The organism is Pseudomonas sp. GW821-FHT01C01 (genome assembly GCF_059422645.1).
In genome coordinates this window covers 1-112,340 of record NZ_JBWKXF010000002.1, presented here as the reverse complement: position 1 = coordinate 112,340, position 112,340 = coordinate 1, and the positions used below count along the sequence as shown (strand labels likewise).

The 112,340-nt window shown below is 60.3% G+C and carries 111 protein-coding genes and 1 pseudogene (1 of these 112 running past the window's edge); 68 read left to right on the top strand and 44 right to left on the bottom strand.

Features of this window, described 5'->3' with window-relative positions; translation table 11 throughout:
* On the bottom strand, positions 1–551 hold the start of the coding sequence (locus AC07XF_RS01940; protein ID WP_495025182.1) for a helix-turn-helix domain-containing protein. 670 nt of this gene lie to the left of the window's left edge; only the first 551 of its 1,221 coding nucleotides appear in the window; its start codon is at positions 549–551; the stop codon falls past the left edge of the window.
* Positions 552–635: 84 nt separating this feature from the next.
* Between AC07XF_RS01940 and AC07XF_RS01935 the strand changes: the two genes are divergently transcribed.
* From AC07XF_RS01935 to AC07XF_RS01925, 3 genes are all read left to right on the top strand, one after another.
* Positions 636–1,394 carry a DUF899 domain-containing protein gene (locus AC07XF_RS01935; protein ID WP_495025181.1) on the top strand — a complete coding sequence of 253 codons (759 nt, stop codon included), beginning with the start codon at positions 636–638 and terminating at the stop codon, positions 1,392–1,394.
* Between the two features lie 228 nt (positions 1,395–1,622).
* Positions 1,623–2,075 (top strand): Ohr family peroxiredoxin, encoded by a 453-nt coding sequence (locus tag AC07XF_RS01930; RefSeq protein WP_495025180.1) that lies wholly within the window; start codon positions 1,623–1,625, stop codon positions 2,073–2,075.
* 171 nt (positions 2,076–2,246) lie between these two features.
* Positions 2,247–2,705: a MarR family winged helix-turn-helix transcriptional regulator gene (locus AC07XF_RS01925; protein WP_495025179.1), complete on the top strand. Its 459-nt coding sequence runs from the start codon at positions 2,247–2,249 to the stop codon at positions 2,703–2,705.
* 12 nt (positions 2,706–2,717) lie between these two features.
* Here AC07XF_RS01925 and AC07XF_RS01920 read toward each other — a convergent pair whose 3' ends face one another.
* The 3 genes from AC07XF_RS01920 to AC07XF_RS01910 all read right to left on the bottom strand — a co-directional run bounded on the left by AC07XF_RS01920 (position 2,718) and on the right by AC07XF_RS01910 (position 5,026).
* Complete coding sequence (locus AC07XF_RS01920; RefSeq protein ID WP_495025178.1) at positions 2,718–3,014, bottom strand: hypothetical protein; 297 nt, start codon at positions 3,012–3,014, stop codon at positions 2,718–2,720.
* A 33-nt stretch (positions 3,015–3,047) separates the two neighbouring features.
* Positions 3,048–3,581 carry a molybdopterin-dependent oxidoreductase gene (locus tag AC07XF_RS01915; RefSeq protein WP_495025177.1) on the bottom strand — a complete coding sequence of 178 codons (534 nt, stop codon included), beginning with the start codon at positions 3,579–3,581 and terminating at the stop codon, positions 3,048–3,050.
* 80 nt (positions 3,582–3,661) lie between these two features.
* On the bottom strand, positions 3,662–5,026 hold the full coding sequence (locus AC07XF_RS01910) for an OprD family porin (RefSeq protein WP_495025176.1): 1,365 nt from the start codon (positions 5,024–5,026) through the stop codon (positions 3,662–3,664).
* Between the two features lie 541 nt (positions 5,027–5,567).
* On the opposite strand from AC07XF_RS01910, the gene AC07XF_RS01905 reads away from it, so the two are divergent.
* Together AC07XF_RS01905 and gltS are read left to right on the top strand one after the other, a co-directional pair.
* Positions 5,568–6,128: a lipid-binding SYLF domain-containing protein gene (locus tag AC07XF_RS01905; RefSeq protein ID WP_495025175.1), complete on the top strand. Its 561-nt coding sequence runs from the start codon at positions 5,568–5,570 to the stop codon at positions 6,126–6,128.
* A gap of 225 nt (positions 6,129–6,353) precedes the next feature.
* Positions 6,354–7,568 carry a sodium/glutamate symporter gene (gene gltS, locus AC07XF_RS01900; protein WP_442099603.1) on the top strand — a complete coding sequence of 405 codons (1,215 nt, stop codon included), beginning with the start codon at positions 6,354–6,356 and terminating at the stop codon, positions 7,566–7,568.
* A 16-nt stretch (positions 7,569–7,584) separates the two neighbouring features.
* On the opposite strand, the gene AC07XF_RS01895 is transcribed toward gltS, so the two are convergent.
* Positions 7,585–8,499 carry a pirin family protein gene (locus AC07XF_RS01895; protein ID WP_495025174.1) on the bottom strand — a complete coding sequence of 305 codons (915 nt, stop codon included), beginning with the start codon at positions 8,497–8,499 and terminating at the stop codon, positions 7,585–7,587.
* A 125-nt stretch (positions 8,500–8,624) separates the two neighbouring features.
* Here AC07XF_RS01895 and AC07XF_RS01890 point away from each other — a divergent pair, with 125 nt between their 5' ends.
* Positions 8,625–9,536 (top strand): LysR family transcriptional regulator, encoded by a 912-nt coding sequence (locus AC07XF_RS01890; protein ID WP_495025173.1) that lies wholly within the window; start codon positions 8,625–8,627, stop codon positions 9,534–9,536.
* 18 nt (positions 9,537–9,554) lie between these two features.
* Here AC07XF_RS01890 and AC07XF_RS01885 read toward each other — a convergent pair whose 3' ends face one another.
* A complete protein-coding gene (locus AC07XF_RS01885; RefSeq protein WP_495025172.1) occupies positions 9,555–10,460 on the bottom strand; it encodes an NmrA/HSCARG family protein in 906 nt (301 codons plus the stop codon).
* A gap of 248 nt (positions 10,461–10,708) precedes the next feature.
* Here AC07XF_RS01885 and AC07XF_RS01880 point away from each other — a divergent pair, with 248 nt between their 5' ends.
* Together AC07XF_RS01880 and AC07XF_RS01875 are read left to right on the top strand one after the other, a co-directional pair.
* Positions 10,709–11,524: an AraC family transcriptional regulator gene (locus AC07XF_RS01880; protein ID WP_495025171.1), complete on the top strand. Its 816-nt coding sequence runs from the start codon at positions 10,709–10,711 to the stop codon at positions 11,522–11,524.
* A 110-nt stretch (positions 11,525–11,634) separates the two neighbouring features.
* Entirely contained in the window at positions 11,635–12,717 is a 1,083-nt protein-coding gene (locus AC07XF_RS01875) for a threonine aldolase family protein (RefSeq protein ID WP_495025170.1), read from the top strand.
* A 70-nt stretch (positions 12,718–12,787) separates the two neighbouring features.
* Here AC07XF_RS01875 and AC07XF_RS01870 read toward each other — a convergent pair whose 3' ends face one another.
* From AC07XF_RS01870 to AC07XF_RS01855, 4 genes are all read right to left on the bottom strand, one after another.
* The gene (locus AC07XF_RS01870; RefSeq protein ID WP_495025169.1) at positions 12,788–13,045 is read right to left on the bottom strand and encodes an Atu4866 domain-containing protein; all 258 of its coding nucleotides are present in this window, start codon (positions 13,043–13,045) and stop codon (positions 12,788–12,790) included.
* Between the two features lie 15 nt (positions 13,046–13,060).
* The gene (locus AC07XF_RS01865) at positions 13,061–13,798 is read right to left on the bottom strand and encodes an SDR family oxidoreductase (protein WP_310064418.1); all 738 of its coding nucleotides are present in this window, start codon (positions 13,796–13,798) and stop codon (positions 13,061–13,063) included.
* Positions 13,799–13,930: 132 nt separating this feature from the next.
* Entirely contained in the window at positions 13,931–14,854 is a 924-nt protein-coding gene (locus AC07XF_RS01860) for an NADP-dependent oxidoreductase (protein WP_495025168.1), read from the bottom strand.
* Positions 14,855–14,928: 74 nt separating this feature from the next.
* Positions 14,929–15,369: a DoxX family protein gene (locus AC07XF_RS01855; RefSeq protein ID WP_429486970.1), complete on the bottom strand. Its 441-nt coding sequence runs from the start codon at positions 15,367–15,369 to the stop codon at positions 14,929–14,931.
* Positions 15,370–15,522: 153 nt separating this feature from the next.
* Here AC07XF_RS01855 and AC07XF_RS01850 point away from each other — a divergent pair, with 153 nt between their 5' ends.
* A complete protein-coding gene (locus AC07XF_RS01850; protein WP_495025167.1) occupies positions 15,523–16,425 on the top strand; it encodes a helix-turn-helix domain-containing protein in 903 nt (300 codons plus the stop codon).
* 44 nt (positions 16,426–16,469) lie between these two features.
* Here AC07XF_RS01850 and AC07XF_RS01845 read toward each other — a convergent pair whose 3' ends face one another.
* Positions 16,470–17,234 carry an SDR family NAD(P)-dependent oxidoreductase gene (locus AC07XF_RS01845; protein WP_442099619.1) on the bottom strand — a complete coding sequence of 255 codons (765 nt, stop codon included), beginning with the start codon at positions 17,232–17,234 and terminating at the stop codon, positions 16,470–16,472.
* A gap of 250 nt (positions 17,235–17,484) precedes the next feature.
* Between AC07XF_RS01845 and AC07XF_RS01840 the strand changes: the two genes are divergently transcribed.
* The 7 genes from AC07XF_RS01840 (at position 17,485) to AC07XF_RS01810 (ending at position 24,740) form a co-directional block, all read left to right on the top strand.
* A complete protein-coding gene (locus AC07XF_RS01840; protein ID WP_495025166.1) occupies positions 17,485–18,402 on the top strand; it encodes a LysR family transcriptional regulator in 918 nt (305 codons plus the stop codon).
* A gap of 9 nt (positions 18,403–18,411) precedes the next feature.
* The gene (locus AC07XF_RS01835; protein ID WP_495025165.1) at positions 18,412–18,963 is read left to right on the top strand and encodes a nuclear transport factor 2 family protein; all 552 of its coding nucleotides are present in this window, start codon (positions 18,412–18,414) and stop codon (positions 18,961–18,963) included.
* Positions 18,964–19,086: 123 nt separating this feature from the next.
* Positions 19,087–19,410, top strand: a complete 324-nt coding sequence (locus tag AC07XF_RS01830; protein ID WP_495025164.1) for a hypothetical protein — start codon at positions 19,087–19,089, stop codon at positions 19,408–19,410.
* 160 nt (positions 19,411–19,570) lie between these two features.
* Positions 19,571–21,310 carry a dipeptidase gene (locus tag AC07XF_RS01825; RefSeq protein ID WP_495025163.1) on the top strand — a complete coding sequence of 580 codons (1,740 nt, stop codon included), beginning with the start codon at positions 19,571–19,573 and terminating at the stop codon, positions 21,308–21,310.
* A 361-nt stretch (positions 21,311–21,671) separates the two neighbouring features.
* Entirely contained in the window at positions 21,672–22,133 is a 462-nt protein-coding gene (locus AC07XF_RS01820) for a MarR family winged helix-turn-helix transcriptional regulator (protein ID WP_429384446.1), read from the top strand.
* Positions 22,130–23,209 carry an HlyD family secretion protein gene (locus tag AC07XF_RS01815; RefSeq protein WP_495025162.1) on the top strand — a complete coding sequence of 360 codons (1,080 nt, stop codon included), beginning with the start codon at positions 22,130–22,132 and terminating at the stop codon, positions 23,207–23,209. Before AC07XF_RS01820 ends, AC07XF_RS01815 begins: the two co-directional genes overlap by 4 nt.
* A complete protein-coding gene (locus AC07XF_RS01810; RefSeq protein ID WP_495025161.1) occupies positions 23,202–24,740 on the top strand; it encodes a DHA2 family efflux MFS transporter permease subunit in 1,539 nt (512 codons plus the stop codon). Before AC07XF_RS01815 ends, AC07XF_RS01810 begins: the two co-directional genes overlap by 8 nt.
* A 69-nt stretch (positions 24,741–24,809) precedes the next feature.
* Here the strand turns inward: AC07XF_RS01810 and AC07XF_RS01805 are convergent, their stop codons facing one another.
* Entirely contained in the window at positions 24,810–25,640 is an 831-nt protein-coding gene (locus AC07XF_RS01805; protein WP_495025160.1) for an oxidoreductase, read from the bottom strand.
* A 130-nt stretch (positions 25,641–25,770) separates the two neighbouring features.
* Here AC07XF_RS01805 and AC07XF_RS01800 point away from each other — a divergent pair, with 130 nt between their 5' ends.
* The 4 genes from AC07XF_RS01800 to AC07XF_RS01785 all read left to right on the top strand — a co-directional run bounded on the left by AC07XF_RS01800 (position 25,771) and on the right by AC07XF_RS01785 (position 30,616).
* Positions 25,771–26,673 carry a LysR family transcriptional regulator gene (locus AC07XF_RS01800; protein ID WP_495025159.1) on the top strand — a complete coding sequence of 301 codons (903 nt, stop codon included), beginning with the start codon at positions 25,771–25,773 and terminating at the stop codon, positions 26,671–26,673.
* Between the two features lie 55 nt (positions 26,674–26,728).
* Positions 26,729–28,006 carry a peptidase MATCAP family protein gene (locus tag AC07XF_RS01795; protein WP_495025158.1) on the top strand — a complete coding sequence of 426 codons (1,278 nt, stop codon included), beginning with the start codon at positions 26,729–26,731 and terminating at the stop codon, positions 28,004–28,006.
* Between the two features lie 160 nt (positions 28,007–28,166).
* Positions 28,167–29,693, top strand: a complete 1,527-nt coding sequence (locus AC07XF_RS01790; RefSeq protein WP_495025157.1) for a DUF3300 domain-containing protein — start codon at positions 28,167–28,169, stop codon at positions 29,691–29,693.
* Positions 29,694–29,719: 26 nt separating this feature from the next.
* Complete coding sequence (locus tag AC07XF_RS01785) at positions 29,720–30,616, top strand: DUF2950 domain-containing protein (protein ID WP_495025156.1); 897 nt, start codon at positions 29,720–29,722, stop codon at positions 30,614–30,616.
* A gap of 49 nt (positions 30,617–30,665) precedes the next feature.
* On the opposite strand, the gene AC07XF_RS01780 is transcribed toward AC07XF_RS01785, so the two are convergent.
* Positions 30,666–31,169, bottom strand: coding sequence for a GNAT family N-acetyltransferase (locus AC07XF_RS01780; RefSeq protein WP_495025155.1), 504 nt, complete (start codon positions 31,167–31,169; stop codon positions 30,666–30,668).
* Between the two features lie 154 nt (positions 31,170–31,323).
* Between AC07XF_RS01780 and AC07XF_RS01775 the strand changes: the two genes are divergently transcribed.
* From AC07XF_RS01775 to AC07XF_RS01765, 3 genes are read left to right on the top strand one after another with little or no spacing between them, the layout of a single operon-like run.
* Positions 31,324–31,671 (top strand): metalloregulator ArsR/SmtB family transcription factor, encoded by a 348-nt coding sequence (locus tag AC07XF_RS01775; RefSeq protein WP_495025154.1) that lies wholly within the window; start codon positions 31,324–31,326, stop codon positions 31,669–31,671.
* Positions 31,672–31,694: 23 nt separating this feature from the next.
* Complete coding sequence (locus AC07XF_RS01770) at positions 31,695–32,978, top strand: arsenic transporter (RefSeq protein ID WP_495025153.1); 1,284 nt, start codon at positions 31,695–31,697, stop codon at positions 32,976–32,978.
* Positions 32,979–33,007: 29 nt separating this feature from the next.
* Positions 33,008–33,478: an arsenate reductase ArsC gene (locus AC07XF_RS01765; protein ID WP_495025152.1), complete on the top strand. Its 471-nt coding sequence runs from the start codon at positions 33,008–33,010 to the stop codon at positions 33,476–33,478.
* 68 nt (positions 33,479–33,546) lie between these two features.
* On the opposite strand, the gene AC07XF_RS01760 is transcribed toward AC07XF_RS01765, so the two are convergent.
* Positions 33,547–35,178 (bottom strand): multiheme c-type cytochrome, encoded by a 1,632-nt coding sequence (locus AC07XF_RS01760; protein ID WP_495025151.1) that lies wholly within the window; start codon positions 35,176–35,178, stop codon positions 33,547–33,549.
* 441 nt (positions 35,179–35,619) lie between these two features.
* On the opposite strand from AC07XF_RS01760, the gene AC07XF_RS01755 reads away from it, so the two are divergent.
* Positions 35,620–36,252 carry a dihydrofolate reductase family protein gene (locus AC07XF_RS01755; RefSeq protein WP_495025150.1) on the top strand — a complete coding sequence of 211 codons (633 nt, stop codon included), beginning with the start codon at positions 35,620–35,622 and terminating at the stop codon, positions 36,250–36,252.
* A 268-nt stretch (positions 36,253–36,520) separates the two neighbouring features.
* Here AC07XF_RS01755 and sorB read toward each other — a convergent pair whose 3' ends face one another.
* From sorB to mqo, 3 genes are all read right to left on the bottom strand, one after another.
* The gene (gene sorB, locus AC07XF_RS01750) at positions 36,521–37,165 is read right to left on the bottom strand and encodes a SorB family sulfite dehydrogenase c-type cytochrome subunit (RefSeq protein WP_495025149.1); all 645 of its coding nucleotides are present in this window, start codon (positions 37,163–37,165) and stop codon (positions 36,521–36,523) included.
* 10 nt (positions 37,166–37,175) lie between these two features.
* Positions 37,176–38,417: a SorA family sulfite dehydrogenase catalytic subunit gene (gene sorA / locus AC07XF_RS01745; RefSeq protein ID WP_495025148.1), complete on the bottom strand. Its 1,242-nt coding sequence runs from the start codon at positions 38,415–38,417 to the stop codon at positions 37,176–37,178.
* 558 nt (positions 38,418–38,975) lie between these two features.
* On the bottom strand, positions 38,976–40,622 hold the full coding sequence (gene mqo / locus AC07XF_RS01740; protein ID WP_495025147.1) for a malate dehydrogenase (quinone): 1,647 nt from the start codon (positions 40,620–40,622) through the stop codon (positions 38,976–38,978).
* A gap of 470 nt (positions 40,623–41,092) precedes the next feature.
* Between mqo and ilvD the strand changes: the two genes are divergently transcribed.
* Positions 41,093–42,775, top strand: coding sequence for a dihydroxy-acid dehydratase (gene ilvD / locus AC07XF_RS01735; RefSeq protein WP_495025146.1), 1,683 nt, complete (start codon positions 41,093–41,095; stop codon positions 42,773–42,775).
* A gap of 92 nt (positions 42,776–42,867) precedes the next feature.
* Here ilvD and AC07XF_RS01730 read toward each other — a convergent pair whose 3' ends face one another.
* The 3 genes and pseudogenes from AC07XF_RS01730 to AC07XF_RS01720 form a co-directional block, all read right to left on the bottom strand.
* Positions 42,868–43,593 carry a methyl-accepting chemotaxis protein gene (locus AC07XF_RS01730; RefSeq protein WP_495025281.1) on the bottom strand — a complete coding sequence of 242 codons (726 nt, stop codon included), beginning with the start codon at positions 43,591–43,593 and terminating at the stop codon, positions 42,868–42,870.
* 132 nt (positions 43,594–43,725) lie between these two features.
* Positions 43,726–44,481 (bottom strand): annotated as a pseudogene (locus AC07XF_RS01725) (MCP four helix bundle domain-containing protein); the annotation flags it as partial.
* 99 nt (positions 44,482–44,580) lie between these two features.
* Positions 44,581–45,255, bottom strand: a complete 675-nt coding sequence (locus AC07XF_RS01720; protein ID WP_495025145.1) for a DUF2238 domain-containing protein — start codon at positions 45,253–45,255, stop codon at positions 44,581–44,583.
* Positions 45,256–45,412: 157 nt separating this feature from the next.
* On the opposite strand from AC07XF_RS01720, the gene AC07XF_RS01715 reads away from it, so the two are divergent.
* Positions 45,413–45,853 (top strand): nuclear transport factor 2 family protein, encoded by a 441-nt coding sequence (locus tag AC07XF_RS01715; RefSeq protein WP_495025144.1) that lies wholly within the window; start codon positions 45,413–45,415, stop codon positions 45,851–45,853.
* A 156-nt stretch (positions 45,854–46,009) separates the two neighbouring features.
* On the opposite strand, the gene AC07XF_RS01710 is transcribed toward AC07XF_RS01715, so the two are convergent.
* A complete protein-coding gene (locus tag AC07XF_RS01710; RefSeq protein ID WP_495025143.1) occupies positions 46,010–47,098 on the bottom strand; it encodes a polyamine ABC transporter substrate-binding protein in 1,089 nt (362 codons plus the stop codon).
* Between the two features lie 54 nt (positions 47,099–47,152).
* The gene (locus tag AC07XF_RS01705; protein WP_495025142.1) at positions 47,153–48,454 is read right to left on the bottom strand and encodes an NAD(P)/FAD-dependent oxidoreductase; all 1,302 of its coding nucleotides are present in this window, start codon (positions 48,452–48,454) and stop codon (positions 47,153–47,155) included.
* Positions 48,455–48,617: 163 nt separating this feature from the next.
* Here AC07XF_RS01705 and AC07XF_RS01700 point away from each other — a divergent pair, with 163 nt between their 5' ends.
* Positions 48,618–49,505: a LysR family transcriptional regulator gene (locus AC07XF_RS01700; protein WP_495025141.1), complete on the top strand. Its 888-nt coding sequence runs from the start codon at positions 48,618–48,620 to the stop codon at positions 49,503–49,505.
* Between the two features lie 101 nt (positions 49,506–49,606).
* Here AC07XF_RS01700 and AC07XF_RS01695 read toward each other — a convergent pair whose 3' ends face one another.
* From AC07XF_RS01695 to AC07XF_RS01685, 3 genes are read right to left on the bottom strand one after another with little or no spacing between them, the layout of a single operon-like run.
* Positions 49,607–51,115, bottom strand: a complete 1,509-nt coding sequence (locus AC07XF_RS01695) for a tripartite tricarboxylate transporter permease (protein WP_495025140.1) — start codon at positions 51,113–51,115, stop codon at positions 49,607–49,609.
* 15 nt (positions 51,116–51,130) lie between these two features.
* On the bottom strand, positions 51,131–51,613 hold the full coding sequence (locus tag AC07XF_RS01690; RefSeq protein WP_495025139.1) for a tripartite tricarboxylate transporter TctB family protein: 483 nt from the start codon (positions 51,611–51,613) through the stop codon (positions 51,131–51,133).
* A gap of 1 nt (position 51,614) precedes the next feature.
* A complete protein-coding gene (locus AC07XF_RS01685) occupies positions 51,615–52,580 on the bottom strand; it encodes a Bug family tripartite tricarboxylate transporter substrate binding protein (protein ID WP_495025138.1) in 966 nt (321 codons plus the stop codon).
* Between the two features lie 360 nt (positions 52,581–52,940).
* Here AC07XF_RS01685 and AC07XF_RS01680 point away from each other — a divergent pair, with 360 nt between their 5' ends.
* The 6 genes from AC07XF_RS01680 (at position 52,941) to AC07XF_RS01655 (ending at position 59,153) form a co-directional block, all read left to right on the top strand.
* Entirely contained in the window at positions 52,941–53,198 is a 258-nt protein-coding gene (locus AC07XF_RS01680; RefSeq protein WP_495025137.1) for a DUF2790 domain-containing protein, read from the top strand.
* 84 nt (positions 53,199–53,282) lie between these two features.
* Positions 53,283–53,954, top strand: a complete 672-nt coding sequence (locus tag AC07XF_RS01675; protein ID WP_008001318.1) for a heavy metal response regulator transcription factor — start codon at positions 53,283–53,285, stop codon at positions 53,952–53,954.
* An 8-nt stretch (positions 53,955–53,962) separates the two neighbouring features.
* Positions 53,963–55,393: a heavy metal sensor histidine kinase gene (locus tag AC07XF_RS01670; protein ID WP_116263670.1), complete on the top strand. Its 1,431-nt coding sequence runs from the start codon at positions 53,963–53,965 to the stop codon at positions 55,391–55,393.
* A 108-nt stretch (positions 55,394–55,501) separates the two neighbouring features.
* Complete coding sequence (locus AC07XF_RS01665) at positions 55,502–57,886, top strand: DUF3772 domain-containing protein (RefSeq protein WP_495025136.1); 2,385 nt, start codon at positions 55,502–55,504, stop codon at positions 57,884–57,886.
* Positions 57,887–58,086: 200 nt separating this feature from the next.
* Positions 58,087–58,305, top strand: a complete 219-nt coding sequence (locus tag AC07XF_RS01660; RefSeq protein WP_495025135.1) for a DUF4287 domain-containing protein — start codon at positions 58,087–58,089, stop codon at positions 58,303–58,305.
* 173 nt (positions 58,306–58,478) lie between these two features.
* Entirely contained in the window at positions 58,479–59,153 is a 675-nt protein-coding gene (locus tag AC07XF_RS01655; protein WP_495025280.1) for a class I SAM-dependent methyltransferase, read from the top strand.
* A gap of 205 nt (positions 59,154–59,358) precedes the next feature.
* On the opposite strand, the gene metE is transcribed toward AC07XF_RS01655, so the two are convergent.
* Positions 59,359–61,647: a 5-methyltetrahydropteroyltriglutamate--homocysteine S-methyltransferase gene (gene metE / locus AC07XF_RS01650; RefSeq protein ID WP_495025134.1), complete on the bottom strand. Its 2,289-nt coding sequence runs from the start codon at positions 61,645–61,647 to the stop codon at positions 59,359–59,361.
* Between the two features lie 128 nt (positions 61,648–61,775).
* Here metE and AC07XF_RS01645 point away from each other — a divergent pair, with 128 nt between their 5' ends.
* From AC07XF_RS01645 to AC07XF_RS01620, 6 genes are all read left to right on the top strand, one after another.
* Positions 61,776–61,928, top strand: a complete 153-nt coding sequence (locus AC07XF_RS01645; RefSeq protein ID WP_495025133.1) for a hypothetical protein — start codon at positions 61,776–61,778, stop codon at positions 61,926–61,928.
* A gap of 143 nt (positions 61,929–62,071) precedes the next feature.
* Positions 62,072–63,055 carry a FecCD family ABC transporter permease gene (locus AC07XF_RS01640; RefSeq protein WP_495025279.1) on the top strand — a complete coding sequence of 328 codons (984 nt, stop codon included), beginning with the start codon at positions 62,072–62,074 and terminating at the stop codon, positions 63,053–63,055.
* A complete protein-coding gene (locus AC07XF_RS01635; RefSeq protein WP_495025132.1) occupies positions 63,055–63,822 on the top strand; it encodes a heme ABC transporter ATP-binding protein in 768 nt (255 codons plus the stop codon). The genes AC07XF_RS01640 and AC07XF_RS01635 overlap by 1 nt, the downstream gene beginning before the upstream one ends.
* Before the next feature lie 54 nt (positions 63,823–63,876).
* On the top strand, positions 63,877–64,764 hold the full coding sequence (locus tag AC07XF_RS01630; RefSeq protein ID WP_495025131.1) for a ChaN family lipoprotein: 888 nt from the start codon (positions 63,877–63,879) through the stop codon (positions 64,762–64,764).
* A 175-nt stretch (positions 64,765–64,939) separates the two neighbouring features.
* Positions 64,940–65,545 carry an SCO family protein gene (locus AC07XF_RS01625; RefSeq protein ID WP_007991823.1) on the top strand — a complete coding sequence of 202 codons (606 nt, stop codon included), beginning with the start codon at positions 64,940–64,942 and terminating at the stop codon, positions 65,543–65,545.
* A gap of 1 nt (position 65,546) precedes the next feature.
* Positions 65,547–66,056 (top strand): copper chaperone PCu(A)C, encoded by a 510-nt coding sequence (locus AC07XF_RS01620; protein ID WP_495025130.1) that lies wholly within the window; start codon positions 65,547–65,549, stop codon positions 66,054–66,056.
* A gap of 202 nt (positions 66,057–66,258) precedes the next feature.
* On the opposite strand, the gene AC07XF_RS01615 is transcribed toward AC07XF_RS01620, so the two are convergent.
* Together AC07XF_RS01615 and AC07XF_RS01610 are read right to left on the bottom strand one after the other, a co-directional pair.
* Positions 66,259–66,675: an organic hydroperoxide resistance protein gene (locus tag AC07XF_RS01615; RefSeq protein ID WP_111284697.1), complete on the bottom strand. Its 417-nt coding sequence runs from the start codon at positions 66,673–66,675 to the stop codon at positions 66,259–66,261.
* A gap of 124 nt (positions 66,676–66,799) precedes the next feature.
* Complete coding sequence (locus tag AC07XF_RS01610; protein ID WP_495025129.1) at positions 66,800–67,129, bottom strand: hypothetical protein; 330 nt, start codon at positions 67,127–67,129, stop codon at positions 66,800–66,802.
* 182 nt (positions 67,130–67,311) lie between these two features.
* Between AC07XF_RS01610 and potE the strand changes: the two genes are divergently transcribed.
* From potE to AC07XF_RS01570, 8 genes are all read left to right on the top strand, one after another.
* On the top strand, positions 67,312–68,721 hold the full coding sequence (gene potE / locus AC07XF_RS01605) for a putrescine-ornithine antiporter (RefSeq protein ID WP_495025128.1): 1,410 nt from the start codon (positions 67,312–67,314) through the stop codon (positions 68,719–68,721).
* Complete coding sequence (locus tag AC07XF_RS01600) at positions 68,718–71,003, top strand: Orn/Lys/Arg family decarboxylase (protein WP_495025127.1); 2,286 nt, start codon at positions 68,718–68,720, stop codon at positions 71,001–71,003. Before potE ends, AC07XF_RS01600 begins: the two co-directional genes overlap by 4 nt.
* A gap of 183 nt (positions 71,004–71,186) precedes the next feature.
* Positions 71,187–71,588, top strand: a complete 402-nt coding sequence (locus AC07XF_RS01595; RefSeq protein ID WP_495025126.1) for a hypothetical protein — start codon at positions 71,187–71,189, stop codon at positions 71,586–71,588.
* Positions 71,588–72,127 carry an HD domain-containing protein gene (locus AC07XF_RS01590; protein ID WP_495025125.1) on the top strand — a complete coding sequence of 180 codons (540 nt, stop codon included), beginning with the start codon at positions 71,588–71,590 and terminating at the stop codon, positions 72,125–72,127. The genes AC07XF_RS01595 and AC07XF_RS01590 overlap by 1 nt, the downstream gene beginning before the upstream one ends.
* Before the next feature lie 203 nt (positions 72,128–72,330).
* The gene (locus AC07XF_RS01585) at positions 72,331–72,609 is read left to right on the top strand and encodes a DUF3303 domain-containing protein (protein WP_495025124.1); all 279 of its coding nucleotides are present in this window, start codon (positions 72,331–72,333) and stop codon (positions 72,607–72,609) included.
* Between the two features lie 216 nt (positions 72,610–72,825).
* The gene (locus tag AC07XF_RS01580) at positions 72,826–74,439 is read left to right on the top strand and encodes an arylsulfatase (RefSeq protein WP_495025123.1); all 1,614 of its coding nucleotides are present in this window, start codon (positions 72,826–72,828) and stop codon (positions 74,437–74,439) included.
* Positions 74,440–74,508: 69 nt separating this feature from the next.
* Complete coding sequence (locus AC07XF_RS01575) at positions 74,509–75,777, top strand: OmpP1/FadL family transporter (RefSeq protein WP_495025122.1); 1,269 nt, start codon at positions 74,509–74,511, stop codon at positions 75,775–75,777.
* A 50-nt stretch (positions 75,778–75,827) separates the two neighbouring features.
* Positions 75,828–76,502, top strand: a complete 675-nt coding sequence (locus AC07XF_RS01570) for a DUF3313 domain-containing protein (RefSeq protein WP_495025121.1) — start codon at positions 75,828–75,830, stop codon at positions 76,500–76,502.
* Positions 76,503–76,662: 160 nt separating this feature from the next.
* On the opposite strand, the gene AC07XF_RS01565 is transcribed toward AC07XF_RS01570, so the two are convergent.
* Positions 76,663–77,379, bottom strand: coding sequence for a tellurite resistance TerB family protein (locus tag AC07XF_RS01565; RefSeq protein WP_495025120.1), 717 nt, complete (start codon positions 77,377–77,379; stop codon positions 76,663–76,665).
* A gap of 260 nt (positions 77,380–77,639) precedes the next feature.
* On the opposite strand from AC07XF_RS01565, the gene pcsA reads away from it, so the two are divergent.
* On the top strand, positions 77,640–78,362 hold the full coding sequence (pcsA, locus tag AC07XF_RS01560; protein WP_495025119.1) for a phosphatidylcholine synthase: 723 nt from the start codon (positions 77,640–77,642) through the stop codon (positions 78,360–78,362).
* 2 nt (positions 78,363–78,364) lie between these two features.
* Positions 78,365–78,751, top strand: coding sequence for a DUF488 domain-containing protein (locus AC07XF_RS01555; protein WP_495025118.1), 387 nt, complete (start codon positions 78,365–78,367; stop codon positions 78,749–78,751).
* 139 nt (positions 78,752–78,890) lie between these two features.
* On the opposite strand, the gene AC07XF_RS01550 is transcribed toward AC07XF_RS01555, so the two are convergent.
* A complete protein-coding gene (locus AC07XF_RS01550; protein WP_495025117.1) occupies positions 78,891–79,703 on the bottom strand; it encodes a class I SAM-dependent methyltransferase in 813 nt (270 codons plus the stop codon).
* 44 nt (positions 79,704–79,747) lie between these two features.
* Positions 79,748–80,017, bottom strand: a complete 270-nt coding sequence (locus AC07XF_RS01545; protein ID WP_007995963.1) for a DUF4242 domain-containing protein — start codon at positions 80,015–80,017, stop codon at positions 79,748–79,750.
* 178 nt (positions 80,018–80,195) lie between these two features.
* Between AC07XF_RS01545 and AC07XF_RS01540 the strand changes: the two genes are divergently transcribed.
* The gene (locus tag AC07XF_RS01540) at positions 80,196–81,188 is read left to right on the top strand and encodes an AraC family transcriptional regulator (RefSeq protein WP_495025116.1); all 993 of its coding nucleotides are present in this window, start codon (positions 80,196–80,198) and stop codon (positions 81,186–81,188) included.
* A 9-nt stretch (positions 81,189–81,197) separates the two neighbouring features.
* Here AC07XF_RS01540 and AC07XF_RS01535 read toward each other — a convergent pair whose 3' ends face one another.
* The 3 genes from AC07XF_RS01535 to AC07XF_RS01525 form a co-directional block, all read right to left on the bottom strand.
* Entirely contained in the window at positions 81,198–82,415 is a 1,218-nt protein-coding gene (locus AC07XF_RS01535; protein WP_495025115.1) for a cytochrome c biogenesis protein DipZ, read from the bottom strand.
* A 146-nt stretch (positions 82,416–82,561) separates the two neighbouring features.
* Positions 82,562–82,816 carry a hypothetical protein gene (locus AC07XF_RS01530; RefSeq protein ID WP_495025114.1) on the bottom strand — a complete coding sequence of 85 codons (255 nt, stop codon included), beginning with the start codon at positions 82,814–82,816 and terminating at the stop codon, positions 82,562–82,564.
* A gap of 48 nt (positions 82,817–82,864) precedes the next feature.
* Positions 82,865–83,128 carry a DUF2790 domain-containing protein gene (locus AC07XF_RS01525; RefSeq protein WP_495025113.1) on the bottom strand — a complete coding sequence of 88 codons (264 nt, stop codon included), beginning with the start codon at positions 83,126–83,128 and terminating at the stop codon, positions 82,865–82,867.
* A gap of 306 nt (positions 83,129–83,434) precedes the next feature.
* Between AC07XF_RS01525 and AC07XF_RS01520 the strand changes: the two genes are divergently transcribed.
* From AC07XF_RS01520 to AC07XF_RS01505, 4 genes are all read left to right on the top strand, one after another.
* Entirely contained in the window at positions 83,435–84,175 is a 741-nt protein-coding gene (locus tag AC07XF_RS01520; RefSeq protein WP_007978356.1) for a response regulator, read from the top strand.
* Positions 84,172–85,488, top strand: a complete 1,317-nt coding sequence (locus AC07XF_RS01515; RefSeq protein ID WP_495025112.1) for an ATP-binding protein — start codon at positions 84,172–84,174, stop codon at positions 85,486–85,488. The genes AC07XF_RS01520 and AC07XF_RS01515 overlap by 4 nt, the downstream gene beginning before the upstream one ends.
* 136 nt (positions 85,489–85,624) lie before the next feature.
* Positions 85,625–87,802 carry a hypothetical protein gene (locus tag AC07XF_RS01510; protein WP_495025111.1) on the top strand — a complete coding sequence of 726 codons (2,178 nt, stop codon included), beginning with the start codon at positions 85,625–85,627 and terminating at the stop codon, positions 87,800–87,802.
* Complete coding sequence (locus tag AC07XF_RS01505) at positions 87,799–88,833, top strand: NAD(P)/FAD-dependent oxidoreductase (RefSeq protein ID WP_495025110.1); 1,035 nt, start codon at positions 87,799–87,801, stop codon at positions 88,831–88,833. Before AC07XF_RS01510 ends, AC07XF_RS01505 begins: the two co-directional genes overlap by 4 nt.
* Before the next feature lie 19 nt (positions 88,834–88,852).
* On the opposite strand, the gene AC07XF_RS01500 is transcribed toward AC07XF_RS01505, so the two are convergent.
* Both AC07XF_RS01500 and AC07XF_RS01495 read right to left on the bottom strand, forming a co-directional pair.
* Positions 88,853–89,611: an HvfC family RiPP maturation protein gene (locus AC07XF_RS01500; RefSeq protein WP_495025109.1), complete on the bottom strand. Its 759-nt coding sequence runs from the start codon at positions 89,609–89,611 to the stop codon at positions 88,853–88,855.
* The gene (locus tag AC07XF_RS01495) at positions 89,604–90,446 is read right to left on the bottom strand and encodes an HvfB family MNIO-type RiPP peptide maturase (RefSeq protein WP_495025108.1); all 843 of its coding nucleotides are present in this window, start codon (positions 90,444–90,446) and stop codon (positions 89,604–89,606) included. Before AC07XF_RS01495 ends, AC07XF_RS01500 begins: the two co-directional genes overlap by 8 nt.
* A gap of 452 nt (positions 90,447–90,898) precedes the next feature.
* Between AC07XF_RS01495 and AC07XF_RS01490 the strand changes: the two genes are divergently transcribed.
* The gene (locus AC07XF_RS01490) at positions 90,899–91,945 is read left to right on the top strand and encodes a class I SAM-dependent methyltransferase (RefSeq protein WP_495025107.1); all 1,047 of its coding nucleotides are present in this window, start codon (positions 90,899–90,901) and stop codon (positions 91,943–91,945) included.
* Between the two features lie 111 nt (positions 91,946–92,056).
* A complete protein-coding gene (locus AC07XF_RS01485) occupies positions 92,057–92,905 on the top strand; it encodes an NAD-dependent protein deacetylase (RefSeq protein WP_495025106.1) in 849 nt (282 codons plus the stop codon).
* Between the two features lie 115 nt (positions 92,906–93,020).
* On the opposite strand, the gene AC07XF_RS01480 is transcribed toward AC07XF_RS01485, so the two are convergent.
* Positions 93,021–93,917, bottom strand: coding sequence for a LysR family transcriptional regulator (locus AC07XF_RS01480; protein ID WP_495025105.1), 897 nt, complete (start codon positions 93,915–93,917; stop codon positions 93,021–93,023).
* A gap of 288 nt (positions 93,918–94,205) precedes the next feature.
* Here AC07XF_RS01480 and AC07XF_RS01475 point away from each other — a divergent pair, with 288 nt between their 5' ends.
* The 3 genes from AC07XF_RS01475 to AC07XF_RS01465 are packed head-to-tail and all read left to right on the top strand — an operon-like array spanning position 94,206 to position 96,799.
* Positions 94,206–94,904: a CoA transferase subunit A gene (locus AC07XF_RS01475; protein ID WP_495025104.1), complete on the top strand. Its 699-nt coding sequence runs from the start codon at positions 94,206–94,208 to the stop codon at positions 94,902–94,904.
* Between the two features lie 36 nt (positions 94,905–94,940).
* A complete protein-coding gene (locus AC07XF_RS01470) occupies positions 94,941–95,606 on the top strand; it encodes a CoA transferase subunit B (RefSeq protein ID WP_057399619.1) in 666 nt (221 codons plus the stop codon).
* 11 nt (positions 95,607–95,617) lie between these two features.
* Positions 95,618–96,799, top strand: a complete 1,182-nt coding sequence (locus AC07XF_RS01465; RefSeq protein WP_495025103.1) for an acetyl-CoA C-acetyltransferase — start codon at positions 95,618–95,620, stop codon at positions 96,797–96,799.
* Positions 96,800–97,023: 224 nt separating this feature from the next.
* Here AC07XF_RS01465 and AC07XF_RS01460 read toward each other — a convergent pair whose 3' ends face one another.
* A complete protein-coding gene (locus tag AC07XF_RS01460; RefSeq protein WP_495025102.1) occupies positions 97,024–97,554 on the bottom strand; it encodes a chalcone isomerase family protein in 531 nt (176 codons plus the stop codon).
* Between the two features lie 169 nt (positions 97,555–97,723).
* Between AC07XF_RS01460 and AC07XF_RS01455 the strand changes: the two genes are divergently transcribed.
* The 4 genes from AC07XF_RS01455 to AC07XF_RS01440 all read left to right on the top strand — a co-directional run bounded on the left by AC07XF_RS01455 (position 97,724) and on the right by AC07XF_RS01440 (position 101,075).
* On the top strand, positions 97,724–98,518 hold the full coding sequence (locus tag AC07XF_RS01455; RefSeq protein WP_495025101.1) for a hypothetical protein: 795 nt from the start codon (positions 97,724–97,726) through the stop codon (positions 98,516–98,518).
* Between the two features lie 58 nt (positions 98,519–98,576).
* Positions 98,577–99,494 (top strand): aromatic amino acid exporter YddG, encoded by a 918-nt coding sequence (gene yddG, locus AC07XF_RS01450; protein WP_495025100.1) that lies wholly within the window; start codon positions 98,577–98,579, stop codon positions 99,492–99,494.
* Between the two features lie 83 nt (positions 99,495–99,577).
* Positions 99,578–100,249: a glutathione S-transferase family protein gene (locus tag AC07XF_RS01445; protein ID WP_495025099.1), complete on the top strand. Its 672-nt coding sequence runs from the start codon at positions 99,578–99,580 to the stop codon at positions 100,247–100,249.
* A gap of 259 nt (positions 100,250–100,508) precedes the next feature.
* A complete protein-coding gene (locus AC07XF_RS01440; protein ID WP_495025098.1) occupies positions 100,509–101,075 on the top strand; it encodes a DcrB/PsbP domain-containing protein in 567 nt (188 codons plus the stop codon).
* A 3-nt stretch (positions 101,076–101,078) separates the two neighbouring features.
* Here the strand turns inward: AC07XF_RS01440 and AC07XF_RS01435 are convergent, their stop codons facing one another.
* The 3 genes from AC07XF_RS01435 to AC07XF_RS01425 form a co-directional block, all read right to left on the bottom strand.
* Entirely contained in the window at positions 101,079–101,795 is a 717-nt protein-coding gene (locus AC07XF_RS01435) for an alpha/beta hydrolase (RefSeq protein WP_495025097.1), read from the bottom strand.
* A 182-nt stretch (positions 101,796–101,977) separates the two neighbouring features.
* Entirely contained in the window at positions 101,978–103,090 is a 1,113-nt protein-coding gene (locus AC07XF_RS01430; RefSeq protein ID WP_495025096.1) for a succinylglutamate desuccinylase/aspartoacylase family protein, read from the bottom strand.
* Positions 103,091–103,283: 193 nt separating this feature from the next.
* Positions 103,284–104,063 carry an ABC transporter substrate-binding protein gene (locus AC07XF_RS01425; protein ID WP_007990991.1) on the bottom strand — a complete coding sequence of 260 codons (780 nt, stop codon included), beginning with the start codon at positions 104,061–104,063 and terminating at the stop codon, positions 103,284–103,286.
* A gap of 330 nt (positions 104,064–104,393) precedes the next feature.
* On the opposite strand from AC07XF_RS01425, the gene AC07XF_RS01420 reads away from it, so the two are divergent.
* Positions 104,394–105,035, top strand: a complete 642-nt coding sequence (locus AC07XF_RS01420; RefSeq protein WP_495025095.1) for a type 1 glutamine amidotransferase — start codon at positions 104,394–104,396, stop codon at positions 105,033–105,035.
* A 140-nt stretch (positions 105,036–105,175) separates the two neighbouring features.
* On the opposite strand, the gene AC07XF_RS01415 is transcribed toward AC07XF_RS01420, so the two are convergent.
* Positions 105,176–105,610 (bottom strand): rhodanese-like domain-containing protein, encoded by a 435-nt coding sequence (locus AC07XF_RS01415; RefSeq protein ID WP_495025094.1) that lies wholly within the window; start codon positions 105,608–105,610, stop codon positions 105,176–105,178.
* Positions 105,611–105,711: 101 nt separating this feature from the next.
* On the opposite strand from AC07XF_RS01415, the gene ftrA reads away from it, so the two are divergent.
* Positions 105,712–106,686, top strand: coding sequence for a transcriptional regulator FtrA (gene ftrA / locus AC07XF_RS01410; protein ID WP_495025093.1), 975 nt, complete (start codon positions 105,712–105,714; stop codon positions 106,684–106,686).
* Positions 106,687–106,802: 116 nt separating this feature from the next.
* Here the strand turns inward: ftrA and cobF are convergent, their stop codons facing one another.
* Both cobF and AC07XF_RS01400 read right to left on the bottom strand, forming a co-directional pair.
* The gene (gene cobF, locus AC07XF_RS01405) at positions 106,803–107,558 is read right to left on the bottom strand and encodes a precorrin-6A synthase (deacetylating) (RefSeq protein WP_495025092.1); all 756 of its coding nucleotides are present in this window, start codon (positions 107,556–107,558) and stop codon (positions 106,803–106,805) included.
* Complete coding sequence (locus AC07XF_RS01400) at positions 107,558–108,130, bottom strand: histidine phosphatase family protein (RefSeq protein ID WP_495025091.1); 573 nt, start codon at positions 108,128–108,130, stop codon at positions 107,558–107,560. The genes cobF and AC07XF_RS01400 overlap by 1 nt, the downstream gene beginning before the upstream one ends.
* Before the next feature lie 775 nt (positions 108,131–108,905).
* On the opposite strand from AC07XF_RS01400, the gene AC07XF_RS01395 reads away from it, so the two are divergent.
* From AC07XF_RS01395 to AC07XF_RS01385, 3 genes are all read left to right on the top strand, one after another.
* Positions 108,906–109,922: an arginine N-succinyltransferase gene (locus tag AC07XF_RS01395; protein ID WP_495025090.1), complete on the top strand. Its 1,017-nt coding sequence runs from the start codon at positions 108,906–108,908 to the stop codon at positions 109,920–109,922.
* A gap of 55 nt (positions 109,923–109,977) precedes the next feature.
* A complete protein-coding gene (gene astA / locus AC07XF_RS01390) occupies positions 109,978–111,012 on the top strand; it encodes an arginine N-succinyltransferase (RefSeq protein WP_495025089.1) in 1,035 nt (344 codons plus the stop codon).
* Positions 111,013–111,154: 142 nt separating this feature from the next.
* Entirely contained in the window at positions 111,155–112,024 is an 870-nt protein-coding gene (locus AC07XF_RS01385; RefSeq protein ID WP_007991667.1) for an isocitrate lyase/PEP mutase family protein, read from the top strand.
* Positions 112,025–112,340: the final 316 nt, after the last annotated feature.

Here is a 112,340-nt window from a genome sequence, read left to right as displayed (position 1 = left end):
AGCGCGGCAATCCCCGTTTGACTGGCAGCCTGCGCGGCCCTCATCAATGCCATCCGTGCCTCGTTCGATTGCAGGCGTCGAATGGCGATGCCCGCCAGCACCAGTTCATGGGTCGCACGCAGTGCCGGCGGCAATGGGCCGGGGTCAAGTTCGGTGAGTAACTGCTGCACCTCGTCGAGCTGACCGATCAACAGCAACCGGCGGATTTGCAGATACCGCGCATGGGCGGCATTCACCCGGTCACCGTGGTTTTCAAGCGTGAGCCGCGCCGCTTCCAGGGACTTGACCGGCCATCCGAGTTCCCGCGAAGCCAGGGCGATTTCGGCCTCAGCCACCACACATCGCGCACGGGCCAGCACTTCCCTGGGCGCAAATGCCCGCTGCGCACGCTTGAGCAGCGCCCTGGCCCGCACCAGATCGCCCAACTGCGCCATCGCGATACCGCGCAGGGCCAGCGCCGGCGCATCGTCGCGCAATGCCACGCGGTCCAGTGCGCCAAGTGGATTCCCTGCTGCCAGCGCCTGTGCGGCTGCCGTGATCATTGAGTCCATCGAAATCCCGCCACGCTTGTCACTCCCACCGTTCGATACCCGGGTTTAGTCTAATTCCGGACCTTTCACCAGGAGCGTACAGCGATGAACACGCACGAAACCGCGACCCGGGAACAATGGCTGGCGGCACGTTTGCAACTGCTCGAAGCGGAAAAGGCGCTGACCCGGCGCAGCGATGAGGTGGCGCGACAACGCCAGGCCTTGCCATGGGTTCGCCTCGACAAGGCGTACCGATTCGATACCGACAGCGGCAGCGCAACCTTGGCCGAGCTGTTTCAAGGGCGCTCGCAACTGCTGGTCTACCACTTCATGTTCGGCCCCGACTACACGGCCGGTTGCCCTTCCTGCTCAGCCATCGCCGATGGCTTTGACCCCGTCGTTATCCACCTGGCGAACCACGACGTGACACTGATGGCGATATCCCGCGCGCCATTGGCGAAACTGCAGGCCTACAAACGCCGGATGGGCTGGACCTTCCCCTGGGCCTCGGCCGCCGATAGCGACTTCACCGCCGACTTCAACGTTTACTTTACCGAAGCGCAGCAGCGTCAAGGGCTCGTCGAGTACAACTACCAACGCGGCGGGCATGCCATGGACGCCAGCCAGATCCCGGAACCGGTGAAACAGTTCGCCGCGACCTGTGGCACCGATGCGCCGACCTATACCCGCGACAGGCCGGGGTTGAGCGCGTTTGTGTTGGAAGACGGCGAGATCTACCACACCTATTCCACCTACGCGCGGGGTCTGGACGGGTTGTGGGGCATGTACCAATGGCTCGACCGCGCACCCAAGGGGCGCAATGAAACGGGACCCTGGTGGCGGCGGCACGACGAATACCAGTGAGTACGCGATTGCTGCGGTTTTGTTGCCCATCGCGGGTACATCACGCTCCCACGGTTTTTTAGCCCAGGAGCCGTGGAGCGTGCACAACTTCGAATCAACCACTCGTCGCAAAGGCACGACGTTGCCTATTGACGAAGCGAGGCTTGTGCAGGATATTACTTACATCGCATACGACACGATCGCATACGATAACAAATCATCTACCGCAACGTTCGAGGATTCACCCCCATGAGCAAGATCGAAAAAGTCCTGGTTACCGGCAAGACCCACACCACCCTCAACAGCGCCGGCAACACATCGCGCGGCCATAACGGCAACCTGGACATCGAACTGTCGTCCCCTGGCAACCCTGAACCGGCGCATGTTTTCGCAGCAATCCAGCCCCACCCGACTGCCGAGCAATTGTTCTCGGGGGCCTGGTCGGCCTGCTACATCGCGGCGGTCGGGCTGGCGGCCCAGCAACTGAAGGTGACACTGCCAGCCGATGTGGCTGTCGACATCGAGGTCGATCTGGGCCAGACCGGTGCGGCCTACTTCATTCAGGCCCGGTTGACCCTGCGTGTGCCAGGCCTGTCACACGAGACCGGTACCGAACTGGCACACCTGGCGGACTCCATCTGCCCCTACTCCAAAGCAACACGCGGCAACATTGACGTGGCCATCAACGTCCTCACCGCGTAACGCGACGTTCGGCCGGATCGCCAGTCTCAACCCGACGATCCGGCCGACGTTCCCTGGAGTCTCAAGCACACCGAAGATGAGTGCCGAGCGTTCGAGCACTTCCGATGCTATCGCACACGACGTATAGTCGAACGCCTGCATGCCTTCCGTCTTCGGCCAAAGAGAACGCCCATGAAATCCATCGACAAGACAGTTCCCACTGACCTGAAACTCGCCGACTTCCTGTGTTTTGCGGTCTATTCCACCAACCTCGCGTTCGGCAAGGCCTACAAGCCGATGCTCGAGCAACTCGGGCTGACCTACACGCAATACATCACCATCGTGGCGCTGTGGGAGGAAGACAATCAAACCGTCGGCAGCCTGGGTGAAAAGCTGTTTCTCGAATCCAACACCCTTACGCCGATCCTGAAAAAACTCGAAGCGATGGGCTATGTGATGCGTCAGCGCGACCCCGAAGATGAGCGTCAGGTGCGAATCAGCCTGACCGGCAACGGCCGGCAACTGCGCAATGAACTGCCGGACAACGGCATGCTGGAAACCGGCCTGGAGCCGGAAGAATTCGTACAAATGCAGAAGGCCATCGTGAGGCTGCGCAACAACCTCATACGTTCAACGAACGACAATAAATGAGCACCGGCGGCGTCATTGACTGCCGATGAAGACATCCGCCAGTTTGTCCACCAGCGCAGGTTTGGTCTGCGAGACCCAGCGCCGGGTCGCCCACTCCTGCCATTCCTCGGCACGATCCAGTGTGTATCGCGGCACGAAGTCGCCGAGGAAGCGGCCCAGGTTCTGCAGCGTGACCTCATGACCGGCATTGGCCATTTGCTCCAGCAAATCCTTCAGGGCTACTTCGAATTCGGGCGGCCACCTTTCGCCGGCCAACATTTGCTCGGCTGAAGGGTGTCGATGATGGCCAAGTGAGTTGCGCACTGGCATTTGCGTTGTCCTCGCTGCTGCGTTGTGTGTGAGTCAGCCCAAAATGCTGCACAGTTCAATGCTGCGCAACCACTTCACTTGACGGGCCCCTGAGTGGCGATCGCTTCCCGACACCAATGAAAGGTGCTCACCGCCAGCCGCCTGCGCTGGAGAATGTTGTCGGTACACCACCAGTACCGCATCGCCAACGTCGGTATTGATCAGTTCGTTCCAACTGAACAATGCGACATAACCGTCACTCGCGCGCGCCACTACATAGGCGCGTTTCCAGCCTTTGGGGTCTTCGCTCTTCAACCCGGCCTTCAGGACAATTTCGCGCAGCAACACCCCGCGATAGCCCTTTTTCTGTGCTTTTTGCGCATTGCCCTCGCAGGTATTACTGGTCAGCGTCACCCAGTCATAACCCGGCATGGCTTGCAGGTCGGCCACGCTCAAGCACAACGGGTTCTGCACTTGCCCGACCACCTCCAGTGTTTGCTCAGCCGCATCGCTGGCTGCACCTGGCAACAACACTGGTTTTGCGCTGGGGCGAACAAGGCTTTGCACAGTCGAAAAAATTGAACGCATGGCGATGCTCCTGTCGTGGCTGGTCAATCACCTTGGGGCCATTGGCTGCGCACTGGCAGCCCATGACCGCTGCGCCATGCTTATAGCAATGGCAGGCTATAGCTGAGGATCAAGCGGTTTTCATCCAGATCGCTGCTGGCATTGCCGCGCAAACTGGCGTTACGCCAGGAAATGCCCACCCCCTTGAGTGGACCGCTTTGCAGCGCGTAGTCGATCCGCAGGTCGCGCTCCCACTCTTTGCGATCACCGGCGGCGGAGTCGATATTGTCGCCGCTGAGATAAGTAACCACGGTCTTGAGCCCCGGCACGCCAAGCACCACGAAGTCATACCCATACTCGGCCAGCCAGGTACGCTCGCCGGCACTGAGGAACTTGCCGATCTGCCGGTCGGTAATCAGGTACGCGGTGGCGCCGTCACCCTGGTTGACGAACGGGAACGCGCTATCGCCGGAGACTTGCTGGTAGCCCGCGCTGATTGCATGGCCACTCAGGCTGTAGGTGAACATGGCGCTCCAGGTGTTGTTGTCCACCTCACCGGCGTGCGTGTCACCCGCTCTCCAGAAACCGCTGCTTTTGTAGCCTTGGGCGCGTCCGGCCGCGTTGCCGTTTTTGCCATCGGCGCTGCTGTTGAAGTAGCGCAAGTCGGTCTTCAGCGCGCCAGGGCCGATGGACAGGGTGTGGATCAGGCCGAGGAAATGCTGTTTATAGAAATCTTCGAGACTGCCGTAGTAGTACTGGGCTGTCAGGTCCTTGGTGATTTTGTAGTCGCCGCCGGCAAAGACGAAGCTATCCGAATCGGCCAGAGCCGTACTGGCCGGCGTACCGGCGGGACGCGTCGCGCCGCCGATGCGCAAATCGATATCGTCGGTGGAGCTGCGGGTCTTGGTGCTTTCCAGTTGACCGGCGGTGAGAGTCAGGCCGTCGATTTCACTCGATGTGATCTGCCCGCCTTCAAAGGTTTGCGGCAGCAGGCGACCGTCGTTGAAGTTGATCACCGGCAGCTTGGGCTGCAGGGTGCCCAGGCGCGCTTCGGTCTTGGAAACGCGCACTTTGCCGGTCACGCCGCCTTTGGAATACTCATCAACCGCGTGGCCGTCGCTGTCCGTAGGAAACAACGCGCCGGGCGTGCGGTCGATACCGGCCTTGCCGGCACGACCGCCGCTGTCCAGTTTCAGCCCCGTCATGGCGATGGCGTCCAGGCCAAAACCGACGGTGCCCTGGGTGAATCCGGAAATCACGTTGAGTTGCAGCCCCTGCCCCCACTCCTTGGCCTGGCTGGCGTAGGCGGCATTGCCCAGGTTGCCCTGGCTTTCCCGGTTGTCAGAGTTGAAATAGAAATTGCGCAAGTTCAGCGAGGCCTTGCTGTCGTCGATAAAACCGGCGGCGATGGCCTGGTGGGTCAAACCACCCAGGGTGATGGCCAGGGCCAGAGGTTGCAGCTTCATTGTGTTTACTCCAGTGCGGGACTCTTGTTTCTTTTTTATTGGGGGGGCGTCCAGGGTCCTGATTCCCTCGTGATCTGACGTTCCCGCCCATCGCTATATATTTTTGTATATAGCGATGGGCGAAATTTAAGGCTTGCCGATCTGCAAGCGGCGTCAGCGATACGTGATTGAGGTTCGGAAAAGATTGAAACAGGTCTGGCGGCCTGCATCTTTCTAGAAGCTGACTTTGAAGTCAATAAATTTAACGAGCGTGACAAAAAAGCGGGGAAAGACTTCATTCTCCCTACTACTGATTCACCCCTGCGCAACGGAAACCTGGCGGCCAGAAGCAGAACTGACAGCGAACCCGGCCATTACGCTGGGGTCATAACTACTGATGGCATCGCAAATGAACAGTGGCCCCGGTCCAACTTCATTCACGAGCGATGCTTACAATTCACACATTTCAGGGTGCGCCGGATAACCTCAGTGGGTTCAGTTCCTGCCTGGCGCAGGCGCTTACCGCTGCTCTCATCCAATGCTCCCTCAGCGGAGTACGCAAATGACTCAATCAATGCGGTTCTTCCTGTCGATGGTCCTCGCGACTGCATCATTGGCATCGGCTGGTTTCCTGAACAATGCCGGAGCGGCCACCGCCGAGGATCTGAATGCCGACTCTCGACAAGCGTTGCAGACGCTCTACAAGACCCATCCATTTTCCGAAACCATTTCGCAAAAAGCCAAAGCCGTGCTTGTTTTTCCGAACATCATCAAGGCGGGGCTGGTGTTCGGCGGCAGCTATGGTGAAGGCGTATTGATGAAAGGCACGAAAGTCGAGAATTACTACAACTCTGTCAGCGGGTCATGGGGGCTACAGGCAGGTGCCCAGTCGTATGGCTATGCGGTTTTCCTGATGAGCGATAAAGCCTTGAAATACGTAACTGAAACCAAAGGCTGGGAAATCGGAGTGGGGCCAACGGTTGTTGTAGTGGATGAAGGGGTCGCGAAGAACCTGTCCAGCTCGACGCTGAAAGACGATGCCTACGCGTTCATCTTCGACCAGCAAGGTTTGATGGCGGGGGTCAGCATCGAGGGAACGAAGATTTCTCTGATCAAACGCTAAATTCAACCGTTTGAATTGCCATCGGGAGCGTGATGGCAGCCTATGCCAACCCGGAGTTTAGGCTAGGCTGTCCTCACTCCTGGCGCACAGACACACTGGGTGATTGGGAAGCTGCCTGGACGAGCCAGGCTTGCATTTGCTGAATCCACCGTTCATTGACTCAGGTCTAAACACTGAGCGACCGAATCCTGATAATGATTTTTCATATTTTTAGGTAGGCTTTGAATGACTCCTCAGCTCTTCCCGATTCACGGCCTCGTGAGTTTCACCCTCGCCATCCTCCTGCTTTTCCTCGGCAAAACCCTTGTCCAGCGCAACGCCTTGCTCCGTCAATACTGTATTCCCGAATCGGTGGTTGGCGGCTTTGTCTGTGCGGCGGTGACGACCCTGTTTTACTTCGGCCTCAATATCGAGATCGAATTTGATCTGCAAATTCGCGACACCCTGCTGCTGTATTTCTTTGCCGCCATTGGCTTGAAATCGGACATGCGCCAACTGCTCAAGGGTGGACTGCCGCTACTGATCCTGCTGGTGCTCGCCGCTGTGTTCATCGTTCTGCAGAACGCGCTGGGCATGGGTGTGGCCGAGGCATTTGGGCTCGCGCCCAAGGCGGGTTTGATGGTGGGCTCCGTTTCCCTCACGGGTGGGGCGGGCACCACCCTGGCCTGGGCACCGCTTTTCGTCGACAAGCTGGGAATCAGTAACGCGCATGAACTGGGCATGGCCAGCAACACCGTCGGCCTGATTGCCGCTTGCGTGATCGGCGGCCCGATCGCCAACCGACTGATACGTCGTCATCGACTGACGCCTTCCGGGGACGCAGCGCTGGAAGTCGGCATTTTCGAGCAACAACCGAGCAAGCCAATGGACTACTACGACGTGCTCTGGGCGTGGATGTGGCTCAACCTGACGCTGATGCTCGGCTACGGACTCAACCTGCTGTTGGTCGATGCGGGCATCACCCTGCCCAAATTCGTCAGCTGCCTGTTCGCGGGCATCGTCATTCACCACATCGTTCTCGCCGTGATCGGTGATCGGCGGCTGAAAACCTGGAGCGGCGCCAGCCTGGGTCTGTCGCTGATCTCCGATATCTGTCTGGGCATGTTTTTGACCATGGCCCTGATGGGGCTTCAGCTATGGCAGCTCAGCGGCGCATTGATGTTCATTCTGTGCGCCTTGACCCTGCAAATTCTGCTGACGGTGGTCTATACGTATTTTGTGGTCTTCCGTTTTATGGGGCGCGATTACGAAGCCAGCGTGATTGCTTCCGGATTCGGCGGGATTGCCCTCGGTTCCACGGCGACGGCCATCGTCAACATGACAACCGTGACGCAAAAATACGGTGCGGCCCACCAGGCCTTCCTGATCGTGCCGCTGGTGTGTGGCTTTTTCATTGACCTGGTCAATGCCGTGATCATCAGCATGTTCAGTGGTCTTTAGCGACCGGACGCCTGGTTTACTTGAAAACCGGCACGCTGGCTGACTCGTTTGGTTTTTTCAGGTACTCACGCAGCCGCGCGCCAATCTCGGCAATTTTCGCCTCCCCCGCACGCAAGGCTTGCGGGTTGGTATGTACCGAGTAGTTTCCCAGCGCAAGGTCATAGGGATGAGGTTGCGCTGAGCCGATCACGAAAACCGCATCTTTGTGCATGGCCTTGAGCGTGACGGCACCGTTACCTGGCTCGAAGATGACCATTTCTCCCGCCATGACCACCCCTGGCGCGCAAAGGGAACCGCGGCTGACGCTCAACCACAATGACGCGTGTCCACTGGGTGGAACATAGGTCCAGGATTCCCCGGCGGGTAGCGTGACCAGCAAATAGTTCATTCCGGCGGGAGCGCGGACCGGGCTTTGGACACCCTGGTACGCTCCAAGAATCACCCGCGCCGGCCCCACTTCAGGCATCACGCTTGACTCCAGGTATTGGCTATCGACACTCGCGTTTTCCAACGCTGGCGGCAGTGCAACCCACAGTTGAAAGCCTTGAATCCGCTTCGATGTGCCTACCGACATTTCCTTGCCGTGCCAGACCCCGCCCCCGGCGCGCATCCATTCGACAGCGCCATAGTCAATCATCCCCGAACCCGAATCAGCATCCTCGAAACGCAAATTGCCTTCGGTAATGACCGTGACGGTGGCGATGCCCGAGTGCGGGTGCATTGGCATGCCGTTGATGAATGAGCTCTCAGCTTCAAACAGGTCAAGGAAAACAAAAGGCTTGATCAAGTGACCCAGATCGGAAGGACTCATCAACCGGACAATCGCGCCATGCCCGCTACCGGTGGTGCGGTAGCTGATTGCGCGGTCGGTGGTGGTTTCACGGATAGCGCCGGAGGCGATATCGGGGAGAGGTCGTTGCAGCAGCGTCATGAAGATTACTCACAGAAGAGTGGGAGCCTCGCGGCCCAATGCCTGAAGAATAGGGCCGGACCGATTACTTGATTAGCCGATACAATTGGATTGCACTCGTCCACCAGCGCCAGGAATCCTCCGCCATGATCGACCTCAATGACATCGCCATGTTTGTGCAGGTAGTACGCTGCGGCAGTTTTGCCGAGGCGGCACGACGGCTGGGCATGCCACCCAATACCGTGAGTCGTCGCATCCAGCAGCTCGAAGCGCAACTCGGCACTCGACTGTTGCAACGCTCCACTCGCAAACTCACGCTCACCAGTGCTGGCCAGGGCTTTCATGAGCGTTGCGTGGGAGCCGTCGATGGTCTGCTCGAAGCGGGACAGGCGTTGATGACGGGCAGTAACGAGCCCAGCGGGCTGGTGCGCGTGGCGGCTCCAGCCGATTTTTTCGACTTTTTCCAGATGGCGTGGGTGACCGAGTTCCTGGCCGCGCACCCGCGCGTGCGGCTCGACTTCGTGCTCAGTGATGCGAAGGCCGACCTGATCGCAGAACAGATCGACGTCGCCTTTCGCGGCGGACCCTTGCGCGACTCAGGCTATGTTGGCCGGCAGATCCTTGACCCGCTTAGCGTCGGGATGGTGGCCAGTCCCTCCTACATTGCGACGCGTGGTTCACCCCGCACATTGCAGGACCTGGCGAACCACGATTGTGTGATCTCCGCGCATCCAGGCGGCCACACCACATGGCGTTTGGTCGGTCCCAATGGCGAGGAAGAAGTGCAAGTTGCCGGGCGCTTCAGTGGCAATACCGCCCAGGCACTGCGCAAGGCCGCCGTGGCCGGGCTCGGCATCGCGCTGCTGCCGCCCGTGATGGCCAGGCTTGAGGTAGAGGCCGGGACACTTGTCCCGGTACTGCCGCAATACCAACCCAATGGCTATGGCCTGAACGTGCTGTATCCGACCCGCCGGCAGCTGCCACTCGCCGTGTCAGCGTTCATCGGGTTGGTGACCCAGAAGATGAACACGACAGACGCACCGGTGGTGTATCGATAGCCAGTGGCGATTGTTGCGTCAGGCGGACGCCGGAATTTCGAAGTTTGCCCGGGCCCAGGCGGCGAACTTCGTCGGCTGTCGGCCGGCGACTCTGTTGGCCAGCGCGATGGCTTCGCGCGAATCCGCACCGAGGTAAGTGTGGGCCTCGAAGTAGGCGAGCATTTCCGCGATTTCCCCGGCGCCAGGGAACCAGCCGGCAAAGAGTTCGTGCGGGACGTGCTTGAAGGAGAAATGGTGCCCCAGACGATTCAGCTCGGTGATGACCTCGTTGAAGCTCAGGAAGTCGCCGACCATCGGCAGATACTCGCCATTCCCGGCAAGTTCAGGTTGCGCGAATGCCCCGGCCACGACGTGGCCAAGCTCGGTGATGTCGCCCATGTGAATGACGCGCTGCTGCGGATCGAGCGGTATTGCCCACCCAATGGTTCCATCGGCCTGCTGCTTCGGAGCCATTACGCCGAGCAGATTCTGATAGAAGAACGGCGCGATCACGAAAGTGTGGTGTGCAAATCCGGCTTCACCCACGACGCGATCGATTTTTGCTTTGTCGGTGAAATGCGGGACATCGAGCTTGCCGCGGCTGATTGTCTCCACGTTTGGCAGCGTCGACCAGATGAAGTGTTGAACGCCCGCAGCTTTGGCTGCTTGAACGGCTGCCAGCGCCTGCTTGTGCTCGTCCGTGCCGGCTTCCCAGAAATTGGTGACCAGAAAAACCCCGTGCGCTCCAGCAAACGCGGCTTTCAGTGTTTCCGGACGATCCAGATCCGCCAACACCACCTCTTCAGCCAACTGCGGATGCTCGGCCGGATTGCGCGTCAACGCACGGACCTTGAATTGACCGCTCGCCTGCAGCGCGCGCACAACGGCGCCGCCCTGATGACCGGTTGCGCCGACAACGGCGATGAGCTTTTGGCTGTCTGACATGGTCGTTTTCCTGTGAATGGTGACGGCGTGGAGTAATCGGCGGGCCTCACGGCCCGATGCCTGAAACAGTAGAGTTGGGCCGATTGGTTGACTAGTCGGAACAATTGGATTGCACTCATCCAGTAATACGAGGAATTACCCGATAGGCACGACCTCGGGCCAATTGCTGACAACCCATAGATCTACACCTCTTGCGGACCTAAACTTTGCAGGTCCTTGCCCTCCTCGCCGATTGTTGTACGGGTTCCATGACTGAGCACGCCAAGTACCATCACGTATCCGAAGTACCAGGCCTGGTGCTGGGTTCCGCACGCTTTGCGGATGTCGGTTTCGACCGCCATTACCACCTCGACTTCCACATTGGCTTTGTCACCGAAGGCATCCAGCGTCATCGATCGAAAGGCGAGTCGTTTCTTTTAGGTCCGGGCAGTATTGCCCTGATGCCGCCGGGTGAAATCCACGATGGGGTGTCCGAGGGCGGCGGCGCTTATACGCTCAAGACATTCCGTCTGTCGCAGGCGCTGGTCGCGAGTCTGGCCGAGGAGATCAGCGGTCGACCGAGAGAGCTTGAGTTGACCAGTGTGTTGCTGGAAGACGCGGGGCTTGTCGGCCACCTGTACGGGCTGCACGAAGCGATGCAGCAGACCGTTGGACCCGGCAGCCTCGCGGTGCAGACGCAATGGATCACCCTCCTTGAACACTTGTTGAGCCAGTCACGGGCGACCAAGCCCGAAACGATTGCAGGCACGCTATCCCCCCTGCAATGGTCTCGCGTCAGGGACTATTGTTTCAGCCATATCGATGAGCGAATCACACTCGATGATCTCGCTGGATTGTGTGGGCTGGGCCGCTTCCCGTTTCTCAAGCAGTTCAAGCGGACCGTCGGCATGACGCCACACGCGTGGCTGCTTCGCCTGCGCCTCGAACGGGCCTGCGGCCTGCTATCACGCAGTGGGCAACCGATCATCGATGTCGCCCACGCCGTCGGCTTCTACGATCAAAGCCATTTCAACCGTGCCTTTCGACAGGCATTTGGCGTCGCGCCCTCCCGCTACAGGACCTAGGGCGTCGGCCATCAGACGACCGTCAATTTTTTACAAGCGCGACAACCCTCCCCCTCCCTAGGATGCGCCAATCCGGGCGAAACACCTTCGCCCGCGCAGCCGAGAACTGGATGATGAACGGTGAAACTAACAGACCGCCCGCTCTGGGTTTTTCAAGTGACAACATCGCAGGCGCATCGCCGGAGGTGGCGCAAGCCATCGTGAAACACAGCACGGGCCAGGCGAGCCCCTATGGCACCGACGAGTTGACGGCGCAGGTCCAGCGCAAGTTCAGCGAGATCTTCGAGCGCGACGTGGAGGTTCTTCTCGTGCCCACCGGCACCTCCGCCAACGGCCTGTGCCTGAGCGCGATGACGCCACCCTGGGGCAATATCTATTGCCATCCGGCCAGTCACATCAACAACGACGAATGTGGCGCGCCCGAGTTCTTTTCCAACGGCGCGAAGCTGATGACCATCGACGGCCCATCGGCCAAGCTGGACATCACCCGCCTACGCGAGCGGACTCGCGAGAAGGTCGGCGACGTGCACACCACCCAGCCCGCCTGCGTCAGCATCACTCAGGCCACCGAAGTCGGCAGCACTTACACCCTCGACGAAATCGCAGCCATCGGTGACGTCTGCAAGTCAGCTTCCCTTGGATTCCATATGGATGGGTCGCGGTTTGCCAACGCCTTGGTATCGCTGGGTTGCTCTCCCGCAGAAATGACGTGGAAAGCTGGCGTCGATGCCCTGTCGTTTGGTGCCACCAAGAATGGTGTGCTGGCGGCGGAAGCCATCGTCCTGTTCAACACCTCGCTCGCCACCGAGATGAGTTACCGCCGCAAGCGTTCCGGTCATCTATTCTCCAAGATGCGTTTTCTTTCGGCGCAGATCGATGCATACCTGACTGACGATCTCTGGTTGCGCAATGCACGCAAAGCCAACGATGCCGCCCTGCATCTGGCGCGCGGGCTTGCTGGCCTGAGCGGCGTAGAAGTGCTGGGCGGCACCGAGGCGAATATCCTGTTCTGTCGGCTGGACCCGGCAATAATCGAAGCGCTGCTACGGGCCGGTTTCGGGTTCTACCATGATCGCTGGGGACCCAACATCGTTCGCTTTGTCACGTCGTTCGCAACCACCGCCGAGGATGTCGATCACCTGTTGGGGCAGGTGAGGCGCGCTGTTGATCCGGTACACAACCAACAATTGTAATAGTCGATGGCGGGTGGCGGCTGTGCTCGCTCTATTTCGAATGAGCACCCGCCACTGCGACGTTCGGCTTCTACATCTCGCGATAAAGAATCATGCCGGCGTGATACAAAATCCCGTCGCGGAACTCACCATCAGCCGTGAACCCGGTGTCATCGACGTACTCAATGTGGTCACCTTCCAGCCAATACCGGCCCTGGTAGGCACTCACCTTCCTGCCCCGGGCTTCATCGTATCGACCACCCGGTAAAAGCCCATGGCGGATGAGCCCGTCTGCCGTGACCCACATACCGACGTACTTATCCTGATCAACGGATTTTTTGACTGTCATGTTCAAGTCCTCCGTTCAGAAAGCACTGGCGGTTGGGCGGACAATCAGTTCGCTGACGTCCACATCGGCAGGCTGTTCAATGGCGTAAGCGATAGCGCGAGCGACGGCCATTGCAGGGATGGCGATCTTGCGGAACTCGCGCATCTCGGCCCGCCCGCCTTCGTCGGAAATACTCTCGGCCAGTTCGGATTCGGTAACGCCAGGCGAAATCACCGTGACACGAATGTCCCCGCCGACCTCCTGGCGCAATCCTTCCGAGATGGCCCGTACTGCAAACTTGGTCGCGCAGTAGACCGCCGCCGTCGGGCTGACCGTGTAGGCACCAATCGATGCGATATTGATGAACTGGCCTGATTTCTGTTGTTGCATCAAAGGCAAACCGGCCGCGATGCCGTGCAAGACACCGCGGATATTGACGTCGATCATCTGGTCCCACTCAGAGACTTTCAGCGCCTCAAGTTTCGACAGCGGCATCACCCCGGCGTTGTTGACCATCACATCGACCCGGCCATGCAGTTTTAGCGCAAAATCCACAAACGCTTGTACATCGGTTCGACGGGTGACATCCAACGCCTGAAAGTGCGCGACTCCGCCACTCGCGTTGATCTCCCCGCAGAGTATTTCGAGGCGTTCCGTACGACGTGCCCCGAGTACGACATGTGCTCCGTTGCTGGCTAAAAGACGCGCTGTCGCCTCGCCGATTCCACTGCTCGCGCCCGTGATCAGAACGACTTTTTTCGAGATATTCGACATGACCCTAATCCCTCACTTGAGTGCCTGGTGACGCGAGAGCGATGTCTCGCTGCCAGTCCAGATTAGGGATAACGGCGGCAGCCAGTTAGTCAGATCCTTCTGACAACTTGCCTGATCCTGTCGGGGAACCCCTTACTTCGTTGCGTCGAGGACAAGCCTGCCCTGTAAATGCCGGCCCATGCTTTTCTCGATCGCCACTTTGGCCTCACTCAACGGAAATGCCTCAACGTCCACCGTGAGATGTCCCTTGTCGAACAGTTCGGCAATGAGCGAAAGCTGCCGGCCATCCGAGCGAGTCGCAAAGTTGGCGGGGGTCACGCCATAGTCGTTTGCCAGCGACATGTTCGGCAGGCTCACCGGCGATACCAGCACGCCGTGTTTTTTCAGCACAGCAAAGGAACGGGTTTGTGTGTCGCCGCCCACCAGGTCCAGTACCACATCGACACCGGACACCAGCTCGTCGAATGCCTGGGTCGTATAGTCGATGGTGTAGTCAGCACCGAGATCTTTCAGGTAGGCATGATTATGCGCGGAGGCCGTCGCGTAGACTTCCGCGCCCAGGTACTTGGCAATCTGCACGGCCATGCTGCCTACGCCACCGGCCGCGGCGTGGATCAACACTTTCTGCCGACGCTGTACACCCGCGTGTTCGGTCAGGGCCTGCCAGGCCGTCAGGGCCGTTGCGGGGACAGCGCTGGCCTGCAAGGCACTGAGTGATTTAGGTTTTAGCGCCAGTTTTGCAACCTGGGCGACGGCTTTGGTCGCATAACCCCCGACGATGTTGATGAAGCCAAACACTTCATCGCCGATGCTGAACTCAGTGACGCCCTGCCCCACTGCTACCACCGTCCCGGCCACTTCGACCCCCGGGGTAAAAGGCAGCGGCAACGGGATGAACGCTTTCATGGCACCGGAGAGGATCTTCCAGTCAATCGGGTTCACCCCGGCTCCGGCGACATCGATCAGCACTTCACCGACACCGGCCACCGGGTCGGCAATGTCTTCCAGACGTAAAACTTCAGGACTGCCGTATTCGTACACGCGTATGGCTTTCATGGAGGCCTCGACTATCGAAAAAGAAGGGAGAAGAACATTGCGCTGCGAGGGACCGACCTGCGCAGCGCGGGGTATCAACGACGGCGAGCGTCGAGGCTGAAACGACCGGCACCGAAGGCCACGACCTGCAACAGGCCACCAGCCATCGCGATGTTCTTGAAGAAGTGGATGAACTGGTTTTGATCGCCCAGGGCGTTATGGAAAGCCAGTGCGGTAAACACGCTGAACACAGCCAGTACAGCGGCAACGGTGCGGGTGCGGTAACCGGCGATCAGTGCCAGGCCACCACCGATTTCAACGATGATCGCCACCGCTAGAGCCAGTTGCGGAAGCGGAAGACCAACAGAGCTGATGTAGCCGACCATCATGGCCGGAGCGGCCAGTTTCGAAAAACCGGAGAGGATGAAGATTGCGCTGAGCAGTACCCGGCCGATCAACGAGGCCGAGGCTTGGGTGACGTCGGAACGGCTCTGTTCAGAGGTGGCGGAATGAGCGATGTTTGCGGAAGTCGTCATGAGGTATTTCCTTCAATTGGGTGCGGTTCGACATGAACCGCCCTGGTGAGGAAATGTTGCTCCTGGCCAGCTCATCTTAATAGCCGACTAATTTAGATCATTAGATTCGATTAATTAGGCAAGTCACTCACCCCACAGAACGGGAGTTCAATCGTGCAAACCGCTGAGCGAACGTCTGCAACAGGCCTGGAAGCACACATCCGCGGTCAGCGCCTGGCTGCCTCCGACGAGGTTTTTTCCAGCGATGTGCTGGTGCAGATCTTTAACCGGGAGCGGATCGAGCAAAGCGTTATCGTTCCCGCCGTGGCTGAGCCGCTGATTGTCTGGGTGCTTTCCGGGAACGCCACCATTGAGGAACGGGAGGCCGGCGAAGCCTGGATGGCGAGTGAAGTGACAAAGGGGGATTTTTTCCTCACCACCAGCGCCGTGCCCTACGAAATGCGCTGGCAAGTGACCAGTGCGGAACCCTTTGTGGTGATGCACATTTACCTCGGCCTGCCCCTGCTTGAACGTGCAATCCAGGAAACCCGCAAGGAAGTCACCGGTTCGATTTGTTTGCGCGAAATATCCGGTGGTCGAGATGAAGCGCTGTCGGGGCTGTTCGAACAATTCAGAGTTGAACTGACCACCCAGGGGGAAACCAGCCCACTGCTGATGCAAGGCATCGCCCAGTGCATCGCTGTGCACCTGGCGCGCGATTATCTTGATGCGCAAGCCGATAACATCGTTCAGCGTAATGCCCTGCCGGCCTTCAAGCTCAGGCGTGTGGTGAATGCGATGGAAAAGTCTCTGGGTGAGACGTTTTGCCTGGGGGATCTGGCCGACGCAGCCGGCATGAGCGAGTACCACTTCAGCCGCCTGTTCAAACGCGCCACGGGGCTTTCACCCTCCCGCTACTTCATCAGGCTGCGAATGACCAAGGCCAGGCAACTGCTGATTGAAACCGACATGAGCATCATCGATGCCGGACTGGAGGTCGGGTACAGCAGCGCCAGCCATTTTTCCCAGGCATTCAAACGGGAAGTCGGCGTCCTGCCCAGTCATTACCGCAAATGAAAACGCGGCACGGCGCTCGCCGTACCGCAAGTACAACCGGCCAATCAACTGCCCACGGGAATGCTCATGCCGCCATCGGCCATGACGACCGAGCCGACAATAAAACTGGCGCGCTCGGACGCCAGGAATGCCACGATCTCGGCGATCTCATCGGGCGAGGCCGCACGACCGATCGGTGCCGACTTGCCGTGCTCTTGCAGGAAACCCGGGCCGTCTTCCATGAAGTGATTGAGCAGATTGGTGACCACGTCGCCCACGCCAATCGCGTTGACCCGAATACCGTGCTCTATCGCTTCCAGCGCCTGGGTTCGGGTCAATTGCGCCAGTGCCCCTTTCGATGCGGTGTAGGCCGCGATTCCCGGAAACGCGAAGTAAGAGGCATAGGACGCAATGTTGACGATTGCGCCTGACTTTTGCTTCATCATTTCTTTCGCCGCTTCGCGGGAATGGAGGAACGCACCCGTTACGTTGGTCTCCATCTGCCAGCTCCAATCCTCGCGCGTCATCTCGACCAGAGGCTTGTAGATGATCCGTCCGGCGTTATTGACCAGCACATCGAGCTTGCCGAAGTGTTGAACGGCCAGTGCAACCGCTTTCTCCGCCGAGCCATCGACCGTGATATCCGCGACCAAAGGCACCAAACCAGGGCGTTCAAGTGCATTCACTTCAGGGTTGATGTCTTCGGCAATGACCTTGGCGCCTCGGGCATGAAACAGCTCGGCGATGGCACGGCCGATACCGCTGGCGGCGCCCGTGACAATCACGACTTTCCCGGCGATCTCGTTGGGGGTAGCAATAAAATCAGTCATCTCGTTTCTCCTGGCAGAGAGCAGCTGAACCATTCCAGCCACTGCGCATACGCCGGAACGTATGCGGGTGTCGCTTTCGACGACTCAACTTTCGCCGATTGCGATCCGCCACTCTTTAGGAGCCTTGCTCACCCTGTCGGGGCTTTGCGCTTATCTGCCTGGCGTTTCATTTTTTCAGCACGCCGGGCAGATGCATCACGCTATAAGTTATACCGGGATAATATTGACCATTACGTTCGAGGAAATTGGCATGATCTCTGACCCGGGAACACCGACACTGGACCAACTGCGCGTGTTCCTCACCGTCGTGGAAGTCGGCAGTTTTGCAGCGGCCGCCAGAAAACTGCACCGGGCCACTTCGGTCATCAGCTACTCGATTGCCAACCTCGAAATGCAACTCGGCGTGTCGCTGTTTGACCGCCAGACCACACGCAAACCCCAGCTCACCGATGCCGGCCGCACCGTGCTGGCCGAAGCCAGAACCATCGCCAACGGGATTCATGGATTACGCGCCAAAGTGAAGGGCCTGCTCCAGGGGCTCGAAGCCGAAGTTCACGTGGTGCTCGATGTGATGCTGCCCCCCGAGCGCGTGGTGGACGCGCTCAAATCCTTCCGCGAAGAATTCCCTACGGTTGCCCTGCACTTGCATATGGAAGCGCTCGGCGCCGTCACTGAACTGGTGATCAACCGCGGCGCAATCGTCGGCGTCAGTGGGCCGATGAATGAAGGCATCGACGGTATCGAAAGAATTGGCGTCGGCAGTGTCGAGTTGATTCCGGTAGCGGCCCCGAATCATCCACTGGCCTCAAGCGACTCGAACGTTCCGGGCGCCGGGCGAGAGTTCACTCAACTGGTGCTGTCCGACCGCTCGCTGCTGACCAAGGACAAGGATTTCGCCGTGCTCAGCAACCGCACCTGGCGGCTGGCGGACCTGGGCGCCAAGCACATGCTGCTGCGTGAAGGCATCGGTTGGGGGAACATGCCAGCCCCGATGGTCCAGGAAGATCTGGATAGCGGCCGACTCGTGCTCCTGAATATTCCGGAATACAAAAGCGGAAAATATGCCTTCGACGTCATCTACCGCACGGATCTGCCACCGGGACCCGCCGCACGGTGGTTGATTGAGCGTTTCGTTCAACAGAGCGCGGCGCAGGAGGCATCCGCTTGAAGGAGTAACTTGTCGATTTTCTGGAACCTGGAGATCGAAATTATTCGGGTTTTATTCGAGCCGGGATCCATGGGACATTCTTTCGACCAAGCCGTGGACAGCATGCGCTGTGCACCGGTCATCAAACCCTGGAGGCGAAAGATGAACCACGCTCAAGCACTGCTTCAGGCGCACTTCGACACGTTTGTCGCCAACCCTGAAAAATGGAAATCGCTTATTTCTGACGACATTGTCTGGGAGCTCCCCTACGCCCCGAGCCTCGGGCATCCGAGCCGATTGACGGGTCGTGATCAGGTGTTGGGGCATGTCGGCTGGTTTATCGGAGCGGTGCAAGACTTTCGCTTTTACGACCTTCAGATCAATGCCTTTGCCGATCATTCAAAAGCAGTCGCGCAAGTAAAGGCCGAAGGGAGGATCAAGACGACAGGTCGAATCTACAGACAGACTTACGTTTTGTTCGTGGAGGCCGAAAACGGCAAGCTCAGGTTTATCCGAGAGTACTTCGATCCAATTCCAGCCGCTCATGCACTGGACGAAGAGATCAGGCTGCCGTCCGTCTAGACAGTGGGCCTCTTACTCAGTGAATTCCGAGACAAGCCGGCGGGCAAGTGGATGATGTCCTGATAGGGGCCTAATCTGAATAGGTACGACCTTGAACACACCTCTTGATACAGGGGAACCGGGATGACGGGACATACAGCACGCCAATGCTCGCCATGGCTCCTGATCACCCTGCTCGCCGTCAACATGGCGCTGCTAGCCGGATGTTCAAGCAAAGCCACCACGGCTCCACATCCTGCCTCAAACACCGGTTCCAACACAGGTTCAAACACCGGCTCAGTCTGCTTTGCAGAAGCACTCCCCACTGTCGGCGAAGGTGGCCTCGCCTGGGGCGACACCCTGGACATCGCTCGGCAAAAATCCCTGAGTAATTGCATACGCTATGCCGGCCGATCCGGCGGTACACCGGATACCTGCCACGTGGTGATGGCGGAATGTAAACATTGATAGAGCGGTTTTTCGTTTCTGCGCCGCTTTTGCCTTTCTGTGCGACAGATCCCACTTCAGGGGCTCCCGTTGCACACGCTCGTGGTGGTAGTTTGGAAATGTTTCTGATCAAGCGATCAGATATTTCTTACAAACCGCCTGCAAAGGAATGCCCCCAGCAATGGATTTTTCACTCAAGCAACTGGCCGCGACCACCCTCATGCTCGCCAGCCTTTCGTCGTTCACCACCGCTGCCCACGCCAACATCACCCCGCAACAGAGCTCGATCATCCTCAAGACCTTCAGTGATGCATCGGTCAAGGATTTCAGGCAGTTCCTGGGAAGTCTGGCCAAGAGCGATTTCGCCAAAACCGACAACCTCGGCCCGGCCATCAGTGCATTCCTCGACAACAAGACGCTTACCGCTGAGCAGCAAAACGAAATCCATCGTCTGCTTGGCCTTTACGCCCGAGTGAAATACGGCAGCGCGGCCACAGAAACCTTGAAGGAACTGGTAGCCATTGCGACCGTGCGCGTGGATGGCGTTGCCCAGCACGAGAATCCCGAATTCCTCAAGATAGCCGAGAAGATCAAGGGCCTTGCCCAGGCGTTCAACCTGAACTTTCGCAACATCGACAACCGCGTCTATGAGATCTCCCTCGAAGGCACCGGCGATGAAGTCGTGGGCATTCACGCCCATGCCGATGTGGTGCCGGTAACGCCGGAGAACTGGGTGCTGCAGGACGGCACCCGCCTCGATCCATTCAAGGTCACCCTGGTCGGCGATCGCATGTATGGCCGCGGCACCGAGGATGACAAGAACGGCATCGTGGTGGCGCTCTACGCCATGAAGATCATCAAGGAAGAGCAGCTGCCGCTGGCCAGAAACTTCAAGCTGCTGGTCGACACCACCGAAGAAACCACGGGCGACGCCATCCCCTACTACTTCGAACGCAACCCGACGCCCAACTACAACCTGGCACTGGATGGCGGCTATCCGGTGGTGATCGCCGAGAAAGGCTATGGCACGGTCATGGCCAGCTTCGCCAAGCGTAAAGCTGAAGGCAAAGGCGCGGAAATCATTTCAATGACCGGTGGCCTGGCCACCAACCAGATTCCGTCGACATCGGTCGTGACTCTGGTGACCGACAAACCCGCCGAACTGGCCGCCAGCCTGCAAAAGGCCGGCGCGGATTACGCCAAGCGCAATGGCGGCAACTTCGAGGTGGCTGCCAGGGTCGACGGCAAGGACGTCAAACTGACCGTCACCGGCGTTTCCGCCCACTCCTCCGAGCCTGAATCCGGCGTCAACCCGGTGGCCAGGATGCTCGACTTCATCAATAGCCTCGACGGCAAGGTCGCACTCAAGCACAACCAGATTACGGACGCCGCCCGCTACGCTGCCGACAACTGGGGGCTGGACTACCTGGGTGGCAAGTTGGGGGTCGGTTTTGCCGATGAGTTCATGGGCCCGCTGACCACTTCCCTGACCTATGTCGGGATGGATGACAAAGCCTTCAAACTCGCGGTCAACCTGCGCGTACCGAAAGGCAAGACGCCGGAAGTGCTCAAATCCGAAATCGCCGGGAAGCTGGACGCCTGGAGCAAGAAGACCCATATCGCACCGGCCTTCGACTTATCGATCGCCGAACCGATGTACCGCAACCCCGAGGGTGAATGGGTCAAGGCCCTGCTCGCCGTGGCCAGCGAAAACCTTGGCATGGAACACAAGTCCGGCACCTCCGCCGGCGCCACGTCCGTGCATGAATTGCCTAACGGCGTGCAATTCGGCCTGGCCATGCCGGACGTCAAATACACCGGTCACAACGACAACGAGTTCAAAACCACCGGGCAGTTCCTGCTGGACCTGCAGATCGTGACCGAGATGATGGGACGTATCGGGCAATTGCCGAAACTCTGATCGGTTCTTTTACTGGTTTGAACTCGGACGCGGTCCCTTATGGGAGCTGGCTTGCCTGCGATGGTCGTTAACGATTACAACGCGGCGCATTTGAATCCATCGCCAGCAAGCTGGCTCCTACAGGTATCGCGTGAAAAACGACGCGGACGCGGTCCCTTGTAGGGGCTGGCTTGCCAGCGATAGCGATATGCCGTTCAACGTCTCTGTTGAACGTGTAAACGCCATCGCTGGCAAGCCAGCTCCTACAGGGGTTGCTGGTTGTTCACGGAATCGATTCACCTTAATTATTTGGCAAATATAGATAGCTGACTAATTACAAGCTCAACTATGATGAGCTAACTCCTTCGCTGCAGATTTCCCCATGACCGACATATTGACCCTTGGTTTTGCCCTGCATGACAGCGCCCGGCTGATGCGCAAGCGGTTCGAACAACGCGCGCGGCATGTCGGCCTCACTCGCTCGCAGTGGCAAGTGCTGGCCATGTTGTCGACCCACGAAGGCATCCATCAGAAGGGGCTCGCGGACCTGCTGGAGCTGGAGTCGATCACCCTCGTGCGCCTGCTGGATAAAATGGCCGAGCGCGGTTTGGTCGAGCGACGTCGTCACCCCACGGACCGGCGCCTGTCCCTGCTGTTCTTGACGGAACAGGCTCACCCGCTTCTGGAGCTCATGCGCGACATGGGCCGGACGACTCGCCAGGAAGCCACCCGCGGATTCTCTGCCGAGGAAGAACAACTGCTGCTGCAGATGATGAAGCGGATGAGGTCGAATCTGATCGAAGCCTGCAGTCTTCCCGTTGAAGAGCCGGAGTCATCGTCATGATTGAGAGACGCCAGCTCATGCGCACCGCGCTCTTTACCTTGTTACCCGTCGTGCTGGTGATCGGCGGTTATCTGTATGTCACCGGTGGGCAGATCATTTCCACCGACAATGCCTACATCCAGGCCGATCATGTCGGCGTCTCCACCGATGTCTCGGGCCTGGTCGCCTCGATTGACGTCAAAGACAATCAGCGGGTCGTGAAGGGTCAAGTCCTGTTCACCCTGAAGCCCGAGCCCTTTGAGATTGCGTTGGCCAGTGCCAAGGCGCAACTGAGCAATGTGCGCAATCAGATCCTCAATCTCCAGGCCAACTACAGGCAAGCGCAGGCCGAAATCGATCAGGCACAAATCGACCTCGCGTACTACCAGGCCAGCTTCCAGCGACAGCAGACCCTGGTCAGCGTTTCTGCAGTTTCCCGAACCAACTACGATGATGCCAAGCACGCGCTGGACAAAACCCGGCAAAAAATCACCGTGGCCAAGGCCACAGCACAAATGGTGCTGGCGCAATTGGGTGGGCATATCGAAACACCCGTCGAACAACAGTCCACGTACCTGATCGCCCAGGCCGCCGTCGACGAAGCGCAGCGCAACCTGAACAACTCGGTGGTCAGGGCTTCGTTCGACGGTGTCGTGACCAACGTTGAATCGCTGCAAGTCGGCTCCTACCTGCAACCACCACAATCGGGCATCAGCCTTGTGTCAGCCGACCACCTGTGGGTCGCTGCGTCCCCCAAGGAAACCGAACTGACCCACATGAAACCGGGTCAGCCCGTCGACATCAGTGTCGATAGCTACCCCGGCGTGCAGTGGCACGGCACCGTCGAAAGCATCAGCCCGGCGTCAGGTTCAAGCTTCTCGTTGCTGCCCGCGCAAAACACCACAGGCAACTGGGTCAAGGTCGTGCAACGGATTCCCGTGCGCATCAGCATCGATGATGCCGGGGAAAAACCGCCGCTGCGCACCGGCATGAGTGTGCAAGCAGAGATCGATACCGGCTCGGCGCGTGGCCTGCCACACCTGTTCTCGGGGCTGCTGGCGAGCAAGGCCTCCGCCCCGGCTCTGGCCCATGAATAACCCGGCACCGACCGAACCGGTGACCCATCGCGCGATGATCACCGCTTGCGTCGTGCTGGCGGTGATCATGCAAGCGCTCGACACCACCATCGCGAATGTCGCCCTGCCCTACATGCAAGGCAGCATCTCGGCCAGTTCGGACCAGATCAACTGGGTGCTGACGTCCTATATCGTCGCCGCGGCAATCATGACGCCGCCCTCAGCCTTCCTGGCCAGGCGCTTCGGGCGCAAACGCGTATTGCTGTGGGCGATCGTCGGTTTTGTGGTGTCGTCGATCCTTTGCGGCCTGGCGCAATCGCTGGAAGAAATCATCCTCGCCCGCCTGCTGCAAGGCTTGGCGGGCGCGGCGCTGGTGCCGCTGTCCCAGGGCATTCTGCTGGATATCTACAGCCTCAAGGAGCGCGGTTCAGCCATGGCGCTGTTCGGTGTGTCGGTCATGGTCGGCCCCGTACTGGGGCCGATGCTCGGCGGCTGGCTGACCGAAAACTTCAGCTGGCGCTGGGTGTTCTTCATCAATTTGCCCATTGGTTTGCTGGCGCTGGCCGGGATCGTCTATTACGTCAGCGAAACATCGACCGACACCTCGGCACGCCTGGACTGGCTCGGCTTCGGCTCGCTGAGCGTGGCGATCATGGCCCTGCAATTGTTTCTGGATCGAGGTGAGCAACTGGGCTGGTTCGCTTCCGGTGAAATCCTGGTCGAAGCAGTAGTGGCCGCTGTCGCCCTGTATGTGTTCCTGGTCCACACCTTCACCACCGACACGCCCTTTATCAGTCCGAAGCTGTTCAAGGATCGTAACTTTTCGATCAGCGTCATCTTTATCTTTATCGTCGGCATTACCTACCTGGCTTCACTGGCGCTGATGACCCCCTACCTGCAAACCCTGATGGGCTATCCGGTGCTGACCGCCGGCATGGTGATGGGCCCGCGTGGTTTGGGCACGATGCTGACCATGTTCCTCGCCGGTCGACTGTTGGGCAAAGTCGATACCCGCCTGTTACTGCTGACTGGCCTGGGGTTGTCTGCACTGTCGATGGGGCTGATGACCGGCTGGACGCCTGATGTGTCGATGCAAACCGTCATCTGGGTCGGCTTCATCCAGGGCACCAGCCTGGGCATGCTGTTTGTGCCACTGACCACGGTTGCCTTCGCGACGCTGCCCGCCTCCTTGCGCGCCGAAGGCACCGGGCTTTACAGCCTGTCGCGAAATGTCGGTTCCAGTGTCGGGATCTCCATCGTGACCGTGCTGCTCACCCAGAACATCCAGGCCAACCACGAACAGATAGGTGCCTACATCACGCCCTTCAACCGGGTTTTCGACGCAGGATCGATCAAAAGCTATCTGGACCCGATGGCCGCCTCCGGCCGCGCAACCCTGGACGCATTGGTCACCGTGCAAGCCAGTTGGATTGCTTACGTGGATGACTTCAAGCTGCTGATGTTGTTGTCACTGGCCGTCATGCCGTTGTTGCTGATTATCAAAACCCCAAAAAACCAGGTAAATGAAGAGCCGGCTGCGGTCATGGAGTAATGGTAGGCGAGTATCTGGCTTCGCAAACGCAAAAAACGGGACCAGCCCGGCTTTTGCGAGGCCGTCGCCTCAAACCTCGAAGTCGGTGGACAGCGCCAGTGCTTTCCATTCGGTCAGTTCCGCTTGCACAAAGCGGTTTTTCGCCTCGATTCGCGCCACGGTGTCGCTGCCCAGCGCCAGGCGTTGTGGCGGTTTCGGAGCGTTGACCAGCGCGAGCATCGCTTCGGCAAGCTTAACCGGATCGCCCGGCTGCGCATGGTTGGCGCCTTCGGCAAACTGGCGCATCTTGCCGACGGTTTCCTCATAGTCCGGCAGTTCCAGGGCGGTCTTGATCAGCGACTGCTCGTCCAGGAAGTCGGTGCGGAAGAACCCGGGTTCGACGACTGTCGCGTGGATGCCCAAGGGCGCCAGTTCCTGGTGCAGCGCTTCGGTGATGCCCTCCACCGCAAACTTGGTAGAACCGTAGACGCCCCACCCCATGTAGGCCTGATAACCGCCGATCGACGAGATGTTGATGACGTGACCGTTACGCTGGCGACGCATGTGCGGCAGTACGGCGCGGGTTACGTTGAGCACGCCGAACACGTTGGTCGCGAACAGACGCTGCGTTTCGCTGGCACTGGTCTCTTCCACCGCGCCCAGTACACCGAAACCGGCATTGTTGATGAGCACGTCAATACGCCCGAAACGCTTGATGCCTTCGGCGACAGCCTGGTGCGCTTCTTCCTCGCGGGTGACATCCAGCCGCACGGCGAGCAGGTTCGGGTGATCGCCCAGGCGATCAGTGATGTCTTGTGGGTTGCGAGCGGTGGCAATCACAGCGTCGCCGACACGCAGGGCGTGTTCTGCGATGAGGGTGCCAAAACCACGGGAAGCGCCAGTAATGAACCAAGTACGCATTTCAACTCCTCCTGTCAGCGACCCGAGCGTTATTGCCGGGCTTTCTCGATGAGTTGAAGCGACTTTAAAGCCGTGATACTGATGTGATAATCCCAACAATTTTGCATGGCTTTGTGAAAGGTGTTCACAAATGAAATCCCCCTCCACTGCCGACCTGTCGATCTTCCTGTGCATCGCCCAGCACCTGAACTTCAGCCGTGCGGCAGTGGAACTCGGCCTCACGCCCTCGGCCTTGAGTCACTCATTGCGCGCCCTGGAGAATCGCCTGGGCGTACGACTGTTCAACCGCACCACCCGCAGCGTGGCCTTGACTGACGCCGGGGAACGACTTTACGCGCGACTGAAACCGGCCTTTCGTGACATCGATGATGCACTGGAAGACCTCAACAACTTTCGCGACAAGCCCTCGGGCAACCTGCGCATAACCGCAGGAAGACAGGCGTGTGAGTTGGTGTTGCTGCCGATTGTCAGCCAGTTCTTGCAGGCGTATCCGGATATCCGGCTGGAGATCGTCGAGAGCGACGCCTTGGTGGACGTGGTGGCCGGCGGCTTTGACGCGGGAGTACGCTTTGGCAATCGCCTGGAAGCCGACATGGTTTCACTGCCCATCGGGCCGAACATGCGCTCGGTGGTCGTGGGCTCACCGGCATTCCTCGAACGGCATGTGGCACCCCAGAAACCGGAGGACTTGCATGGTCTGCCGTGCATCCGTCATCGCTTTCCCAGCGGCTCGATGTACCGATGGGAATTCGAACGCGGTGGAATCACCCAGGAAATCGAAGTCAGCGGCCCGCTCACGCTCGGCGATGTCAGCCTGATGATCGGCCCGGCGCTGCAAGGAATAGGTCTGGCCTACGTGTTCGAAGACATGGTCAACGGGTATCTGGCCGATGGCCGCTTGATCCAGGTACTGGCCGATTGGTGCCCTTACTATCCGGGCCTGCACCTGTATTACCCGAGCCGCCGTCATGTGCCCGCAGCACTCAAGGCGTTCATCGACTTTGCACGCACGACCCGCCAACTCAACACGTAACGGCGCGCGACGACTAAGCTTTTGTAATGCCACCTCGTCCCTCAAGGAGAAGTCCATGAGCGCCGCCTCCCTGTCCGAACTCGATGAAGCCCTGCCCGGTTTGACCCGCAAGATCCGCGTGCTGGATGCCCTGTCCTGGCCGGATGGCGTCGAGGAAGACTTCCTGGCGAAGTGGCGCAGCGGGCGGGCCGAGTTGCCCAACGTCAAGTTGCAGCCCCGCGAGCACAGCGCCGACATCGCCGCCCTGGAAACCTTTATCAGCCGTTGCGATGTGGGGCATCCGGCCGGGAATCACCTCGCCATGACCGCCCGTAGCTATGCCACGGCCGGGCACATGTTGGGGGCCATTGGCACTCCCGCCTTTACGCAATTTTCGTCAGCGCTGTACCGGCGCCCGGACTTCTATTACACACGCCTGCAACTGAGCATGCTGGACGCGGCCCGTTTCTTTCTCAGAACCACCGACGCCCTGCTCGGCGGTGCGCGGATTCCACCGAGCCCGGCCGAGATTCCGGCCAAGGCTTTTGCCGCCTGGATTCAACCGGAACTGGACCGCTTCTTCGGCGTCGGACAGATCACGGTCGTGCTCGATCCAAACCTCGCCGCCAAGGCCATCGCCGGATCGAGCCGCATTCGCCTGCGGGCCAGCGCGCTGTTCTCAGAGCTGGACAAGAATCAGCTGTTGCAACACGAAGCCTTCGTGCATGTCGCCACGGCACAAAACGGCGCGCGGCAGCCCAACCTCACTAGCCTGGGCCTGGGAGCGCCCCGTACGACCCAGACCCAAGAGGGCATTGCCACCCTGGCCGAACTGTTCACCGGCAGCATGGACATCAGCCGCCTGCGTCGCCTGGCCCTGCGCGTGCTCGCCGTCCAGCAGGCGCTGGAGGGAGCCGATTTCATCCAGGTGTTCGAAGGTTTTCTGGCTGCCGGGCAAACGCAAGAGGAGTCCTTCCGCTCAACCCAACGGGTCTTCCGCGGCGCCGACCTGCGGGGCGGTTCGGCGTTTACCAAGGATGCCGCTTACCTGACCGGGCTGCTCGGCGTCCATACCCTGCTGCGCATTGCAATCCGCGATAACCGCCCGGAACTGATCGGGCATTTGTTTGCAGGGCGCCTCAGCCTGGCTGACACCATACGCCTTGCGCCACTTTTCGAGTCCGGCTGGCTCAAGGGACCGGTCTATCTTCCGGCCTGGGCCAGCGACCTGCGTCTGCTCGCGGCCAATCTGGCCTTCTCTGCGTTCATCGCCCAGATCAAGCTGGATGTGCTGGACCTGGAGGTGTTCATGGCATTCGCCGAAGAACACGAAAGCGATGCCAGCGCGCAGTGATCAGGTTCACACGGTCTTAAAGACAACCTGAGTCCTTCGAATGAGCTGCTACCATTATGAAGCGGCATCGAAGCTGGGCCTTGTGGCTTGCAAACTCGGCTTTCACCTCATCTGCATTGACTCACTCATTTCAAGCCTGCCTGACCACATAGGGGGTGCAATGCGCATTCCATTTTTTTACGCGTTGTCAGCCGTACTGTTCTTGAGTGGATCTTCCTGCCTGGCACTGGCTGCGGATGGGACCGCTGCCGCACCGGCCCCGGTTCCGGCACCCGCCGCAGCCCCCGCACCGGCAAGCGCGGCCACAACAGCGCCCGTCGCCCCGGTGGCCAAGGATCCGGTGTTTAACCAGGAACAACTGGATCAGATGCTCGCGCCCATTGCGCTTTACCCGGACCCACTGTTTGCACAGGTGCTGATGGCCACCACCTACCCCGGGGAAGTCGGCGAGGCGGTCAACTGGTCCAAAGCGCACCCGGACGCCAAGGGTGACGACGCGGTCAAACAGGTGGCGAACCAGCCCTGGGATCCGAGCGTGCAGGCATTGGTCGCCTTCCCTCAGGTTCTGGCAACACTGGGACAGGATCCCGTCTGGGTCCAACGCCTGGGTGATGCCTTCCTGGCGCAACCCGACGATGTCATGGAAAGCGCGCAACGCTTGCGTCGCCAGGCACAGGCCGCCGGCAATCTGCAGAGCAACCAATATCAGAACGTGACGATCCAGAATGTCGCGGCGCCGGCACCTGCGACCACGAGCGCGGCACCGGCTCCAGCCCCTGAGTCGGCCCCGGCCAGCAACTCCACCATCATCATTCAGCCTGCCGATCCGCAGGTGGTGTACGTCCCCACCTATAACCCGACAACCACCTACGGCACCTGGCCCTACCCGGCGTCGCCGCCCGCGTACTATCCACCGCCACCGGCCTATTACCCTGGTCAGGCCCTGATGGCCGGACTCGCGTTTGGTGCCGGTGTGGCGATCATTGGATCGTTGTGGGGTGAATGTGACTGGGGCAATAACGACGTCGACATCGACGTCAATCGTTACAACAACATCAACGGCAACAACCGGATCACCAACAACAAATGGCAACACAACCCGGTGCACCGCAATGGCGTGCCCTATCGAGACAGCGCGAGCCGCGCACAGTATGGCCGCCAACTGAACGGCGCCAATCAGCGTGAAGCCTATCGCGGAGACAATGCCCAACGCGCCCAGGCCCGTGAAAATGCCCGCACCTCAATGGACAAGCACGGTATCGAACGACCTGCCACCAGCAACCGCGAAGCCCGCGATCAAACACGCAAGCTGCAGTCCGGAACCTCGGGCGGCAATCGGTTGCAAGCCGGTGCAGACAGGCCGAAGGCGACTGACAGAGGCCAGGGCACGGCCCGAAACACCCGGGAAAATCAGCAACCCAGGAACCAGACCGCGCAGCTGAACCAGCGCAAAGAGGGTCAGGCGCAGGCGCGTCAAGCGACGAATAAACGACCGGCCGCCAGTACCGGCAGTGCCCGTAACAACGCCTTCGCCGGCGCGCGTACACCGTCCCAGGCCAACGTCCAGGCCAATCGTGGCCGGGCCAGCCAGGCATCCGCCCAACGCCCAAGTACCGCGCGATCGGCCGGCCACCAGGTCAGTCGGCCGTCTAATCCACCAGCGCGTCAAAGGGGGGGCCGTCGTTGAAAAACCATCCTCGAGTGAAGGGACTCATGGGCCTGCTCCCTCATGTCCTTGCGATAGTTGCCGGCCTGGTGTGGTCGTGCATGGCGACGGCACAACAGGCCTTTCCAACGCCAGAAAAGGCCGCTGAAGCGTTCGTCGAAGCACTGGGTACGGAACACGCCGACCAGGCACGCCTGACCGAGCTGCTGGGCAGTGACTGGCACAGTTACATCCCCCGTGAAGGCGTGCAGCGCGAAGATGTGGATGCTTTTTTGCAGCAATACCGCGAACAACACCGCATTGAAAATCCCAGCGAGCGCAAGGCAGTCCTGGCGGTCGGCAGCAAGAACTGGACACTGCCCATCCCCATGACAAAAGACGCGAACGGTTGGCGCTTCGACATGAAGGCCGGCAGTGCCGAGATCCGTGCCCGTCAAATCGGCCGCAACGAACTTGCCGCGGTGCAATCGGTGCTGGCCTATCACGACGCGCAGATGGACTATGCATCAGTCGATCGTGACGGTGATGGCGCACTCGAGTATGCGCAGAAAATCTTCAGCACCCCCGGCAAGCACGACGGACTCTATTGGGCCGAAGACGACAGCGGCCAGATCAGCCCGTTGGGGCCTTCGTTCGGCAAAGCCATTGCCGACGAAGAGTGGCACGGTTACCGCTTCCGCATCCTTGATGGCCAGGGTCCTTCGGCACCGGGTGGCGCCTACAGTTACCTCATCGGTGACAAGATGAGCCGGGGCTTTGCGCTGATCGCCTGGCCGGCGAAATACGACGACACCGGGGTGATGAGTTTCATGATCAGTCATGAAGGACAGGTGTTCGAGAAAGACCTGGGGCCCGGTGGTGAAAAACTGGCGAAATCGATGAAGCGCTTTGATCCGGATGACAGCTGGAAAGAGGTGGACGAAGATCAAGCGCAGCAGGAGTGACCGGGGCGTCACCGACCTGCTGCCGACATCCGCAATCGCTGAAAGAATGTCACTGGATCGAAAGGACGAATCGGCATTCGTCCACCGCTTTGTCGTTGCAAGTGGACCCTTCAAGCAAGAATCCGCACCGATCAAGTACTTTGCGTGAGCCAAGGTTTTCCTTGTAGGCATAGGCAACCAGTTGCGTCAGTTCCCAACGTGACTGTGCCTCCTGGATCAGATGCCTCAACGCCAGAGTTGCCAGCCCCTGCCCGCACACGCGTTGATCGATCCGATAACCCACTTCAGCAGAACTCGTCGATGAGTCGATGCTTTTCAGATTGGCTCGACCAACGATTCTTTGACTGGAATCTTCGATGACAAACGGGTGCCAGGCGCCGATGGCAAAATCGGACAAATAGCTTTCGATATGATCGGCGACACCCTGCAACGAGTAAAAAGAAGGGTCACGCGCATCAATATGGGATTCAAACCATTCCCGGTTACGGATTTCGAATGCCAGCAACGCTTCAGCATCAGTCTTTCTCAGCTCGCGAACGCTAAACGATTCCATTCATCACCTCTCCTTTGCCTTGTGCCGAAATGGCTCAAGTTTATCTCATGCCTGAACAACCTTGCCGAGCCTTCCCCTTCCTGATTCCGAGCGCCTTGCGCAGTACATATGGATAACCGTATATTTGGATACCCATATGTATCGAGCCACGCCAATGCTCAATCCTGCCGCCATATTCAAATGTCTGTCCGACGAAACCCGCGCCCGGGCCACCTTGCTCATCACGCGTGAAGGCGAGTTGTGCGTTTGTGAACTGGTCTGCGCCCTGGACGATAGTCAGCCTAAAGTTTCTCGCCATCTTGCACAGCTTCGCGGGTGCGGCCTGCTTCTCGACCGCCGCCAAGGGCAGTGGGTGTATTACCGGCTCAATCCTGACCTGCCAGCGTGGGTTCGCGACGTTCTCGAGACAACGTTGCTGGCAAACGCCGACTGGCTTGAGGACAACAGCACTCGCCTTGCCGCGATGGGCGACCGTCCACTCAACACTTCCGCCTGCTGCTGACCCTTCATCCATCGAGACTCCTCATGTTTACTGCGTTCACCATTTTCCTGCTCACCATGGTGTTGGTCATCTGGCAACCCAAGGGCCTGGGCGTCGGCTGGAGCGCCTCCCTCGGAGCCGTTCTGGCACTGCTTGCAGGCGTCGTGACGCTGGACGATATTCCACTGGTGTGGGCCATTGTCTGGAATGCCACCGCGACGTTCATCTCGCTGATCATCATCAGTTTGTTGCTCGATGAGGCCGGGTTCTTCCAGTGGGCCGCATTGCATGTGGCGCGCTGGGCCAAGGGTGACGGGCGTCGCCTGTTCGTATTCACGATACTGCTGGGGGCCGGCGTATCCGCCCTGTTTGCCAACGACGGTGCCGCCCTGATTCTCACCCCCATCGTTGTTTCAATACTGCTCGCACTGCGTTTTTCTCCGACGTCTACCCTGGCGTTCGTCATGGCGGCCGGCTTTATTGCCGACACGGCGAGTTTGCCCCTGGTGGTGTCTAACCTCGTCAACATCGTGTCGGCCGACTACTTCGACCTGGGCTTCAGCGAATACGCCGCCGTCATGGTGCCGGTCAATTGCGTTGCTGTGGCGGCCACTCTCGCGGTGCTGTACTGGTTCTTCCGTCGTGACATTCCCAGGCACTACTCACTGGATGACGTCCTGGATCCGCGACGCGCCGTGCGTGATCCGCTGACCTTTCGAGTCGGCTGGATTGTTTTAGGCCTGCTGTTGATCGGAATGTTTGCGCTGGAGCCACTGGGTATTCCGATCAGTGCAATGGCGGCGTTCTGTGCCGCGATACTGTTCGCGGTTGCCGCACGCGGGCATGTGATTTCAACTCGACGGGTGCTGCGTGAAGCCCCCTGGCAAGTCGTGACTTTTTCGCTGGGTATGTACCTGGTGGTTTACGGGCTGAAAAACGCCGGCCTGACAAACCATCTGACGGCGGTCTTGAACTACGTTGCCGAATTCGGCATCTGGGGCGCTGCATTGGGGACTGGCTTGCTCACGGCGTTGCTGTCATCGGGCATGAACAACATGCCCACAGTGTTGGTGGGTGCACTGTCGATTCAAGCCAGTGACGCCACCGGTGTGGTGCGTGAAGCCATGATCTACGCCAATGTCATCGGCTCTGATCTCGGCCCCAAAATCACTCCCATCGGCAGCCTGGCAACCCTGCTCTGGCTGCATGTTCTGGAGCGCAAGGGCATCCGCATCACCTGGGGTTACTACTTCAGGGTCGGCGTGGTTCTGACACTGCCGATTCTGCTCATCACCTTGTCTGCCCTGGCCTTGCGCCTGAGCGTTTAGCCCCTGTGCGAATGCAAAGAGGAGTCACCATGCGCGTTCTGTTTATGTGTACCGCCAATAGCTGCCGCAGCATCCTGTCCGAAGCCATGTTCAACCATCTCGCCCCGGAAGGTTTTCAGGCGATCAGTGCCGGCAGCTTTCCCAAGGGACAGGTGCTGCCGCGCAGCCTGAGCACTTTGCAAGAGGCTGGCATTGCCATCGACGGCTTGAGCAGCAAAGGCAATGACGCATTCGAAGCCAACCCTCCGGACATCGTCATTACAGTCTGCGACAACGCTGCCGGTGAAGCCTGCCCGGTGTACTTCGGGCCGGCACTGAAAGCTCACTGGGGACTGGAAGACCCATCGGAAATAAAGGGAGATGAAGCGACGGTATCTGCGGCGTTCCACTCAACCCTGGCGCGCATCGAAACGCGCTGCCGGGCATTCCTCGACCTGCCTTTTGCACAACTTGACCGCAATGCGCTGCAGCGGGAACTCGACCGCATCGGCGTGCTGTAACCGGCAAGGCGTAAACAGACGAACCACGCGCAGTGTTCGAGGCCAGCCAGCACGTCGACCCTGCGCAGCTAATAATGTGCAGTATCCGGCCCGGCGGCTGTCAGGCTTGTCGACAGAGGGATGCTCTGCGTGACTTTGGCCATCTGGGTGATTTCCACCTGCACCTGATTCTTGCCGAGCAGGTAGTCGGCCAGCTTCTGCGAAAACGGCCAGTAGTTCAGTTCGGCAGTCAGGGTGAGCGGCCCGACGGCGTCGGCCGGCACCAGGAAGGAGAACTCCCCAATATCGTAGCCCTTGGGCAGAATGCGATTGTCCGAAAGAATTTGCGTGGCATTCCAGACTTCGACGTCCAACGGATTGCCGTCCTTGTCACCTATGTGCACTTTGAAGTTTCGCGTGTTTTTCTCGGTCTTGCCGTCCTTGATCGAACCCAGCCGATAGAGCTCGCGACCGCTGGCATCCAACACCCGGAAATCGATCCACATCTCCCGCCCTTCCGGAAAACCGGTCGGCAGTTTGTGCCCGGCACCAACATTGGAAACCTTGACCGCTACCGAGGCGTATTGCCCGGGAATGATGGCGGCCGGCAGTTGCTGGAACGTTATTTCCGCCGCGCGCGAGAGCATGTCGCGCGCACGTTGCGCGCCCTGTTCCTGACCGAGATGCTTGAGCATCATGGCGTTGGCTCCGCTGAACCAATGTGAGGCGACCTCCTCGCGGTCTGGCCCCATGATCGCGGCCTTACCCGCAAAACCCTGCATATGGCAGCTTTGGCAAGTTACATCGTTAAGGCTGTAGGCGCTCTCCTGCCATTCGTCATACGTGCGCTCGACCGCCACACTGCTGAATGGGTGCGTGACGTTGTGGCAGGTGCCACAAAAATCCGAGCGTGTGTGCAAAGCGGAATACACGGTGTCGTGATAAGGCGAAACGGCATCTTTACGCGGGCCGAACTTGGTCGGCTTACCGTGCGCTCGCGGGCTTAGAACATAGGCGCCGTTATCGAGGCCCGTGCGGGCACTGATGTTGTGGCAGGTCTCGCAATCGACCCCGGGCATCGGATGATTCTTCGCGCTGTCTTCAATCGAGGAGCGGTTGACTTGCGAATTGATCTGCCCGGTCGTGAGACCGATCGGGGTATGGCAGCCGGTGCAGAAGTTATCGACCTTCCCCTCGGTGGCCGTACTCGCACGCTTGAGCAAGGCCCGATAGATGGGTTCATCCCAGGCCTGGGACATCATCGACGAGCGCCACTGCTTGTATATCTCCGTATGGCAAGCGCCACATACCTGGGCATTGTCGAAGTCCTTCACATTCAAAATCAGGTTGCCGGGGGTATTGGCCCGGTGCGGAAAGAACGGCATCCCGCCAGTCACATGCATGAGCCTGGAGCGTGCCGGCTCCAGCCACTTATCATTAGCTTGATTGTCATTGCCCTGAGGTTCGTCGGCGGCAACCAGCGTTACCGTCAGCAGACAGGCCAGAAAGCACAAACAACGACAAGCGAAAGGTCTGCTCATCAGGAAAAACGGTATGAACAATGCCGCCAGCGAAATATTCAAATCGACAATGGCTAGCTTGAAGCCTGTCGGGACATTGAATAGGGCCGTGTAAACGCCGGCGCACATTATCCATAGAACAATCAAGACCGATAACCAATGCAGCGCTACTTGCCCACGCGCATGTTCAGAGTGCTGCATAAGAATCTCCCCTAGACGGTTACAGAGGATGACTGCAGCACTTCTATTGAGCGGCCAGGGGAATTTCATGTTGCAAACCGATGGTTAGATGTAATCACTCAACGGGTGTACTTACAGCTCCATAGCTTCCCGAGCCTCCAACTTTCATGAACGGGACAAGCTCAATCAGCAATTACTGCGCCAGCGTCGCAATAAAGTAAGTGCGATGACCTGAAAGCCCGGCAAACATTGGTCAGAGGTTGAAAGTTAGTGCTGATGGAAAGGCGAATATTGCAGAGCAATGGCACCCATTTGTGGGGGGGGCTCACTCCGAAATCGGGGGGGGATGTCGAATTCGCAGCGTCTCGTTCGACTATCTGTCAGGGAATGAGGCTGGGGATCGCAGGCATTGCAGGCGCTCGCCAGATGAGCACTTTCACCAAGACGATTCAGGAGAAGAGCATGCGCACACTTACCGTTGCCGCGTTCGTGAGTCTGGACGGCGTCATGCAAGCGCCCGGCGGGCCTGAAGAGGATCCCGGTAGCGGATTCCGATTCGGTGGCTGGATCGTGCCCTACGCCGACGAAATCACCGGCCAGGCCGTACAAGACCTGTTCTCACAGCCATTCGAGTTGCTACTGGGACGCCGCACCTACGACATCTTCGCGTCCTATTGGCCGCGCATTCGGGCCGACTCAACCAACCACGCCCTCGCTGACCTGTTGAACGGCGCCCCCAAGCATGTGGCCACGCATCGCCGCGATACACTGGATTGGCAGAACAGCCGTGCGCTGGAGGGCAACCTGGTCGACGCGATAAGCGCGCTCAAGCGTCAGGACGGTCCTCAGCTACTGACACAAGGCAGCAGCGATCTGGTGCATCAACTGCTTGCAGCCGGTCTGGTGGACGAGCTGCGGCTGATGATTCATCCCATCTTGCTGGGGCGCGGCAAGCGCCTGTTCGACGACAACGCCCAAGCGCTGGCCTTCACACTGACCAATTCGATCAGCACACCCGGGGGTGTACTGATCGCCCGTTACATTCGTAGCGGCGAGGTGCGCACAGGCACGTTCGAGGGCGTCAGGCAGCAATAGCCAACGCCCTTGTCGCTCGGGGTACGACGCCTGGACACCAGCGACCCACCAGCCCGGAACCCGAAAAAAAGCCCACTGACCGTTACCCGTTCAGCGGGCTTTTTTGCATCAGGCTGACGCCTGTCAGCTAAGCCCCGGATATTGTGGGAGCGAGCTTGCTCGCGATGGCGGTTGCACAGTCACACAAAAGGTGCCTGACAGGCCGCCATCGCGAGCAAGCCCGTTCCCACAAGGTTCGCGGTGTTCAAACATCAGACTCACAGCCCGCTCACTGACTCATGATGAACGTCGCCAGGCTTTTCAAGTCGTCCGAGCTTAACTGCGCGAACGGTGGCATGGGGACATCTCCCCACTTTCCGCTACCACCGTGCTCAATGCTGGACATTACCCGGGCCAGTGCCTGCGGGTCATTGGCATACTTGGCCGCCACATCGTGATAGGCCGGGCCTACGACCTTATGATCGATCGCGTGGCAGGACAGGCACGAATTGTCCTGGAGCAAAGCCGAGGCGACTTTCGCTACAGACACCGTCGGCGGTTGATCCGCCGGCGGGTTCGAGGCGGCCTGAACATCGGCATCACTCGCCTGGGCACTGCCGTAGGTCACCGCCAGGTAGGCGCCGATCACTTTCACATCCTGGTCGCTGATCGGAGCGCCGTACACGTGCTGCATCTTGCTCGCTTCGGCGGTCCACTGCGCCAGGCTCATGCCGGGAGGCTGGAAGTTGATGTAATCGGCCGAATGGCAGATGGAACACTTCTGCTGGGCCAGTGGATAGCCGGGCAACGCACTTGGCATGAACGCAGCCGTTTCCGGCGGCAATGTGATCGACAGTGGTGCCGCGCCAGCCAAGGTGGCCAGACAAATCTGAGCCGCGCACAGCAAGGTGGTCATGCATTTCATGAGTTTCATGCGGCCCTCCTCAGGCGACGGTCACGTGGCTGGTTTCCACGACGTGGCGGCGGTAGCCAGCGGGGTTCCAGTCGGCCTGCAGCGGTTGCGTCTCGCCTGCACTGTTGCTGGCTCGCACCATCAGCTGCGTGGCGCCCTTGCGGCTAAAACTGATCGGCAGTGTCCACTCGCGGAAAGAGAAGCGACCAAGGTCCTGCCCAAGCCTGGCTTCGCGCCAGGTTTTTCCGCCGTCGATCGACACCTCCACCTTGTTGACCCCTGCGCCGCCGTCGAACGCGATGCCCTTGAGCACCACGTTTTTGTTCAGCGGCAATACATCGCCGTGTTTGACGCTGGTGATGAAACTGCGTACCGGCAATCTGGAAATCGGTTGGGTTTTCGCCGCTGTGGTGCCGGGGGCAATGCAGAAGCAATCGTTATCCGGAACCCGGTAACCTTTGGCCATGAAGAAACCGTCGTAGGTATGGTCGACGACTTCAATCTCACTCAGGTGCTTGACCCAATACGTGCCGAAATAACCCGGAACCACCAGACGAATCGGGTAACCGTTGAGAAATGGCAGGTCGGTGCCATTCATCGACCAGGCGATCATGGGCTCGCCGTCCATGGCATGGCTGATGTCCAGCGCCTTGATGAACTCCGGCGTGCTCGGCAACACGGGTTTATCGAGCCCACGGAAGGTCACTTGCGCGGCGTCGGCCTTCACACCGGCCTTTTCCAATACCGCCTTGAGCGGGACGCCCAGCCAACGCGCATTGCCCATGGAGCCATTGCCCAGCTGCGCGCCAAACACCCGCGGCATCGAGAAGCCACGGCTGTTACCCGAACACTGATTGACGGCCACCACTTCTACCGGTTCGGCGAGGGCCTTGAGCTCGGCAAGGGAAAGTGACAGCGGCGTGTCGACCGAGCCCTTGATCGTCAGGCGGTAGCTGTCCGGATCGATGCTGGTCGGGAAATTGGCCAGGTGGTAACGCACGAAAAAGGCGTCATTGGGTGTGATAGGCCCTTCGTTGAAGACCGGAAACGGCGTCTCTAGATGCGGCGGGCGCGTGGTTACCAGGGTCAATGGGCGTTTTTGCGGGTATTGCACCAGCGGGCGTGGGCCAGCGGCAAAAGTCACTTCCTCTGCGCTTTCATCGGCAGCCCTGGCGAGGTTTGCCAACGGCGAAGCCGCCAATGCCAACGCGAAAGCATCACGTAAAACCCGCCGGCGGGTCGGCTGGCTGCTGTCTACAAAACTGAACTTCATTCTGCGCTCTCTATGTTTGTTTTATCGAGATGCAACTGCTGTAGGAGCGAGCTTGCTCGCGATGGTCGTTAACGATTACGCGTGTTTACTGGATAAACGCAGCGCACTTGAGTCCATCGCGAGCAAGCTCGCTCCTACAGATTCCCGCCAGGGCGGAGAGGTATCAGGCTTACGGTTTCGCCTTACCGAGGTCGGTAAACGCACCAGTATCGTCACGTGCAAGCGAGCTGCTTCACATTGAGCGTCAGAGACTTGGCAATTGATGACAGGGCATAGAGATAATGCTGTTCACTTAAGCGCGGTGCTTCAGGCACACCTGTTTTTGTGGCGAGGGAGCTTGCTCCCGCTTGAGTGCGTAGCACTCACTTTTGGGGCCGCTACGCAGCCCAGCGGGAGCAAGCTCCCTCGCCACGGGTTTCTCTCTGACTGAAGACACGCTTAAGTGAACAGCACTACGGCATAGAGAAGCCTTTTCGAAAACGATGTCTTGGTCATCGCCCATAAAAAAACCCACTGACCGTCGCCGGTTCAGTGGGCTTCTTTTGATTGGGTCTCTGGTTACAGAGCCATATCACTTGCAGCATTAGCCTTCGGCGCTTTCGCATCCGTGTCGACAGTCACTGGCTTCACAGCCGGTGCGATCACCGCGGGTGGCGGAGTCAGTTCCAGCACCTTGGCGGTGTAGGCCCATTCTTCAGCGACTTTCTCGGGGCTGTTGTTCAGCTGGGTGCCGTAGCTCGGCACGATCTGGTGCAGTTTTGCCTGCCAATCAGGGGTCGCGACCTTGTCCTTGAAGACTTTCTGCAGCACGGTCAGCATGATCGGTGCGGCGGTCGAAGCGCCTGGCGAGGCGCCCAGCAGGCCGGCGATGCTGCCGTCTTGCGAGGCGACGATCTCGGTGCCCAGTTTCAGCACGCCACCGGCGGCTTCATCACGTTTGATGATCTGCACGCGCTGGCCGGCTTGCCACAGGCGCCAGTCTTCAGCCTTGGCGTTCGGGAAGTATTCTTTCAGGGCGTTCATGCGGTCTTCGTCAGACAGCATCAGTTGGCCTGCAAGGTACTCGACCAGCGGGTATTCCTTGATGCCGACCTTGGTCATTGGCCACACGTTGTGCGTGGTGGTGGTGGTCAGCAGGTCCAGGTACGAACCTTCCTTGAGGAACTTGGTGCTGAAGGTCGCGAACGGGCCAAACAGGATCACGCGCTTGCCGTCCAGCACGCGGGTGTCCAGGTGCGGAACCGACATCGGCGGTGCGCCCACTGAAGCTTTGCCGTAGGCCTTGGCCAGGTGTTGCTCGGCGATGGTCGGGTTCTCGGTCACCAGGAACGAGCCGCCCACCGGGAAGCCTGCGTACTCCTTGGCTTCAGGAATGCCGGATTTCTGCAGCAGGTGCAGGGCACCGCCGCCGGCGCCGATGAACACGAACTTGGCGTCGGTTTCGGTTTTGCTGCCGTCTTTCAGGTTTTTGTAGCTGACGCGCCAGCTGCCGTCTTCGTTCCGGGTGATGTCCTGCACTTCGCTGGACAGTTTCAAGTCGAATTTCGGCGTGGTTTGCAGGTGCGCAACGAACTGACGGGTGATTTCGCCAAAGTTCATGTCGGTGCCGAGCGGGCTCCAGGTGGCCGCGATCTTCTGGTTCGGGTCACGCCCTTCCATCATCAGCGGCACCCACTGCTTGATCACAGCCGGGTCTTCGGAGTACTGCATGCCGGCGAACAGCGGGCTCGCTTGCAGGGCTTCGTAGCGTTTTTTCAGGAACTTGATGTTGTCATCGCCCCACACGAAGCTCATGTGCGGTGTGGAGTTGATGAACGAACGCGGGTTCTTCAGCACGCCCTGCCGAACCTGCCAGGCCCAGAACTGACGGGAGATCTGGAAGGCTTCGTTGATTTCAACGGCTTTCGGGATCGAAACCTTGCCGTTCTCGTCTTCCGGGGTGTAGTTCAGCTCGGCCAGTGCGGAGTGACCGGTACCGGCGTTGTTCCAGCCGTTGGAGCTTTCCTGGGCGACGCCATCGAGGCGCTCGACCATTTCCATCGACATGCCAGGTTCCAGCTCATTGAGCCACACACCCAGGGTCGCGCTCATGATGCCGCCGCCGATCAGCAGCACATCGACTTTCTTTGCCTCTTGCGCGTTGACGGATGTCATCCCCATCGCCAAAGCCAGCCCCAGCAGGGCCGTGTTCACTTTCTTAAACATCTGTAGCACCTATGATAAAACGCCATCCGCCCTTCCATCCTCACGCGCACAGCCCCATGTTTCTCGGCAGTCACGGGTGCGGCACTCAAGGATTGCAGGGTGGGCACACAAGGCCGACGAACCGCATCGACCCCAGTTTAATGTCCCTTCTGAACTGACTTTTTATCTTTATTGGCTTCAGCTACTTGAGCGACAGTGATTCCGTCGGCACGTCTCCAGGACATGCAAACTGAATAGGTCAAACCAAGTTGGCGCGAAGAATATCACGACAAGACAAACCCGCGCGTCATGGATCTGTAGGAGCCGGCTTGCCGGCGAAGGCGGTCTTGAGCTGTGCATTGACCTTTCGGGCGCTTTCGCTGGCAAGCCAGCTCCTACAGGACCGGCGTATACAGGGGCAACGCGTGTAGGGTCTGGCGGCGGGGGACTATACTCATCGGGTTTCCCTGGTGAGGCTTTGAGGAATTGTCATGAGCGACAAAGACGATCTGCGCAAGTACTCCTCTCAAGTGATCGACGGCGTTGAGGCCGCACCGGCACGCGCCATGCTGCGGGCCGTGGGCTTTACCGATGCAGACTTCCAGAAACCGCAGATCGGCATCGCCTCGACATGGGCCATGGTCACGCCCTGCAATATGCACATCGACAAGCTGGCGCTTGAAGCCGAGAAAGGCGCGAATGCCGCGGGCGCCAAGGGCGTGATCTTCAACACCATCACCATTTCCGACGGCATCGCCAACGGCACCGAAGGCATGAAGTATTCGCTGGTGTCCCGCGAGGTGATCGCCGACTCCATTGAAGTGGTCACCGGTTGCGAGGGTTTCGACGGCCTGGTGACCATTGGCGGCTGCGACAAGAACATGCCGGGCTGCCTGATCGGCATGGCGCGGCTGAATCGCCCGTCGATCTTTGTCTATGGCGGCACCATCCAGCCGGGTGCCGGGCATACCGACATCATTTCCGTGTTCGAGGCCGTGGGCCAACACGCGCGGGGCGATATCAGCGAGATCCAGGTCAAGCAGATCGAGGAAGTGGCGATTCCCGGCCCCGGTTCCTGTGGCGGCATGTACACCGCCAACACCATGGCCTCGGCCATTGAAGCATTAGGCATGAGCCTGCCCGGTTCCAGCTCCCAGGACGCCATTGGCAGCGACAAGGCGTCGGACAGTTTCCGTGCCGGACAGCAGGTCATGGAACTGCTCAAGCTCGACCTCAAACCTCGCGACATCATGACCCGCAAAGCCTTCGAGAACGCCATTCGCGTGGTGATCGCCCTCGCCGGCTCGACCAACGCCGTGCTGCATCTGCTGGCCATGGCCAATGCGGTGGATGTCGAGCTGACCCTGGATGACTTCGTCGAGCTGGGCAAGATGTCCCCGGTGGTCGCCGACCTGCGTCCCAGCGGCCGCTACATGATGAGCGAGCTGGTGGCCATCGGCGGCATTCAACCGCTGATGAAGCGCATGCTGGATGCCGGCATGCTGCACGGCGACGCGCTGACCGTCACCGGCAAGACCCTGGCGGAAAACCTGGCAAACGTGCCCGACTACCCGGCCGGCCAGGACGTGATCCGGCCTTTCGACCAGCCGATCAAGAAGGACTCCCACCTCGTCATCCTGCGCGGCAACCTCTCGCCCACCGGTGCCGTGGCCAAGATCACCGGCAAGGAAGGCCTGCGCTTCGAAGGCACGGCCCGGGTCTATCACGGCGAGGAAGGTGCGCTGGCCGGTATTCTCAATGGCGAAGTACAGCCCGGCGAAGTGATCGTGATCCGCTACGAAGGGCCCAAGGGCGGACCGGGCATGCGCGAAATGCTCTCGCCGACTTCAGCGGTCATGGGCAAGGGCCTGGGCAAGGAGGTGGCGCTGATCACCGACGGGCGCTTTTCCGGTGGCTCCCACGGTTTCGTGGTCGGCCATATCACGCCGGAAGCCTTCGAAGGCGGGCCGATTGCGCTGGTCGAGAATGGCGACAGGATCATCATCGATGCTGAAACCCGGCAGATCACCGTGGATGTCTCCGATGCGGTGCTGGCCGAGCGCAAGTCCCGTTGGGTGCGGCCGCCATCCAAATACACGCGCGGGGTGTTGGCCAAGTACGCGAAGACTGTGTCCAGTGCTTCGGAGGGGGCTGTGACGGACAAGTATCTGTAGGAGCTGGCTTGCCAGCGAAGGCGGCCTTGAATTGTGCATCGATCGTTCGGGCCTCTTCGCTGGCAAGCCAGCTCCTACAATGCCCTGCAGCCTCAAAGCCGAAACCGATCCACCGACTGCGACAGCTGCCCCGCCAGGCTGGACAGCTCATCCGTGGTCGAAGCCGTCTGCCCGATCACCTTGCTGTTGCCCTCGGACATGCCGGCAATCATCTCCACCTGATGGGCGATTTCGTTGCTGGCCAGGCTTTGCTCGCCGATGGTGCGGCTGATGTCATTGACCAGTTGCGTGGTGTTGAGCGTGGCATCAAGGATTTCGCGGATGGCGCGCTCGACATCGGCCGTCACCGCCATGCCTTTGTCGACCTGGGCAACGCCCTCTTCCATGCTGATGACCGCCTCGCGGGTGCTTTGCTGGATGCGCGCAACCATGCTGGCGATTTCCTGGGTGGAAGCGCTGGTGCGCCCCGCCAGGCTGCGGACCTCATCGGCGACCACGGCAAAACCACGACCCTGCTCGCCGGCGCGGGCGGCTTCGATAGCGGCGTTCAGTGCCAGCAGGTTGGTCTGGTCGGCGATGCCCTTGATCACCTGAATGATGTTGAAAATCCCTTCGGACTCTTTGTCCAGCGTGCGAATCACCTGCGCCGACTGCTGCGCCGAGCGCGCAATGCCATCCATGTCATTGACCACTTGATGAATTACGCGACCGCCATCCTTGGCCAAGGCTTCTGCCTGATTGGCCATGTTCAGCGCCCGCTCGGCATGCCGGGTGATTTCCTCGATGCTCGCGGTCATTTCACTGGCGGCCGCGGCCATGGTGCTGGCCGCGGCGCTTTGCTGCTGGCTGCTGCCAGCCACCTCATGGCAACCGTTGCTCAGTCGCTCGCTCATGCCGCTGACGCCGTGGGCGTTGCTGCGCACGACCTCGATCATGCCGCGCAAATCCCGCTGCATGGTCGCCAGGCTACGAATCAATGCGCTGGCTTCGTCCTTGCGGGTGGGCTCGGCAATTGGCTCGCTGAGGTTGCCACGGGCGATGCTGTCGGCAATGCGGCTGGCGGTTTGCAACGGGCCCATGATGCTCAGGATCGCCGAACGCCCCAAAGCAAGCAGCAGCAACAGACTGGCGATCAGCACGCCGCCGAGGGTCAGGCTGGCGTTGCTGATGGCATGCGTCGTCCCCTGGCTGGTCTGTTGCGTGTTGCTTTCGATCAACTCGCTGAGGGCGGCCATCTGGTCTTCCAGTTGGCTGAAGACGTTATTGAACGTGCCCAGTTCCTGTTGCGCGGCTTCCGGATTTTCCAGCGCCAGCCCGACGATGCGCTCGGCGGCGCCGATGTAGGTGTCGAGGCTTGGCTTGACCTTGTTCAGGCCGGCCTTGATGGTGTCGTTGACCGGCAGCTTGAGGTTTTCCCCGAGCACTTCGCGAAAGCGCTGAGTGTGTTCTGCGATGGAACTGCGCACCTCGGCTTTGCTGCTGGTGCTTTTGTTCAAGCCCACCAACATGGCCGACATTACGTCGGCGCGCAGCGCGTCGTGCATCATGTCGGCTTCGAGGTGATTGCGCAGCGCGGCCATGCTGACGTTGTTGTCGTCCACGGCCTCGGCCATCCGGATGTTCCCCAGGTAACTGACCAGGCTCAAGATCAACGCGGCGAGTAATCCCGTACCGATCAGCAGCATTAAACGCAGTTTTATGGACACTCTGTGGTTCCTCTCTGGCACGTTTGGCGGCGGGGTTTCGCCCGATCGCGGATGGCACTGCTCAAGAGGTTATCGACGGGGCCGAGCGGTAATTGAAGCCTATTCCCAAAGATTGCTTTTTTTGCGACATGCGGTAGGCATTGGCACTTTTTCCGCCTTGCCGCGCAGGGACACCAGCAGCAGGCTGGCAAACGCTCCGGCGACCGCGATGGCCATGTCCTTTTGCGAGTCCCAGGGATCGTTTTGCGCACCGACGAAGGCGTTCGCCGTGTCATTCCCCAGGAAGGCACCGCCGATCCATTCCACCAGTTCATACACGGCGGACGTCGACAGCATGATGTTCAGGGTCACGAAAAACAGCCAGAACCCTCGCAGCGGAGTCAGGCGCCACAGGACTTCGCGGACCGGATAAACCAGCAGCAGCCCGTAGCTCAGATGCACCAGTCGGTCGTAGTGATTGCGGTGAACACCTGACGCCCGGTCGAAACTGAAGCCCAACCACGCAGAAGACCAATGATCGTAAGGCACCAGGGAATAGGTGTAGTGGGCGCCCAATTCATGAATGCACAGAAACGCAAACACCAGCGTGATGGACGCCGCAGACAAACGGAACCGCCGGAAAACCGCCATCAACGTCCCCACCAGCAACAACACCAGCAGGTTTTCCAGCGCCCAGTCCACCCGGCTGCGAGGGGAAAAACCCGACACCACGACAATCAGCAGAAACACCATCAGCAACGCCAGGTCGTACCGCAAACGCGGAATAGGCTGCATGGCGCAATTCCTCGAAGTCAGGGCATCGCCCTTTTAACTTCGAGGCACGGCCGCCAGGCAAGTTCGCTTTTTTTCGGCATCGCATGCTAAGTTGTACGACGACTGACGAATGATCACGCAGTCACCACGCTATCCCTACAACAACAAGGAAACACCCATGAAAAAAGCAAAAGTGCTGATTGGTTTTCTGTGCCTGTTCAGCGGCTACGCCGCCGCCGCCCCGGCTGCCCCGGCTGCCGCGGACAAGGACGTGGCCCAGGCTGTCGACCACCTGACCCAGGCCATGCTGCACAAGGACATTGCGGAACTGAACGCCTTGACCGCCGACAACCTGACCTACGGACATTCCAGCGGCAAGATCCAGGACAAGACGGCCTTCATCGCCGACATCGAAACCGGCAAAAGCGCCTTCAAGACACTCGAGATGCAGAACCAGACCATTACCGTCTCGGGCGATGTCGCGCTGGTCCGCCACCACTTTTCGGCGCAAGCGCTGAAAGGCACTGAAGTGGTTCCGACGGAAATCGAAAACTTCCAGATCTGGCAAAAGCAGGACGGCAAATGGCTGCTGGTGGGACGCCAGGCGTACAAGTTCTGATGCATTCGTAAAGCAACCGCAAATACTGTGGGAGCGGGCTTGCTCGCGAAGGCGGAGTGTCAGTCGACATCCTGGGTGCCTGATACAACGCCTTCGCGAGCAAGCCCGCTCCCACAGGTTCAGTGTCACATCAGGTTGACCACCATCATAAGACGGTCAGGTATTGGTTTTCAGCTTGGTCCACAGGCGCGTGCTGAGGCGTGCGATGGCGGCGGGCAAGTCCTCAACGGTGAACAGCTTGTCCATTACGGTTTTCGGCGGATAAATCGCCAGGTCCTGCTTCACCGCCGGGTCGACGAAAGCATCCGCCGCACTGTTGGGGTTGGCGTAATGGATGCTGTTGCTGATATTGGCAATCACCTTCGGCTCCAGCAGGTAGTTCATGTAGGCGTAGCCGTTCTTTTCATGCGGCGCGCTCTTGGGCATGACCACCATGTCCAGCCACAACGTGGAACCTTCGTCCGGGATCGAGTAGGCAATATCGATGCCGTTTTTGGCTTCTCTGGCGCTGGCGGCGGCCTGCACGATATCGCCGTTGAAACCGATCACCGCGCAGACATTACCGTTGGCCAGATCACTGATGTACTTGGATGCGTGGAAATACTGAACGTATGGGCGGATTTTCAGCAACGCCTGCTCGGCTTTCTTGTAGTCGGCCGGTTCGTGGCTGTGGGGTGGCAGACCCAGGTAATTGAGAGTGATCGGCAGGATCTGCGTCGGGTTGTCGATGATCGCTACACCGCACTCGCTGAGTTTCTTGATGTTGTTCTCGTCGAAAAACAGGCTCCAGGAACGGGTGACATCGGTGTTGCCGAAAATCGCCTTGATCTTCTCGACGTTGTAACCGATGCCCGCCGTGCCCCACATGTAGGGGTAGCCGTACTGGTTGCCCGGATCGTTGACCTCAAGCTTCTTCATTAGCGCCGGGTCAAGGTTTTTCCAGTTGGGCAGCTGGCTCCTGTCGAGTTTCTGGATGGCGCCGGCCTTGATCAGGCGCGACAGAAAATGGTTCGACGGGCTGACCACGTCATACCCGGTGTTGCCGGTCATCAGCTTCGATTCCAGCACTTCGTTGCTGTCGTGGATGTCGTAGGTCGCCTTGATCCCGGTGTCCTTGGTGAAATTGACCAGGGTGTCGTCGGCGATGTAGCCGTTCCAGTTGGAAATGTTGACGGTTTCGTCGGCATAGGTGGCGGCGGAAAACGTCGAGATCAGGGCCACAAGGGAAAGCGTATTGACGCGCATGTTGAATCACCTTCGATGGGAAGTGCTGTTGTTCTTGTTGTGAAGCCGGTTTTGTCAGACTTCGGTTCGGGCCCGGGCCGCTTCCACGCGCATACGCAGCATGGCACCGATGTCGAGCAACGGCTTGGGTGGCAGCCAGCCGGGTTGCGCCCGGGCGATGACCGATTGGAGCAACGGTGAATCACCGCCCGAAGCCAGTTCCGCCAGCAAACGGCCCCATAGCGTGCCCCGCGCCACTCCGGAACCATTGCACCCGGCCACGGCAAACACGCCCTCCTCGACTTTGCCGAAATACGGCTGCCCGGAGCGCGAAGCGCTGAGATGTCCGGTCCAGGTGTATTCAATGTCCTGCTCGCCGAGCATCGGGAAACGCCGTTGCAACCCCAGCACATGGTGCTGGCGGCGGGCCGATAATTCGTCCAGGGACAAATCCCGGGAGCGATATTCCGCGGTGTTGCGGATCATCACCCGGCGATCCGGGGTCAGGCGCACCGTGGCACCGAGCGCTCGGGTGGATAGCACGCCCCAGGGCTCTGGCGCCCCGAGTGCCTGAAACTCCTGATCGCTGAGCGGCCGCGTGAGGCTGGCGCTGAGTTCCATCGCGAAGGTGCCGCTGTCATCGATACCCGAGCGAGGGATAAAGGCGTTCAGGCAGACCAATACTTGTTTGGCCTCAACGCAGCCGTTTTGGCCCCGGGCGCGAATTCGGCCATTGCCCAGGCGCTCAAGACCTGTGATATCGGTGTTCTCGTAGACCGTCACTTTCTGCGGCAAGGCATCGAGCAGGCCTCTCACGTACTTCGCCGGTTGCAGCAGCGCATTGCCGTTACCGCACCAGATTGCGGCGCGATAGTACCGGGTGCCGAGTTTTTCCCGCAGCGCCTCGCCTTGCAGAAACTGCGCGCTGGCGCCAACGGCGCGCAGGGTCTGCAACTTGGCTTCGACGTGGGTCAGCTTGCGTGGATCGCTGACGGCGAAGAAGTAGCCCGATTCCCTGAAGTCGCATTCGATGCCATGGCGGGCAATCTGCTTGCGGACTTCGTCGGCGGCTGCGCGGCCGATTGACGTATCCACTTGATACCCGGCAAACCCATCGCAGCCCGACAGCTCGCCAACGGCGGGATGCTCATGGGCCACCACAAAACCGGAATTGCGCGCCGAAGCGCCTTGCGCAGCCCGCTGTCGGTCGACGACTACGATGCGCGCCTGGGGATGCATTTGCGCCAGGGCGTGGGCGGCACTCAATCCGGTGATGCCGGCACCGATCACCAGCCAATCGGCTTGCTGCGTGCCTTTGAGCGGATCGCGCAGGGTCGAACTCCCCGCTTGCGCAATCCAGCCACAGATATTTTCCATGCGTCACCTCAAGTTCTTGTTCTGCGAGCCGTCTCGATCCACAGCAGCAACACATGCATGATTCGCATAAGTGCTTTGCGAGGACGGCGGCCATGACTAGAATCTAAAGGCTCAAAACACTGACAGCCAACGTTATTAAATCATCGAGGCATTCTGAAAACGCATGGACAAGATTCGCCACGTGCCCTCGCTGCAGGGCTTGCAGGCCCTGGTCGAGGTCGCCGAGTCAGGCAGCTTCACGCAAGCGGCGCAAAAGCTCTGCCTGACCCAAAGCGCCGTGAGCCGACAAATCCAGCAACTGGAGAGCCACTTTGGCGTGCCGCTGTTTGTCAGGAGCAGCCGCAGCATTCAACTGACCGCAGAGGGCGAACAGGTTCTGGCCAGCGCCCGCAGCATCCTCGATCAGTTGCGGACCCTCGAAGATCGGCTCGCGCCGCAAAAACGCCCGTTCCGCATTCGCATGCACGTGTCACTGGCGGTGCGCTGGTTGCTGCCCAGACTGAGTGATTTCTACCGGCATCACCCGGACGTATCCCTGGCAATTGAAACCGTGGCCACCGAAGTGGTCGAGCCGGCCAGTGACAGTGATGCCTATATCCTTTACCTGCCCGAGCCGGCCACAGCGCCCGATTGCCTGACCCTGTTCGAAGAAGCGTTGGTGCCCGTGTGCGCGCCAGGCCTGGGCACCCCGGCCCGGCCATTGGCTTCGCTGGAGGATCTGTCGGGGTTCGCATTGCTGCATCGCTCAAGCGATCAACATGACTGGCAAGACTGGTTGTCCGCCAACGGCGGCAAGTCGTTGAACGACTATCGGCACATCCCCTTCAACCTCGACGAACTGGCGCTCGATGCCGCCGCGCGGGGCCTGGGGGTGGCGATGACCGACATGACCCTGGCGGGTGAGTCGATTCAACGCGGCGAACTGGTGATTCCGTTCGGCGAGCCGTTGAAGACCCGGGGGATTTACTCGCTGTGCCTGCAACTCTCGGCGGCATCGCATCCGGCCTGTGCACCGGTCATGCAATGGTTCACCGCGCAAACCACTGCATGACCCTGTGGGAGCGGGCTTGCTCGCGAAGAGGCCTTCACATTCAACATCAATGTCGACTGACACACCGCCTTCGCGAGCAAGCCCGCTCCCACAGGGGGGCCTCAATCATCCTCATGCAACTTGATGCCGCGTTTATGCAACACATGGGGCACCACCAGCACCAGCAGCGTCAGGGCGAGGAAAAACGCCGAGATCGGTTGCGTGACGAACACCGTCCAGTCGCCCTGGCTGATGGACAAGGCGTTACGCAATTGTTTCTCGGCCATCGGCCCCAGCAGCATGCCGACGATCACCGGGGCGACGGGAAAGTCGAACCGCCGCATCAACACCCCGCCCCAGCCAATCGCCAACATCAGTATCAAGTCGAAGGATGAGTGGCGCATGCCGTACACGCCGATGGTGGCGAATACCAGGATGCCGGCGTTCAGGTACGGCCGGGGGATTTGCAACAACTTGACCCACAGGCCCACCAGCGGCAGGTTCAACACCAGCAGAATCACGTTGCCGATGTACAGCGAGGCCACCAGCGTCCAGACCAGCTCAGCGGAGGTTTCGAACAGCATCGGCCCCGGTTGCAGGTTGTAGTTCTGGAACGCCGCCAACAGGATCGCGGCGGTAGCGGACGTCGGGATGCCCAGGGTCAGCAACGGCACCAAAGACCCGGTCGCGCTGGCGTTGTTGGCCGCCTCCGGGCCGGCGACACCTTCGATGGCGCCCTCGCCCTTGTTGGCGGAAAACTCCTTGGGGTACCGGCTGAGTTTGCGTTCGGTGGAATAGGACAGAAAAGTCGGAATCTCGGCGCCACCGGCCGGAATCGAACCAAACGGAAAACCGATCAGCGTGCCCCGAAGCCACGCGGGCACCGAGCGTTTCCAGTCGGCGCGGGTCATCCACAACGAGGTCAGGCGATGCCGTCCTTCGTTTGATTCCGCTTGATAGAGCAAGCTGTACAAGGCCTCGCCCACCGCGAACAAGCCGACCGCTACCAGTACCACCTCGATACCGTCCACCAGTTCGGGAACACCCAACGTGTAGCGGGCAATACCCGAGGTCGAATCCAGTCCGATCAAACCGATGGTCAGCCCGACGCCCAGCGAAGCGAACCCGCGCAGCATCGAAGCACCGAGCACGGCCGACACTGTGGTGAACGACAACACCAGGATCGCGAAATACTCGGTCGGGCCGAAATTCAGTGCCAGCCTGGCCACGATGGGTGCGAACAACGTCAGCAATATCGTCGCAATGGTGCCGGCCACGAAGGAGCCTATCGCCGCCGTTGCCAATGCAGGACCGGCCCGGCCGTTGCGGGCCATGAGGTTGCCTTCAAGGGCCGTGACCATGGAAGACGATTCACCGGGCGTGTTGAGCAGGATCGAGGTGGTGGAGCCACCGAACTGCGCGCCGTAATAGATACCGGCGAACATGATCAAGGCGCCAGTGGGGTCGACTTTGGCAGTGATCGGCAACAACAGGGCCACCGTCAGCGCCGGACCGATCCCCGGCAACACGCCAATGGCGGTGCCGAGCAGGCAGCCGATGAAACCCCACATCAGATTGATCGGCGTCAGTGCCGAGGAAAACCCCATCGCCAGACTTGAAAGAATGTCCACAGTGTCGATCTCCGTTCAAATCCAGACATTGATCAGCGGCGGCAGGGAAACCCCCAGCCCGGCGTTGAACAGCCAGTAGATCGGCAGCGTCAAGGCAATGCCGATGGCCAGGTCCCGCACCGGATGACGGCTGCCAAAACCCCGCGCCGAACAGGCAAACAGCAACCCGGCGGCCAGCACAAAACCGGTCAGGTTGATCAGCACCGCCACCCCGACAAGCCCTGCGGTTACCCAGGCCGCACCGTTTTTTCCACCGGGCACCGTGGCGGTGTCGTTATCCAGTTCGCGAAAGCCGCCACTGATGGCCTGATACCCCAGCACCAGCCCCACGGCACCCAGAAACGCCGCCACGACATAGGGATAAACGTACGCCGGGAGGATGACGAAACCCATTTCGGGCGGAAAACGGTAGGCGCCCATCGCCAACACGACGCTGATGGCGACCAGGCCGATGCCGACGGCCAATTGCGTCGGCACCACTGCGCGCACTGTGGCCATCTCAAATCAGCCCGACCTTGACCAGCATGGCACGCAACCGCACGTGTTCTTCATCGACGAATTTGCCGAACTCATCGCCGGTCAGCACGCTGGACGTCCAGGCGTTGGTCTGGATATTGTCCTGCCAGACCTTGCTCTTGGTGGCGGCCACAACCGCGTCGATCACCTCTTTACGCTGCTCCGGGGTGAGGCCCGCTGCACCGTAAACGCCGCGCCAGTTGCCGATCGTCACGTCATAGCCGCTTTCCTTGAGGGTCGGTGCATCAATGCCGGGAACGCGCTCCGGCGCACCGATGGCCAGGACACGGAACTGGCCGGTCTTGATGTATTGACCCAGCTCGGCGTAACCGCCGGTGATCACCTTGAGCTGACCACCCAGCGCCTGGGCAACCACTTCGCCTCCCCCGCCAAAGGCCACGTAGTTGACCTTGTTGACCGGCACGTCCAGCTTGCCGGCCAGCTCGGCGATGCCGATGTGATCCACCGAACCCTTGGAGCCGCCGCCCCAGGTGATGCTCGGCGGATTGGCCTTGAAGGCCTTGATCAGGTCATCGAGGGTCTTGTATTCAGATTCCTTGCGCACGGCGATCACGTTGTACTCGGTGAACAGCCGGGCAATGGGCGTCACATCTTTCAGGCTGATCTGCGGTTTGTTCTGTTCGATGCCCGCGACCATGATCGCCCCGACCACCAATAGCGCATTCGGATCGCCCTTGGTGCTGTTGGCAAATTGCGCCAGGCCCAGGGTCCCGCCCGCCCCGCCCTTGTTCTCGAAGGTCACGGCCTTGGCCGTATTGGCTTCGACCATGGCCTTGCCCAGCACCCGGGCGGTCTGGTCATAACCACCGCCCACTGAACCCGGGGCCATGAATTTCACGGTATCCAGCGCAAAAGCGGGTGCGACAAGCACGGCAGCAGTCAAACCGGCGGCCATGCAGCGACTGAAACGACGGATCAAAACGGACATGGGCATCTCCTGATTGCATTGTTTTTATAGGTGCCGTTTGCCCATCGAGGTGTTCGATGAACATGGGCCTGCGAACAAGCTTAGGCCATGGATCCGCGGGTTGATCTGTTTTATGGCGCTGCAACCCCCTGTGGGAGCGGGCTTGCTCGCGAAAGCGGTGTGTCAGCGAAGTAAATATCAACTGACCCGACGCCTTCGCGAGCAAGCCCGCTCCCACAGGGTTTGCGGTGTTCTTTCCAACGTTTCATTACAACTTTGTAATCGAGCTGTTGGTCGCCTGTCCGGATCACTTCGTTAGCCTGAACTCACTGTCAGGCCAACCACCGGCAGCCACCTCAACCCTGAACAGAGAGACTCGTCATGAAAATGTTGATCGCGGGTTTTGCCGCCCTGCTCGCCACCGGTTCGGCGTTTGCCGCTACCCAGCCCACTTCGCCGGTCATCCACGACAAGGACGGTTTTTATGTGCAGATGGATGTGGCCAAAGTGCTGTCCATGACCGACCTTTCCGGTAAGTGCGGCATCGTTCCGGCGCAGTTCAATTACCTCGACCACCAGGGTCGCGAGCACCAACTGGACTATCGGGTCCAGGGCATAGGTTGTATTGGTGAGAATTGACCGGATGCCTGTATTCACGACTGGCCGGGCTACACTTGCGCCACTGGCTTGCCCCTGTAGCCCGACCGAATCAGGCAGATTTCCATGAATATCCTCGTAGTCGAAGACGAACCCAAGGCCGGCAATTACCTGCTCAACGGCCTGCAGGAACTCGGATACACCGTGAGCCTGGCGCGGGACGGCGTCGATGGTTTGCACCTGGCCCTGGAACACGATTTCGACGTGATCGTGCTGGACGTGATGATGCCGAAGATGGATGGCTGGGAAGTCCTGCGCCGCTTGCGCAAGGAAGCCGATACGCCGGTGCTGTTCCTCACCGCCCGGGATGACATCGCCGACCGCATCAAAGGCCTCGAACTGGGCGCCGACGATTACCTGATCAAGCCTTTTTCCTTCGCCGAACTGGTCGCGCGCCTGCGCACCCTGACCCGGCGTGGTCCTACCCGGGAAGACGAACACCTGCACGTCGACGACCTGCAGATCGACGTGCTCAAGCGTCGCGTCAGCCGCGCCGGCAACCGCATCACCCTGACCAACAAGGAATTTGCCTTGCTGCACCTGTTCGCCACGCATCAGGGCGAAGTGCTGTCGCGCTCGATGATTGCCTCGCGGGTCTGGGACATGAATTTCGACAGCGACACCAATGTCGTCGATGTCGCGGTGCGCCGCCTGCGCCTGAAAATCGATGATCCGTTCCCGCTCAAGCTGATCCACAGCGTGCGCGGCATCGGCTACCGCTTCGACACTCAACCCTGAATGCCCCCATGAATGCGATGACGCCGCTGCAATCCGCCACCCGCCTCAGCCACTCCCTGACCCTGCGTCTGGCACTGGTGTTTGCCCTGCTGGCGTTTGTCTCGCTGGCCCTGCTTGGCGTGGCGCTGTACCGCGACCTGGAGCGCGAGTTGATCCGGCGCGACGACATTGCCCTGATCACCCGCATCGACCAGTTGCGGACCTTCCTCAACGACAGCAATACCCTGGACCTGATCAAGGCCAAACCGGCGCTGTTCCAGAACATGATGGGCAACCGCGAGGCCCTGCTGACCATCGGCACCCCTGGCCAACCGCCGTTGCTGGTGGTCAACCCGGGCAACCTGAAGATGCCGGTGCTGACCCCGGTGGCCATGGATCATCGGCTGACCCTGGACGACGTGCAGCATTTGCCCAACGTCAATGGCGTGCCGTTTTCCGCCTTGGCGGCGACCATCGACTCGGGTGATCTGGGCAGCCTGCAAGTGGTGACCGGGCGCCTGATGACCGAGCGCACCGCCGTGCTCGCCGACTACCGGTTCAATGTCTACCTGTTCGCCAGTGTCGCGGCGATTCTGCTGGCGCTGTCCGGTTATGTGCTGGTGCATCGCGGCCTGTTGCCCGTGCGGCGCCTGGCCCGCCACACCCAGAGCATCGACGTCGGCAACCTCAACGAACGCCTCGACAGCCAGGGCGCGCCGCTGGAACTGTTGCCGATGATCGACGCCTTCAACGCCATGCTCGACCGGCTGGACAAAGGCTTTATACAGCTGGGTCAGGTGTCGACCGACATGGCCCACGAACTGCGCACGCCAATCAACAACCTGCTCGGCGAAACCCAGGTGGCATTGCAGCAGAACCGCAGCACCGACGCCTATCAGCAGCTGTTGGCTTCGAATGTCGAAGAACTCGAACGCCTGGCGCGCATGCTCGACAACATGCTGTTCCTGGCCCGCACCGATCCGCGCAGTGCCTTGCGCCAGCGTCAGGAGCTGGATGCCGCCGACGAAATGCAACGCATGGCCGATTATTTCGAAGGCCCGGCGACCGACGTCGGCATCTGCATCAATGCCCGGGGCAGCGGCTTGATCTGGGCCGAGCCGATGCTGTTGCGTCGGGCATTGGCCAACCTGTGCGCCAACGCCATCAAGTACGGCGCCCCGCATTCCGAGCTGCTCATCCACGCCAATCCGACCGCCGACGGCATCCAGGTGCAAGTGCGCAACCACGGCCCGACCATCGCGCCCCAGCATCTGCCACGGTTGTTCGAGCGTTTCTATCGGGTCGACGAGTCCCGCGAGCGCTCGGCCCAATCCAATGGCCTGGGCCTGTCGATCGTGGCGACGATCATGCAACTGCACAACGGTGCCTGCAACGTCAGCAGTGCCGACGGCATCACCTGCTTCGAACTGTTTTTCCCGGCGCGGCAACAACATGAGTAACGCCTGAACGAAAACCACCCGGGGCACTTCAGACAAAACTATGCTCGAGGGTGCGAGTCATGGCCTAACCTCATTGGCTAAGTGACAAACAACCCGTCGAGCACGCCGATGTTCAATGTATTGAAGTCAATGATTTACGTCGCCTTCGCGCTTCTGGCGGCAAGCCCGGGATGGTTGTTGGCGGCGCCCATGGCCGACGCCCTTGCTCCCACTACCACAACTCCGGTCATCAGCATCTCCGACAGCGATCTACTGGGGTTGCAAAACCAGCTGAACAGCCTCAAGCAGCAGGTTTCCCAGGCCAGCAATTACACCCAACTGGAAAGCTCACAGGGCCTGGTACAAGCACTCATTCAGGATGTTGATCGCGTGTCCGCGTCGCTGCTGCCCGGACAGGCGCAGTTGCAGGCGCAACTCAACGTGCTGGGGCCAGTGCCACACGACGAAAACGCATTGGTGACGTCTGCCATTACCACCCAACGAGACACCCTCGGCGAGCAAAAAAACAAGATCGATAGTCAACTCAAAACCCTGGCCGCGCTGAAAACAAGTGCCGCCGAGCTGATCACCCAGATTGCCAGTATTCGCCGCACCCTGCTGGAAGCGGAGGTGACCCAGCAGACCAGCAGTATCTTGAACCCGCGTTTCTGGTCGCCATTGTTCGATTTTCCTGCCGACGACCGCCAACGTTTCAGAGCCGTCATCCAGCAACTCGAGGCCACGCACCAGGCCGCCTGGCAACCCGGACAACGCCTGTTCACGGCCACCCTGCTGACGCTGGCAATGGCCATATGGACCGTGGGTCGATCGCTCGCCGGCCGGGGTCTGGCGTGGCTGTGCTTTCATCGAATGCCTGAAGGTCGGTTACGGCGCAGCTCCCTTGCGCTGGCCTCGGTAATGGCGACAGTGCTGACCGCCGGCGCGGCCCTGCAACTGCTGCATTTTGCCGCGACCCGCCAATTGCCCTACACCCCGCTGCTGGCCGAACTGACGCAATACCTGGAAAAGCTTGCCTATACCTGCGTGCTAATCACCGGATTAAGCCGCGCGTTGCTGTCGACCAACCATCCTTCATGGCGCCTGCCCAATATCGCCGATCCGGTAGCGCTGGCGATGGCACCCTATTCCAGGCTGCTGGCAAGCCTGCTGCTGGTGCTGGTGACACTGGTGCAGTTGAGCAATGTCACCGGCATGAGCGCCGAAGTGGTGCTGCTCGGTCGGGGTATCGTGGCGTTGGTTGCTGCACTGGTGATTGGCGCTCTCCTGTTGCGCGTCAGCAAGACTCGCCAAGAAATGATAGCGGCCGGAGAAGCCCCCGAAGGCGTCACCACTTTCGCCGGCCTGATTTATACCTTTGCCGGCGTTGCCGTGGTGGTGTCCCTGTTCGCCCTGCTGATCGGCTACGTGACGATGGCCCGGTTCATCACCTACGAAATGGTCTGGATATTCATCATCTTCGCCGGTTTCTATCTGCTCACACAGGTCTACCAAGACACTTGCGACTACCTTTTTTCGCCCAGGCAACCTACCGGCAAGGCCATCAAGCAGCTACTGGGCATCGGTAATCCACGCCTGGAACAGATCTGCACCGTGTTGTCCGGGGCTGGCCGCGCCATCCTCCTGCTGATCGGTGTCATTGCCTTGTTTGTCGGCGGTGTGGGTACGACGCTCGGGCAGCTGGCTACCAACACCGTGGCCATTCTTGGCGGCGAAGGGCTGCGCAAACTGAACATCGTCCCGGACAACCTGGTAAATGCCATCCTGGCCCTGGTGATCGGCATCTACCTGATCCGCTCATTGCGGCGCTGGCTGGACAGCGAGTTCCTGCCAAAAACCGAGATGGACCCAGGCATGTGCGCCTCGCTGAGCACCCTGTTCGCCAACATCGGCTACGTGTCCGTCGTCCTGCTCACGCTGTCGTCGCTGGGAATCAAGTGGACCAACCTCGCCTGGATCGTCAGCGCCCTGTCGGTAGGTATCGGCTTTGGCCTTCAGGAGATCGTGAAGAATTTCATCTCCGGCCTGATCCTGCTGACCGAGCGCCCGGTGAAAGTCGGCGACTTGATCAGCATCAGTGGCGTGGAAGGCGACATTCGCCGGATCAACGTGCGGGCCACGGAAATACAACTCTCCGATCGCTCGATCATGATCGTGCCCAACTCCCACCTGATTTCACAGAACCTGCGCAACGTCACCCTCGGCGGCAGCGCCCAGGGCGTGGTGATACTCGAACTGATGTTTCCGCTGGACATCGACCCGGAGCAAGTACAAAACCTGCTTCTCGACACCTACACAGAACACGAATCCATCCTGGACAAACCGGCACCGTTCCTGCGCTTCAGTCAGCTGAAACCTGAAGGCATCACGTTGACTATCACCGGTTATGTCGGCAGCCCACGCACAGTCGGCGCGATCAAAAGCGAGCTGCTGTTTGTAATTCTCAAGCGGTTGGGTGCCGCGGGTATTGAACTGGCGAAACCGCCTGCTGCGTGATGCTCAATCACGCGGCAGGCAGTCGGTGCATCAATGGGCGACGGGATGAATGACTGAGAACGACGTGCTCCGGGGTGTCCCGCTGTATCCCTGGAAAGCCTTCAACATCGACCGCTCGGACAATGGACTCACTGACGGCAAATCAGTAACGTAACCGGCGCTGCTTTCGAACCCACAAAAGCGAAAAGGGAGTTTGCATCGTGACCGAAGAGACAAAAACCAAAGGACCTGCTTCGTACTTTCCGTCAATTGAAAAAAAGTATGGGCAGCCGATCACCCACTGGCTGGATCTGCTCAAAACCGTCAGCAACAAGAAACACATGGAAATGGTGGCTTGGCTCAAAACCGAACACGGCCTGGGTCATGGTCACGCTAACGCGTTGGTTGCCTATCATTTGGCAAGCGCCAAAGGCGACTAGCCACGCGTCCATCCTTCGCTGCGCTGTCGGTGGTGCCGGGTAATACCGGCTCCACCGTTAAATCGTCTGGCGACCTGTCCCTCTCCATTCAGCACATCCCGCTAACATCAGGCAATGCATGATGGGGGCCCTTGCCCTATTCTTTCATCCAACCCACCACGCCGGACATCAACATGCCCGCCCCGGAATCCACCCTCCTCGATAGCTGGCACCACAACGCCCACGCCTGGATCGAAGCCATCCGCACGGGCGCCATCGAAAGTCGCCTGAAGGTCACCGACCAGGCCATCCTGCTGGCGGTGCTCGGCCGCCAACCCGAACGTGTACTCGACCTGGGCTGCGGCGAGGGCTGGCTGTTGCGTGCGCTGGCTGAACGGGGCATTGACGCGGTGGGTGTGGATGGCGATGCGACGCTGGTCGAGGCGGCGCGAGCGGCGGGGTCGTCGCCGGTGTATGTGGCGAGCCATGAAGCGTTGGCAGAAGCGACAGTCGACATCGGTCGCGACTACAACCTGATCTGCGCCAATTTTTCCCTGCTACATCAGGACATCATCCCTCTGCTCGCCGCCATGAACGCCCTGCTCGCCCCCGGCGGCGCGCTGGTGATCCAGACGCTGCACCCGTGGACGGCTGCGGCGGGCGACTATCAGGATGGTTGGCGCGAAGAGACCTTCGCCGGGTTCAAGGGGCAGTGGCAGCCCATGCCGTGGTATTTCCGCACCCTGTCCAGTTGGCTCAATGCACTGGACATGGCCGGTTTTACGCTGGCCGGACTGCAGGAGCCACAGCACCCGCAAAGCCCTGTGCCACAGTCGTTGCTGTTAGTGGCCGAACCGCGGCGCTTGTAGGAGCGAGCTTGCTCGCGAAGGCGTCGGCGGATTCAACATTGATATCGCAGACACACCGCTTTCGCTGGCAAGCCAGCTCCTACAGTTGATCTGTGCGGCACCCCTAACCGTGTAGGAGCTGGCTTGCCAGCGAAAGCGTCGACACAGCCAATAAAAAACCGGAGCACAGTGAAATGCTCCGGTCGAAGGTCATACGGATAACGCGTCAAGCCCATTCTTTACGCAGTTGACGCGCAGCGTTGACCATGTGCACCAGCGCCGCTTCGGTTTCCGGCCAGCCGCGGGTTTTCAGGCCGCAGTCCGGGTTGACCCACAGGCGGTCGGCGGGAATACGCTTGGCCGCCTTGCGCAACAGGTTGGCCATTTCCGAGGAGTCCGGCACGCGTGGCGAGTGGATGTCGTACACGCCAGGGCCGATTTCGTTCGGGTAGGCGAAGGCTTCGAACGCGTCCAGCAGCTCCATGTCCGAGCGCGAGGTTTCGATGGTGATCACGTCGGCATCCATGGCGGCAATGGACTCGATCACGTCGTTGAACTCGCTGTAGCACATGTGGGTGTGGATCTGGGTTTCGTCACGCACACCGGACGCGCACAGGCGGAACACTTCGGTCGCCCAGTCCAGGTAGTGCTGCCACTGCGCCTGGCGCAACGGCAAGCCTTCGCGAAACGCGGCTTCGTCGATCTGCACGATCTGGATGCCGGCGGCTTCCAGGTCCAGGACCTCATCGCGAATCGCCAGGGCCAGTTGACGGGCCTGCACTTCGCGGCTGACGTCTTCACGCTGGAACGACCACATCAGCATGGTCACGGGCCCTGTCAGCATGCCCTTCATCACTTTGTCGGTGAGGCCTTGGGCGTAGCGGATCCACTCCACGGTCATGGCTTTCGGACGGCTAAGGTCGCCGAAGATCAGCGCCGGTTTCACGCAACGCGAACCGTAGCTCTGGACCCAGCCGAAACGGGTGAACACATAGCCGTCGAGTTGCTCGGCGAAGTATTCGACCATGTCGTTACGTTCGGCTTCACCGTGCACCAGCACGTCCAGGCCCAGGCGTTCCTGAATTTGCACGGCGTGGCGAATCTCGCTGTGCATGGCTTCGGTGTATTCGGCTTCGGTCAGCTTGCCTTGTTTGAACGACTGGCGCGCCAGGCGAATCGACGCGGTTTGCGGGAACGAACCGATGGTGGTGGTCGGGAACAGTGGCAGGTTCAAGCCAGCGCGCTGTTTCTTGGTACGTTGGGCAAACAGCGACTGACGCTGGCTGTCCTGGGTGGTGATCGCCGCAACCCGTGCCTGAACGGCCGGTTTGTGGATGCGTGGCGACGCGCCACGGCTGGCCTGCACGGCGCGGCTTTGGTTCAGCGCTGCAAGCACCTTCGGCGCTTCCGGCGCGTTGACCGCCTGGGCCAGCACCGCGACTTCTTCACACTTCTGCACGGCAAACGCCAGCCAGCTTTTCAGTTCGGCATCAAGCTTGTCTTCACGACCCAGGTCGACCGGGCTGTGCAGCAGCGAGCAGGATGGCGCGACCCACAGGCGATCACCCAGACGCTCGTGAGCGTGTTGCAGGGTGGCCAGGACGTTTTCCAGGTCGCAGCGCCAGACGTTACGGCCATTGACTACGCCCAGCGACAGCACTTTGTAGGCAGGCAGGCGATCGAGAATGGTCGGGAACTGCTCAGGTGCGCGGACCAGGTCGATGTGCAGGCCGTCCACCGGCAGGTTGGCGGCCAACCCCAGGTTCTCTTCCAGACCGCCGAAGTAAGTGGCGACCAGCTTCTTCAGCGGATCGCGCTGAATCAGGTTGTAGGCGCGTTCGAAGGCATTTTTCCATTCTTGCGGCAGGTCGAGCACCAGGATCGGCTCGTCGATTTGCACCCACTCGACGCCCTGTTCCGCGAGGCGCTGGAAGATCTGGCCGTACAGCGGCAGCAGGCGATCCAGCAGCTCCAGCTTGTCGAATTCGGCGCCCTTGGCCTTGCCCAGCCACAGGTAAGTCAGCGGGCCAATGATCACCGGCTTGACGTGGTGACCCAGCGCACGGGCTTCTTCGACTTCTTCGAACAGTTGATCCCAGCCGAGCTGGAACTGCTGGTCGGCGCTGAACTCAGGGACGAGGTAGTGATAGTTGGTGTCGAACCACTTGGTCATTTCCTGGGCGTGTGCGCCGCCGCAGCAGCTGTCGCTCACACCGCGAGCCATGCCGAACAGGGTTTGCAGGCTGGCCTTGCCATCGTGCGGGCGGAAACGCTCCGGGATCACGCCGAACATCAACGAGTGGGTCAGGACCTGGTCGTACCAGGCGAAGTCGCCGACCGGCAGCAGTTCGATGCCGGCCTTTTTCTGCAAATCCCAATGGGTCTTGCGCAGGTCACGGCCCACGGCGCGCAGACCGGCTTCGTCCAGCTCGCCCTTCCAGAACGCCTCTTGGGCTTTTTTCAGTTCACGGTCGCGACCAATGCGCGGAAAACCAAGGGAATGGGCAACAGCCATGTCAAATAACTCCAATGCGTTTGATGGGAGCCATTGTCGACAGTTGACCACGAGTGAGACAAACTCATTTTAATCTTGATGATCACAAATTATCCTCATGATCGAAGGTGCTGCGCAACCGGCGCTGAATGGACACCTGGCTCAACGCGCTCGCACCGATGTACAACCTGCACCTGAAAACCTCTTGCTTGACCGAACCGTGGCGTGTGCGTAAGCCGGGCGTCGATGGCATCATCACCCGCTACGAAGGTTTCGATGCCCGCCCCCCTCTGATCGGCTAAGGAATAGTCCCGATGCGTATCAAAACACTGCTGGCCCGTGCCACGGCGCTCTACCCGGACGCCGAAGCGCAGGCCGCCGGGATCAGCCAATGACGGCCATTTTTCGGCCGCGTCCGACGTTGATCTTTTTGCTGTTGCTGCTGGTGCTGGTGTTCTGGCTGTCCCTGGCCCTCGGGCCGGTCAGCCTGCCGCTGGGCGATACCTTGCAAGCCGGGATGCGCCTTTTGGGGTTGCCACTTGATGGTGGCGACACGCAACAGGCGGAGCTGATTCTCGGTCAGATCCGCCTGCCGCGCAGCTTGCTCGGCATCGCCGTCGGTTCGGTCCTGGCGTTGTCCGGCGTGGCGATGCAGGGGCTGTTCCGCAACCCCTTGGCCGATCCGGGTCTGGTTGGCGTCTCGGGTGGTGCTGCGCTGGGTGCCGCCCTGGCCATCGTCGGCGGCAGTCTGCTCGGCGGCTTGCCGCCTGCGTTCGAACCCTACCTGCTGTCGGTCAGCGCCTTCGCCGGTGGCTTGATCGTGACGGCAGTGGTGTACCGCTTCGGTCGCCGCGACGGGCAAACCGACGTCGCCACCCTGCTCCTGGCAGGTGTGGCGATGACGGCCATGGCCGGTGCCGGAGTCGGCCTGTTCACCTACCTGGCCGACGACGCGACCTTGCGCACGCTGACGTTCTGGAACCTGGGCAGCCTCAATGGTGCCAGTTACCCACGTTTATGGCCGTTGCTGATCGTCACCGTAGGCGTGGCGTTGTGGTTGCCACGTCGGGCGGCGGCGCTCAATGCGATGCTGTTGGGTGAGTCGGAGGCCCGTCACCTGGGCTTCGACATCGAGCGGATCAAGCTTGAGCTGGTGTTGTGCACGGCACTCGGCGTCGGCGCGGCGGTCGCGGCGGCCGGCCTGATCGGTTTTATCGGTCTGGTGGTGCCGCATCTGATGCGCCTGCTGGTCGGCCCGGATCACCGGGTGTTGCTGCCTGCATCGTTACTGGCCGGTGCCAGCCTGTTGTTGCTGGCGGATCTGGCGGCGCGCTTGTTGTTGGCGCCAGCGGAATTGCCGATCGGTATCGTGACGGCACTGATCGGGGCTCCGTTCTTTCTTTATCTGTTGGTACGAGGGCGTTCCTGATGTTGCGGGCAAACAACTTGCTGGTCCGCCGTGGCAACCGCACGGTACTGGCGAACATCGATATCGAGTTGCACCCGGGCGAGGTGCTGGGTGTGCTGGGGCCGAACGGTGCCGGCAAAAGTACCCTGCTCGCTGCTTTGTGCGGCGACCTGGCGACCCGCGAAGGCACGGTCAGCCTCGACGAGCGTCAACTCGCCGACTGGCCGGGTCAGGAGCGGGCCAAACGCCTGGCCGTGCTGCCGCAGAGTTCGTCCTTGAACTTTGCCTTTTCAGTCAACGAAGTCGTCGGCATGGGTCGCTTGCCTCACGCCAGCGGTCGGGTGCGCGATGCCGAGATCGTCGTCGAAGCGCTGCGCTGCGCCGACGCTCTGCACCTGGCGGGACGCAGTTATCTGGCGCTGTCCGGTGGCGAACGCCAGCGCGTGCATCTGGCGCGGGTGCTCGCGCAACTCTGGCCGGGTGCCGAAGGGCAAACCCTGCTGCTCGATGAACCGACGTCGATGCTCGATCCGCTGCACCAGCACACCATTTTGCAAGCCGTGCGCGACTTTGCCGAGCGCGGGGTGGCGGTGCTGGTGATCCTGCACGACCTCAACCTCGCCGCACGTTACTGCGATCAACTATTGTTGTTGCAACAAGGCCTGCCCCACGCCTACGGTCCACCGGCCGAGGTGCTGACCGCCGAGGCGCTGGCGACGGTGTATGGGCTGGAAGTGCTGATTCACCAGCACCCGGAACGCGGCCACCCGTTGATCATCGCGCGCTGATACCGCTCCCCTTTTTCAATGATCGAGGGGACTACTGCCTTACAGGGAAACCCGATGCGCTTTCTGTTGCTCTGTGCATTCAGTCTGTTGGTTGCCTGCCAAACCAGCCATCACGTTACACCGCCCCCGGCGCCAATCGCCCCGCAAGGCCGCGATCACACTGACCTCGGGGTCATCCGTGAACTCGCTACCGGGCGCACGTTGACGCCGCAAGAACTGGTCGAACGCCTGGCCGTTGTGCCGCGTGTGTTGGTCGGTGAACAGCACGACAACCCGGACCACCACGCCCTGCAATTGTGGCTGCTGCGCGAGCTGGCGGCACAACGCTCCCAGGGCAGCCTGCTGATGGAAATGCTCAACCCCGATCAACAATCCAGGGTCGATGCCGCGCAAACTCAAACCCGCGCTGGCCAGCCACCGGCTGATACGTTCAAGGCACTGGCCTGGCAGGCCAATTGGGACTGGAGCGTCTATGGCGCACTCGTCACCTACGCGCTGCGGCAACCGTATCCGCTGCTGGCGGCGAACCTGGACCGTGCGCAGATCATGCAAATCTACCAACAACGCCCGGTATTGAAAGGCGAAGCGTCCACCACCGAATACGTACAGGCGACCTTGCTGGAGGACATCCGCGCATCCCATTGCGGCCTGCTGCCCGAAGCGCAGATGCCGGCAATGCTCGCGGTACAGCAGCAACGTGACCGGCGCATGGCGGAACGCCTGATGGCCGCGCCGACGCCTGCGTTGCTGCTGGCCGGTGCCTTTCACGTGCGCAAGGATCTGGGCGTGCCACTGCACCTGAAGGACCTGGGTGCGGGTGAAGGTAACGCGGTGCTGATCCTGGCCGAAGTGGGCAAGACCGTGACCGCCGACAGTGCCGATTACGTGTGGTACACGGCTGCGCAGCCGGAACAGGATTTTTGCGCGACACTGCGTCGTTAAGCTAAAGCGAAACATTGTGGCCCAGACAGCGCGACACTATGTCACGCCTCACCTCCGGTCCAATGGTCGTATCCCCCCCTCCAACACCGACACAGTTTGTTAACATCCATCCGATTTTTTCGTCTGTACAGTCATCACGCTGTCATTTCAGCCTGTTCAACAGGATGCTTTTTCAATGAGTACTTTGTACACCCGCCGAACGGTCCTGCAAGGCATGGGCCTATTGAGCCTTGGCCTGCTCGCCGGTTGCGATGACAGCAGCAAGCTGTCGTTCAAGTACGGCAAAGACCTCAGCGACAAGATCATGGGGCGCAACTTCAAGCTCAAGGACGCTCAGGGCGAAACCAGGATGTTGGGCAGCTATCGCGGCCTGATGCCGATGGTGTTCTTCGGTTTCACCCAGTGCCCGGCCGTGTGCCCGACCACCCTGGCGCGTGCCGCGCAGGCCAAGAAGCTGATGGGTCGCGATGGCGAAAGGCTGCAGGTGGTCTTCATCACCCTGGACCCTGAGCGCGACACACCCGAGATGCTCGACAAGTACGTCAAGGCATTCGATCCGAGTTTCGAAGCGCTGTACGGCACATTGGAAGAAACCGCCGCCACCGCCAAGGAGTTCGGCGTGTTCTTTGAAAAGGTCCCGAGCGGCGATACCTATACCCTCTCCCACACCGCGACCAGTTATGTCTTCGACTCCCGGGGCACTCTGCGCCTGGGACTGTCCGCGTCCCTGACAGCCCAAGAGTGCGCAGAAGATCTGCTCACCGTGATGGAGATTTGCTGAAATGAATGCCCCGCAGGTTAAAAAGCGCCTCGCGCAACGTTGCAAGCAATTGGCACTGGGCTTGTCCCTGGTCGGCCTGGTCTTTCAGGTATCGGCACAAACCCGGGTCGACGACGCCTGGGTCCGCGCCACCGTGGCCGGTCAGCCGTCGAGCGGCGCCTTCATGACCGTCACCGCGAGCAGCGACAGCAAACTGCTGAGCGTGCAATCGCCGGTTGCCAAGCTCGTGCAGATTCATGAAATGAGCATGAAAGACGACGTGATGAAAATGCAGCAAGTTCAGTCTGTCGCACTGCCGGCTGGCAAAGCGGTGAGCTTCGACCCGAACGGTTACCACATCATGCTCATGGACCTGAATGCCCAGATCAAGGAAGGCGACAAGGTGCCGCTGACCCTGACCGTGGAAGACGCCAAGGGTGAGAAAGAGTCGATTCAGGTTGAAGCCGTGGCCAAGGCAATTGGCACCATGGATCACAGCGCGATGATGCATGATCACAGCAAGATGAATTGATGCCCGCGTGACACTGTAGGAGCCGGCTTGCCGGCGATGGGGCCATTGAGGACTTGCATCGATCTTGCGGCCGCCATCGCTGGCAAGCCAGCTCCTACAGAGTCGGTGTCCCCCCTTTGGAAATCCACCGTTACCGACAATTTCAACGTCCTCGGCTCACCCGAGGTCAGGTCGTTATTGGCGGCGAGCCTTTCAGGTCAACTCAAACGAGCTTGAGCACGACGTTGATGTTGTTGCGCGTGGCTTTCGAGTACGGGCAGTACTGGTGCCCGGTGTCGACGATTTTTTGCGCGGTTTCACGATCCAGCCCTGGCAGGCTGACATTGAGCCGCGCCTGCAGCAGGTAACCGCCTTCATTGGTACCCAGGTCGACTTCGGCATCGACGGCCACATCCTTGGGCAACGTCACTTTCATTTCCCTGGCCGCCACTTGCATGGCGCCGATGAAACAGGCTGACCAACCGGCAGAGAACAGTTGTTCCGGATTGGTTCCGCCGCCGCCCGCGCCCGGGGACGACAGCTTCACATCGAGAATTCCGTCGGAGCTGCGGGAAGCGCCGTCACGCCCGCCCGTGGTGTGGGTTTTGGCGGTGTACAACACTTTATCGATCTGGTTCATGGTGACCTCCTGATTGAGTTGTAAGAAACCGGTTTTAACACCCCATCCGGTCGCGGGGATGGTCAATCAATATAGACGTCACAGGCCCACACTGTGGTCGAGCCGACCAGTGCCCGCTTTCTCTTTACTTTCGCGCCAACTTATACCTGACACAGTCCTCATAAAAGCTCTGCCGTACAGCAGTCGGTTGCAATCGCGACGGACTGTCATAAGTTTGCTCTGTAATGCCAAGTGCCATCATGCGCATCCAGGATTTGGCGAACTTGTAGACCTGGATTTTCTGGCGGGCGGCGTACAGAGAAACGCCCGAGAGTTTCAGTTCCTGTGCCCTTGCAGCGGTGCCAGCCCCCCAACTGCACATGTACTTATCATTGGTGGCCAGTTCTTTGGCTTGAGCCGAATGGGCTATACCCGCAACAACTAACGGAATTAACGCGATCCATGTCTTGCGCATCTTGACCTATTTAACTGGCTGAAAATGAACTAATTTTGCTGAGGATTTTTAAACTTGGGGGCCAGCATCGTGCCTTTTCTGCAAATTAATGCAAAAAAGAAATGGATAACGCCATTTCTTGCGAGTTTTCAATCCTTTGCTATAGCTAAGACTCTCAATCGCCAACTAAGTGAGGCAACGGAATGTCAGTCGCAAAGAAAATGAGTGTGGGGCAACTGACAATGTTGACCGCCGTCAACATGTTGGGCTCGGGTATTGTGCTGCTACCGACGAAACTCGCGGAAGTCGGTGCGATTTCGATTCTTTCCTGGTTGGTGACGGCCACCGGCTCACTCGCTCTGGCCTACGCCTTTGCGCGATGCGGGATGCTCAGCCGCAAGACCGGCGGCATGGGCGGTTATGCCGAATACACGTTCGGTAAAGCGGGTAACTACATCACCAACTACACCTACGGTCTGTCGCTGTTGATTGCCAACGTGGCGATCAGTATTACCGCGGTCGGCTATATCCAGGTGTTGTTCGGGATAAAACTCGATTCCCTTCAAGTAGGTCTGGCGACTATTGCTCTGTTGTGGATCACCACCTTCGCCAACTTTGGCGGTGCGCGCATTACCGGCCGGATCGGCGCGGTGACGGTCTGGGGTGTGATTGCACCGGTGGTGTTGGTATCCACTGTCGGCTGGTTCTGGTTCGACAGCAGCGTGTACGCCGCTGGCTGGAACCCTCACGACAAAGGTTGGTTCGAAGCGGCCGGTGCCTCGGTGGCGATTACACTGTGGGCTTTCCTCGGTCTGGAATCGGCTTGCGCCAACACCGACGCGGTGGAAAACCCAGAGCGAAACGTACCGATTGCCGTGCTGGGCGGCACCCTGGGTGCGGCGGTGATCTACATCGTTTCCACCAACGTCATCTTCGGAATCGTCGGCAACGAAGAACTGGTTGCGTCCACTGCGCCTTTCGGCCTGGTGTTCGCCAAGATGTTCACCCCAATGGTCGGGGACATCGTGATGGCAGCGATGGTGCTCGCCTGCATCGGTTCGCTGCTGGGTTGGCAGTTCACCATCGCCCAGGTGTACAAAAGCTCGGCGGACACGGGTTACTTCCTGTCGATCTTCGCCAAGGCCAACAAGGCGGGAACGCCGATTGTCGGCATGATGGTACTGCTCATCGCACAAACCGCACTGGCCCTTCTCACCATCAGTCCAGACTTGAGCAAACAGTTCGATACCCTCGTCAACCTCGCAGTGGTCACCAACCTGGTGCCTTACATCCTGTCCATGGCCGCGCTGATGACCATGCAGAAAGTCTCCAATGTGCCGGAAGGCAAGGCACTGGCGACCAACGTCATTGCCCTGATCGCGGCGGCCTACAGCTACCTGGCGCTGTACAGCTCCGGTGAGCAGGCCCTGATGCTGGGCGGTGTGGCGACCATCTTCGGTTACACGCTGTTCGGGTTCGTCAACAACCGCCTGATCCGCCTCGAAGCACTCAACAACAGCGTACCGACGCAAACCGTCAGCGCGCAGCACCTCACTGCCGAACCAGTGCCGGTGAACAATCTGAATAAAGCCACTATGGAGGTTCAAGCATGACGGAATATAAACACTCACTGGGCATGCTGGCGCTACTGGTCAGCAGTCCCCCGGACAAGCGCACGGTGTTTGGCCGCGCCCTGGATCAACTGGTCCACGACGTAGAGGGACGCGGTGTCAGTGTACTGGCCTCGGAAAGTCTCAGTGATGCCGCATCGATCCTGCGTTCGGACCCTGCCGTTCAATGTGTGCTTATCAGATGGGAAATGGACACAAGTGAAGGCCACGCCGACTGCATCAAACTGCTGGTAAAACTGCGCGAGCGCAACACACGTGTGCCGGTGTTCCTGATCAGTGACCGTACCACCGCATCGAGCATTCCGTTGCTGGTCATGCAGCACGCCGACGACTTCATCTGGCTGCCCGAGGACACCACTCGTTTCCTCAGCGGACGCATCCTGGCCGCCATCGAACGCTATCGTCAGGCTGCGTTGCCACCGATGTTCGGCGCACTGGTCAAGTTTGCCCGCACCTATGAATACTCGTGGCATACCCCCGGACATGCCGGTGGCACGGCGTTCCTGAAGAGCACCGCAGGCCGGGCCTTCTACGAGTTCTTCGGCGAGAACCTGCTGCGTTCCGACCTGTCGATCTCGGTCGGCGAACTGGGCTCCCTGCTCGATCACAGCGGACCTATCGGCCAGGGCGAGCGCTATGCCGCCAAGGTCTTCGGCGCCCACCGCACTTACTACGTGACCAACGGTTCGTCGATGTCCAACCGCGTCATCCTCATGGCCAGCGTCACGCGCAACCAGATCGCTCTGTGCGACCGCAATTGCCACAAGTCCGCCGAGCATGCGATGACCCTGTCCGGGGCGATTCCGACCTACCTGGTGCCGACCCGCAACCGCTATGGCATCATCGGCCCGATCCTGCCGCAGACCCTGAGCGCCGAAGGCGTGAAAGTCGCCATCGCCAACAACCCGTTGGTCAAGCAAGGCATCGATCCGACGCCCGTACACGCGATTGTCACCAACTCAACCTACGACGGCCTGACCTACAACGTCACCCGCGTCGAGGAGCTGCTGGGCGAAAGCGTCGACCGTCTGCACTTCGACGAAGCCTGGTACGGTTATGCGCGCTTCAACCCGCTGTACAACGGACGCCATGCCATGCACGGCAACCCGGCAGATCACGACAAGTCCAAACCGACCGTGTTCGCCACCCAGTCGACCCACAAATTGCTGGCCGCCCTGTCCCAGGCCTCGATGATCCATGTGCGCGACGGCCGTAACCCGATCGAGCATGCGCGCTTCAACGAGTCGTACATGATGCACGCCTCCACGTCGCCGAACTACGCGATCATGGCGTCCTGCGACGTCAGCTCGGCGATGATGGAAGCGCCGAGCGGACAGATCCTCACCAACGAATCGATTGAAGAAGCGATCAGCTTCCGCCAAGTTCTCTCGCGCATGCATAACGAAATGCTGAGCAAGGACGACTGGTTCTTCACCTGCTGGCAACCACCGACCGTACAGGTTGGCGCAGCGACCGTGCCGTTCCATGAAGTCGACCCGGCTACGCTTAAAACCGATCCGAACTGCTGGGTCCTGCACCCGAATGCGGTATGGCACGGCTTCGGCGACATCGAAGATGGCTACTGCATGCTGGACCCGATCAAGGTCTCGGTGCTCAGCCCGGGCATGGGCGACGACGGCAACCTGCTCGCCTCCGGTATCCCGGCCTGTGTGATCACGGCGTACCTGGGTCGTCAGGGTATCGTGGTCGAGAAAACCACCGACTTCACCATCCTGTTCCTGTTCTCCATCGGCATCACCAAAGGCAAATGGGGCACGCTGCTCAACGCGTTGCTCGACTTCAAGCGTGACTACGACGACAACGCCGAACTCGAGCTGTGCCTGCCCGACCTGTACAACGCCAACCAGCAACGCTATGCCGGCATGGGCCTCAAGGATCTGGCCGACGAAATCTTCGCCGCCATGAAGAAACACAAGACCACCGCCAACATGTCCCAGGCCTTCGGCACCCTGCCAAAAGCCGAGTTCAGTCCGGTGGAGGCCTACGAAAAACTGGTGCGCAACGACATCGAACTGGTCACCCTCGAGCAAGCCGCCGGGCGCCTCGCCGCCACCGGTATCGTGCCGTATCCACCAGGCATCCCGTTGCTCATGCCCGGCGAGAACGCGGGTCCGGCGGACGGTCCGTTGCTGGCGTATCTCAAGGCGCTGGAAGCCTTCGACAAATCCTTCCCCGGCTTCACCCACGACACCCACGGGATCGAAGTCGAGGATGGTGTTTATCGGATGCTGGTCTTGAAGTAAGTCAAGCAGGCTCACCGCAACCCCTGTGGGAGCGGGCTTGCTCGCGAAGGCGTAGTGTCAGTCGACGCAATTGTCGAATGACAGGACGCTTTCGCGAGCAAGCCCGCTCCCACAGGTTTAGATCGCCTTCACGTCAAAATCCCTATGGGCAAACTCAATCACACAGCTCTATGATTGATCCCCATGACCACCACTGCTGCGATTCGCCAACCCTGCCCGCCCGGTGCCTGCGACTGCGGGCGTGACCCGTTGCTGGAAACACCGGGGGCGGACCTGCGCATTCTGTTTCTGACCCGCAACGAAGAAAAACGCCTGATCGAACGCCTGGAAAACCTGCAGAGCCTGAGCGACCTGGAGCATGTGCAACGGCGCATGTTCGAGCAGTTGGGCATTCGCGTGGACATCGCTCCCGGTTTCAATGAGGTGCGCACCATGCGCGGCATCGGCATCCAGATCGGCGAACTGCCGGGGCTGTGCCGCAAGACCCGCACCAACATCCCGGCCGCCATTCGCCGGGCCATGGAAAAGCGACCGGAGATTGCCTACGAGCTGCTCAATGCCAACGACCTGTTGCGTGACGCCTGATGAAACCCATTCTCGAATTCCCCCTCATCGACGAGATTCTCACCTCGTTCGCACTGGCCATCGGTGCCGACCTGCAGGGCTACTGCAACCACATTTATCGGGTATTGAATTTCCATACCGCCCTCAACGGTGCCGAAGGCCTGCCCTCGGAGGCCGTTCAAATCGCGGCGGCGTTTCACGACCTGGGCATTTGGACCGATGACACCCTTGACTACCTGCCCCCGTCCATTGCCCTGGCCACTGAATATCTCGACAGCCGACAACGCTCCCAACTGAACGCAGAAGTCAGCGCGTTGATACTTGAACATCACAAGCTGCGCCGATATCGCGGCGCCTACGCCAACAGCGTCGAACCCTTCCGTCAGGCCGATCTGGTGGATGTGTCCCTGGGACTGGTCCGTTTCGGCTTGCCCCGCCCCTTCATCAAAACCGTGCAGTCGGCCTTTCCCGACCATGGTTTTCACTCGATGCTGATGAGGCTTTCAGCAAAGCAATTCATCCACTCGCCGTTGCGGCCGCTGCCCATGTTTCGCTGGTGAAACAGGCATCTGTTACCCCCTCGAAAATGCACCGGAACAGGATCAGCGGTCGTACATGAATCGCGGGGCACTGCTATGCCTTCCTTGGGAGATTTTGCCGCAAGCCAGCCAGGACGGAGCTGGAAACCCATGCGTGGCCACGGCCCCGGCGCCAGCCAGGTACGCGCAGACAACAGGTGCCAGTGCGCAACAGGAGGTGGCCGATGTTATTCATCGTCAGTTGGACAATCAGTCCGGACAACCGTGATGCCGCAATCGCACGTTTTCTCAAAACCGGTGGCGCGCCACCCGCAGGCGTCACCATGCACGGACGCTGGCATGCCGTAGGGAGTTCGGCCGGCTTCGGCATTGCCGAGGCGAATGATTTGGTGCCGATTCAAAAGTGGGTGCTGGAATGGAACGACCTGATGAGCATGGACGTGCACGCCGCATTGACCGATGAGCAAATTGCACCATTGCTGGCCGCCACTGCTGCCCGGTAATGACGATGGGGGCGGCGAGTATCGCTCGCCGCCCGATTCGACCGGCGCATTTACCGGTACGCCATTTCAGTGCAAGTGCCTGAATCGCTGACTTTCTGGCTATTCATTACTGGATATTTCGCAATTCAAACCTACGCTCTTCGCGGGGGGTTACGAATTTCAACGGCGGCTGGGGGCGCGTCTCTATGTACTAACGCAAGTACGCAGGAGCTCGACATGAACCGGACAACCTTATCCTCGATCTTCGCTATCCCCCTGTTACTGCATGCAATGGTATTTCCTGGCCTGACCCTGGCCGCCGACAAAGCCCCCAACATCCTGGTGATCATGGGCGACGATATCGGCTGGTCGAATATCGGTGTCTACAACCAGGGCATGATGGCCGGCAGAACCCCCAATCTCGACCAACTCGCGAATGAAGGCATGCGTTTTACCGACTATTACGCCGAAGCCAGTTGCACCGCCGGGCGCGCCAACTTCATCACCGGCGAACTGCCGATTCGTACTGGCATGACCACCGTCGGCCAGGCCGGCTCGCCCGTGGGTATTCCCGCCGAAGCCGTCACCATCGCGACCGCACTCAAGGCCATGGGGTACGCCACCGGCCAGTTCGGCAAGAACCACTTGGGCGACCTGAACCAGTTCCTGCCCACCGTCCACGGTTTCGACGAATTCTTCGGCTACCTCTATCACCTCGACGCCATGGAAGACCCGGCGCACCCCAATTATCCGAAGGAACTGCTGGAAAGCGTCGGCCCACGCAACATGGTCCACAGCTGGGCCACCACCACCGATGACGCCACGGTGATGCCGCGCTGGGGCAAGGTGGGCAAGCAGAAAATCGAAGACGCCGGCACGCTCTATCCGGAGCGGATGAAAACCATTGACGACGAGATTCGCGACAAGGCCTTCTCTTTCATCGACAAGGCCAAACAGGACAACAAACCGTTCTTCGTCTGGCTCAACCCGACCCGCATGCACATCGTCACGCACCTGTCCGACAAGTACCAGGCCATGCGCAACGCGGAGAATGGCTGGTCGGAACAGGAAGCCGGCATGGCGCAGCTCGATGACATCGTCGGCGACGTCATGGCGAAGCTGAAAAAAGACGGCATGGACGACAACACCATCGTGATTTTCACCACCGACAACGGTGCGGAAAACTTCACCTGGCCGGACGGCGGCACCACCCCGTTCGCCATGGGCAAAGGCACGGTCATGGAAGGTGGCTTCCGGGCGCCAGCGATCATTCGCTGGCCGGGCAAGGTACCGGCCAACCAGGTCGCCAACGGCATCATGTCCGGCATGGACTGGTTCCCGACCCTGGTCGCAGCGGCGGGTAACCCGAACATCACGGCAGAGCTGCTCAAAGGCAAACAATTGGGCGACACCACCTACAAAGTTCACCTGGACGGCTATGATCAAACTCCAATGATCACCGGAAAAGGGCCGTCGAACCGGCATGAAATCTTCTACTTTGGAGAGAGCGCCCTGGGTGCGATCCGCATCGATGACTTCAAGTACCGCTTCATCGATCAGCCCGGAGGCTGGCTGGGTGCCAAGGTCACGCTGGACATGCCGATTCTGACTAACCTGCGCCTCGATCCGTTCGAACGTGCCGGATGGCCGGAAAACATGGCGGCCAATGGTTCGCTGGAATATTTCGAGTGGTTCAAATTCCAGTTCTGGCGTTATGTGTTTGTGCAGCAACAAGTGGTCAAACTGGCCGAAACAGCCGTGGAGTTTCCGCCGATGCAGAAAGGCGCGAGCTTCAATCTTGAAGCGGTCAAGGCCAAGATCGAAGCGGCCCGGGCAGCCATGGCCAAGTAAACAGCCGAAACCATGGGTGGCCGGCACAGGCCACCCACATTCGAAATGGACATTTGCTGAGGTAGTTACATGCGCACATGCACACTGGCTCTACCTGCCTGTACGCTACTTGCCCTGTGCTGCCAGCCAGCCTGGGCCGGCGGCATCATGCTCTATGAAATCGGCACCGATAACACCGGCCTGGCCAACGCCGGTGCCGCTGCCCGCGCCCAAGGTCCCTCGACCATCGCCAGCAACCCTGCGGGCATGAGCTACCTGCCGGGCACGCAAATCACCGCCGGCTTGCAGGTTCTGTACGGCGACCTGAGCTTCGACCGCGACGCCGGCACCAGCGTCCAGGGCAGCGGCAGTGGCAATGCCCTCGATCCGATTCCCGGTGGCAGTTTCTTCATCAGCCATGAACTGGACGAACACTGGAGCGTCGGTTTCGGCCAGTACGGCGACTTCGGGTTGGCGGTCAACTACGACAACGATTGGTCAGGCCGCTACTTCACGCAGAACTCCAGCCTGCTCGGCCTGTCGCTGGTACCGAGCGTGGCTTATCGCTTCAACGAGCAGTGGTCGGTCGGCCTGGGCATCAAGGCCATGTACGGCATGTTGAAGGCAGACACCGCCATCGACCGCTCCCCTTTCGGCTTCACTGACCGCTCTGACGGCCAATTCAAGTACAGGGACAACACCTGGGGCTATGGCGCCAACGTGGGCGTGATCTACGCTCCGCAACCCGGCACGCGCATCGGCCTGACCTACACCAGCCAGGTCGACCTGGACTTCAAGGACCGGCTCGATGTGAAGGGTGATGGACGTCTGCTCGAGCGCGTCAACAACACCGACACCGAACTCGACATGAAGGTGCCGCAAACCGTCACCCTGAGCCTGTTCCAGCAACTCGACCGGCAATGGGCGTTGCTGGCCTCGGCCAACTGGCAGGATTGGTCCGAGTTCGGCGACATCGCCGTGGAGGTCGACACCACGGCATTTGGAGCGCAATCGACAACGGTCGACGCCGGCTTCAAGGACACCTGGCACCTCTCCCTGGGTGCGCAATACCAGGCCACCGAGCAGTGGTTGTGGAACTTCGGTGTGGCCTACGACAGCAGCGCCGTCTCGGACAGCCATCGCAGCGTGGTGGTGCCGATGAACGAATCCTGGCGCATTGCAACAGGAGCCACCTATGCTCTGAACAAGGACACCGATATCAACGTCAGTTGGGCCATGGTCTGGCTCGGCGACATGCCGGTTGACCAGGCCAAGTCTGTATCGGGCAATCGAATTTCCGGTCAATTCGACAATGCCTGGATTCAAGCCTTGGCCGGGAATATGACCTGGCGCTTCTGATGTCCTGCAAACGAAAGAACGACGATTTCATCCAAGGAGTACACACCACTATGAATCTGTCCCGAAAACTGCTCGTCGGCGCTGCGCTGGCCGGTCTGTTGCTTGGCGGTTGCACCTCGAAAGTGACTGAGAAGGCGCAATACTCAGGTTTCCTGTCCAACTACAACAACCTGCAGGAAGTCCAGACGCCTAGCGGCGGAACCGCGATGCGCTGGGTCAGCCCTTCGTGGAACGCGAATGCTTATGACACCGTGGTGTTCAATAAACTGGAACTGTATCCAGCGCCCAAACCCAATGAGCGGGTCAACCAGCAGACGCTGGCCGACATTCAGAACTACATGACCAACAAGGCCAAGGCCACGCTGGGTCAGAAATACCGCGTAGTGTCCAATTCCTCCTCCGCACCGGCGGGTTCCCGGTCCCTGATCATGCGTGCGGCGATTACCGGGGTCAGCGCCGAAAACGAAGGCATGAAGTGGTATGAAGTGGTCCCCATCGCAGCCGTAGTCGGGGCAACACAGGCCGCCACCGGTCACCGTGACCAGGACACCATCCTGTTCATCGAAGCCGAGTTCATCGACGCGAAGAGCAACCAGACCGTGGCCAAAGTGGTACGCAAGGTGTTTGGCACCGCCCTGGAAAATGAGAGCCAAAAGGTTACCGCCAAGGACTTCAAGGCGGCGATCGACAAAATGGGTACCGACTTCCAGGCGTTCCTGAAGTAACACGCTCTTGTGGCGAGGGAGCTTGTTCCCTCGCCACATGGAGTCCGGCCTGAGCTGTTTTTTCATCCCGACCCGCCGGCGCATCCCGGTGGTGATCACCTGCCGAGACTTGTACCGCTCCACTCACGGGGGGCGTTACGTTTCTGCCTCCGACGCCAATTCAGGCACAGCCCCTGGCTTGCTGCTCCAGATGCAATTGCAGCTCCGGCTCGATCTGCAATGCCGCCGCCAGTTCATCCAGATAATTACGCTCGGCGTCCTGCTGGTCGTCCACCAGCATGACGCTGGCCAGGTACATCTCCGAGGCCATTCCAGGGTCGGTGGCCGATTGCGCGACGTCATTGGCATCCAGTGGCCTGGCGACTTCATCGTCCAGCCATTGCTGCAATTGCGGATCGTCGGTGTGACGCCCGATTTCAGCGCTGATCATCTGCTTCTCGGCGTCATCGATCCGGCCGTCGGCCTTGGCCGCCGCAATCAATGCCCGCAGGATCGCATGGCTGTGCTCCTCGGCCTCCGGGCCGGCCAGCAAGTCCACCGTGCGCGGTGCTTCTTGCGGTGCCGACGCCTGACTGCGTTGCCAGGCCTGGTACGCCTGGAACGCCATCATGCCGAGGGACGCCAGCGCCGCATAATTGGCACCGCCACCGGAACGACTTTGTGGCGCACCACCCATCGGCGAACCGCCGCCGAGCAAACCACCGAGCAATCCGCCCAACCCTGCGCCACCACCACCAGCACCACCGCCCAACAACCCGCCGAGCAATCCACCCAGGTCGCCGAGCCCGCCTTGGGCCGACGCGCCAGCGCCGCCCTGTTGCGCCATCGAGCCCTGACCGGCGCGCAATAATTGTTCGAGCAAATCGCTGGTGTTCATGACGCTTGTCCTCTTTTGCAGGGGGTTCATCCAGTCAGGCAACGATAGCCCCCGTCGGCGAATGTGCCAGCACCGTTGGGCTGACGTGCCCTCGCTACCGCGGATTAATCCGGGGTATTTTTTGCCGGCGCAGCTAAGATTCATAGGTGGTGAACCTTATTCCCGGATACCCGGTCGATACCTGCAACCCCACCCGGTTTGCCACCGCCCCCGTACGCGGGGTGATAACTGGCTTGCTTCATTTACTGGAGAACGCCCCTGTGATTTCAACCCTGTACATCGCCAGACTCAAAGCATGGGGCGCCCATGGCTTTACGGCCACCGGCGTGGTCACCGCGTTCCTCGCCACCCTGTCGCTGCTGGATAACCAGCCGACCCATTGCCTGCTGTGGCTGGGTGTCGCCCTGATCGTCGACGGCCTGGACGGTGCGCTGGCGCGCAAGGCCAATGTGCAGTCGGTGCTGCCGAGTTTCGATGGCTCGATCCTCGACCTGGTGATCGATTACCTGACGTATGTGTTTATCCCGGCACTGTTCATCTATCGCTACATCCCGTTGCCGGACTACACCTTGCTGCTGACTGTGTCGCTGATTCTGGTGTCGTCGCTGTTCTGTTTCTGCAACGTCAACATGAAGAGCAAGGACAACTACTTCCAGGGCTTCCCCGCCGCCTGGAACGTGGTTGCCCTGTGCCTGTACATCATCGCCCCGTCACCGTGGATCACCTTCGTCACGGTCATTGGCCTGGCCCTGCTGACCGTGACCCGGATGAAATTCCTGCATCCGTTCCGCGTGCGCCGGTTCATGCCGATCAACATTGCGGTGACGGCCATCTGGCTGCTGTGCAGCTTGTCGCTGGTGCTCAACCATCCGCTGATCAACCCGTTGGTGATGGGGCTGTGGCTGCTGATGTCGGCGTACTTCCTGGGCATCTGCTTGTGGCGTACGGCACTTGAGTGGTTCGACGAATCGCGGCTCAAGTAGCCATGCCGGTTCATATCGTTCAACTCGGATCACCCCGTCGACCTGACGAAGGATTGCGCCTGGGCACGGTACGCCGCCCTCCCCGTGGCGTACCGAAAGCCGAATTCGCCCGTCGGGATTTTTATGATGTCTGGCAGCCGCTGCTGTCGCCGAGTACGGAATTGGTGGCCGAGGCCAAGGCCGCGCAGGATGCCAGGGCCTGGGAGGTGTTCAGGCGCAAGTTCAAGGCCGAGATGAACCAGCCCGCTGCCAGCCAAATGCTGGACCTGCTGGCCGCGCTGTCCCATCAGACGTCCCTGGCCGTGGGGTGTTATTGCGAGGATGAAGCGCATTGCCATCGGTCGGTATTGCACGAGTTGCTGCAAGCGCGGGGGGCGAAGGTCATTTAGCTTGTCTGAACACTGCCCCTTGTAGGAGCGAGCTTGCTCGCGATGGACTCGAAAACACCGCGTGCATCCAGAAATCACGCGTAATCGTTATCGACCATCGCGAGCAAGCTCGCTCCTACAAGGGGTTATGCATGGCCCTTCAACGCCGCGTGATCACTACCTCCAGGTATTCACTCGGCACCACCAGCGACTTGTCGCCCGCCCGGTTCATCCGGTTGATCAACTCGGTCAGGTCCGTTTCCAGGGCAGTGGCGCCGTCCGGTGGCAGCGCCGCGAAGGCCTTGTGGATCGGCCCGTACCAGGCGCGGAAGGTGTCGATGAAATGCGCCGCCGAGCGATAGCGGAAATTGAAGGTGCGGCGCGTCACCTGGAGCAGAAACTCACGCTCGTCGAAATGCTCGTGCAACCAGGCTTCGGTGCCCCAGCGCGAGGGCGGGTTCGCACCCGGAGGCGGTGGCAGGTGCTGGCCCAGGGTCTTGAACATCTGGCCGACGAAACCTTCCGGCGTCCAGTTGGCCAGGCCTATCCGGCCACCCGGGCGACAAACCCGCGCCAGTTCCGCGGCGGCTTTTGGCTGGTCCGGCGCGAACATCACGCCGAAGGTCGACAGCACGGCATCAAAACTGCCGTCGGCAAAGGGCAAGGCTTCGGCATCGGCGACCTGGAAGGAGACTTTCAGGCGTTCTGCCCGGGCTCGTTCTTCGCCGCGCTCCAGCAAGGCAGCGACATAGTCGGTGGACGTCACCTGGCAACCACGACGCGCAGCGGCGAGTGTCGCGTTGCCGTTACCGGCGGCAACATCGAGCACGCGTTCATCGCACAACAGGTCGCAGGCTTCGGCCAGTTGCTCGCCGACGATCTGCAAGGTAGTACCGATTACGGCGTAGTCACCGCTGGCCCACGAGGCCATCTGGCGGTTTTTCAAGGCAGTCAGATCAATGGGTGTACTCATGGAGACGGTCTCTGTGTTGAAACACGAATCGGGTCCGGTCGCGGTTACTCCGCCGTCGTCGGATCGATGATGTTCATGACCTGGGAAATGCGGTTGGCGGGAAAACCACTGATCCTGGCGTGCTCCTGGATCTGCGCCTCGCTCGGCGAGATGTACACGCAGTAGAGCTTGTCACCGGTGACATAACTCTGCAGCCACTGCACCTCTGGCAACTCACGCAACGCCCGGCAGGACTTTTGCGAAGCGGCTTTCAAATCCCTTTCCGACAGAGCTCCGGCGCCCTGGATCTCGCGTTCAATGACGAACTTAGGCATGGCAACCTCTCTTCTTGTTATGGGTGGCAGGGCCGGCACTGACCCTGTGGGCAAACTATCGCGCCGACGGGCATTGGCGTCCTGCCCGATCGTCGCCCAAGCCTGCCCGATCGTCCGGAGATTCCACGTTGCGCGCCGAGGCGTTCACAATCAGGAGTCCTGCCACGGGGAAATCCCTATGGACGCTCTGTCACAGACCCTGCGCGTCGTGCACCTGGTCGGCGCGATCTTTATCAACGCCCGGTTCACCGCGCCCTGGTGCTACCAGTCACCCAGCGCCGACACGGCGGCGCCGTTTCTGGAGCCCGATGCGGAACGGGTGGTGATCTTTCACCTGATCACCGAGGGCGAGTGCTACGTGGAACTGGGCGATGACCCACCGCTGCTCCTGAGTGCGGGTGACGTGGTGATCTTCCCCCAGGGTGACGCCCATCGCATGTGCTCCCGACCGGGACTGCCCCCGGCCACGGGTGCGCGACTGGATGCGGTGCTGGCGCGCCGACCCCGGCAATTGAGCTATGGCGGAGGTGGCGCGGTCACCCGCCTTGTGTGCGGCTACCTGGCGTGCGACACGCGCCTGGCGGGCATATTGCTCAAGGGTTTGCCCGCTGTGGTGCGAGTCAATGTGCGCGGTTCGAATGCCGGTATCTGGCTGGAATCTTCCGTGCGCTACGCCCTCGCCGAAGCCCGTTCACCCCGCCCCGGCGGCGAAGGGGTCTTGGCCAAACTGGCCGAAGTGCTGTTCATCGAAGTGTTGCGCCTGTACATGAACGAACAGTGCGAAGGGCGCACGGGCTGGTTGGCCGGTGTGCGCGACCGGATTGTCGGCGCCGCCCTCAACGCCTTGCACAAAAAACCCTGCCATGCCTGGACACTGGACGAACTGGCACGCACGGCCAGCACGTCGAGATCGGTGTTGGCCGAACGCTTCCAGCAACTGGTGGGGATGTCGCCGATGCAGTACCTGACGCAATGGCGGATGTTGCTGGCCGCCAACCTGTTACGCAGCAGCAACAGCTCATTGACGCGGATCGCCGAAGAAGTCGGTTACCAGACCGATACCGCCTTCAGCCGCGCCTTCCGTCGCGAATTTGGTGCACCGCCGGCGGCGTGGCGGCGCGGTCAGGAGAAAAAAACCATGGCCCACGAGGCCAGGCCTGTGAGCCATTGATCGAGCGGATTACGCCGCTGGCGTGCCGGCCTTGGCCTCCTCCAGCAACTGCTGAATCACTTTTTCCTGCGTGTCGTAGCTGCCTTCACCGAAGTGCGTGTAACGCACCTGCCCCTTGGCATCGATGATGTAGTGCGCCGGCCAGTACTGGTTGTCGAAGTTGCGCCAGATCGCGTAGTTGTTGTCGATCGCCACCGGGTAGGTGATGCCGTATTCCTTCACCTTGGCCCTGACGTTGTCGATGATGCGTTCAAAGCCGTACTCAGGCGTGTGCACGCCGATCACTACCAGTCCGTCCTTTTCATATTTCTTCGCCCAGTCCTTCACGTACGGCAAGGTGTGCTTGCAGTTGATGCAGTCGAAAGTCCAGAAGTCCACCAGCACCACTCTGCCTTTCAAGGCTTCGTTACTCAGTGCGGGCGAGTTGAGCCAATCCACTGCACCGGACAGTGAGGGCATGGCGCCTTGGGCGTTGTCCATGGTGCTGTCGGCCTTGACCTTGCTGACCAGGTAATCGACGACTTTCGGCACGGTTTCCAGCACGCCTTTCTCCACACTGCTGACACCTTCCGACGAGGCGTTGGCCAGCAACAGGTCATTGGCCCCCGTTGCAATCACCGCCGCACCGGCCAGCACCGCAACCCCGGCGCCACGACGCAACCAGCCAGTGACCGGGATCGACGGTTTCAAGCGATTGACCAGGCCGCGACCGGCAAAGATCAAGGTGCCCAGGGACAACGCACTGCCCGCGCCATAAGCCACCAGCAGCAGACTGGTGCCGGCGTTCGCGCCTTGCAACATGGCACTGGTGAGAATCACCCCGAGGATCGGTCCGGCGCACGGTGCCCAGAGCAGCCCGGTAGCGACACCGATCATGATCGAAGCCACAGGCCCGGACATCTTCCGCGTGTCCGGGTCGATGCGATTGCCCAGCAGCACGAAGGGATGGGCCAGCCAGTCGCCGACCCGGGCGGAGATCAGTGACAGAGCGAACAGCACCATCACGAGCAGGGCGACGTGGCGGCCGGTGTTGCTGGCCTGTATCACCCACTCAGTGCTGACCACGGCCAGACTGGAGACCAGGGCAAAGGTCAGGACCATGCCGCCGAGGGTCAGCAGGATCGAGGAGCGTGTGCGGTCGGCACCGGCAAACAGGAAGGGCACGACCGGCAGGATGCACGGGCTGAGGACGGTCAATATGCCGCCCAGGAAAGCGATGAGTAACATGGGATCACCTAATACAAATCAGAGGGCGACACACAATCAATGTGGGAGCGGGCTTGCTCGCGAAAGCGTACATTCAGCCAGCGATGATGCGGCTGACACACCGCCTTCGCGAGCAAGCCCGCTCCCACAGTGGGTCGGGGGTGTTCTCAAGCGGTCTGCTCATCCAGCAATTGCCCCTGAGGCGTGCGGCTGGAACCGTTCTCGGCGAGCATTTGCCCTTGCGGCGTCCGGCTGGAACCGTCTTGCGCAAGGAAGCCTTGGGTGCCCTTCTCCTCCACCGGCGTGAGCTGGAAGCAGGTGTTGCTGCCGCAGGCGCTTTGCTCGACAGCGGCGTTGGCATGGGCTGCCGCACCGGCGACGGAAAAGGCGATGGCGGTGAGAAAGCGGGATACGTTGTTCATGATGTCCTTCCTGTTTCAAATGGATTAAGCGGTCGTTGATCGCAACACTCAGTTTTCCGAGTTGCAGTTGTCAGCCAACTTGCGGTAATCCAGCACCTGGGTCTTGGACTGGGAATCGAGGTACGTCAGCCGCGCATTCACCACGCCGCAGGACGGTGTAGTGTCCTCGGTCAGCGACACCACTTTCTTGATGTCAAGTTGAGTGCCGTAGGTGTAGGTTTTGGGTGCGACATCGGCTTCGGCGCGGGCCGACAAGGTGCAGATGTTCAGCGCGGCAAACAGGCAAGCGGCGTAGATGGCTTTGGTGTTCATGGCGGATTCCTCAAGGTTTCAACAGGTTGATCGTTGGTTGATCCGAGGCGATATGGTTTGCCTCGATGGAACCTATTAAAAGCCTGCGAGGTATCTCGTCTGTGTCGGGAATCGCCGAGAATCAATCGGTACGTATCAGAACGGTGCCTGGATACACAGCAATACAAAACCGCTGAAAAACGGCTTTTTTGCCTTCGTGTGTATCCGCAGGCTAGCCAGATACACTGCAATACAAAGGGCGGCAGGCGACCCCGTCCAGGCTCGATAGACTGTTTGGCAATCCCCATTTATCAGAGGTTTGGCCCAATGGATCACGTTGATCACATCCTCATCGTTGACGATGACCGCGAAATCCGCGAGCTGGTAGGCAATTACCTGAAGAAGAACGGCCTGCGCACCACCGTCGTGGCGGATGGACGGCAGATGCGCGCTTTTCTGGAAACCACCCCGGTGGACCTGATCGTGCTGGACATCATGATGCCGGGGGACGATGGCCTGCTGCTCTGCCGCGAATTGCGCGCCGGCAAACACAAGACCACGCCGGTCCTGATGCTCACCGCCCGCAACGATGAAACCGATCGCATCCTCGGCCTGGAAATGGGCGCCGACGACTATCTGGTCAAGCCATTCGCGGCCCGTGAACTGTTGGCGCGGATCAACGCGGTCCTGCGGCGCACACGCATGCTGCCGCCGAACCTGGTGGTGACCGAAGCCAGCCGCCTGTTGGCCTTCGGCCGCTGGCGCCTGGACACCTCGGCCCGTCACCTGCTCGATGAAGACGGCACCATGGTGGCCCTGAGTGGTGCCGAGTATCGATTGCTGCGGGTGTTTCTCGATCATCCGCAACGGGTGCTCAACCGTGATCAATTGCTCAACCTGACCCAGGGCCGCGACGCCGACCTGTTCGACCGTTCCATCGATCTGCTGGTCAGTCGCCTGCGCCAGCGCCTGCTCGACGACGCCCGCGAACCGGCCTACATCAAGACCGTGCGCAGCGAAGGCTATGTGTTTTCCCTGCCAGTGGAAATCCTGGGCGATCAATCATGACGCGGGCGTTACATTGGCCGCGTACCCTGGCCTCGCGGCTGTCGTTGATTTTCCTGATCGGCCTGATCCTCGCCCAGGCGCTGTCCTTCGGCGCGCAATATTACGAGCGCTACGAAACCTCGAAAAACACCATGCTCGGCAACCTGGAAACCGACGTTTCCACGTCCATTGCCATCCTCGATCGCTTGCCCGCCGAGGAGCGGGCCGGTTGGCTGCAGCAACTGGAACGACGCAACTACAGTTACCTGCTCAATGAGGGGTCGCCCGGCACGCCCATACGCACCGACATGCCCGATGCACCCATTGCCATCGCCTCGATCAAAGACGCCATCGGCCATGACTACCCGATGACCTTTACCGATATCCCCGGGCCGAAAAAACATTTTCAAGTGCACTTGAACCTGGCGGATGGCAGCCCGCTGACCATCGACGTCCGCCCCGCAATGGTCCCGCTGTCACCCTGGCTGCCCATCGTGTTGCTCGGGCAACTGGCGCTGATGCTGGCCTGTTCCTGGCTGGCGGTCAGAATCGCCATCCGCCCCCTCACCCGCCTCGCCGGTGCCGTCGAAACCCTGGACCCCAACGCCCATCCCGTGCTCCTGGACGAAAAAGGCCCGACCGAAGTCGCCCACGCTGCCAAGGCCTTCAACTCGATGCAGGCACGCATCGCTGCATACCTGAAGGAACGCATGCAATTGCTCGCGGCGATTTCCCACGACCTGCAAACCCCGATCACCCGCATGAAACTGCGCGCCGAGTTCATGGACGACTCCAGCGAAAAAGACAAACTCTGGAACGACCTGGGCGAGATGGAACACCTGGTACGCGAAGGCGTGGCCTACGCCCGCAGCATCCACGGCGCCACTGAAGAAAGCCGCCGCACCGACCTCGACTCGTTCCTCGACAGCCTGGTGTTCGACTATCAGGACATGGGCAAGGACGTTCAGCTCACCGGCAAGAGTTCAGCCGTCATCGACACCCGCCCTCACGCCTTGCGCCGGGTGCTGGTCAACCTGACGGACAACGCATTGAAGTTTGCCGGTGCTGCCGAGTTGCGGGTGGAAAAACAGGTCGATGGCAACCTGTCGATCAAGATCCTCGACCGTGGCCCGGGGATCGCCGAGGATGAACTGAAGCAAGTGATGGAACCGTTCTACCGCGTGGAAAACTCCCGCAACCGCAGCACCGGCGGCACCGGGCTGGGGTTGGCGATTGCCCAGCAACTGGCGATAGCGATTGGTGGGGCGTTGACCTTGAGCAATCGCGAAGGGGGCGGGTTGTGTGCGGAATTGAAGTTGCCGCTACTTCACTGATTTTCTCGCCTCCCTCTGTGGGATCTAATTACACCGAGGGCGACCGACCACTGGTCACCACTGTCAGAACTGACAGTAGCCAGCACTCCCCGGGCTCCTGTGCAATGTCCGTACACGGGATCAACGGGAAACCACGATGGACTTGCTCGAATCAGTGACCCGGGCGTGCACGCGACTGGCGCCTGGCGGCTGGCATTCGTTGTTGCTGCGCCATGGGCTGGACATCCTCGCAGAACCGCTCGCCACCGAGCTAATCAAACCGTTGACCATCGACCGCAGCCTTCCAGGCTTTGATGACTTTTCCAGTACCGGCAACCGGGCGATTGAGTCCAGCCAACCGTCGCGCAGCCTGCTGTATCACGCGCTGGCCTCTCCCGAGGTCACTGCCGACGGAGCCGGACAACCTCTGCAGCTGTATCCGACACCTGCCGAAATTGACGCAGTTCTTGATTATGTCTATGGCTTGAACCCACCCACACTCGAAGACCTCCAGCGAAAGGCCGAGGGCGCGCCGCTGGCACTGGTGGTGTTTGCCAGCGAGTACCGTTGCGCCGGCGACACCGTGCACGGTGAACACGCCGACCTGTGTTTCTCCCGTACCGGCATCGCCCGCGTCGGTACCGCCGACGCTCGTTACGACGCCCAACTGCGGTGTTTCCTGCCGTTCGTAGACGATGATGTACACAGCATCAGGGTCATGCCCGTGCGTTACAGCGCCTACATCGCCATGCAACACAAGGGTGACGCCACACGCTTCGGACCGATGGATTTTCGAGTCGATGTGGATGCCGAACTGGATTTCTGGGTGCCGCTGCACAAGTTGTTCGAAGGTACGCAGTGCCTGGCCGGCATGGACCTGACACTTGAGCTGGAGAAGTACCAGATCAACGAGAAATTACGGCATATCCATCTGCGCCATAGCGGTACAGGCTGGGGGGAACCGGAAATCAGTCAGCCGCCGTTCGTCATCACTGACGGTTTGGCAGATTGGGCTGCGCAAGCAGACTTAGGGTTGGGGTTGTTACTCCCGCAGCCAAAATCCAGGCTGGTGGAGCTTGCCTATCACCAGAGCAAACCCTTGTCCTTCCAGATGCCTGCCGAAACCGCAGGCATGGTGCATGGCCGGCATAAGGTGCTGGAGGACGGTAGCATTGAGGACCTGAATGACCAAGAGGGCGTGGCGGAGCTGGTCAGGCAAGGTGGCTATCCTGCTCTGCACTACCATGACGGCACGGCCGATGGCTGGGTTCGGGCTCGTTGCCCTGCTTTGGAGAATGTTCTGCCAACGGTAGCGGCGTATTCGGTGATCGGCGCCCCGGACTTCTTTCCGCTGTGCAGCCAGCGTCAACTTAAACGCTGGGCAAGTACAGAGCCCACCCTGCCCTCACCGGACATCTGGCATGCGCGACTGGAGGCGTTGTCGAATGTTCGATACTGCGCCAACCTGAGCCTGAAAGATCAACCCTTTTCGACGGATGATCGCGGCGTCACGGCCATTGTGGCCTTACCGCGTGAGGCGGGCTCGACGCTGTCTCCCGGCCCGCCACGGCCACCGGTTATGCGCCCGTCCTCGTTGCCGGATGCTGCAGCCGGCGTCTTCGGCCCGGGCTGGGAAGTCGGAAAGATTCGACAACAATCCGAGGACGGGACCTGGCTGGACTGCCTTAGCGGATACCAGATGGCCAGCCCCTTTACCGAAGATGTGCGTATCTGCGCAGCCCTGGGCTCCTACTGGCCAGGTGTGGCGCCGGACTCGGCGCGCACCTTTGAACCACGGAGCAACCTGCACACCATCATCCCGCTGACCGACGAGGAAATCGGCCAGACCGGCGTCCCGGCCTGGGATAACCAGCGAGGGCCACGCCTGATACAGCAAGCAGGGGACTGGATTGTCCAATACCACGCCTACGAATACACCGACTACACCCAGGTGGCACTTGATGGGCGCTTCTCGCTGCAACTGACCGGCAACACTACCCCGCAAGATTACGAAGACCGGGTGCTGTCGATGCATCGTGTGTACAACGTGCTGGGAATCGGGAATGACAAACCCCGGCGCAATACGTGGCCGATATTGTCATTTACCCTCGTACAGCGGCCGAATGATGAACTCGATACTGCACAGCAGGAGACCGGCCGGGAACTTAACGGCTGGGTGCATCGCTATCAGTTGTATGAGCGAGGACTCAGCTGGACCCCGGACATCGACTTCAAACTGTGCAATGTACAGATCCAGCGCCAGGTGAGCCTGTTTGTCAGTGCAGAAGCGATCCTGGTCAAATACGACGAATCGTCTTGGCAGATTGCCAAGTGAATCACTTTGATGTGCTGGTGGTCGGGGGCGGTCCGGCGGGAAGTGCCGCGGCAATCAGTTGCGCGCAGCGAGGACTGCGGGTAGCGCAGCTCGAGCGCCAGGGTTTTCCACGGTTTCGTCCGGGCGAAAGCCTGCACCCGGGCATCGAGCCCTTGCTGCAACAACTGGGGGTGGCCGATCAAATGTGTGGCCAAGGGACGATTCGTTTTCCCGGGCAATGGGTGCAGTGGGACGGCTCGCCTCGCTTCAGTGGTTTTGGCGAGGACCTTGCCGGTCCCTGGCTTGGTTTTCAGATTGCCAGGGCGCGACTGGACTCGGTACTGCTGCAACAGGCTGCGATGCTTGGCGTCAGGGTGCTGCAACCGTGCCAGGCCCGACGCCTGCTGACCCACGACCGACGAGTGATCGGACTGGAGTCCGATTCTGGCCCCTTGTTCGCGCCATACGTGATCGACGCCAGCGGGTCGACGGGTTGGCTGGGCCGGCAACTCTCGTCAACGGTGCGTCGCCATTCGCCACAGTTGATCGCCCGATACGGCTACCTGAAAGGCTGCATCCATCCCTATGAGCAAACCCCGCATCTGCGGGCCGACCCCGATGGCTGGACCTGGGTGGCCCGTGTGGAGGATCAGTTGCTGCACTGGACGCGTCTGTGTTTTGACAAGTCATCGCCCATGTCCCGAATCGTTCCTGAACACCTGCGGCGATTATGCCGAGTGGGCCCGATTCGCGGCGCCGATGTGTCCTGGCGTATCAGCGCGGCGCCTGCAGGTGCAGGTTTTTTCACGGTTGGCGATGCGGCCAGCGTGCTCGACCCGGCGGCTTCGCACGGCGTACTCAAGGCACTGATGACCGGCATGCAAGCGGCGCAGGTCGTCTTTGACTGCCTCCAACAACCTGTTCCCCAATACGAGGCGCAGGCGCAATACAGTCGCTGGCTTCGTGACTGGTTCGAGCGTGACCTGATGCAAATGCGTCGCTTCTATAGCGCTCATCCTTGCCCGCCAGATTGGCTGGTCCACGCGGATTAATCCGTGAGCTGACGCGAGGTTAAATTTCAGTGCCGACCACACCCTCGGCATGCATCTGCCGCAACAACCCCAAACCACCCTCGAAAAACACCAAAGAGCCAACCTGCCCCGCCTCCACCGCCAACCCCTGCAACTGCGCAAGCCCGGTCAACTCCGGGAACTCGCCAATCCGCTGCAACAACCGCCACGCCAACGGACTCAACTCGGAAAACTTCACACTCCAGTCCTCGGCACGACGCACCAGCAACAACGTCGGCTGAGCCGGTAAAACGTCAGGCTGATAATCCGGTCCCACTTGTTGCACCGGCCAGGCATAAGCCAACGGCCAGGCCAGTGGCGACACCTGCAACGGCTGATCCAGCAACGACCCGGCATCACCCGCTGCCAACGGCTCGGCCTCGGATTGTTGCAGGGCCATTTCCACCCACTCGTAATGCGCCAACTCCACCATGAACGGTGGCCACACCCCATCGGTCAATACCTCAGGCCCAGTCGCAAGAAACTCGACAAACTCCTGAGCGATCTCACCAAATTTCGGTGTACGGGCGCGGTAGTCCCGCAGAAAAATCCGCACCAGTGAACGCCAGTGTTCATCACCCAGAATCCTCACCAACACCGGAAAGGTTCCACTGAGCAGCGAACACAGGTTGGCGAACACCAGGTCGCGGTAAACCTGTGCCCGCGCCGGGTCCATTTCGGTGGGTGGCGCATTGTGTTCAGGGTCGCGCAGGTACAGGCCCATGGTGGTTTGTTGATGCAAAAGAGTCGACTTAGCCACGATTCACACCCTCCTGTTGCAGGCGGCGAATGGTCTGCAATTCCGCCACCAGTTCGGCGAATACCGGAAAATTGAAATCGCGCTCCAGCAAGGTCGGTTGAGCACCGAACCGGGCATAAGCCTGGGCCAGCAACGACCACACTGCCGGTTTCACCGAAGCGCCATGGGTATCGATTTTCAAGGTATCGGACTCGTCGAAATGCCCGGCAATGTGCATGGCCACCACCCGACCCGAATCGATGCCGGCGAGAAACGCCTGCGGATCGAAACCGTGGTTGATCGAATTGACATAGACATTGTTGACGTCCAGCAGCAGGTCGCAATCAGCCTCACGCAGCACGGCATTGGTGAACGACACCTCGTCCATGTCCTGTTGGGGTGCGGCGTAATAGGAAACGTTTTCCACCACCAGCCGCCGACCAAGGATGTCCTGGGCCTGGCGGATCCGCGCGGCGACGTGGTGCACCGCTTCCTCGGTGAAGGGCAACGGCAACAGGTCGTACAGGTGACCGTCATCACTGCAGTAACTCAGGTGCTCGCTGTACAGCGGCACGTTGTAGTGATCGAGGAAGCGGCGAACCTCTTGCAGAAAATCGACGTCCAGCGGCGACGGCCCGCCCAGGGACAGGGACAAGCCGTGACAGGACAACGGATAGCGTTCAGCCAGGGCCCGCAATGCCGCGCCGTGGGCGCCGCCGATGCCGATCCAGTTTTCCGGCGCGACTTCCAGAAAGTCGAAATCGCCTGCCGGTGCGGCCTGGAGGTCTTTCATTAAACCGCGGCGCAGGCCAAGGCCGACGCTGGCCTTCGCTACAGGAGTGACGGGGGTGTGCATGACGTCGATCTCACAAGATGTTCAAGGACGCGAGCCGGTGCCCGCCATGAGACACAGTTAATCGAAGGGGTGTATCGGGACTGTGTTCGGCTTGTGCCGGAATAAGAGGTCACTGTGTCAAAAAGGGGTCTGGATACAGTGGGATACACACGATCCTTGCGGGCACTGCCGATACCTGTGGGAGCGGGCTTGCTCGCGAAAGCGGTGGGTCAGCCAACATCTCTTTCGAATGTGCCGGCCTCTTCGCGGGCAAGCCCACTCCCACAAGGTCCAGTGTCCGTCAGGGAGATGTGGCTTTCGTCGCTCGACGCGGCGCTGTATGACGTCCGAACTAAACTAAATGCACGCAGGACCCGCTTGGTGCCCTGCACATTCCCACGACCACCGCCCAGTGGCGAACACCTCCCCAAACAATGCCTCTGGACCATGATCCTGCAGAAGGAGCACACGTGATGGACGAGGCCAGACTCAACGATTTCATGGGCAAACTGGTGAATGACATGGGCGGTGCGGCGATGCTCGCCAACGTCATCCTCGGCGAAGAGCTCGGCCTGTACCGGGCGATGGCCGACAGTCAGCCCATCACCCCCGAAACCCTTGCCGAGAAAACCGGCTGCAACACTCGCTTGCTGCGCGAATGGCTCAGCGCCCACGCCGCCTCCGGCTACATGGAACACCGCGACGGCCAGTTCCGCCTGCCCGAAGAGCAAGCCCTGGCCTTGGCCATCGAAGACTCACCGGTGTATATCGCCGGGGGCATCGGTGTGGTCGCGTCGTTTTTCCACGACAAGGACAAGCTGGTCAACGCCATGCGCGGCAACGGCGCCCTGCCCTGGGGCGAGCACCATCCATGCATGTTCAGCGGTACCGAACGCTTCTTCCGCCCAGGCTACAAAGCCCACTTGGTCGCCGAATGGTTGCCGGCCCTCGACGGCGTGGTGGCCAAACTCGAAGCCGGGGCCAAAGTGGCGGACATCGGCTGCGGTCATGGCGCCTCGACAGTGATCATGGCCCAGGCGTTTCCGGATTCGCGCTTCGTCGGCTTCGACTACCACGCACCCTCCGTTACCGTCGCCACTCAACGGGCCGAAGAAGGCGGTGTGTCCGGCCGGGCCAGGTTCTTCCAGGGCACGGCAAAAAGCTACCCCGGCAGCGACTACGACCTGATCTGCTATTTCGACTGCCTGCACGACATGGGCGACCCGGTGGGCGCGGCCAGACATGCTTATGAATCGCTAAAAGACGACGGCACCGTGCTGCTGGTCGAGCCCTACGCCAACGACTTGCTCGACGACAACGTCAACCCGGTCGGACGCTTGTTCTACGCGGCGTCGACCTTTATCTGCACGCCCAACTCGCTGTCCCAGGAAGTCGGCCTCGGCCTGGGTGCCCAGGCCGGTGAAACGCGGTTGCGCAAGGTATTCACCGAAGCGGGTTTCACTCAGTTCCGCCGGGCGACGGAAACGCCGTTCAACCTGATTCTTGAGGCGCGCAAGTAAACACCGCCGCCCTCTCTGTAGGAGCGAGCTTGCTCGCGAAGGTGTATCGGATACATTGGTGTCGTCTGACACACCTTCGCGAGCAAGCTCGCTCCTACAGGCCTGCACAACATGTTCGACAAGCTGATCCACGAACAGCTCGACCGCCTCCATCAACACATGGCGGACCAGCCGTTTGCAGTGCTGACCGGTGCCGGTATCAGCACGCCCTCGGGCATCCCGGATTATCGCGATAACCAGGGCGTGCGGCGTGGCCGGCAGCCGATGATGTATCAAGAGTTTCTCTCCGCCCCGGAGTCCCGGCGACGCTATTGGGCGCGAGCGATGCTCGGCTGGCCACGGGTGCGCCTGGCGCAGCCGAACGTGGCCCACGACACCTTGGCCAGTCTGCAAAGCACGCGACAGATAAGCGGGTTGATCACCCAGAACGTCGACACCCTGCACGACCAGGCCGGCAGCGGCAGCCATGACGTGATCGAACTCCACGGCAGTTTGCACCGGGTGTTGTGCCTCGATTGCGGCAGGCTCTGCGAGCGCGATTCGATCCAGCGCTTGATGGAAACCCGGAACCCGTACCTGGCCGGCGTGGACGCGGTACAGGCGCCGGACGGCGACACCCTGCTCGACCCGGCCTTCGAAGCACGCTTCCAGGTCCCGCACTGCCCGCATTGCGCCGGGGAACGGATGAAGCCGGATGTGGTGTTTTTTGGTGAAAACGTCGCGCAGGCCACGGCGGCCAAGGCGATGGCGGCCGTTGAACAGGCTGCCGGGTTGTTGGTGATCGGTTCTTCGCTGATGGCCTATTCGGCGTTTCGCTTGTGCCGGGCGGTGGTGGATCAGGGCAAGCCGTTGATCGCGATCAACCTGGGCAAGACCCGGGCGGATGACATTCTGGATTTGAAGATCGAGGGGTCGTGCGAGCAGCTGCTGCCCTTATTGGCAGAACGCCTCACTTCCTGACCCCCAATAACGTGTAGGAGCCGGCTTGCCGGCGAAGGGGCCAGTACATTCAACATGGGTATTGGCCGACAGACCGCCTTCGCTGGCAAGCCAGCTCCTACAGATTCCGTTCAATTCAAGTCAGTCGCTCGCCCAGGTTTTCCTCCTTCAGCACATCAAACAACGCCTGCGCCGCCGCCGACAGCTCTCCCCCCGGCAACGTCAACACCCCGAGCGCCCGCTCTACCACCGGATCGCGCAAAGTGATGCAGCGTGCGCCCAGTTCGCGCATCTGCCCGGCACACAAGGCCGGCACCGCGCTAACACCCAGGCCGCTGGCGACCATACGTCCGACCGTCGCCAGTTGATGGCTTTCAAACTCCACCGACAGCTTCATGCCGCGGGCCTGCAGGTGCTCTTCAAGCATGACCCGCACGGTGGAAGGTCGCTGCAAGGTAATGAACGGCTCCTTGAGCAGGGTCTGCCAATCGATGTCATCGAGTTCGGCCAGCGCCGAATCCAGGGGCACCACCGCAACGAATCGATCGATGTACAACGGCGTGAATTGCAGCGGCGAACTCTGGGTCGGCTCAAACGCCACCCCCAACTCAACCTGGCGGTCACGGACCATTTCCAGCACCTGCTCGTTGATCACGTCATTGACCGTCACGTTGACGTTCGGATAGCGGGAGCGGAATGTCTTGAGGATCGGCGGCAGCAGGTTGCCGGCGAACGATGGCATCGCCGCCAGGGTCACGCGACCGCGCTGCAGGGTGAAGCGCTGACGCAGTTCATCTTCGGCATTGTCCCAGTCGGCGATCAACCGGCGCGCCAGCGGTACCAGGGTTTCGCCTTCGGCGGTCAGCGCCACGTTGCGCGTGTTGCGGGTGAACAAGCGCCCGCCCAGGCCTTCCTCCAGCGCCTTGATGGTCAGGCTCAGGGCCGATTGCGAAAGGTGCAGGCGCTCGCAGGCCACGGCAAAGCTCAGGCTCTGGGCCACGGCCAGAAAGGCGCGGATCTGCTTGACGGTCATGGGGCAATGCTCCAGTTGAAAGCTACTAGATAAAAATAACCATTTAATGCAATACCGACGGCGCTAATCTCTGTAGGAGCTGGCTTGCCAGCGATAGCGATTTAGCAGACGACATGCAGGTTGATCGATCCGACGCCATCGCTGGCAAGCCAGCTCCTACAGGATTGCCATTTGATGAACTTTATCAATCAATCCGCTCAAAAAAACAACTTAACAAATGAATACTCCGGCGTGACACTCCATCCCATTCGGCTAGCCAGCCGCCCACAAAGAATAAAAGAGGTGCATATGGCAGGTTTCGACAAGCGCGTGAGTTCCTACGAGGAAGCTCTGGCAGGTCTTGAGGACGGCATGACCGTGATCGCCGGCGGCTTCGGCCTGTGCGGGATCCCGGAAAACCTGATCGCCGAGATCAAGCGCAAAGGCACTCGCGACCTCACCGTGGTCTCCAACAACTGCGGCGTCGACGGTTTCGGCCTCGGCGTACTGCTGACCGACCGTCAGATCAGCAAAGTGGTGGCGTCTTACGTCGGCGAAAACAAGCTGTTCGAAGAGCAACTGCTCAAGGGCGAAATAGAAGTCATCCTGACCCCGCAAGGCACCCTCGCTGAAAAAATGCGCGCGGGCGGCGCTGGCATTCCGGCCTTCTTCACCGCCACCGGCGTCGGCACCCCGGTCGCCGAAGGCAAGGAAGTGCGCGAATTCCATGGCCGCAAGTACCTGATGGAAGAGTCCATCACCGGTGACTTCGCCATCGTCAAAGGCTGGAAAGCCGACCATTTCGGTAACGTGGTCTATCGCCACACCGCCCAGAACTTCAACCCGTTGGCGGCCACTGCCGGCAAGATCACCGTGGTCGAAGTCGAGGAAATCGTCGAACCCGGCGAGCTGGACCCGGCGCAGATCCACACCCCTGGCATCTACGTCGACCGGATCATCTGCGGCACGTTCGAAAAGCGCATCGAACAGCGCACCGTGCGTAAGTGATCCCCTGCCCCCGGACCGAATGAAGGAATAACAACAATGGCACTTTCCCGCGAACAAATGGCTCAACGCGTCGCCCGCGAAATGCAGGACGGCTTCTACGTGAACCTGGGCATCGGCATTCCGACCCTGGTCGCCAACTACATCCCCGAAGGCATGGAAGTCATGCTGCAGTCGGAAAACGGCCTGCTGGGCATGGGTCCGTTTCCTACTGAAGAAACCATCGATGCCGACATGATCAACGCCGGCAAACAGACCGTGACCGCGCGTATCGGCGCTTCAATCTTTTCCTCGGCCGAATCCTTCGCAATGATCCGCGGTGGTCATGTCGACCTGACCGTGCTGGGCGCGTTTGAAGTGGATGTGCAAGGCAACATCGCCTCGTGGATGATCCCCGGCAAACTGGTCAAGGGCATGGGCGGCGCCATGGACCTGGTGGCCGGCGCGGACAACATCATCGTCATCATGACCCACGCGTCCAAGGACGGTGAGTCCAAGCTCTTGTCCCAATGCAGCCTGCCGCTGACCGGCGCCGGCTGCATCAAGCGTGTACTGACCGACCTGGCCTACCTGGAAATCGAAAACGGCGCGTTCATTCTGAAAGAGCGTGCACCGGGTGTCAGTGTCGAAGAGATCGTCGCCAAGACTGCCGGTAAACTGATCGTGCCGGACCACGTGCCGGAAATGCAGTTCGCTGCCCAGTGAGGAATCATTCCATGCAAGAAGTCGTCATTGTTGCCGCCACGCGCACCGCGATCGGCAGTTTCCAGGGTTCGCTGGCCAATGTGTCCGCGGTTGACCTGGGCGCTGCGGTGATCCGCCAGTTGCTGGCGCAAACCGGCCTGAACCCGGCGCAAGTCGATGAAGTGATCATGGGCCAGGTGCTGACTGCCGGCGCCGGGCAAAACCCTGCGCGCCAGGCCTCGATCAAGGCCGGCCTGCCCTTCGCCGTACCGGCCATGACCCTGAACAAGGTCTGCGGCTCCGGTCTCAAGGCTCTGCACCTGGGCGCCCAGGCGATCCGCTGCGGCGATGCCGAGGTGATCATTGCCGGCGGCCAGGAAAACATGAGCCTGGCCAACTACGTCATGCCCGGCGCGCGCACCGGCCTGCGCATGGGGCACACGCAGATCGTCGACACCATGATCAGCGATGGCCTGTGGGATGCGTTCAACGACTACCACATGGGCATCACCGCCGAGAACCTGGCCGAGAAATACAGCCTGACTCGCGAGCAGCAGGATGCCTTCGCTGCGGCCTCGCAGCAGAAAGCCGTGGCCGCCATCGAAGCCGGGCGCTTCGTCGATGAAATCACGCCGATCCTGATCCCGCAGCGCAAGGGCGATCCGCTGTCCTTCGCCACCGACGAGCAGCCACGGGCCGGCACCACCGCCGAATCCCTGGGCAAGCTCAAGCCAGCTTTCAAGAAGGACGGTTCGGTGACCGCCGGCAACGCGTCGTCGCTGAACGACGGTGCCGCCGCCGTGATCCTGATGAGCGCCGAAAAAGCCAAGGCCCTCGGCCTGCCGGTACTGGCGAAAATCGCGGCGTACGCGAATGCTGGCGTTGACCCGGCAATCATGGGCATCGGCCCGGTGTCGGCCACTCGCCGCTGCCTGGACAAGGCCGGCTGGAACATCGATCAACTGGACCTGATCGAAGCCAACGAAGCCTTTGCCGCGCAATCGCTGGCCGTGGCCAAGGACCTGGAATGGGACTTGAACAAGGTCAACGTCAACGGCGGCGCCATTGCCCTGGGCCACCCGATCGGAGCCTCGGGATGCCGCGTACTGGTGACCCTGCTGCATGAAATGCTCAAGCGTGACGCCAAGAAAGGCCTTGCCACCCTGTGCATCGGTGGCGGTCAGGGCGTGGCGCTGGCGCTCGAGCGGGCGTAAGCCAACAGCGTTCAACAGTCGGCGCGGGGACCCACGAAGATCCGTCGCCGTCTGGACAAACACCCGGTGCGATGCAAGTCGCACCGGGTTTCTTTTTTCTGCCCCGATAAATTGTGGGAGCGGGCTTGCCCGCGAAGAGGCCGGTACATTCTGAATAGATGTCGCCTGCAAGACCGCCTTCGCTGGCAAGCCAGCTCCTACAGTAGTCCGGCAAAACGCAAAGTCTACGGAGCCACGCCCAACAACTGCTGGCGCAACTCGGGGTTGCTGGTACGCGGATCGAGCCAGATGGCAAAAAATGCCTGGGCGAATTGCAGGTCCTTCACTTCACGCAGTAATTGCTGGCCAAGAAAAAACCGCGCGCCCTGCCCCGGCAGATACACCCCGGTCAGCCGCGTGCCGGCCTGCACATCGACGAACGACTGTTGCATCTGCGTCTGCCAGGACGCCAGTTGTTCGTCACTGACCGAGGTGCCGGCGAGTCGCTTGATTTCCCTGACGCTGGCGTTCACCAGATCTTCACAGGAAATGCTGCGCTGGTAGATCAGCTCCAGGGCGAACGGCTGATCGCCCGCCAAGGGTCGCGACGTACTCCAGAGCCGCGCGCTGTAGACATCGAAGCCGTACTTGCGAAACTCACCACTGCCGATGACTTGCGCACCGGGCAGCGAATCCTGCCAATTGGCCAGGGCCTGGCAGCTCAGCAAAACCAGCAGCCACAGGCCATGGCACAGCGGTGATCGTTGGCGGTTCATTGGCGGGTTGGCCTCATTGTGGGATGCCCGAATAAAACGTATGCGCAACAGCCCTTTCGTACAATTTCCGAAGGGCTTGATTTTTTGTATACAAAATTCGCATACGCACAAAGCAATCTACCCGACGCAATGTTACCGTTGCCACCTCACACAGGTCGGAGACGTGCGCGTGTTGATCCTCAAATTGCTGGTGATCCCAGGCTTCCTGCTGCTGATTTCCCTGGCTGGCAAACGCTGGGGGCCGAGCGTGGCCGGTTGGTTGTCGGGGTTGCCGGTGGTGGTCGGGCCGATCCTGTTGTTCCTCGCCCTTGAACAAGGCCAGGCGTTCGCCGCGCAATCGGCCACCGCTGCGCTGTCGGCCATGTTCGCGATGATTGCGTTTTGCGTGACCTACGCCCAGGTCGCACAACGGGCCGGATGGCCGCTGGCGTTGGTGATTTCGCTGTCGGTCTGGGCGGTGGCGGCGGTTATCCTGTCGCTGATCCCCGCGTCCCTGATGTTTTCGGTGTGCGCCGCCGCCACCGCGCTGCTCGCCGCACCGTACCTGTTCCCCACCGTGCAACCGGTGCTCAGTGGCCCGGTGCCGAAATCCGACAAACTTTTGCTGCGCATGGTGGCCGGTGCATTGCTCACGCTGGTCGTGACACTGCTGGCCAGCACCGTCGGCGACCGCTGGAGCGGCCTGCTGGCGGTGTTCCCGGTATTGGGCAGCGTGATGGCGGTGTTCTCCCAGCAAACCCGTGGCCCGGCCTTTACTGCGGCGTTGCTGCGCGCCACCGCCACCGGCATGTACTCGTTCGCCGCCTTCTGTCTGGTGTTGGCGCTGGGCTTGCCGACGATGGGAATGAACGCCTTTGTGTTGGGCATCGCGGTGTCGGTGGCCATGCTGGGGGTGACCAAACGCTTGCTGGCGCGGCCGGTCGGCCCGACGACGGACACTGGAGGAACGGCTATCAAACGCTAAGCTGCATGATGTCATCGGGCCAGGATGTTGCCCGCCTCAACGCACTGAAGGAACAGACATGACAGCATCTCGCTTGCACACTGCCCGTTCGGCGACCGCCGTGGGCGTGATTGCAATCTTCCTCTGGTCCTGTCTGGCGCTGCTGACCACCCTCACCGAAGGCATCCCGCCCTTTGAACTGCTGACCTTGAGTTTCGGCGTGGCGTTTGCCGCGAGCCTGATCACACTCGGCCGCCACGGATTGGCCGGGTTCAGCAGCTGGCGACAACCCTGGGCCGTCTGGGCCACCGGTTTCGTCGGCATTTTCGTTTATCACGCGCTGTATTTCTTCGCACTCAAGGTCGCGCCTGCCGCCGAAGCCAGCCTGATCAATTACCTGTGGCCACTGATGCTGGTGCTGCTGTCGGCCTTCGCCGCCGGAGAAAAGTTGCATAAGCGCCAAATGCTCGGCGCAGTGCTGGGCCTGACGGGCACAGCGTTCATCATGCAGCAACGCGCAACCCACACGGCCGCCACGATGCCGGTCGCCGGGTATCTCGCGGCGTTTGGCTGTGCGTTGATCTGGGCTGGCTACTCGGTGTTCAACCGTCGTTTCAGTGCGGTGCCGAGCAGCATCATCGGCGCAATCTGCGGCATGTCGGCCGTCGCCGGGCTGGCCTGCCACCTGGCCTTCGAAACCACCGTATGGCCTGATTTCAATCAATGGGCTGCAATTGTCGTCCTCGGCCTGGGGCCGGCCGGCCTGGCGTTTTTCGCCTGGGACCACGCCACCAAACATGGCCACCTGGCGACGCTGGGGGCGCTGTCCTATCTGGCGCCCTTGATTTCGACCTTGCTGCTGATTGTCGTCGGCCATGGCCATGCCAGCCCGATCCTGATCGTGCCGGCGCTGCTGATCATTGCCGGCGCGGTGATTGCCACGGTGCAGGAACCCGTCAAAGCCGCAGCAACCCATTCGATTATTTCGCACGAGTAGACCAACAACCTCGCACGTCATTCGAACGGGTTTGCGTCAACATCAGCCTCAGTTCCAACCCCTACCCGACTGAGGCCTACACCATGAAATTGTTTTTCCATCCTTCGCCGAACCCGATGAAAGTTGCCCTGCTGCTCGAAGAGCTGCAAACGCCTTACGAATTGATCGGCGTCGACACCTTCAAGGGCGAGCAACACCAGCCAGCCTTTCTGGCGATCAACCCGAACGCCAAGGTACCCGCGCTGGTGGATGGCGATGCCACCGTGTTCGACTCACAGGCAATCTTGCTGCACCTGGCGCAGAAACATCAGCGCTTTGTGCCGACGTCCGCGGCCGGCCAGGCCGAAATGCTCTCCTGGCTGATGTTCATCGGTACCGGTCTGTCGCCGTTCTCCGGCCAGGCGGTGCACTTCCTGCACCACGCACCGGAAGATCTGCCTTACGCGAAAAACCGCTATTTCAAGGAAGTCGAACGCCACTATCGTATCCTCGACGAGCGCCTGGCCCAGCATCAGTACCTGGCGGGCGACACCTACAGCATCGCCGACATGGCCCTGTGGGGCTGGGCCAACTACGCGCCCTACATCCTCGGCGAAAGCGGCCTGGCGGCCTACCCGAACGTCAAGCGCCTGTACGATGAAATCAGCGCCCGCCCGGCCGCCCAACGTGCCCATGGCTTGAAAGAGAAACTGGTGCTCAAGGCCGAATTCGACGAAGAAACCCGTCGTAACCTGTTCCCGCAAAACCAGGCGTAATCCGCCGGTTCCAGCCTTCGAGGGTGATGAAATGAGTGATCAATGTGGCGAGGGAGTTTGCTCCCGCTCGGCTGCGCAGCAGTCGCCAACCCATTCGATGAGGTACGTCTGAAAGAATGCAGGGGGCCGCTTCGCGGCCCAGCGGGAGCAAGCTCCCTCGCCACAGGTGCTCACATGACCGCTCGGTAGAGCACGCTGGAATGCACCACAACCTCCATGGGATGATCGCGCCCCACCGCGCCCGTCCCTGGAGATTCCGATGTCATTGTTGAGTAAAAAAGCCCTTGTCCTGCTGCTGACAGCTGCTACCGGCCTTGGGGCTTTGAATGCGCAGGCCGCCAAGGTCACTTCCAGCGATGCGCCAGCACAGAAGGTCTCGATGCTCGGCGCCAAGTTCACCTTCAACCTGCCCAAGGGTTTCATCGCCAACCCGCTGCCTGCCAGTCCGGACGGTGCCAGCGGCACCCTGTACAGCAATGAGACCACCAAGACCGTGGTGATCGCCGCTGAAAACACCCTGCCCAATGGTGTCAGCGTCAAGGACAACGACGGCGGGTTCCTCGACGGCACCGTGGCCGATTTCGAAGCGGCACAACACAAATCCCTGCCCGACTACAACAAACTGAGCGAAAAGGCCCTGACCCGGAAAACCGGTCTGGGCCTGCGCCAGGTCGACGGCACTGCCACGCAGGGCGGTGGCCTGACCCTCACCACCACGCTGATGGCCGCATCCGGCACCCGCATGGCGGTGATCCAGGTGATTTCCCGTCCCGGCGACATGGCGGCCCACGAAACCCTGGTCAAACAGATCGTCAGCGGAAAATAAGGCTCAGGGGTTGAGACGCTGCAACCAGGCGCTCAGATCCTGTATCTCGTCGGCGCTGATGTTGTGACCGACACCGGGGTAGCCGTGGAACTCGGGCTCGAGTGACACGCTCTGCAACAGACTGTTGGCTTCGGTACCGTCGCTATAGGGAAGGCGTTTGTCCTGCTCGCCATGCCCGATGAAAATCGCCAGCGACTGGCGTTTTTCATCCGGTTTGAGCTCGGACTTGAGCACCGGCAGAATCCGCCCGCTCAACGCAGCGATCCCGCCGAGCGCCTCAGGATGCCGCAAACCTGTTTCGTAGGACATGATCGCGCCCTGACTGAACCCCACCAGGTACACCTTCTCGGGTTCGGTGTGATATTTCTTCGTGGCCTGTGCGACGAAATCCAGCAGCAACTGGCCGCTGGACTTCAGATCATCGGTCTCACCGTTGTAGGCCCCTTCGCCCTTCTTGCGGAACCACTGATAGCTGCCCGCCTCCATCACCAAAGGTGCCTGCACCGACAGGTAGGTGTAGGTCGCGGGCAAGTCATCCTTGATGCCGAACAGGTCCTGCTCGTTACTGCCGTAACCGTGGAGGAAAATCACCAGGGGTTGATGGTTCAAATCGGCGCTGGCCTGCTCCAGGTACTTGAGCGGCAGGTCGGTATGCAGCGGGGTTTGGGCGTGGACGGCAGAGGATGCCAGAAGCGTGAGCAGCGCGAGAATCTTCAACATGGGTCTTCCTTCACGGAATGCAGGATTCGCGCAAGAGCCTAACACTGGTCAGTAGGCAGGAACATCTCGGGCGTGGCTGATGCCGCCTTCGCGAGCAAGCCCGCTCCCACAGGAATCGCGTAAACCCTGTGGGAGCGGGCTTGCTCGCGAAGAGGCCAATACAGACAAAGAAAACTCCTGGATCAGTCGTTGATCAACTTGCCCGCCCGAATCGGCTCGCGCCCGGCGACTTTCGCCTGCCAGGTGCCTGGCTGGGTGTAGCGTCCACGGTCGATGGCGAACAACACGCCACTGGTGCCGGCCTGCACGGTGGTGACCTTGTCGTTCAGCGGGTCGACCACTTCGAACAGCGCATCGCCCTTCTCCACCCACTCCCCGGCCTCACGCAGGAAGCTGACCACGCCGTGATGCGGTGCGAACAGGTATTGGGTGCCTTCGAACGGCATGCCTTCACAGCAGTCGGCCGGTGCCGCCGGCCAGGTGCCGGAGATGAAACCTTGCTCGGCAAGGAACCCGAGGATTGCCTCGCAATTGGCCTGGGCCTGGTCGACCCGGGTATCTCCCATGCTGCCCAGTTCCAGCGTGGTCGCCAGGTTGGCCGGTGGAATCGCCGCCGCCGGGAACGCCCTGGCCAGACGCAACCAAGGCGAAGAGCAGGATTCATCGAACGAGCTGCCGCCGGAGTCTTCACACAACAGCGCCACGCCGGCCTGCAAGCGCGCCGCCAGGGAGCGCCATTGCGGCCAGTGCTGCGGCAACGCATAGATGTGGATCGCCGCATCGAAATCGCAATGCAGGTCGAGGGTGATGTCGGCGTCGCAGGCATGGCGCAACAACAAGCGGTGCATCGCTTCCAGCTGCGATGTCGCTGCCGGCAAATCATCGAGAACCTGGCCCATGGTCTGGCGAATCAGCGCGATGTTGACCTGCGCATCGCTGCCGAGACGATCACCGATCAACTCGGCCACCGGCGCACTGAGTTCGACGAACGAGCGGTTGAAGTTCTTGCCGCTGCCCAGCTCGAAACGGCCCATGTGGCTGCCTTGCAAGTGCTGGTCGAGGCCGATGGGATTGGCCACCGGCACCAGTTCGATCACACCGTTCAATTGTCCCTGTTGTTCAAGTTCGGCCAGGCGTTTTTTCAACTCCCAGGCCGTGCGCATACCCGGTAGCTCGTCGGCGTGCAGGCTGGCCTGGATGTACACCTTGCGCGTGCCCGCGCCATAACGAAACACGCTGAGGGTGCGCTCGGTGCCCAGGTGGCTCCAGGGCAATGGGTGGTCGATGCGTTGCATGGGGAACTCCTACATACCAAGGTCACCATTGTGGGAGCGGGCTTGCTCGCGAAGGCGTCCTGACAGTCAATTCAGTTGTTGAATGATAAGACGCCTTCGCGAGCAAGCCCGCTCCCACAGGTTTAATTTCAGCCTTCAAAGGCAAAAAAAATGGCAACCGCGCCAACGGTTGCCATTTTTTCAGCCCGCTCGTTTACTCGCCGTAAACGTCAAACTTGAAGTACTTGTCCTGCACTTGCTTGTACTTGCCGTTGGCGCGGATTTCGGTGATTGCAGTGTTGAACTTGTCTGCCAGTTCCTTATCACCCTTGCGCACGGCAATGCCTGCGCCGCCACCGAAGTATTTCGGATCGTTGTACTCAGGACCGACGAAGGCAAAACCTTTACCGGCGTCGGTTTTCAGGAAACCGTCGTCCAGGTTGACCGAGTCGGCCAGCAGCGCATCGATGCGGCCCGAAACCATGTCGAGGTTGGCTTCCTGCTGGGAGCCGTAGCGCACCAGCTCGATACCGGCAGGCACCAGCACTTCCGTGGCGAAGCGGTCGTGGGTACTGGCGCGCAGCACACCGACTTTCTTGCCTTTGAGTTCGGTCAGCGGATCTTTGATGCTGGAACCTTCCTTCATCACGAAACGTGCCGGGGTGTGGTAGTACTTGATGGTGAAATCGACGTTCTTCTTGCGGTCATCGGTGATGGTCATGGACGACAGGATGGCGTCGATTTTCTTGACCTTCAGCGCAGGGATCAGGCCGTCGAACTCTTGCTCGACCCAGGTGCACTTGACTTTCATCTGCTCGCACAGAGCGTCGCCGATGTCCACGTCGAAACCGGTGAGTTTGCCGTCAGGGGTTTTCATCGAGAATGGCGGGTAGCCGGCTTCGATACCGATGCGGATCGGCTTGGCGTCTTCGGCGACGGCGGTCAGGGACAACATCGACAGTGCCAGGGCACCGAACATCACTAGCTTCTTCATTTATTACTCCTGTGTGCGGAGGCTTTTATTGGCAGCTTCGATTGGCAGTGTTCGGTCATCGCTTCGTGAGCGGGAACCGAAGTGGCCGGCAGTCTAGAGTGGCTACAGGAGGGCAAATTACGCTGAGGCGACAAATATTTATAGAAAAGTGGCGGCAGGATGCAGGCGTTGAGGTGCACGCGCCATGACGGAGCAAAGTCTGTCAGACAAGCCGCGTTTTCAAACCAAACCTACAGGTTTTCCGGCGTCATCCGACGGAATGAACTGACTGGCGATACCGGATGTTTTACGGCACATTGAGCGCCCTTGCGTCCCATCGAGAATAGCGTGATGCCCACGTTGAACCTGATCCAGCACCACCCCGCCGAAGGTCCGGGTGCCATCGCCTTCTGGGCCGAATCCCGAGGGCTGACGCTGAAGGTGTTTCGCGCCGACCTGGGCCAATTGCCGCCCGTCAGCGCCGATCCCGTGATCCTGTTGGGCGGGCCTTATGAATCCAATGCCGGTCCGGCCTGGCTGGAAGCCGAGCGGCAATGGCTCAAAGGCAGTCTGGATCGGGACGCGGCGGTTTTCGCCATATGCCTGGGGGCGCAGTTGCTGGCGTTGAGCCTGGGCGGGAATGTAAGGCGGATGGAGCAGACCGAAACCGGATGGACCACCGTGACCTTTATCGACGGGCAAACGCTGAAGGTGCTGGAGTGGCACGAAGACGCCATCGACCTGCCGCCTGCCGCGCAGCTGTTGGCTAGCAGCGAACGCTGTGTGCAGCAGATGTACCGCGCCGGGCCGACGCGGCTGGGGTTGCAGTTTCATCCGGAATGGAACGCCGAGTCGGTGGCCATGCTCAATGCGCATTTTGGCGATGAGTCGCCGTTGCCCCGGGGTCTGCAGGAGACTGAGGCTTACGCAGCAGTGGCCAAGTGGTTAGAGGCAACGCTGGATGAGTGGTGGGCAGCCTCTGCCTGTCGCTGATGTAGATTGTGGCGAGGGAGCTTGCTCCCGCTCGGCTGCGAAGCAGACGCAGTTTTTGGGGCCGCTTCGCGACCCGGCGGGAGCAAGCTCCCTCGCCACAGGCAAGCTCCCTCGCCACAATGATCATTGGTGTTTGGGGATCAGCATTCGCAACCGATCGCAGCATTCACCGGCCGCGGCACCACGGCACTCAACTCAAACCCTTCATCCAGCCATCCGGTCACGCCGCCGATCATCTCCTTGACCGGGTAACCCAGGGCGGCCAGCTTCACCGCTGCCTTGTTGGCGCCGTTGCAGTGAGGTCCGGCGCAATAGACCACGAACAGGCTGTCTTTTGGATAACCCGCCAAACCTTCGGCAGTCAGCAAACGCCCGGGAATGTTGATCGCTCCCGGTACATGCCCGCGCTCGAACGCCAGCGGGCCACGAACATCCACCAGAACGAAATCGACTTCACCGCCCTGCTGGCTGGCGTGGACGTCGGAACAATCGGTTTCGAACGTCAGACGGTTGCTGAAATGCATCAGGGCGATGGCCGATGGGGCGGCGGGAGTTTCGCGAACCAGGCTGGTCATGGGTTGTACTCCAAAGAAGCGGTGGGTGTGGGAAGACTTTATCCGCCAGACACTTGCAGCTACAGTGGCGCACAAGACACTCACCGGGAATTTTCCGCCAAATGCCCCCTGCCCCAGGAATAGTCGCGATTCTGGCCTACGACGGCCTCTGCACGTTCGAATTCGGCATTGCCGTGGAGATCTTCGGCCTGCCACGACCTGAATTCGATTTTCCGTGGTACGAGCACCGTATCGTCGCTGTCGATCAAGGCCCGATGCGTGCCATGGGCGGCATTCAGGTACTGGCCGATGGCGGCATGGAATTGCTCGCCGATGCCCGCACCATCATTATTCCCGGCTGGCGCGACCGCAGCGCCGCGGTGCCCGTGGAGCTGATCGCCGCCCTGCGCCAGGCCCATGCGCGGGGTGCGCGGTTGCTGTCGATCTGCTCCGGTGTTTTCGTCCTCGCCGCCACCGGATTGCTCGACGGGCACGGTGCGACCACGCACTGGCGCTATACCTCGGAACTGGCCGAGCGGTTTCCCGGGATCCTGGTGGACCCGGACGTGCTGTATGTCGACTCCGGCCAATTGATCACCTCCGCCGGCAGCGCGGCCGGCATCGATGCCTGCCTGCATCTGGTGGCGCGAGACTTCGGTACGCAGGTGGCCAATTGCGTGGCCCGACGCCTGGTCATGTCGCCGCAACGCAGCGGTGGCCAGGCGCAATTCATTCCCACGCCAGTCAGTCCTACACCGCGCAGCGATCTTTCCCGCGTCATGCAGTGGGCACGTGAGCGTTTGCACGAGCCGCTGGAAGTGCGCGACCTGGCCAGCGAAGCCGCAATGAGCGAACGCACGTTCCTGCGTCGCTTCACCGAAGCCAGTGGCCAGTCACCGAAAACCTGGTTGCAGCATGAGCGTCTGGGCCGCGCCCGCGAACTGCTGGAAAGCAGCGATCAGAACACCGAGCAGATTGCCGAACGCTGTGGTTATCGCTCGGTGGAAAGCTTCCGGGTGGCGTTCCGCACGGTGGTTGGCGTGCCGCCTTCGGTTTATCGGGAGCGGTTTGGGCGTGGGGGCAGTGCCGGTTTTTGAGGTGTTCTCAAGGGTCTCTTCGCGAGCAAGCCCGCTCCCACAGGTTTTGTGTTGTTCACACCATCCCTGTGGGAGCGGGCTTGCTCGCGAAGGGGCCAGACCGGGCTAGCCAAACTTCAAGGCTTGCGCAATAAGTAGGTGTCCATAATCCAGCCATTGGCCAGCCGCGCCGCCTTGCGCACCCGTTCGATTTCATCCGCCACATCCTTGAGCTTGCCGCTGATCAGGATTTCATCCGGCGTCCCCAAATAGGCCCCCCAGTAAATGTCGGTGTCCTGATCCACCACCTGATGGTAAGCATCCTGGGCATCAAGCATCACCACCAGGCTGTCGGCATCGCTCACCTGCCCTGCCGCCAAGCGCCGGCCTGTGGTGATTTCTACGGAGCGGCCAATCTGGTTGAGCGGCACCTTGTGTTGTGCCGCCAACGCCTGGACGCTGGTAATACCGGGGATCACCTCGAACTCGAACCCGCAGGTACCTGAGGCCTGGATCGCCTGAAGAATACGAATGGTGCTGTCGTACAGCGCCGGGTCGCCCCAGACCAGAAAACCGCCGCACTGACCGTCAGCCATTTCCTCGTTGATCAGCCGCTCGAAGGTCTGCTGTTTGGCCAGGTTCAAGGCGTCGACACTGCTCTTGTAGTCCACCTCACCGCGCTCGCGTTCCGGGCTGTGGGCTTCGACAAAACGGTAATCGTGATCGGTGATGTAGCGTTCGCAGATTTCGCGCCGCAAATCGGTGAGTTTGTTTTTGCTTTCACCCTTGTCCAGGAGAAAAAAAACATCGACCTGATTCAGCGCCTTCACCGCTTGCATCGTGATGTAGTCGGGATTGCCGGCACCGATACCGATGACCAGGAGTTTTTTCATCACAGCAGGTCCTCGGGATCGGTGCCCGGCAAACGCAGCCGCCAGCGGCCATGGAACCTCAACTCGACAGCCGCCAAGGGTTCGACGTCGATCAGGCTGGACGACGCCCCCTGCAACACGTGCGTCAGCGCGGCGCGGATGACAAAGGGATGGGTAATGGCAACGATGTGTCCTGGTGTCGACTGCAACGTTGTCAGCCACGCCCCCATCCGTTCCTCCAGTTGCAGCACCGACTCGCCATTGTGGGGAGCCGAAGCCGGGTCCACCAACCAATGCTGGAGTTCCTCGGCTTCAGTCTTTTGTAGCTCACCGATGCGCACACCGCCCCACCGCCCGAAGTCGCAGTCCCTCAGGGCGTCGACAAGTTCCGGCGCGCTGCCGAACAGTTCAGCGGTTTGCCGGGTGCGCAACTCCGGGCCGCAGACAAGGCGTGGAGCACCCTTGAACTGATTGCAACGGGAGAGTCTGAGCGCTTGCCAATCCATCTCCAGAGGTTCATCCAGCGGAAAACGCGCTAATTTCTGTGCGACGGTTCGAGCGTGGCAAATCAGGGTTAAACGGGTTGCCTGCACCAGGAATCACTCTATGGATGGAAAGGAACGACGGCCGCAATTGTGCCGCAAGTAAGCAGACCCGGGGGGTAATGCCAGTCAGTTAAGCCATTTCAGCCGCGACACCCTTTGTAGCAGCTGCCGAGCCTGCGAGGCTGCGTTCGGCTGCGAAGCAGTCGTGGGTCCAGCTGACGCGGCCTGCCTGGCGTACCGCAATGACTGATTTTACGACTGCTTCGCAGCCGAACGCAGCCTCGCAGGCTCGGCAGCTGCTACAGATCGCATTACCGCTTGACTGACTGGCATTAGACCCGGGGGGTGTTTAATTTTCCTGTTTGAAACTGATTCCTTCAGTCATTTCCTGCCAGTTTTTCTGTAATGGCTGACCACAACGCAGGCAATCACCTACAAGACTTTAGGACATCGGCGTAGCCCCTTGGTACAGGCATTTCGCCGCTTTTTCGGGCACGGCCAGACCACGCAAAAATTAACTAGACAGGCAGTACGCGATAATTAAATACTCCTTTCAACGGACTGTTAAAACATGTTCCACGCTGATCCAGCAGGAGCCCGGATGCCATTTCTCGAACACCCGATCAATGCGCCTGGCCAGGCATCGCCTCCGGCCGAACCTTCCGTTCCTCGTTTAATGCAGTCAATCCCAAGAAATATCTGACAAGAAAAAGAGTGGCGCCTGACAACGTTCAGACGACCACCGATTTAATGTGTGGAAAAACCGACAGTGATAGTCAGGTTCGGCTCAAACCGCCGAGTCGTTTGATACAGGAGTGTCTCCATGTTGGTCTTGCGTCCAGTCGAGTTGGCCGACCTGCCCCAGTTGCAGAGGCTGGCTCGTGAAAGTCTCGTGGGCGTCACGTCCCTGCCCGACGATAGCGAACGGTTACGCGAAAAAATCCTCGACTCCTGTGCCTCGTTCGAGAAGGACGTCGAGGGTCATGGCCCGGAAAACTATTTCTTTGTGCTCGAGGACCTGACGACGCAACACTTGGTCGGCTGTTCGGAAATCCTCGCCACGGCAGGGTACAGCGAGCCGTTCTACAGCTTGCGCAACCGGCACTTCACCAGCGCCTCGCGGGAACTGAACATCGAACACGGTGTACCGGCCTTGTCGTTGTGTCACGACCTCAGTGGCCACACCTTGCTGCGGGGCTTCCATATCGATGCCGCGTTGGTGCGCACCGCACACTCCGAACTGCTGTCACGGGCGCGACTGTTGTTCATCGCCGCCCACGCCCGGCGCTTTTCCGAAGCGGTGATCACCGAAATCGTCGGCTACAGCAGTGATGAAGGCCACTCGCCCTTTTGGGACGCCGTGGGCAAGCATTTCTTCGACTTGCCCTACGTCGAGGCCGAACGGCTTTGCGGCCTGCAGAGCCGCACCTTTCTCGCCGAACTGATGCCGCAGTATCCGATTTACGTGCCCATGCTGCCCCGGGCGGCACAGGACTGCATCGGCAGCATCCACCCCGATGGCCAGGAAGCCTTCGATATCCTCGAACGTGAAGGCTTCGAAACCAACAGTTACGTCGATCTGTTCGATGGAGGCCCTACGCTGTGCGCGCGCACGTCGGGCATTCGTTCCATCGCCCACAGCCAGTGCGGCGTAACGCAACCGGGACCGGTGATCGATACCCGTGGCAGCTATCTGGTGAGCAACGACTCCTTAAAGGATTATCGGGCCATCGTCGCCGATCTTGACTACATCACCGGGCAACCCGTCACGCTGGACACCGCCATGTGCAAGGCATTGAAGGTGACCGAGGGCAGCCCGATCAGGCTGATCGCCCTGTGAATACCCGCCAGGGTCAACACCAACGCCCGAACACACGCGAACAAGGAACAGCCGCATGATTGTCCGTCCGGTCCAGATCACCGACCTGCCCGCCGTGTTCACGCTGGTGCGCCAGGCCAGTCCGGGGCTCACCAGCCTGCCGGCCGACGAAGAGCGCCTGGCGCACCGGATCCGCTGGGCCCAACGCACCTTCGCCGGGCAGGTCGATCGCGCCGATGCCGATTATCTGTTTGTGCTCGAGGACGACGAGCAGCAAGTGGTGGGTGTCAGCGCCCTGACAGGTGGCGTCGGCCTGCGCGAGCCCTGGTACAACTACCGGGTCGGACTGACGGTCAGCGAGTCAGCGGACCTGGGCATCCAGCGCCAGATCCCGACCCTGTTCCTGAGCAATGAATTGACCGGCCAATCGGAAGTCTGCTCGTTGTACCTGCGTCCCGATCAACGCCGGGGTAGCAACGGCCGCCTGCTTTCGCTCGGGCGTTTGTTGTTTGTGGCCGAGTTTACGCAGCTGTTCGGTAACAGGCTCATCGCCGAATTACGCGGCAGCGCCGACGAGCGAGGTGGCTCGCCGTTCTGGGACAGCCTCGGCCGGCACTTTTTCAAGATGGATTTCAGCCACGCCGATCACTTGTCCGGGCTGGGCAACAAATCGTTCATCGCTGAACTGATGCCGCGCCAGCCGCTGTACACCTGCCTGCTCACCGAACAGGCCCAGGCGGTGATCGGCAAGGCCCACCCGAATACTGAGCCGGCCCTGAAAATCCTCAGTGCCGAGGGGTTTTCCCACAAGGGCTACATCGATATCTTCGACGGCGGACCGGTCATCGAAGCCCCGGTTTCCGGGGTTCGCACCGTGCGCGACAGCCAACCGCTGTTACTGGACATCGGCTCGCCGGACGATAAAGCGCCCATCTGGCTGATTCACAACCGTCGCCTGGAAAACTGTCGCATTACCTGCGCCCCGGCCCGACAAATGGGCAACAGCCTGGTGGTTGATCGCCAGACCGCCAAGCGCTTGCAGCTGCAACCCGGCGACTCGGTGCGCGCCGTGCCGCTGCTTTACCAACGGCAACAGGCCGTGGCGGCGTGACATATCAGTTCCAACGCTGCGACGTCAATCGGCCTTGCCCAGCAAATTCGTCATCAATTTCTCCCTGCGCGCGTGATAGCCTTTTATTTTTTCGGCGTTGACACTTTTGCTCAAGCCCTTCCATTCCATTGGTGGAACTCATATGTCCAGGCTTTCCCATCAAGATTTGCGCCGCAATTTTCGCCAACTGTTCGCCTCCAACACTTGCTACCACACGGCGTCGGTTTTCGACCCGATGTCGGCCCGCATTGCCGCCGACCTGGGCTTCGAAGTCGGGATCCTTGGTGGTTCGGTCGCGTCGCTGCAAGTGCTGGGCGCCCCTGACTTTGCCTTGATCACCCTCAGCGAATTCGCTGAACAGGCCACCCGCATCGGCCGTGTCGCCCAGCTGCCGGTGATTGCCGACGCCGACCACGGCTATGGCAACGCGCTCAACGTCATGCGCACCATCGTCGAACTCGAACGTGCCGGCGTCGCCGCGCTGACCATCGAAGACACGCTGCTGCCCGCGCAGTTCGGCCGTAAGTCCACCGACCTGATCACGGTCGCCGAAGGCGTCGGCAAGATCCGCGCGGCACTGGAAGCCCGCTGCGATAAGGAAATGGCGATCATCGCCCGCACCCACGCCGGGATTCTGCCGGTGCAGGAAATCATCAGCCGCACCCGGCAATACCAGCGCGCCGGAGCCGACGGAATCTGCATGGTGGGCGTGAAGGATTTCGACCATCTGGAGCAGATCGCCGAGCACCTGAGCGTGCCGCTGATGCTGGTTACCTACGGCAACCCGCTGCTACGCGATGACAAACGCCTGGCCGAACTGGGTGTACGCGTGACCATCGACGGCCATGGCGCCTACTTCGCCGCGATCAAGGCGACCTACGACAGCCTGCGTGAGCAACGCCAGATCCTCACCCAGACGTCGGACCTGAGCGCCACCGAACTGACTCACACCTACACGCAACCCGAGGAATACATCCGCTACGCGGAAGAGTTCATGAGCGTGAAGGAATGACGGTTTAAACCGACACGACGCCATCGTCGGATCGCCGCCCGGAGCAGGCTCACTCTTACAGTTGATTTTTGTTGAACACAAATTTTGTATTCACCCCAGATCCTTGTGGGAGCGAGCTTGCTCGCGATGAGGCCATCACAGCCAACACCCATGTCGCCTGACACTCCGCCTTCGCGAGCAAGCCCGCTCCCACCTTTGGATCGCGGGTGTACAAAAATGACGTGCTCACCGCAAATCCACTAATGAAATGGCTACCCCCTGACACCCTGTGATCGCTCTCTAAACTTTCACAGGGTGTCTTTCGGAGGCCATTGCC

Bases quoted from the DNA above. Each gene is read 5' to 3' on its own strand.
- AC07XF_RS01565 (WP_495025120.1), bottom strand. From the start codon at position 77,379: ATGAACACCAGCGATTTGCTCGAACAATTATTGCGCGCCGGTCAGGGC.
- AC07XF_RS01890 (WP_495025173.1), top strand. From the start codon at position 8,625: ATGATCGACCTCAATGACATCGCCATGTTTGTGCAGGTAGTACGCTGC.
- AC07XF_RS01705 (WP_495025142.1), bottom strand. From the start codon at position 48,454: ATGGAAAATATCTGTGGCTGGATTGCGCAAGCGGGGAGTTCGACCCTG.
- astA (WP_495025089.1), top strand. From the start codon at position 109,978: ATGATTGTCCGTCCGGTCCAGATCACCGACCTGCCCGCCGTGTTCACG.
- AC07XF_RS01855 (WP_429486970.1), bottom strand. From the start codon at position 15,369: ATGACGACTTCCGCAAACATCGCTCATTCCGCCACCTCTGAACAGAGC.
- AC07XF_RS01570 (WP_495025121.1), top strand. From the start codon at position 75,828: ATGAATCTGTCCCGAAAACTGCTCGTCGGCGCTGCGCTGGCCGGTCTG.
- AC07XF_RS01700 (WP_495025141.1), top strand. From the start codon at position 48,618: ATGGACAAGATTCGCCACGTGCCCTCGCTGCAGGGCTTGCAGGCCCTG.
- AC07XF_RS01860 (WP_495025168.1), bottom strand. From the start codon at position 14,854: ATGAAAGCCATACGCGTGTACGAATACGGCAGTCCTGAAGTTTTACGT.
- AC07XF_RS01810 (WP_495025161.1), top strand. From the start codon at position 23,202: ATGAATAACCCGGCACCGACCGAACCGGTGACCCATCGCGCGATGATC.
- potE (WP_495025128.1), top strand. From the start codon at position 67,312: ATGTCAGTCGCAAAGAAAATGAGTGTGGGGCAACTGACAATGTTGACC.
- AC07XF_RS01590 (WP_495025125.1), top strand. From the start codon at position 71,588: ATGAAACCCATTCTCGAATTCCCCCTCATCGACGAGATTCTCACCTCG.
- AC07XF_RS01510 (WP_495025111.1), top strand. From the start codon at position 85,625: ATGGACTTGCTCGAATCAGTGACCCGGGCGTGCACGCGACTGGCGCCT.
- sorB (WP_495025149.1), bottom strand. From the start codon at position 37,165: ATGAAACTCATGAAATGCATGACCACCTTGCTGTGCGCGGCTCAGATT.
- AC07XF_RS01885 (WP_495025172.1), bottom strand. From the start codon at position 10,460: ATGTCAGACAGCCAAAAGCTCATCGCCGTTGTCGGCGCAACCGGTCAT.
- AC07XF_RS01670 (WP_116263670.1), top strand. From the start codon at position 53,963: ATGAATGCGATGACGCCGCTGCAATCCGCCACCCGCCTCAGCCACTCC.
- AC07XF_RS01420 (WP_495025095.1), top strand. From the start codon at position 104,394: ATGCCCACGTTGAACCTGATCCAGCACCACCCCGCCGAAGGTCCGGGT.
- AC07XF_RS01580 (WP_495025123.1), top strand. From the start codon at position 72,826: ATGAACCGGACAACCTTATCCTCGATCTTCGCTATCCCCCTGTTACTG.
- AC07XF_RS01575 (WP_495025122.1), top strand. From the start codon at position 74,509: ATGCGCACATGCACACTGGCTCTACCTGCCTGTACGCTACTTGCCCTG.
- AC07XF_RS01830 (WP_495025164.1), top strand. From the start codon at position 19,087: ATGACGGGACATACAGCACGCCAATGCTCGCCATGGCTCCTGATCACC.
- AC07XF_RS01765 (WP_495025152.1), top strand. From the start codon at position 33,008: ATGCGCGTTCTGTTTATGTGTACCGCCAATAGCTGCCGCAGCATCCTG.
- AC07XF_RS01485 (WP_495025106.1), top strand. From the start codon at position 92,057: ATGTTCGACAAGCTGATCCACGAACAGCTCGACCGCCTCCATCAACAC.
- AC07XF_RS01760 (WP_495025151.1), bottom strand. From the start codon at position 35,178: ATGCAGCACTCTGAACATGCGCGTGGGCAAGTAGCGCTGCATTGGTTA.
- AC07XF_RS01395 (WP_495025090.1), top strand. From the start codon at position 108,906: ATGTTGGTCTTGCGTCCAGTCGAGTTGGCCGACCTGCCCCAGTTGCAG.
- AC07XF_RS01815 (WP_495025162.1), top strand. From the start codon at position 22,130: ATGATTGAGAGACGCCAGCTCATGCGCACCGCGCTCTTTACCTTGTTA.
- AC07XF_RS01600 (WP_495025127.1), top strand. From the start codon at position 68,718: ATGACGGAATATAAACACTCACTGGGCATGCTGGCGCTACTGGTCAGC.
- AC07XF_RS01720 (WP_495025145.1), bottom strand. From the start codon at position 45,255: ATGCAGCCTATTCCGCGTTTGCGGTACGACCTGGCGTTGCTGATGGTG.
- AC07XF_RS01585 (WP_495025124.1), top strand. From the start codon at position 72,331: ATGTTATTCATCGTCAGTTGGACAATCAGTCCGGACAACCGTGATGCC.
- ilvD (WP_495025146.1), top strand. From the start codon at position 41,093: ATGAGCGACAAAGACGATCTGCGCAAGTACTCCTCTCAAGTGATCGAC.
- AC07XF_RS01865 (WP_310064418.1), bottom strand. From the start codon at position 13,798: ATGTCGAATATCTCGAAAAAAGTCGTTCTGATCACGGGCGCGAGCAGT.
- AC07XF_RS01550 (WP_495025117.1), bottom strand. From the start codon at position 79,703: ATGAGTACACCCATTGATCTGACTGCCTTGAAAAACCGCCAGATGGCC.
- AC07XF_RS01920 (WP_495025178.1), bottom strand. From the start codon at position 3,014: ATGCCAGTGCGCAACTCACTTGGCCATCATCGACACCCTTCAGCCGAG.
- AC07XF_RS01730 (WP_495025281.1), bottom strand. From the start codon at position 43,593: ATGGCCGCGGCCGCCAGTGAAATGACCGCGAGCATCGAGGAAATCACC.
- yddG (WP_495025100.1), top strand. From the start codon at position 98,577: ATGACAGCATCTCGCTTGCACACTGCCCGTTCGGCGACCGCCGTGGGC.
- AC07XF_RS01820 (WP_429384446.1), top strand. From the start codon at position 21,672: ATGACCGACATATTGACCCTTGGTTTTGCCCTGCATGACAGCGCCCGG.
- AC07XF_RS01465 (WP_495025103.1), top strand. From the start codon at position 95,618: ATGCAAGAAGTCGTCATTGTTGCCGCCACGCGCACCGCGATCGGCAGT.
- AC07XF_RS01440 (WP_495025098.1), top strand. From the start codon at position 100,509: ATGTCATTGTTGAGTAAAAAAGCCCTTGTCCTGCTGCTGACAGCTGCT.
- AC07XF_RS01755 (WP_495025150.1), top strand. From the start codon at position 35,620: ATGCGCACACTTACCGTTGCCGCGTTCGTGAGTCTGGACGGCGTCATG.
- AC07XF_RS01690 (WP_495025139.1), bottom strand. From the start codon at position 51,613: ATGGCCACAGTGCGCGCAGTGGTGCCGACGCAATTGGCCGTCGGCATC.
- AC07XF_RS01615 (WP_111284697.1), bottom strand. From the start codon at position 66,675: ATGAACCAGATCGATAAAGTGTTGTACACCGCCAAAACCCACACCACG.
- AC07XF_RS01435 (WP_495025097.1), bottom strand. From the start codon at position 101,795: ATGTTGAAGATTCTCGCGCTGCTCACGCTTCTGGCATCCTCTGCCGTC.
- AC07XF_RS01915 (WP_495025177.1), bottom strand. From the start codon at position 3,581: ATGCGTTCAATTTTTTCGACTGTGCAAAGCCTTGTTCGCCCCAGCGCA.
- AC07XF_RS01520 (WP_007978356.1), top strand. From the start codon at position 83,435: ATGGATCACGTTGATCACATCCTCATCGTTGACGATGACCGCGAAATC.
- AC07XF_RS01555 (WP_495025118.1), top strand. From the start codon at position 78,365: ATGCCGGTTCATATCGTTCAACTCGGATCACCCCGTCGACCTGACGAA.
- AC07XF_RS01880 (WP_495025171.1), top strand. From the start codon at position 10,709: ATGACTGAGCACGCCAAGTACCATCACGTATCCGAAGTACCAGGCCTG.
- AC07XF_RS01530 (WP_495025114.1), bottom strand. From the start codon at position 82,816: ATGAACAACGTATCCCGCTTTCTCACCGCCATCGCCTTTTCCGTCGCC.
- AC07XF_RS01630 (WP_495025131.1), top strand. From the start codon at position 63,877: ATGCGCTTTCTGTTGCTCTGTGCATTCAGTCTGTTGGTTGCCTGCCAA.
- AC07XF_RS01875 (WP_495025170.1), top strand. From the start codon at position 11,635: ATGATGAACGGTGAAACTAACAGACCGCCCGCTCTGGGTTTTTCAAGT.
- AC07XF_RS01645 (WP_495025133.1), top strand. From the start codon at position 61,776: ATGGACACCTGGCTCAACGCGCTCGCACCGATGTACAACCTGCACCTG.
- AC07XF_RS01635 (WP_495025132.1), top strand. From the start codon at position 63,055: ATGTTGCGGGCAAACAACTTGCTGGTCCGCCGTGGCAACCGCACGGTA.
- ftrA (WP_495025093.1), top strand. From the start codon at position 105,712: ATGCCCCCTGCCCCAGGAATAGTCGCGATTCTGGCCTACGACGGCCTC.
- AC07XF_RS01415 (WP_495025094.1), bottom strand. From the start codon at position 105,610: ATGACCAGCCTGGTTCGCGAAACTCCCGCCGCCCCATCGGCCATCGCC.
- AC07XF_RS01495 (WP_495025108.1), bottom strand. From the start codon at position 90,446: ATGCACACCCCCGTCACTCCTGTAGCGAAGGCCAGCGTCGGCCTTGGC.
- AC07XF_RS01665 (WP_495025136.1), top strand. From the start codon at position 55,502: ATGTTCAATGTATTGAAGTCAATGATTTACGTCGCCTTCGCGCTTCTG.
- AC07XF_RS01715 (WP_495025144.1), top strand. From the start codon at position 45,413: ATGAAAAAAGCAAAAGTGCTGATTGGTTTTCTGTGCCTGTTCAGCGGC.
- AC07XF_RS01805 (WP_495025160.1), bottom strand. From the start codon at position 25,640: ATGCGTACTTGGTTCATTACTGGCGCTTCCCGTGGTTTTGGCACCCTC.
- AC07XF_RS01460 (WP_495025102.1), bottom strand. From the start codon at position 97,554: ATGAACCGCCAACGATCACCGCTGTGCCATGGCCTGTGGCTGCTGGTT.
- AC07XF_RS01480 (WP_495025105.1), bottom strand. From the start codon at position 93,917: ATGACCGTCAAGCAGATCCGCGCCTTTCTGGCCGTGGCCCAGAGCCTG.
- AC07XF_RS01870 (WP_495025169.1), bottom strand. From the start codon at position 13,045: ATGACAGTCAAAAAATCCGTTGATCAGGATAAGTACGTCGGTATGTGG.
- AC07XF_RS01610 (WP_495025129.1), bottom strand. From the start codon at position 67,129: ATGCGCAAGACATGGATCGCGTTAATTCCGTTAGTTGTTGCGGGTATA.
- AC07XF_RS01425 (WP_007990991.1), bottom strand. From the start codon at position 104,063: ATGAAGAAGCTAGTGATGTTCGGTGCCCTGGCACTGTCGATGTTGTCC.
- AC07XF_RS01795 (WP_495025158.1), top strand. From the start codon at position 26,729: ATGAGCGCCGCCTCCCTGTCCGAACTCGATGAAGCCCTGCCCGGTTTG.
- AC07XF_RS01515 (WP_495025112.1), top strand. From the start codon at position 84,172: ATGACGCGGGCGTTACATTGGCCGCGTACCCTGGCCTCGCGGCTGTCG.
- AC07XF_RS01910 (WP_495025176.1), bottom strand. From the start codon at position 5,026: ATGAAGCTGCAACCTCTGGCCCTGGCCATCACCCTGGGTGGTTTGACC.
- AC07XF_RS01925 (WP_495025179.1), top strand. From the start codon at position 2,247: ATGAAATCCATCGACAAGACAGTTCCCACTGACCTGAAACTCGCCGAC.
- AC07XF_RS01430 (WP_495025096.1), bottom strand. From the start codon at position 103,090: ATGCAACGCATCGACCACCCATTGCCCTGGAGCCACCTGGGCACCGAG.
- AC07XF_RS01935 (WP_495025181.1), top strand. From the start codon at position 636: ATGAACACGCACGAAACCGCGACCCGGGAACAATGGCTGGCGGCACGT.
- AC07XF_RS01595 (WP_495025126.1), top strand. From the start codon at position 71,187: ATGACCACCACTGCTGCGATTCGCCAACCCTGCCCGCCCGGTGCCTGC.
- AC07XF_RS01470 (WP_057399619.1), top strand. From the start codon at position 94,941: ATGGCACTTTCCCGCGAACAAATGGCTCAACGCGTCGCCCGCGAAATG.
- AC07XF_RS01625 (WP_007991823.1), top strand. From the start codon at position 64,940: ATGAGTACTTTGTACACCCGCCGAACGGTCCTGCAAGGCATGGGCCTA.
- AC07XF_RS01680 (WP_495025137.1), top strand. From the start codon at position 52,941: ATGAAAATGTTGATCGCGGGTTTTGCCGCCCTGCTCGCCACCGGTTCG.
- AC07XF_RS01905 (WP_495025175.1), top strand. From the start codon at position 5,568: ATGACTCAATCAATGCGGTTCTTCCTGTCGATGGTCCTCGCGACTGCA.
- AC07XF_RS01525 (WP_495025113.1), bottom strand. From the start codon at position 83,128: ATGAACACCAAAGCCATCTACGCCGCTTGCCTGTTTGCCGCGCTGAAC.
- metE (WP_495025134.1), bottom strand. From the start codon at position 61,647: ATGGCTGTTGCCCATTCCCTTGGTTTTCCGCGCATTGGTCGCGACCGT.
- AC07XF_RS01490 (WP_495025107.1), top strand. From the start codon at position 90,899: ATGGACGAGGCCAGACTCAACGATTTCATGGGCAAACTGGTGAATGAC.
- AC07XF_RS01445 (WP_495025099.1), top strand. From the start codon at position 99,578: ATGAAATTGTTTTTCCATCCTTCGCCGAACCCGATGAAAGTTGCCCTG.
- AC07XF_RS01385 (WP_007991667.1), top strand. From the start codon at position 111,155: ATGTCCAGGCTTTCCCATCAAGATTTGCGCCGCAATTTTCGCCAACTG.
- AC07XF_RS01825 (WP_495025163.1), top strand. From the start codon at position 19,571: ATGGATTTTTCACTCAAGCAACTGGCCGCGACCACCCTCATGCTCGCC.
- AC07XF_RS01620 (WP_495025130.1), top strand. From the start codon at position 65,547: ATGAATGCCCCGCAGGTTAAAAAGCGCCTCGCGCAACGTTGCAAGCAA.
- AC07XF_RS01710 (WP_495025143.1), bottom strand. From the start codon at position 47,098: ATGCGCGTCAATACGCTTTCCCTTGTGGCCCTGATCTCGACGTTTTCC.
- AC07XF_RS01785 (WP_495025156.1), top strand. From the start codon at position 29,720: ATGGGCCTGCTCCCTCATGTCCTTGCGATAGTTGCCGGCCTGGTGTGG.
- cobF (WP_495025092.1), bottom strand. From the start codon at position 107,558: ATGAAAAAACTCCTGGTCATCGGTATCGGTGCCGGCAATCCCGACTAC.
- AC07XF_RS01775 (WP_495025154.1), top strand. From the start codon at position 31,324: ATGCTCAATCCTGCCGCCATATTCAAATGTCTGTCCGACGAAACCCGC.
- AC07XF_RS01535 (WP_495025115.1), bottom strand. From the start codon at position 82,415: ATGTTACTCATCGCTTTCCTGGGCGGCATATTGACCGTCCTCAGCCCG.
- mqo (WP_495025147.1), bottom strand. From the start codon at position 40,622: ATGTTTAAGAAAGTGAACACGGCCCTGCTGGGGCTGGCTTTGGCGATG.
- AC07XF_RS01780 (WP_495025155.1), bottom strand. From the start codon at position 31,169: ATGGAATCGTTTAGCGTTCGCGAGCTGAGAAAGACTGATGCTGAAGCG.
- AC07XF_RS01545 (WP_007995963.1), bottom strand. From the start codon at position 80,017: ATGCCTAAGTTCGTCATTGAACGCGAGATCCAGGGCGCCGGAGCTCTG.
- AC07XF_RS01770 (WP_495025153.1), top strand. From the start codon at position 31,695: ATGTTTACTGCGTTCACCATTTTCCTGCTCACCATGGTGTTGGTCATC.
- AC07XF_RS01845 (WP_442099619.1), bottom strand. From the start codon at position 17,234: ATGACTGATTTTATTGCTACCCCCAACGAGATCGCCGGGAAAGTCGTG.
- AC07XF_RS01540 (WP_495025116.1), top strand. From the start codon at position 80,196: ATGGACGCTCTGTCACAGACCCTGCGCGTCGTGCACCTGGTCGGCGCG.
- AC07XF_RS01790 (WP_495025157.1), top strand. From the start codon at position 28,167: ATGCGCATTCCATTTTTTTACGCGTTGTCAGCCGTACTGTTCTTGAGT.
- AC07XF_RS01895 (WP_495025174.1), bottom strand. From the start codon at position 8,499: ATGACGCTGCTGCAACGACCTCTCCCCGATATCGCCTCCGGCGCTATC.
- AC07XF_RS01800 (WP_495025159.1), top strand. From the start codon at position 25,771: ATGAAATCCCCCTCCACTGCCGACCTGTCGATCTTCCTGTGCATCGCC.
- gltS (WP_442099603.1), top strand. From the start codon at position 6,354: ATGACTCCTCAGCTCTTCCCGATTCACGGCCTCGTGAGTTTCACCCTC.
- AC07XF_RS01930 (WP_495025180.1), top strand. From the start codon at position 1,623: ATGAGCAAGATCGAAAAAGTCCTGGTTACCGGCAAGACCCACACCACC.
- AC07XF_RS01655 (WP_495025280.1), top strand. From the start codon at position 58,479: ATGCCCGCCCCGGAATCCACCCTCCTCGATAGCTGGCACCACAACGCC.
- AC07XF_RS01675 (WP_008001318.1), top strand. From the start codon at position 53,283: ATGAATATCCTCGTAGTCGAAGACGAACCCAAGGCCGGCAATTACCTG.
- AC07XF_RS01685 (WP_495025138.1), bottom strand. From the start codon at position 52,580: ATGTCCGTTTTGATCCGTCGTTTCAGTCGCTGCATGGCCGCCGGTTTG.
- AC07XF_RS01840 (WP_495025166.1), top strand. From the start codon at position 17,485: ATGATCTCTGACCCGGGAACACCGACACTGGACCAACTGCGCGTGTTC.
- sorA (WP_495025148.1), bottom strand. From the start codon at position 38,417: ATGAAGTTCAGTTTTGTAGACAGCAGCCAGCCGACCCGCCGGCGGGTT.
- AC07XF_RS01475 (WP_495025104.1), top strand. From the start codon at position 94,206: ATGGCAGGTTTCGACAAGCGCGTGAGTTCCTACGAGGAAGCTCTGGCA.